The organism is Snodgrassella alvi, assembly GCF_002777745.1.
Lineage (GTDB): Bacteria > Pseudomonadota > Gammaproteobacteria > Burkholderiales > Neisseriaceae > Snodgrassella > Snodgrassella alvi_D.
Window position 1 is genome coordinate 1 of sequence record NZ_MEIO01000053.1, and the last position, 103104, is coordinate 103104.

Annotated in this window: 104 protein-coding genes, 3 tRNA genes and 1 other RNA gene; 69 read left to right on the top strand and 39 right to left on the bottom strand. The window is 45.1% G+C overall.

Annotated elements, in window-relative coordinates; genetic code table 11:
- The 12 genes from BHC51_RS07355 to ubiT form a co-directional block, all read left to right on the top strand.
- A partial coding sequence (locus BHC51_RS07355; protein WP_100153688.1) for a hemagglutinin repeat-containing protein occupies positions 1-7116 on the top strand: 7116 nt, incomplete at its 5' end.
- A gap of 2 nt (positions 7117-7118) precedes the next feature.
- Positions 7119-7484, top strand: coding sequence for a hypothetical protein (locus BHC51_RS07360; RefSeq protein ID WP_100153689.1), 366 nt, complete (start codon positions 7119-7121; stop codon positions 7482-7484).
- 134 nt (positions 7485-7618) lie between these two features.
- A complete protein-coding gene (locus BHC51_RS07365) occupies positions 7619-8980 on the top strand; it encodes a VENN motif pre-toxin domain-containing protein (RefSeq protein ID WP_257384789.1) in 1362 nt (453 codons plus the stop codon).
- 61 nt (positions 8981-9041) lie between these two features.
- Positions 9042-9644: a hypothetical protein gene (locus BHC51_RS07370; RefSeq protein ID WP_037492162.1), complete on the top strand. Its 603-nt coding sequence runs from the start codon at positions 9042-9044 to the stop codon at positions 9642-9644.
- 106 nt (positions 9645-9750) lie between these two features.
- Positions 9751-9942 (top strand): hypothetical protein, encoded by a 192-nt coding sequence (locus tag BHC51_RS07375; RefSeq protein ID WP_100153692.1) that lies wholly within the window; start codon positions 9751-9753, stop codon positions 9940-9942.
- Positions 9929-10498 (top strand): hypothetical protein, encoded by a 570-nt coding sequence (locus tag BHC51_RS07380; RefSeq protein WP_100153693.1) that lies wholly within the window; start codon positions 9929-9931, stop codon positions 10496-10498. The genes BHC51_RS07375 and BHC51_RS07380 overlap by 14 nt, the downstream gene beginning before the upstream one ends.
- Before the next feature lies 1 nt (position 10499).
- Entirely contained in the window at positions 10500-10982 is a 483-nt protein-coding gene (locus tag BHC51_RS07385) for a hypothetical protein (RefSeq protein WP_143558809.1), read from the top strand.
- 217 nt (positions 10983-11199) lie between these two features.
- Positions 11200-12060: a hypothetical protein gene (locus BHC51_RS07390; protein WP_257384790.1), complete on the top strand. Its 861-nt coding sequence runs from the start codon at positions 11200-11202 to the stop codon at positions 12058-12060.
- A 2-nt stretch (positions 12061-12062) separates the two neighbouring features.
- A complete protein-coding gene (locus tag BHC51_RS07395) occupies positions 12063-12428 on the top strand; it encodes a hypothetical protein (protein ID WP_100153695.1) in 366 nt (121 codons plus the stop codon).
- A 966-nt stretch (positions 12429-13394) separates the two neighbouring features.
- Complete coding sequence (ubiU, locus tag BHC51_RS07405; protein WP_100099156.1) at positions 13395-14405, top strand: ubiquinone anaerobic biosynthesis protein UbiU; 1011 nt, start codon at positions 13395-13397, stop codon at positions 14403-14405.
- A 16-nt stretch (positions 14406-14421) separates the two neighbouring features.
- A complete protein-coding gene (locus BHC51_RS07410) occupies positions 14422-15345 on the top strand; it encodes a U32 family peptidase (RefSeq protein ID WP_100153697.1) in 924 nt (307 codons plus the stop codon).
- The gene (gene ubiT / locus BHC51_RS07415; protein ID WP_100153698.1) at positions 15332-15766 is read left to right on the top strand and encodes a ubiquinone anaerobic biosynthesis accessory factor UbiT; all 435 of its coding nucleotides are present in this window, start codon (positions 15332-15334) and stop codon (positions 15764-15766) included. Before BHC51_RS07410 ends, ubiT begins: the two co-directional genes overlap by 14 nt.
- 84 nt (positions 15767-15850) lie before the next feature.
- Here ubiT and ubiG read toward each other — a convergent pair whose 3' ends face one another.
- From ubiG to BHC51_RS07435, 4 genes are all read right to left on the bottom strand, one after another.
- Positions 15851-16600, bottom strand: a complete 750-nt coding sequence (gene ubiG / locus BHC51_RS07420; protein ID WP_100153699.1) for a bifunctional 2-polyprenyl-6-hydroxyphenol methylase/3-demethylubiquinol 3-O-methyltransferase UbiG — start codon at positions 16598-16600, stop codon at positions 15851-15853.
- Between the two features lie 5 nt (positions 16601-16605).
- The gene (locus BHC51_RS07425; RefSeq protein WP_100153700.1) at positions 16606-18267 is read right to left on the bottom strand and encodes an ArnT family glycosyltransferase; all 1662 of its coding nucleotides are present in this window, start codon (positions 18265-18267) and stop codon (positions 16606-16608) included.
- A gap of 113 nt (positions 18268-18380) precedes the next feature.
- Positions 18381-19793 (bottom strand): amino acid permease, encoded by a 1413-nt coding sequence (locus tag BHC51_RS07430; protein ID WP_373885647.1) that lies wholly within the window; start codon positions 19791-19793, stop codon positions 18381-18383.
- A gap of 311 nt (positions 19794-20104) precedes the next feature.
- Positions 20105-21172 (bottom strand): metallophosphoesterase, encoded by a 1068-nt coding sequence (locus BHC51_RS07435; protein ID WP_100153701.1) that lies wholly within the window; start codon positions 21170-21172, stop codon positions 20105-20107.
- 298 nt (positions 21173-21470) lie between these two features.
- Here BHC51_RS07435 and BHC51_RS07440 point away from each other — a divergent pair.
- A tRNA-Arg gene (locus BHC51_RS07440) sits at positions 21471-21546 on the top strand.
- A 75-nt stretch (positions 21547-21621) separates the two neighbouring features.
- Here BHC51_RS07440 and BHC51_RS07445 read toward each other — a convergent pair.
- Entirely contained in the window at positions 21622-22065 is a 444-nt protein-coding gene (locus BHC51_RS07445; RefSeq protein WP_100153702.1) for a lysozyme inhibitor LprI family protein, read from the bottom strand.
- A gap of 567 nt (positions 22066-22632) precedes the next feature.
- Here BHC51_RS07445 and BHC51_RS07450 point away from each other — a divergent pair.
- Positions 22633-23529: a DMT family transporter gene (locus BHC51_RS07450; protein ID WP_218966395.1), complete on the top strand. Its 897-nt coding sequence runs from the start codon at positions 22633-22635 to the stop codon at positions 23527-23529.
- 243 nt (positions 23530-23772) lie between these two features.
- On the opposite strand, the gene BHC51_RS07455 is transcribed toward BHC51_RS07450, so the two are convergent.
- From BHC51_RS07455 to BHC51_RS07465, 3 genes are all read right to left on the bottom strand, one after another.
- Complete coding sequence (locus BHC51_RS07455; RefSeq protein WP_100124282.1) at positions 23773-24096, bottom strand: rhodanese-like domain-containing protein; 324 nt, start codon at positions 24094-24096, stop codon at positions 23773-23775.
- Positions 24097-24323: 227 nt separating this feature from the next.
- Positions 24324-24551, bottom strand: coding sequence for a ChaB family protein (locus BHC51_RS07460; RefSeq protein WP_100099166.1), 228 nt, complete (start codon positions 24549-24551; stop codon positions 24324-24326).
- Positions 24552-24997: 446 nt separating this feature from the next.
- Positions 24998-25654: a protein-L-isoaspartate O-methyltransferase family protein gene (locus BHC51_RS07465; protein ID WP_100153703.1), complete on the bottom strand. Its 657-nt coding sequence runs from the start codon at positions 25652-25654 to the stop codon at positions 24998-25000.
- 1289 nt (positions 25655-26943) lie between these two features.
- Here BHC51_RS07465 and tpiA point away from each other — a divergent pair.
- From tpiA to dnaE, 11 genes are all read left to right on the top strand, one after another.
- Complete coding sequence (tpiA, locus tag BHC51_RS07475) at positions 26944-27720, top strand: triose-phosphate isomerase (RefSeq protein WP_257384791.1); 777 nt, start codon at positions 26944-26946, stop codon at positions 27718-27720.
- A 14-nt stretch (positions 27721-27734) separates the two neighbouring features.
- Positions 27735-28088, top strand: coding sequence for a preprotein translocase subunit SecG (gene secG / locus BHC51_RS07480; protein WP_100099170.1), 354 nt, complete (start codon positions 27735-27737; stop codon positions 28086-28088).
- A 19-nt stretch (positions 28089-28107) separates the two neighbouring features.
- Positions 28108-28193: transfer RNA gene (locus BHC51_RS07485), tRNA-Leu, on the top strand.
- A 272-nt stretch (positions 28194-28465) separates the two neighbouring features.
- On the top strand, positions 28466-30484 hold the full coding sequence (locus tag BHC51_RS07490) for an alpha/beta fold hydrolase (protein ID WP_100135310.1): 2019 nt from the start codon (positions 28466-28468) through the stop codon (positions 30482-30484).
- Between the two features lie 251 nt (positions 30485-30735).
- Positions 30736-30975 (top strand): acyl carrier protein, encoded by a 240-nt coding sequence (gene acpP / locus BHC51_RS07495; RefSeq protein WP_100099172.1) that lies wholly within the window; start codon positions 30736-30738, stop codon positions 30973-30975.
- Positions 30976-31070: 95 nt separating this feature from the next.
- A complete protein-coding gene (gene fabF, locus BHC51_RS07500) occupies positions 31071-32318 on the top strand; it encodes a beta-ketoacyl-ACP synthase II (RefSeq protein ID WP_100099173.1) in 1248 nt (415 codons plus the stop codon).
- Between the two features lie 370 nt (positions 32319-32688).
- Positions 32689-33666, top strand: a complete 978-nt coding sequence (locus tag BHC51_RS07505; protein ID WP_100099174.1) for an NAD(P)H-dependent glycerol-3-phosphate dehydrogenase — start codon at positions 32689-32691, stop codon at positions 33664-33666.
- Between the two features lie 90 nt (positions 33667-33756).
- Positions 33757-34089 carry a hypothetical protein gene (locus BHC51_RS07510; protein ID WP_100099175.1) on the top strand — a complete coding sequence of 111 codons (333 nt, stop codon included), beginning with the start codon at positions 33757-33759 and terminating at the stop codon, positions 34087-34089.
- Positions 34082-34384, top strand: a complete 303-nt coding sequence (locus BHC51_RS07515) for a cell division protein ZapA (RefSeq protein ID WP_100099176.1) — start codon at positions 34082-34084, stop codon at positions 34382-34384. The genes BHC51_RS07510 and BHC51_RS07515 overlap by 8 nt, the downstream gene beginning before the upstream one ends.
- A 6-nt stretch (positions 34385-34390) precedes the next feature.
- Positions 34391-34571, top strand: a non-coding RNA gene (gene ssrS / locus BHC51_RS07520) — 6S RNA.
- Positions 34572-35104: 533 nt separating this feature from the next.
- Positions 35105-38551, top strand: coding sequence for a DNA polymerase III subunit alpha (dnaE, locus tag BHC51_RS07525; protein ID WP_100153706.1), 3447 nt, complete (start codon positions 35105-35107; stop codon positions 38549-38551).
- A gap of 93 nt (positions 38552-38644) precedes the next feature.
- On the opposite strand, the gene BHC51_RS07530 is transcribed toward dnaE, so the two are convergent.
- Genes BHC51_RS07530 through tsaD form a run of 4 tightly spaced genes read right to left on the bottom strand, consistent with a single transcriptional unit; the run spans position 38645 to position 42567 of the window.
- Positions 38645-39070 carry a DUF4124 domain-containing protein gene (locus tag BHC51_RS07530; RefSeq protein ID WP_100153707.1) on the bottom strand — a complete coding sequence of 142 codons (426 nt, stop codon included), beginning with the start codon at positions 39068-39070 and terminating at the stop codon, positions 38645-38647.
- 21 nt (positions 39071-39091) lie between these two features.
- Positions 39092-39574, bottom strand: a complete 483-nt coding sequence (locus tag BHC51_RS07535; protein ID WP_100124275.1) for a hypothetical protein — start codon at positions 39572-39574, stop codon at positions 39092-39094.
- 23 nt (positions 39575-39597) lie between these two features.
- A complete protein-coding gene (locus tag BHC51_RS07540) occupies positions 39598-41502 on the bottom strand; it encodes an ATP-binding cassette domain-containing protein (protein ID WP_100153708.1) in 1905 nt (634 codons plus the stop codon).
- A 42-nt stretch (positions 41503-41544) separates the two neighbouring features.
- Positions 41545-42567: a tRNA (adenosine(37)-N6)-threonylcarbamoyltransferase complex transferase subunit TsaD gene (gene tsaD, locus BHC51_RS07545; RefSeq protein WP_100153709.1), complete on the bottom strand. Its 1023-nt coding sequence runs from the start codon at positions 42565-42567 to the stop codon at positions 41545-41547.
- Between the two features lie 194 nt (positions 42568-42761).
- Between tsaD and queC the strand changes: the two genes are divergently transcribed.
- From queC to BHC51_RS07575, 6 genes are all read left to right on the top strand, one after another.
- Positions 42762-43424, top strand: a complete 663-nt coding sequence (gene queC / locus BHC51_RS07550) for a 7-cyano-7-deazaguanine synthase QueC (RefSeq protein ID WP_100153710.1) — start codon at positions 42762-42764, stop codon at positions 43422-43424.
- A gap of 110 nt (positions 43425-43534) precedes the next feature.
- A complete protein-coding gene (locus BHC51_RS07555; RefSeq protein WP_100099191.1) occupies positions 43535-43807 on the top strand; it encodes an HP0495 family protein in 273 nt (90 codons plus the stop codon).
- Positions 43804-44448: a lipoyl(octanoyl) transferase LipB gene (lipB, locus tag BHC51_RS07560; protein WP_100153711.1), complete on the top strand. Its 645-nt coding sequence runs from the start codon at positions 43804-43806 to the stop codon at positions 44446-44448. Before BHC51_RS07555 ends, lipB begins: the two co-directional genes overlap by 4 nt.
- On the top strand, positions 44445-45401 hold the full coding sequence (lipA, locus tag BHC51_RS07565) for a lipoyl synthase (RefSeq protein WP_100135315.1): 957 nt from the start codon (positions 44445-44447) through the stop codon (positions 45399-45401). Before lipB ends, lipA begins: the two co-directional genes overlap by 4 nt.
- Positions 45402-46077: 676 nt before the next feature.
- Positions 46078-50544: a glutamate synthase large subunit gene (gene gltB, locus BHC51_RS07570; RefSeq protein WP_100153712.1), complete on the top strand. Its 4467-nt coding sequence runs from the start codon at positions 46078-46080 to the stop codon at positions 50542-50544.
- 49 nt (positions 50545-50593) lie between these two features.
- On the top strand, positions 50594-52003 hold the full coding sequence (locus BHC51_RS07575) for an FAD-dependent oxidoreductase (protein WP_100153713.1): 1410 nt from the start codon (positions 50594-50596) through the stop codon (positions 52001-52003).
- A 74-nt stretch (positions 52004-52077) separates the two neighbouring features.
- On the opposite strand, the gene BHC51_RS07580 is transcribed toward BHC51_RS07575, so the two are convergent.
- Together BHC51_RS07580 and BHC51_RS07585 are read right to left on the bottom strand one after the other, a co-directional pair.
- Positions 52078-53706, bottom strand: coding sequence for an NAD(P)-binding protein (locus tag BHC51_RS07580; RefSeq protein WP_100153714.1), 1629 nt, complete (start codon positions 53704-53706; stop codon positions 52078-52080).
- 13 nt (positions 53707-53719) lie between these two features.
- On the bottom strand, positions 53720-55228 hold the full coding sequence (locus BHC51_RS07585; protein WP_257380211.1) for a polyamine aminopropyltransferase: 1509 nt from the start codon (positions 55226-55228) through the stop codon (positions 53720-53722).
- Positions 55229-55479: 251 nt separating this feature from the next.
- On the opposite strand from BHC51_RS07585, the gene BHC51_RS07590 reads away from it, so the two are divergent.
- The 7 genes from BHC51_RS07590 to BHC51_RS13310 all read left to right on the top strand — a co-directional run bounded on the left by BHC51_RS07590 (position 55480) and on the right by BHC51_RS13310 (position 60603).
- The gene (locus BHC51_RS07590) at positions 55480-55878 is read left to right on the top strand and encodes a DUF350 domain-containing protein (RefSeq protein ID WP_100153715.1); all 399 of its coding nucleotides are present in this window, start codon (positions 55480-55482) and stop codon (positions 55876-55878) included.
- Between the two features lie 30 nt (positions 55879-55908).
- Positions 55909-56952 (top strand): SPFH domain-containing protein, encoded by a 1044-nt coding sequence (locus tag BHC51_RS07595; protein ID WP_100153716.1) that lies wholly within the window; start codon positions 55909-55911, stop codon positions 56950-56952.
- Between the two features lie 8 nt (positions 56953-56960).
- The gene (locus BHC51_RS07600; protein ID WP_100153717.1) at positions 56961-58814 is read left to right on the top strand and encodes a DUF4178 domain-containing protein; all 1854 of its coding nucleotides are present in this window, start codon (positions 56961-56963) and stop codon (positions 58812-58814) included.
- On the top strand, positions 58814-59179 hold the full coding sequence (gene speD / locus BHC51_RS07605) for an adenosylmethionine decarboxylase (protein WP_100153718.1): 366 nt from the start codon (positions 58814-58816) through the stop codon (positions 59177-59179). Before BHC51_RS07600 ends, speD begins: the two co-directional genes overlap by 1 nt.
- 364 nt (positions 59180-59543) lie before the next feature.
- A complete protein-coding gene (locus BHC51_RS07610) occupies positions 59544-59705 on the top strand; it encodes a transposase (RefSeq protein WP_100153719.1) in 162 nt (53 codons plus the stop codon).
- A gap of 218 nt (positions 59706-59923) precedes the next feature.
- Positions 59924-60373, top strand: a complete 450-nt coding sequence (locus BHC51_RS07615) for a DDE-type integrase/transposase/recombinase (RefSeq protein ID WP_100153720.1) — start codon at positions 59924-59926, stop codon at positions 60371-60373.
- Positions 60370-60603, top strand: a complete 234-nt coding sequence (locus BHC51_RS13310) for an integrase core domain-containing protein (protein ID WP_373885687.1) — start codon at positions 60370-60372, stop codon at positions 60601-60603. The genes BHC51_RS07615 and BHC51_RS13310 overlap by 4 nt, the downstream gene beginning before the upstream one ends.
- A gap of 1140 nt (positions 60604-61743) precedes the next feature.
- Here the strand turns inward: BHC51_RS13310 and BHC51_RS07630 are convergent.
- The gene (locus BHC51_RS07630; RefSeq protein ID WP_100099423.1) at positions 61744-62550 is read right to left on the bottom strand and encodes an outer membrane protein assembly factor BamD; all 807 of its coding nucleotides are present in this window, start codon (positions 62548-62550) and stop codon (positions 61744-61746) included.
- Between BHC51_RS07630 and rluD the strand changes: the two genes are divergently transcribed.
- The 19 genes from rluD to BHC51_RS07725 all read left to right on the top strand — a co-directional run bounded on the left by rluD (position 62549) and on the right by BHC51_RS07725 (position 80240).
- On the top strand, positions 62549-63676 hold the full coding sequence (gene rluD / locus BHC51_RS07635; RefSeq protein WP_100099422.1) for a 23S rRNA pseudouridine(1911/1915/1917) synthase RluD: 1128 nt from the start codon (positions 62549-62551) through the stop codon (positions 63674-63676). The genes BHC51_RS07630 and rluD overlap by 2 nt on opposite strands.
- Positions 63677-63685: 9 nt before the next feature.
- A complete protein-coding gene (gene pgeF, locus BHC51_RS07640) occupies positions 63686-64477 on the top strand; it encodes a peptidoglycan editing factor PgeF (protein WP_373885685.1) in 792 nt (263 codons plus the stop codon).
- 1119 nt (positions 64478-65596) lie between these two features.
- On the top strand, positions 65597-66334 hold the full coding sequence (locus tag BHC51_RS07645; protein ID WP_100123544.1) for a beta-ketoacyl synthase chain length factor: 738 nt from the start codon (positions 65597-65599) through the stop codon (positions 66332-66334).
- Positions 66334-67104 carry a lysophospholipid acyltransferase family protein gene (locus BHC51_RS07650; RefSeq protein WP_100153750.1) on the top strand — a complete coding sequence of 257 codons (771 nt, stop codon included), beginning with the start codon at positions 66334-66336 and terminating at the stop codon, positions 67102-67104. The genes BHC51_RS07645 and BHC51_RS07650 overlap by 1 nt, the downstream gene beginning before the upstream one ends.
- Positions 67105-67362 (top strand): phosphopantetheine-binding protein, encoded by a 258-nt coding sequence (locus BHC51_RS07655; RefSeq protein ID WP_100099420.1) that lies wholly within the window; start codon positions 67105-67107, stop codon positions 67360-67362.
- Between the two features lie 33 nt (positions 67363-67395).
- Positions 67396-67653, top strand: coding sequence for an acyl carrier protein (locus BHC51_RS07660; protein ID WP_100099419.1), 258 nt, complete (start codon positions 67396-67398; stop codon positions 67651-67653).
- Positions 67646-68194, top strand: a complete 549-nt coding sequence (locus tag BHC51_RS07665; RefSeq protein ID WP_100099418.1) for a hypothetical protein — start codon at positions 67646-67648, stop codon at positions 68192-68194. The genes BHC51_RS07660 and BHC51_RS07665 overlap by 8 nt, the downstream gene beginning before the upstream one ends.
- A 2-nt stretch (positions 68195-68196) precedes the next feature.
- The gene (locus BHC51_RS07670) at positions 68197-69900 is read left to right on the top strand and encodes an AMP-binding protein (protein WP_100099417.1); all 1704 of its coding nucleotides are present in this window, start codon (positions 68197-68199) and stop codon (positions 69898-69900) included.
- Complete coding sequence (locus BHC51_RS07675; protein ID WP_100123543.1) at positions 69897-70637, top strand: glycosyltransferase family 2 protein; 741 nt, start codon at positions 69897-69899, stop codon at positions 70635-70637. Before BHC51_RS07670 ends, BHC51_RS07675 begins: the two co-directional genes overlap by 4 nt.
- Positions 70630-71580, top strand: a complete 951-nt coding sequence (locus BHC51_RS07680) for an LpxL/LpxP family acyltransferase (RefSeq protein WP_100123542.1) — start codon at positions 70630-70632, stop codon at positions 71578-71580. Before BHC51_RS07675 ends, BHC51_RS07680 begins: the two co-directional genes overlap by 8 nt.
- A complete protein-coding gene (locus BHC51_RS07685; protein ID WP_100099414.1) occupies positions 71564-72013 on the top strand; it encodes an acyl-CoA thioesterase in 450 nt (149 codons plus the stop codon). The genes BHC51_RS07680 and BHC51_RS07685 overlap by 17 nt, the downstream gene beginning before the upstream one ends.
- Before the next feature lies 1 nt (position 72014).
- Positions 72015-72617 (top strand): outer membrane lipoprotein carrier protein LolA, encoded by a 603-nt coding sequence (locus BHC51_RS07690; protein ID WP_100123541.1) that lies wholly within the window; start codon positions 72015-72017, stop codon positions 72615-72617.
- A complete protein-coding gene (locus BHC51_RS07695; RefSeq protein WP_218966396.1) occupies positions 72592-74955 on the top strand; it encodes an MMPL family transporter in 2364 nt (787 codons plus the stop codon). The genes BHC51_RS07690 and BHC51_RS07695 overlap by 26 nt, the downstream gene beginning before the upstream one ends.
- Positions 74942-76195 (top strand): NAD(P)/FAD-dependent oxidoreductase, encoded by a 1254-nt coding sequence (locus tag BHC51_RS07700; protein WP_180296461.1) that lies wholly within the window; start codon positions 74942-74944, stop codon positions 76193-76195. The genes BHC51_RS07695 and BHC51_RS07700 overlap by 14 nt, the downstream gene beginning before the upstream one ends.
- A complete protein-coding gene (locus BHC51_RS07705) occupies positions 76189-76629 on the top strand; it encodes a hypothetical protein (RefSeq protein ID WP_100136302.1) in 441 nt (146 codons plus the stop codon). Before BHC51_RS07700 ends, BHC51_RS07705 begins: the two co-directional genes overlap by 7 nt.
- Positions 76622-77842: a beta-ketoacyl-ACP synthase gene (locus BHC51_RS07710; RefSeq protein WP_100153723.1), complete on the top strand. Its 1221-nt coding sequence runs from the start codon at positions 76622-76624 to the stop codon at positions 77840-77842. The genes BHC51_RS07705 and BHC51_RS07710 overlap by 8 nt, the downstream gene beginning before the upstream one ends.
- Positions 77823-78293 carry an ApeP family dehydratase gene (locus BHC51_RS07715; RefSeq protein ID WP_100099408.1) on the top strand — a complete coding sequence of 157 codons (471 nt, stop codon included), beginning with the start codon at positions 77823-77825 and terminating at the stop codon, positions 78291-78293. Before BHC51_RS07710 ends, BHC51_RS07715 begins: the two co-directional genes overlap by 20 nt.
- Entirely contained in the window at positions 78286-79020 is a 735-nt protein-coding gene (gene fabG / locus BHC51_RS07720) for a 3-oxoacyl-ACP reductase FabG (RefSeq protein WP_100099407.1), read from the top strand. Before BHC51_RS07715 ends, fabG begins: the two co-directional genes overlap by 8 nt.
- The gene (locus BHC51_RS07725) at positions 79014-80240 is read left to right on the top strand and encodes a beta-ketoacyl-ACP synthase (RefSeq protein ID WP_100123536.1); all 1227 of its coding nucleotides are present in this window, start codon (positions 79014-79016) and stop codon (positions 80238-80240) included. Before fabG ends, BHC51_RS07725 begins: the two co-directional genes overlap by 7 nt.
- On the opposite strand, the gene BHC51_RS07730 is transcribed toward BHC51_RS07725, so the two are convergent.
- On the bottom strand, positions 80224-80868 hold the full coding sequence (locus BHC51_RS07730; protein WP_100123535.1) for a 4'-phosphopantetheinyl transferase family protein: 645 nt from the start codon (positions 80866-80868) through the stop codon (positions 80224-80226). The genes BHC51_RS07725 and BHC51_RS07730 overlap by 17 nt on opposite strands.
- 34 nt (positions 80869-80902) lie before the next feature.
- Here BHC51_RS07730 and BHC51_RS07735 point away from each other — a divergent pair, with 34 nt between their 5' ends.
- The 11 genes from BHC51_RS07735 to BHC51_RS07790 all read left to right on the top strand — a co-directional run bounded on the left by BHC51_RS07735 (position 80903) and on the right by BHC51_RS07790 (position 90398).
- Positions 80903-81328, top strand: a complete 426-nt coding sequence (locus BHC51_RS07735) for an excinuclease ABC subunit A (protein WP_100153724.1) — start codon at positions 80903-80905, stop codon at positions 81326-81328.
- A gap of 253 nt (positions 81329-81581) precedes the next feature.
- Entirely contained in the window at positions 81582-83372 is a 1791-nt protein-coding gene (locus BHC51_RS07740) for a 2-isopropylmalate synthase (RefSeq protein ID WP_100099424.1), read from the top strand.
- A 487-nt stretch (positions 83373-83859) separates the two neighbouring features.
- A complete protein-coding gene (gene ureA / locus BHC51_RS07750; protein WP_037408376.1) occupies positions 83860-84162 on the top strand; it encodes an urease subunit gamma in 303 nt (100 codons plus the stop codon).
- 93 nt (positions 84163-84255) lie between these two features.
- Positions 84256-84570 (top strand): urease subunit beta, encoded by a 315-nt coding sequence (locus BHC51_RS07755; RefSeq protein WP_100099402.1) that lies wholly within the window; start codon positions 84256-84258, stop codon positions 84568-84570.
- 105 nt (positions 84571-84675) lie between these two features.
- Positions 84676-86397, top strand: coding sequence for an urease subunit alpha (ureC, locus tag BHC51_RS07760; protein ID WP_100153725.1), 1722 nt, complete (start codon positions 84676-84678; stop codon positions 86395-86397).
- A gap of 26 nt (positions 86398-86423) precedes the next feature.
- Positions 86424-86999: a hypothetical protein gene (locus BHC51_RS07765; RefSeq protein WP_100153726.1), complete on the top strand. Its 576-nt coding sequence runs from the start codon at positions 86424-86426 to the stop codon at positions 86997-86999.
- A complete protein-coding gene (ureE, locus tag BHC51_RS07770) occupies positions 86953-87477 on the top strand; it encodes an urease accessory protein UreE (protein WP_100099399.1) in 525 nt (174 codons plus the stop codon). The genes BHC51_RS07765 and ureE overlap by 47 nt, the downstream gene beginning before the upstream one ends.
- Before the next feature lie 17 nt (positions 87478-87494).
- Positions 87495-88214 (top strand): urease accessory protein UreF, encoded by a 720-nt coding sequence (locus tag BHC51_RS07775; protein WP_100123529.1) that lies wholly within the window; start codon positions 87495-87497, stop codon positions 88212-88214.
- Positions 88215-88237: 23 nt separating this feature from the next.
- A complete protein-coding gene (locus BHC51_RS07780; RefSeq protein WP_218966397.1) occupies positions 88238-88795 on the top strand; it encodes a HupE/UreJ family protein in 558 nt (185 codons plus the stop codon).
- Positions 88796-88953: 158 nt separating this feature from the next.
- Complete coding sequence (gene ureG, locus BHC51_RS07785; protein WP_100153728.1) at positions 88954-89589, top strand: urease accessory protein UreG; 636 nt, start codon at positions 88954-88956, stop codon at positions 89587-89589.
- On the top strand, positions 89589-90398 hold the full coding sequence (locus BHC51_RS07790; protein WP_100153729.1) for an urease accessory protein UreD: 810 nt from the start codon (positions 89589-89591) through the stop codon (positions 90396-90398). Before ureG ends, BHC51_RS07790 begins: the two co-directional genes overlap by 1 nt.
- 309 nt (positions 90399-90707) lie before the next feature.
- Here the strand turns inward: BHC51_RS07790 and BHC51_RS13315 are convergent, their stop codons facing one another.
- The 7 genes from BHC51_RS13315 to mltG all read right to left on the bottom strand — a co-directional run bounded on the left by BHC51_RS13315 (position 90708) and on the right by mltG (position 95606).
- The gene (locus tag BHC51_RS13315; protein ID WP_100153730.1) at positions 90708-90959 is read right to left on the bottom strand and encodes a hypothetical protein; all 252 of its coding nucleotides are present in this window, start codon (positions 90957-90959) and stop codon (positions 90708-90710) included.
- A gap of 75 nt (positions 90960-91034) precedes the next feature.
- Positions 91035-91826, bottom strand: coding sequence for an MBL fold metallo-hydrolase (locus BHC51_RS07800; protein WP_100153731.1), 792 nt, complete (start codon positions 91824-91826; stop codon positions 91035-91037).
- Between the two features lie 3 nt (positions 91827-91829).
- Positions 91830-92606: a TatD family hydrolase gene (locus BHC51_RS07805; protein WP_100153732.1), complete on the bottom strand. Its 777-nt coding sequence runs from the start codon at positions 92604-92606 to the stop codon at positions 91830-91832.
- Complete coding sequence (locus BHC51_RS07810) at positions 92606-92965, bottom strand: PilZ domain-containing protein (protein ID WP_100099392.1); 360 nt, start codon at positions 92963-92965, stop codon at positions 92606-92608. Before BHC51_RS07810 ends, BHC51_RS07805 begins: the two co-directional genes overlap by 1 nt.
- 9 nt (positions 92966-92974) lie before the next feature.
- Positions 92975-93964, bottom strand: a complete 990-nt coding sequence (holB, locus tag BHC51_RS07815) for a DNA polymerase III subunit delta' (protein ID WP_100123521.1) — start codon at positions 93962-93964, stop codon at positions 92975-92977.
- Positions 93961-94587, bottom strand: a complete 627-nt coding sequence (gene tmk, locus BHC51_RS07820) for a dTMP kinase (RefSeq protein WP_100153733.1) — start codon at positions 94585-94587, stop codon at positions 93961-93963. The genes holB and tmk overlap by 4 nt, the downstream gene beginning before the upstream one ends.
- A gap of 14 nt (positions 94588-94601) precedes the next feature.
- On the bottom strand, positions 94602-95606 hold the full coding sequence (gene mltG / locus BHC51_RS07825; RefSeq protein ID WP_100099389.1) for an endolytic transglycosylase MltG: 1005 nt from the start codon (positions 95604-95606) through the stop codon (positions 94602-94604).
- A gap of 250 nt (positions 95607-95856) precedes the next feature.
- On the opposite strand from mltG, the gene BHC51_RS07830 reads away from it, so the two are divergent.
- Positions 95857-95932, top strand: a tRNA-Ala gene (locus BHC51_RS07830).
- Between the two features lie 88 nt (positions 95933-96020).
- On the opposite strand, the gene BHC51_RS07835 is transcribed toward BHC51_RS07830, so the two are convergent.
- From BHC51_RS07835 to BHC51_RS12775, 16 genes are all read right to left on the bottom strand, one after another.
- Positions 96021-97061, bottom strand: coding sequence for a tyrosine-type recombinase/integrase (locus BHC51_RS07835; RefSeq protein WP_257384792.1), 1041 nt, complete (start codon positions 97059-97061; stop codon positions 96021-96023).
- 8 nt (positions 97062-97069) lie between these two features.
- Entirely contained in the window at positions 97070-97450 is a 381-nt protein-coding gene (locus tag BHC51_RS13095; RefSeq protein WP_257384793.1) for a helix-turn-helix transcriptional regulator, read from the bottom strand.
- Between the two features lie 65 nt (positions 97451-97515).
- Complete coding sequence (locus BHC51_RS07840) at positions 97516-97761, bottom strand: hypothetical protein (protein WP_100153735.1); 246 nt, start codon at positions 97759-97761, stop codon at positions 97516-97518.
- Positions 97762-97911: 150 nt separating this feature from the next.
- Positions 97912-98193, bottom strand: coding sequence for a hypothetical protein (locus BHC51_RS07845; RefSeq protein ID WP_100153736.1), 282 nt, complete (start codon positions 98191-98193; stop codon positions 97912-97914).
- Between the two features lie 64 nt (positions 98194-98257).
- The gene (locus BHC51_RS07850) at positions 98258-98671 is read right to left on the bottom strand and encodes a hypothetical protein (RefSeq protein ID WP_100153737.1); all 414 of its coding nucleotides are present in this window, start codon (positions 98669-98671) and stop codon (positions 98258-98260) included.
- 70 nt (positions 98672-98741) lie between these two features.
- Positions 98742-99377: a hypothetical protein gene (locus BHC51_RS07855; RefSeq protein ID WP_143558810.1), complete on the bottom strand. Its 636-nt coding sequence runs from the start codon at positions 99375-99377 to the stop codon at positions 98742-98744.
- Positions 99378-99381: 4 nt separating this feature from the next.
- The gene (locus BHC51_RS07860) at positions 99382-99828 is read right to left on the bottom strand and encodes a hypothetical protein (RefSeq protein WP_100153739.1); all 447 of its coding nucleotides are present in this window, start codon (positions 99826-99828) and stop codon (positions 99382-99384) included.
- A gap of 29 nt (positions 99829-99857) precedes the next feature.
- Positions 99858-100319: a zinc-finger-containing protein gene (locus BHC51_RS13320; RefSeq protein ID WP_373885686.1), complete on the bottom strand. Its 462-nt coding sequence runs from the start codon at positions 100317-100319 to the stop codon at positions 99858-99860.
- A gap of 81 nt (positions 100320-100400) precedes the next feature.
- Positions 100401-100598, bottom strand: a complete 198-nt coding sequence (locus BHC51_RS07870) for a hypothetical protein (RefSeq protein ID WP_100153740.1) — start codon at positions 100596-100598, stop codon at positions 100401-100403.
- Positions 100599-100628: 30 nt separating this feature from the next.
- Positions 100629-100976, bottom strand: a complete 348-nt coding sequence (locus BHC51_RS07875) for a hypothetical protein (protein ID WP_100153741.1) — start codon at positions 100974-100976, stop codon at positions 100629-100631.
- Positions 100976-101368, bottom strand: a complete 393-nt coding sequence (locus BHC51_RS07880) for a hypothetical protein (protein ID WP_100153416.1) — start codon at positions 101366-101368, stop codon at positions 100976-100978. The genes BHC51_RS07875 and BHC51_RS07880 overlap by 1 nt, the downstream gene beginning before the upstream one ends.
- A gap of 16 nt (positions 101369-101384) precedes the next feature.
- Positions 101385-101816 carry a hypothetical protein gene (locus BHC51_RS07885; RefSeq protein WP_180296462.1) on the bottom strand — a complete coding sequence of 144 codons (432 nt, stop codon included), beginning with the start codon at positions 101814-101816 and terminating at the stop codon, positions 101385-101387.
- Positions 101776-102012 carry a hypothetical protein gene (locus tag BHC51_RS07890; RefSeq protein ID WP_100153743.1) on the bottom strand — a complete coding sequence of 79 codons (237 nt, stop codon included), beginning with the start codon at positions 102010-102012 and terminating at the stop codon, positions 101776-101778. Before BHC51_RS07890 ends, BHC51_RS07885 begins: the two co-directional genes overlap by 41 nt.
- 87 nt (positions 102013-102099) lie before the next feature.
- Positions 102100-102453: a hypothetical protein gene (locus tag BHC51_RS07895; RefSeq protein WP_100153744.1), complete on the bottom strand. Its 354-nt coding sequence runs from the start codon at positions 102451-102453 to the stop codon at positions 102100-102102.
- A gap of 89 nt (positions 102454-102542) precedes the next feature.
- Positions 102543-102761: a hypothetical protein gene (locus BHC51_RS07900; RefSeq protein ID WP_100153745.1), complete on the bottom strand. Its 219-nt coding sequence runs from the start codon at positions 102759-102761 to the stop codon at positions 102543-102545.
- Positions 102762-102836: 75 nt separating this feature from the next.
- Positions 102837-103104, bottom strand: a 268-nt coding sequence (locus BHC51_RS12775) for a hypothetical protein (RefSeq protein ID WP_180296428.1), incomplete at its 5' end; no start/stop codon positions are given.

Below are 103104 nucleotides of genomic sequence, written 5' to 3' on the forward strand. Positions count from 1 at the left end.
CAACTGAACATCATCAGCGGCAGCAACCACATCAATGCCGAGAATCAGCACATCAGCGCCAACGAAAACAACACCGACCCCAAGCCCGGCATCGCCATCGATACCGGCAAACTGGGTGGCATGTATGCGGGTAAAATCGTTCTTATTAGCAACGACAAAGGCGTAGGCATCAACAACGCCGGCCAGATCTTTGCCGGAGCAGGTGGCGTCACCATTAGTGCCGATGGTCAGCTCAGCAACAGTGGCAGCATCATCGCTGCCGACAAAAGCAGCACCACAGCAGACACAGCGGCGGCCACAGTCAGAAGCCACAGCATCAACAACAGCGGCACCCTGTCTAGTCAGGGCGCAATGCAGCTTCACAGCCGGCAGCTGAGCAACAGTGGCTTGCTCACCAGTGCCGACGAACTGCATATCCGCAACCAGGGCGCTCTGAGCAACCAGGGCGAAATCAATGCCAGCCGTCTTGATTTCATCAGCGACAGCATTCACAACCAGAATGGCAAGATCATTCAGAGCGGCCAACAGAGTCTGGACCTCGAACTGGACAAACTCAACAACCAAAACAACAGCCTGATTGGTTATGTACCGCAACCGAGCGCCCCAGAGCAAAATCCGGTGCAGCCCGATAAGCCGGCACAACCAGACAATCCGGCGCAGCCAGCCGAACCAGACAACCAGAGCAAAGCGCCGAGCAGCGCCGAAGGTGCCGGTCAAACCGCAACAGCGGCAACCCCCAGCCACAAAACCTACCGCAGCGGCCAGATCATCAGCCACCACGAAATCAACAACCAGAACGGTCAGATCATCGCCAATGGCGGCATCGACCTGACAGCTCATAACGGCCTGAATAACCAGGGCACCCTTAACCTCAACAAACTGCAAGTTAACGGTGCACTACTCAACAACAGCCAAGGCAAACTGAACAGCAAACAAGCCAACATCAACACCACCCGAGTAGACAACCACAGCGGCGCAATCAGCAGCAGCGGCCAGCTACAGATCACAGGCAAAGAACTGGACAACCGCCACGGGCGCATCCAGTCGGCCGAGCGCATCGTCATCGACAGCACCGCGGTGGACAACAGCGACCAGGGCACCATTGCCGCACAGCAACAACTACAAATCCACAGCCAACAGCTCAACAACAGCAACAAAGGACAACTGTGGAGCGGTGGCCATACCGAACTACACACAACCAGCCTCAACAACAGCAACGGTGCCATCGACAGCACCAGCATACAACTGAATGCCGACAACCTGAACAACCAGCAAGGTGCCATCCGTAGTGCCGGCAACCAGCAGCTGAGCATCCGCGACCAACTACACAACCAAAACGGTCAAATCGGCAGCAACAGCGACCTCAGCATCACCGCCGGAGAGATCAACAACAGCCAAGGTAAAATCAGTGCCGGCAGCCATACCGAGCTGCACACCCACGCACTCAACAACCAAGAAGGTAGCATAGACACAGACAGCCTGACCCTCGAGAGCGACAACCTAGACAACCAACAGGGTGTCATCCGCAGCAACCAGCAACTGAACGCCCAGATCAGCCAGCACATCAACAACCAGCAAGGACAAATCAGCAGCGCAGGTGACCTGAAGCTTAACAGCAGCACACTGGACAACAGCGCGCAGGGTAAAATCATCGCTGGCAAACAGGCGCGCATCCACAACAGCAACCTCAACAACCAACAAGGCAGCATCGATGCCGACAGCATCGAATTACAAACCAACAGCCTTAACAACCACAGCGGCGCCATTCGTACCAACCAGCAGCTGAATGCCCGGATCAACCAGCAGCTGGACAACCGGCAAGGGCAAATCAGCAGCGCCAAAGACCTCAGCATTCACGACCAGAACCAGCAAAGCCTGAGCATCGACAACAGCGCAGATGGCAAAATACTGGCCGGCAACGACCTGAGCATCCAAAGCAAACAGCTTAATAACCCCGGCAGCATCGGTGCCGGTCGTAACGCCACCATCCAAGTGCATGACGACTTCAACGTTGATGCCGACATCAACGCTGGCAACCGCCTGCACCTGAGCAGTCAGGGTAACATCAGCAACAACCACACCCTCAGCGGAGGAGACAGCGTTGTCGTCAACGCCGCCAACATCGACAATCAGGCCAGCGGCATCATCCAGAGCAACCACCATACCGAACTACAGGCCAACAACAGCCTCACCAACCGTGGTCTGATCAACAGCAACGGCACCACCCTGATACAGTCAGGCAACAGCATCAACAACACCGGCAGTGGGCGCATCTATGGCAACCATGTTGCCATCGGCACCCATAACCTAATCAACCAGGAAGAAACCATCGGCAGCGACAGCAAAGCCGCGGTTATTGCTGCGCGTGAGCGGCTGGACATCGGTGCTGCCAACATCATCAACAAAGAACATGCCCTTCTGTCGAGCGAAGGTGATATCGCCATTGGCGGAGCCCTCGACAAAAACCATCAGGCCACCGGCATGGCCGACAGCCTGATTAACGGCAGCGCGCGTATTGAAGCACAGGGTAACGGCAATATCGCCGTTAAAGAACTACACAACCTCAACAACCACTTCAAAGTAGAAGAATACCTGGAGAACAGCAAACAAGTAAAACAATACCAAGAAAAAGGTAACCCAGCGATCTGGGAACATGGTGTAGATGGTAAATTCAGAAAAGACAGAAAAAAACTCAGCTTTACCTTTAACGATGGCAGCAAAGAAGTCTGGAAAAAATACTCAGCCGAGAAAGTACACTGGTGGGATTTCAACCGCAAAATCTACAAACAAAAAGTGACCGAAACCGACCCGGGTGAAATCATCATCGGCGGAGATTTAACCATTAGCGGCGATCACTGGCTCAATCACAACAGCCGCATCATCGTAGGAGGCACACTCAAAGGTGCAGAAAACCTGAATCTTGAAAACCGCGAAACCAAAGGTGTTCAGCGGGTAGAAGAACATGGTAAGCAGGGAGGATATAAATACAAAAACCCTCCCCATAAAAAAGGTAAAATAAAAACCACTGGTGAAAATTCATATGATCGCACCATCATCACCAGCCACGAATTCGACACCCCGGCCAGCACCATCCAGCAGCACGTCGCTACTGGCGGTAACCAAGGGCACGCCAGCGCAGCCACCCCAACTGGCCAGCAAATCAACATCAGCAACAGCAATAACCAGAGCAGTGCCAGCAACAACAACATAGCCCAACAGCAGCAACACATCAGAACCCTGACTGATACCAGCATCAGACTGCCCAACAACAGCCAGTACCATATTAATCCAAATAATAATGGCTATCTGGTAGAAACCGATCCCGCCTTTACCAACCACAAAAAATGGCTGGGCAGCGACTACATGCTCAGCGCCCTCGGTCAGGACCCGAACAAAATGCAGAAACGGCTGGGAGACGGCTACTACGAACAACGCCTGATCAACGAACAAATCGCTAACCTAACCGGCTTCCGTCGTCTGGATGGCTATCAGAACGACGAAGAACAATATAAAGCCCTCATGAATGCCGGCGTCACCTACGCACAACAATATAACCTCACCCCCGGCATCGCCCTGAGCGCCGAACAGATGGCACAACTGACCAGCGACATCGTCTGGCTGGTAAACCAAACCATCACCCTGGCGGACGGCAGCCAGCAGACCGTACTCGTACCCAAAGTTTACCTGATTGCCCGTGCCAGCGACGTCAACAGCGCCGGCAGCCTGATCAGCGCCCGCAATATTGATCTGCAAACCAGCGGTAACATCGATAATCAGGGCAGCATAGCAGGACGCAATATCCTCAACCTTGGTGCCCAGAACATCACCAACAGCGGCACCCTCAGTGCCAACAAAATGGCACTTAAAGCCGACAACAGCGTCAACTTCAACGGGGGCGTAGCCATCGCCCAAGACCTGCTCGCCATCAAAGCCGACCAAATCAACCTCACCACCACCACCGCCAGCTATGGCGATGAACGCAATGGCGGTACCGTTATTGACCGCGCAGCAGGCCTGTACGTAACCGGAGCCAAAGACAGCATCCTCAGCGTATCCGGTACCCACGGCATCAACACCCACGGCGCCGACATCATCAATACCGCCGCAAACGGTCAAACCCAGCTGAGCGCCAGTGACGGCAGCATCAACCTAGGTACCGTTACCATCGCCACCCACATGACAGCGGGTGAGCGCAGCGATAAAAACCACTGGATCAACCACTATCAAAACGAAGTGGGCACCAACATCACCGCTATCGGAGACATCAACGTACTGGCCGGCGACCAACTGAACATCCGCCAGAGCGATATCGACAGCTACCAAGGAACAGTGAACCTGTACGGCAAAAACAGCGTCAACATCACCGAAGGCAGACAGCAAACCGAACTGGATCATTCCACCTACACCAAATCCAGCGGCTTCATGTCGAAAAAAACCACACTGGATCAGTATCAGGCCAAATATGATGAAGCCGTAGCCAGCAACATCACCGGTGCCAAAATCACCATCAGCAGCGATAAGGATATCAACATCCGCGGCAGCAACGTCATCTCTGACTATGGTACCCTTTTGCATGCAGGTAATGACATCAACATTAATGCAGCTGAAAACCACTACATGGATCACCAATACCATAAAGAAACCAAATCCGGCCTTATGGGCAGCGGTGGTATCGGCTTTAGCATCGGCAGCCAGAAAGAAAGCGACGACACCACCACCAAAGCACTGATCCACAGCGGCAGCAACATCGGCAGCCTTAGCGGCGACACCAACATCATTGCCGGCAACCGCTACAGCCAGACCGGCAGCAGCGTATCCAGCCCCAAAGGCGACATCAACATCATCGGCAAACAAATCGACATCAGCGCTGCGCAAGACCAGCACCAGCGCGACAACATCCATACTTTCGAAAAGAGTGGTCTTACCGTAGCGGTTAACGTACCCGTAGTTAACGCCATTCAGTCGGCCAACACCGCCATCAAGCGCGTGGGCAAAAGCAAAAACGACCGCGTCAACGCCATGGCCGCCTTTAATGCTGGCATGGATAGCTACAAAGCCGGTCAGGCCATAGCTGATGCTGGCAAAAATCCCCAGGCTGCTGCTCAAAACGTTAGCGTCAGCATTACCGTTGGCCAGCAAAAGAGCCGCAGCGAAAGCCACAGCGTAGACAACGTCGCCTCAGCGAGCAACATCCATGCCGGCGGACAGGTTAACCTGCAAGCCACCGGAGGCGGGCAAGATTCCAACATTAATATCATCGGATCCGATGTCAGTGGCAACCAGGGTACCCACTTACAGGCCGACAACCAAATCAACCTGCTGGCTGCCGAACAAAGTCACAGCGAGCGCAGCAAAAACAGTTCCAGCGGCTGGAATGCCGGCGTAGCCATCAGCTACGGTTCCGGTGGTGCCTCCTTCGGCGTGACTGCCGGAGCCAACCGCGGCAAAGGGCATGCTAACGGCGACGAAACCAGCTACCGCAACAGCCACATAGGCAGCCTCAGCGGCAACACCAGCCTTATCAGCGGCGGTGCCACCAACATCAGAGGAGCCCAGGTTATTGGCAAAGGCGTCAGCATAGATGCAGCCGAACTGAACATCGAAAGCCTGCAGGACACCGCCAAATACAACAGCAAACAGCAGAACATCAGTGGCCAAGTGACCGTAGGCTATGGTGCATCAGCTTCAGCCAGCTACAGCAAGAGCAAAATCAAAGCCGATTACGCCGGCGTCACCGAACAGAGCGGCATCATTGCCGGTGACAATGGCTACCAGATCAAAGTCAAAGGCAATACTAACCTTAAAGGTGCCATCATTACCTCTACCGAGGCCGCCGAAGCGGCAGGTAAAAACCGGCTAAGCACTGGCAGCCTCACCAGCAGCGACATCAAAAACCACAGTGACTATAAAGGCAGCAGTATCGGCATAGGTGCCGGAGGTAGTATCAGCGGTTCCTCAATGGGGCAAAGCCAGCCAAGCCAGAACGATAGCATAAAACTAGCTAACCAAGGTCCTACCGGCACTAACAATTCACTCGGCTTTGGTCATGACAGTGGGCACGACAGCAGCACCACCCATAGCGGTATCAACACCAACAACATCATCATCACCGATGAAGCCGCTCAGCAGCAGAAAACCGGCAAAAGTGCCGCCGAAACCATCGCCGGCATCCATACCGACATCACCAGCGATAACTATGCCGATAAAGCTGGCTATCTGGCCAACAACTTTGATAAAGACAAATTACTTAATGAATTGAATATTCAGGTAGAAGTTACCAAAGAGTTTCGTCAGAACAGCCTTGGATTAATAAACGCTTATGTAGATTCTCAGCAGGCAGAATTGAGAGATAAAATCAAACAGGCAAAATCAGAAGAAGAGAAAACAGAACTGTATAAAGAAATTTATAAACTACAATACCAGAGACGTTTACTGGAAACAGTAGTCAATATACTGGCCGCAGATCCTACTGCTGCTATTACTCAGGGCACATTACAACTTGCAGCTACCAAATTACGTGAAGAAAGTCTGGCCAATTCTAGACAATCGCCCGGAATAGTAATCGACTCGAAGACTGAGGAGGTAATAAACAATGTTTCCTATGATAGCGGGTATTTTGATGGAGTTAAACTGGGTGGAGTAAGGTTGAGTTTAGATGTGATCTGTGGTGAAAATAATCTACGTTGTGAGATAGATAACATGGGGAATCTGCAAAAAGATGCCAATGGTAATTATATCTATAAAGGAGATGATGACTATCCAACTTTTGCTGATTTGATGAAGGATAAAAAAGCAGTAGGTGGAATGTTTGGGGCTACCGGTGGCTTCCAGCCGGTAAAAGGAGGTTGGTATCTGCCCGGGTTAACCATTCCATATGAAAAGGGCAGTATCTCTGATAAATTGGTAGAGTCATTTGCCGGAACCCATGATTATATTGGTGGACAGATGTGGGGCTGGTATGGAGACGATGGTAATACCTCTCGCAACCGTAATAAATTTCAGAACGCAGCATCAAGTACGACAACAGTAGTAGCAATACCGGCTTCAGCACCGGCAGCTTTGGCTGATTTTCTGAATTCAGATATATTTCAGTTACTAAACAAATTAGGAAAATAGCAATGAAACTTAAATTATTTTTTATTAATATATGGTTATTTATTTTAACGGCTTGTGTCCCTATCAGGGTAATTCCCAAATATAGTCCAGATATTTACAATGGTTATAAAGCAATTCAGGCCTATCAGAAGAAGGAGACAATTGGCCACACAGATTTACAGCAACGTGAAGCAGATATAATAGAATGCGGTGTTCTAAATCTTAGAGAAGGTAATTTGGATTTAAATACTAGGTATCCCAACATGACAAGTGATCAGGTTACTATTCGTCATAAAAATATTGATAATTGCATGAAAAATAAAGGGTATATAATTCATAGTACGGAATATTGTACAAATAAGGGAAAGCCAATCGGATTCTGTAATTAAATAATATTTTATATAAACTTACTATTTATTTAGTTGATTTTAATGAAATTTTATTAATTGGTAGATGTGGAGCTGGTATCGAGACGATGGTGATACCTCGCACAACCGTAATAAATTTCAAAATGTAGCAGGATTTGCAGCGCGAAGTAAGTCAGGAATTCAGCCAAAACATGCAGGCTACCTCAGCCTTCATCAACAGCAAAAAAGATAAACTGAAAGAAGAACTGAAACAAGAAAATCTCAGCCCAGAGCAGCGCGCGCAGTATGAAAAAGAACTGTCACAATGGAATACCGGCGGGCTGATACTGAATGCGATCGGAGCAGGGTTAGCGGCACCGACCAATAATATAGGTGGCATTATCGCCGCCACCGCGAGTCCGGTAATTTCACATCAGATTGGGCAGTACTTCAAAGGCAAAGATGCCGAAGGCAGCACAGCACATCTGGTAGCGCATGCCGTACTAGGAGCAGCGGTAGCGGCAGCGGGCGGCAATGATGCCCTAGCTGGGGCATTGGCCGCAGCGGGAGCGGAGGCAACGGCACCAGTCATATCGAAATGGTTGTATGGAAAGGATGCGAAAGATTTAACCGCAGAAGAAAAAGCCACGGTATCAGCCATAGCGGGGCTAGCCGGTGCCGCGACCGGAGCGGTTGTTGGTGGCAGTATGGCGGATGTAGCTCAGGGTAATCAGGCAGGGCATACGGCGGTGGATAATAATCAATTGGCGTGGAAATTAACTCAAAAAGTACAAGAAAAAGAAATTGTAGACTTTTTTCATAAAAATCTAGGTAAAAAGGTGAAACTACAACCCAAGCTGGATAAAGATGGTAACCCCATTAAAACCAGTGATGGATATGAAATACTGGAGCTTGTTGTTGCAGGAGATATAAATCAGCTAACAGACAAAGAACGAGAAGTATATGCTGCACTAAAAGATATAATTGATGACCCAAAAAATACGGCTAAAGTTACTATCGATAAAAATGTGCCAATGGTAAATACTGGCGATTATGTGAATCAAATAATTGATTTGGAAGATGTTTATGAATATGATAAAAATCCTTATGGAACTAGTGGCATAGGAGCGATAATGCATGAATTGATTGAGCAGTACGAAAAATCCAAACATAATTTACTAAGTGGTTTTCAAAGTTATGACCGTTACGGACAGGGAGAGAGTTTAGGAGAAAATGCGAATTTCAAAAATGATCATGATATAGCAGTTATCGGGCAAAATAAAATTGATAATACAGATAGATATCAATTGGATTTTTATGATGTCTATAATCCTCAAAATAAGTACAATATGCTTTATATAGATAAAACTAATAATAAAGTGATTGGAATAATTGAAGTTAAAGATGGAAATCAGTATAGTCCAGAAGAAGTTACAGTGTTTCCTGATGCTAATGGAGTTTATGAATTCCGAGGAATAAGTCAAAGGGTACATACTAAGTTTAAGCTGGTAAACGGTATAGTGATTCCTGTTAAATAATTTTTTCATTCCCCCTTTGCAATATATATTGCAAAGGGGAATATAATTAGGAGATTGTGTTTTGCGAGTACTAAAAAGAAATTATGTTTTAGAATTAATTTTATTACTGGTAATATCAAACTCTTTGTCAGCTAAAGATTTTGATATTAAAGAACAAAGAGATTTTTTTTGTAAACTGGAAAAATATGATAATTGTTTTTTCACTGGTAAATGTTTAAAACAAGATTATATTAATTATACAGATTACTTTTCTAGAATGACTGAAATAAATTCTAACTGGGTAAATGATTTGTATAAATATATACCTAAAATATACAAAGTAAAAGAATATGATAAAAAAAGTAAAATAATAATATATGATGGATTTCAATTATTTCAATTATCCACCCGTTATATATTTGCTAAATCTGATTGGTTATTTTGGTATAAACATAAAACTGGGATAAGTCATAAATATCCACAAAATATATTTGCTAATAATAGAGAATGTGGAAGTAAAACTTTCAATAAATATTTGTCTTTACCGTTACCTCAGGATGCAGATTTACAGACATGTTTTTTTAATTATCAAATTTCAAATTCAAAATGTGTTCCGGATGATAAAGAATTTAGAAAAAAAATATTTTGTAGGTCAGTGCAAGAATGTGAAATTATATTTCAATAGAGAATAAGGAGGAGGAAACTAAAATTTCGATTTTTCTAAGATTTAAACTAATTATATAGGTTATTGATTTACTGTTGCACTGGGTAATCAGGCAGGACATACGGCAGTGGATAACAATTATTTAACAGCTAAAGACTGGGAGGACTATAAAAATAAAGTTTCAGCTTGTGGTGGAGATAATGGAAATAAATTAAGATGTTACAAGAAGGCAAAAGAAGAGTTGTATAATGAGAGTAAAAAGAAAAATGAAGCATTGATGTCAGCTTGTTCAGAAAAATGGGAATTTGGAGACTTGTAAAGAATTAATAATTGAAGCTGATAAAGCAAGAGATATTTCTAAAAAAGCCTTAGATTCTTTTAGGGTAACCAACCCAGCCAAACCATTACCCGCTTTTATCAACTATTATGATATCCCTTGGGCCAATAACCCCAGTATCCATTATTGGGTTGGTTATATAGATTTATCGGCATTTGGATTAAGTGCCAATGCAGCAATAGTGGTAAACAATGTAACTGGAGATGTATTTTTGGGCTATAGTGCTGGATCATCAGCTCCTATATCAAGGCCATCTGTAGGTTCATCCCTTTCTTTTGGAAGCATAATAACTGAACTATCTAGTATTGAAAAAGCTAATCTAGGTAGAACGATTAATGATACTTTAGCGGGATCTTCTCCAGGAGGTAATGTATGTGGTTATTTTGCTTGTATTGGTTCAAATAAAACTCCTGATACCATTGAAAATGGAAAACCAAAACTAGGCAAGGTATCATTTGAATTTGGTACAGGAACAGGAGTTTCCACTTCAGGAAGTCTTCAACATTCAGATATGGTTCATATTGAAAAGTTATTTTAAAATGAGATCAATAGCAGATTTCTGGAGCAAATATAAATTGATTGTGTTTATATTTGGTATGATATGTTGGTTTTTATTATTAGTATATGTGGATTTTGGAAAAAAAAATGGAAAATTTGGCTATGAGCTAGATAATAATGAAAAAGAAGCAATGATGATGAAACAGTTGCCAAAATTAATTCAGCCATACAAATTCAATGAAGAAAATGTTATTAAAAAAAAAAGGGGGCCTACAAGCAAAATTTATATCACATTCGAATTCAAAAGCAATGATGATAAAGAAATAAAAAAATTTCTTAGTGTAATAGACAAGAATAGTACAGAATTGGGTTTTAAAAAAGGTTGTCGAGGAAAAGAGTCTATAGTTTACTACTCTAATAATTTTTATCCTGATCCAACTGTAACCGAAATGCCTCCAGAACAATATACTATTGAGTGGGAATATCCAAATCCTATATGTGTGAAAAAATTAAAGATAAATTAATATAGAATTAAAGAGGTTTGACAGAAAGTGTATTCAAAAAAGTAATCTACGTATTTATAAAAGTGTCTGCATTATTTCAACCGCTCAGCACCAGAAAACCGGCAAAAGTGCCGCCGAAACCATTGCCAGCATTTATACCGATACAACCAGCGACAACTATGCCGACAAAGCCGGCTACCTGAGCAATAACTTTGATAAAGACAAATTACTTAATGAATTGAATATTCAGGTAGAAGTTACCAAAGAGTTTCGTCAGAACAGCCTTGGATTAATAAACGCTTATGTAGATTCTCAGCAGGCTGAATTGAGAGATAAAATCAAACAGGCAAAATCAGAAGAAGAGAAAACAGAACTGTATAAAGAAATTTATAAACTACAATACCAGAGACGTTTACTGGAAACAGTAGTCAATATACTGGCCGCAGATCCTACTGCTGCTATTACTCAGGACACATTACAACTTGCAGCCACCAAATTACGTGAAGAAAGTCTGGCCAATTCTAGACAATCGCCCGGAATAGTAATCGACCCGAATACTGGGGAAGTAATAAATAATGTTTCCTATGATAGTGGCTATTTTGATGGAGTTAAACTGGGTGGAGTAAGGTTGAATCTAGATGTGATCTGTGGTGCAGATAATGGTCGATGTAAAAAAGATAACATGGGGAATCTGCAAAAAGATGCCAATGATAATTATATTTATGAAGGAGATGATAAATATCCAACTTTTGCTGATCTGATGAAGGATAAAAAAGTAGTAGGTGGAATGTTTGGCGCTACCGGTGGCTTCCGGCCGCTAAAAGGAGGCTGGTATCTGCTAGGGCTAACCATTCCATATGAAAAGGGCAGTATCTCTGATAAATTGGTAGAGTCATTTGCCGGAACCCATGATTATATTGGTGGACAGATGTGGGGCTGGTATGGGGACGATGGTAATACCTCTCGCAACCGTAATAAATTTCAGAACGCAGCGTCAAGTACGACAACAGTAGTAGCAATACCGGCTTCAGCACCGGCAGCATTGGCTGATTTTCTGAATTCAGATATATTTCAGTTACTAAACAAATTAGGAAAATAGCAATGAAACTTAAATTATTTTTTATTACTATATTGTTATTTATTTTAACGGCCTGTATCCCCATTAGGGTAATTCCTAAATATAATCCAGATACTTACAATAGTTATAAATTAATACAAGGTTATCAAAAAGCAGATACTGTAGGCCATACAGATGTACTAAAGCGAGAATCCGATATGTTAGCCTGTGGTGTTAGAAATCTTATGGGAGGTAATTTAGATTTAAATACTCTGTATCCTGATATGACGGGTAGTCAAGTTTGGCCTCGTCACAAAAGGATAGATAATTGTATGAAAAGTAAAGGATATATTATAATTGGTAAAGAAGATTGCACTAACAAAGGCAAACCAACTGGGCTTTGTAATTAATGTAAAATATATTAATAATTAATGGATAAGCTAAAATTATTTTTTATTACTATATTGTTATTTATTTTAACGGCTTGTATTCCCATTAGGGTAATTCCTAAATACAATTCATATATTTATTATTATGTTTATAAAGCAATACAAGTTTATCAAAAAAAGCAGATACAGTAGGAAAACCCCAGCGTAAATGCTTATCCGTGATAGCACTTAGCACTGACATAATCACCGAATCATCCGGTAACTTAGGTTGATAATAGTAAGCACAGGGGCTTAAGCCAACAATAGTGCAGCTCAAGGCAATAGTAACAGAATGATTTTCTTGCAGTTGCACAGCTCAGGCTTTACGTGCTTGAGTTGGCACTATAGCTTTTTTATGATTTCTTCCTGAAGCTGAGATTTTAAACTCAGCTCAGCAAATATCTGCTTAAGCCTACGATTTTCAGCTTCCGGTTGCTTTAAGTGTTGATATCTGAGGTTTTCATACCATCGTATTTATCACGTCATTTATAGAAAGTTGAATTGCCTATACCATATTTACGGCAAAGTTCTTTGACGGGGATACCGGTTTCGGCTGTTTTAAAATAGTTACGATCTGATGTTCAGTCATTTTTTTCATGTTTAAATCCTCTGTGGATTAATAAAGAGAATTTTCTACGTTGAGGCTGTGCTATTTTAGGGGATAGATATATAAAAGGTCAGTTGCTGAGGGGAATGTGGTCTGATGATTTGGTTTGATTATTAGATTTGTTTAATTTGGTATTTAGTTGTGTATTTTTTCTAAAATTAATATAAAAAACCAGTTTTATTCTATTTTGGCTTGTTTTCTGTCAATAAATTCTGTTTTGTTCAATGTTTTAATCTTGTATTTGTACTGGATACTGTTATCTATTTTATGCTTTTGTAATATTTGCTGTCAGTTATCAGTCATTTATCGGTGTTTTTTGTTTATGAGGTTGGTGGGAACGGATGAATAGGAAGATTCCCGAGCTGGTGTGTCCGGCGGGTAATTTACCGGCGTTGAAGATGGCGGTAGATCATGGTGCGGATACGGTTTATATGGGGCTGAAGGATGCAACTAATGCACGTAATTTTGCTGGGCTGAATTTTGACCGTAAGTCGGCAACTGAGGGAATTACGTATGCGCATCAGCGAGGACGTAAGGTATTGATGGCGATTAATACTTATGCGCAGGCTGGTGAAGTGAGGAAATGGCAGCAGGCGGTGGATACGGCGGCTGAGCTGGGCGTAGACGCGGTGATTCTGGCGGATTTGGGTTTGCTGGCCTATGCGCGTAAAACGCATCCGCAGCTAGCACTGCATATGTCGGTGCAAGGATCGGCTACAAATTATGAGGCGATTAATCTGGCACAGGAGCTATTTGGTATCCGGCGGGTGGTGTTACCCCGGGTGCTGACTTTACCGCAGGTGGAGCAGGTGATTAAGCATACTTCGGTGGAAATTGAGGTATTTGGTTTTGGAAGTCTGTGTGTGATGGTGGAAGGACGCTGTTTGCTTTCAAGCTATGTAACGGGCGAGTCGCCTAATACGTTTGGTGTGTGTTCGCCAGCGAAGTATGTGCGCTGGGAGCAACAGGCTGCGGGAATGGATGCGCGTCTGAATAATATTCTGATTGACCGTTATGGTGCGGATGAACCGGCTGGCTATCCTACTTTATGTAAGGGGCGTTTTCAGGTGAATAGGGAAACATATTATGCGCTGGAGGAGCCAACTAGTCTAAATATACTGGAGATTTTACCGCAGTTGCTGGCGATGGGTGTGGCGGCAATTAAGGTGGAAGGCCGGCAACGTAGTCCGGCGTATACGGCGCAGGTAACAAAGGTGTTGCGGCAGGCACTTGATCTGGCGGTGCGCTGCCCTGATGGGTTTACGGTGAATCCGTTGTGGCAACAGGCACTGGCGAAGGTATCGGAAGGGCAGCAGGTAACGCTGGGTGCGTATAACCGGCCATGGAAATGATGAAGGAATGTGAGTAATGCAACAGGATAAGCTGGCTTTGTCTCTAGGGCCAATTCTGTTTTTCTGGCAGAAACAGCAGATTGTGGATTTTTACTGGCAGATGGCTGCGCAGCCGCTGGCGATGATTTATATGGGCGAGACGGTGTGTTCGCGCCGGCAGGAGCTGAAAGTAGCAGACTGGCTTGATTTGGCGCGGGATGTGGCATCCAGTGGCTGTGATGTGGTGCTGTCTTCACAGGTGCTGCTGGAAAGTGAATCTGATTTAAAGCGTTTACGCAAGCTGGTGGAGCAGGAGGATTTTCGGGTAGAGGCCAATGACCTTGCTGCGGTACAGCTGCTGCATGCGAAGGGAATTCCTTTTGTGGCAGGTCAGGCGCTGAATATTTATAACGAACAGACGCTGGCTTTGATGCAGTCGCTGGGGGCTTGCCACTGGGTGGCTTCGATTGAACTGGCAGCAGATAGGCTGGCACAGATGGTGGCGGCAGTACCAGACATGGTTTGTGAGGTATTTGGCTGGGGTAAGTTGCCATTGGCATATTCTTCACGCTGTTTTACGGCACGGCACTACAATTTGAAAAAGGATGGCTGTGAATTTAAGTGTCTGGAACATGCAGATGGTTTGCCGCTGTATACGCGTGAGGAGCAGGCTTTTTTGACGATTAATGGTATTCAGACGATGTCTGCCGGTTGTCATTCTTTGCTGGCACGTCATCAGCAGTTGCAGGCTATGGGGGTAAAGTATTTCAGGATTTCTCCTCAGGGGCTATATATGGCGGAAGTTATCCGGTTGCATCAGCAGGTGCTGGCTGGTGTGATGGCGGCAGAAGCTGCTTTGTCTGAGCTGAGCAGGTATGCCGGTGGTACGCTGGTAGATGGCTATTGGCAGGGGAAGGCTGGAATTAATCAATGTGAAGGGATGATGCATGCAGGTACCTGATAAGGTAGTGCCGGTGTTTTTGAAAAAGATGGTTGGGTTATTACCGGCAAAGCCACCAGCATGGCTGCTGGTAAATACGCTGAATCAGTTGCTGAAAAAGCAGATTTTGCTGGCAGATATGTCTTTGCTGGCTGGACGCAATTTTCGGATTGTGGTGGCAGATTTGGGTTTGAATTTGTGCTTCAGTGCTACTGAGGAGCGTTTTGTGGTTGCTGATGCTGTAGCTATGGTAGATTTGTGCTTAAGCGCAAATACGGCTGATTTTCTGAAGATGCTGCTGCGGCAGGAAGACCCGGATACGCTGTTTTTTAATCGCAAGCTGATCATTGAGGGCGATACAGAGCTGGGACTGGTGGTAAAAAATTTGCTCGATAGTATTGATTGGTCGACTATTCCTGTGATGAAGTTGCTGGTAGGGTAGTGAGGTTTATTGCTTGCGGTAAATGAGGGTGTGCTGTTGCCGGTATCGAGTTGATACCGGCTTTATTGCACTGTTTTCTGGCTGTTAGTCCAGAGGACGGCGGCAGGCTATCATGTAGTTGACGTCCAGACTATCGGTAAGGTGATAGCGTCTGGTTAGTGGGTTGTAGGTGAAGCCGCTGCTGCCCAGCCATTCGAGGCCTGCCTGTCGGCACAGGCGTGCCAGTTCGGCTGGTGTGATAAATTTACGATGATCATGGGTACCGTGTGGCATTAGTTGCAGGATGTATTCGGCAGCTATGATGGCTTGCAGGTAGGATTTGGTGTTGCGGTTGATGGTGGAGAAGCAGACTACGCCACCGGGCTGTACCAATTGGGCACAGGCACGCACTACGCTGCCGGGGTCGGGGACGTGTTCGAGCATTTCCATGCAGGTAACAGCACCAAAGCCAGCCGGTGTTTCTGTGGCTAAATCTTCTACACTCACCATGCGATAGCTAATGTTATCAATTTGTTCTTGTAAGGCATGCAATTGGGCAATTTTCAGGGATTTATTGGCTAAATCAATACCGGTAACGCTGCTGGCTCCGGCTTTTGCCATAGCCTCGCTCAGTATGCCGCCTCCGCAACCTACATCAAGTACATTTTTGCCGGCCAGATGGGCATAGCTGTCGATAAATTCAAGCCGTAATGGGTTGATGTCATGCAATGGTTTGAATTCGCTGTTTTTATCCCACCATTTGTGTGCCAGTTGGCTAAATTTGTTGATTTCTTCAGAATCGACATTGGCGGGTGTGGCCGAAAGATTTTTTTGTTCCTGTGCTTGGGTATTCATGGTTGTTAGTCCTTCGTTGCGGTGGTTTTTACCCATAAGGCGATAATGTTGTTTTTTTCGCGTGGGCGTGCACCGGCCCAGATTTCGTGCCATTGAGCTGGTGGTGTGGCTTTGGGGCTGCGGGTAATTAGGCGATATTCACAGTCGGGATTATTGGCCTGTAGCGGAATCCAACTATATTGCTGCCAGGCGATGCGGGTGCTGAAATTCTCATGATTAATGCTGATGCAGGCACGTTTGTCGCTAAAGGCTTTTAGCTGTTCTTCACTCAGGCTGTTTTGCATTTGCTGTACTACCGGACGGGTTGATTTGGCTGCATCCAGCCATGGTAGAAATAGGGTAAGTAGCAGCGACCACACTAGTAAAACGCCGGCGGCCCAGTTGGTGACAGCCTGCTGGCCACGAATGTGCTGGCGAGTAATCGCCCATAGCCATAGCGGTGTCAGTACGCAGGCTACGATTACTGGAAAGTAGTTTACGTCGTAACGGTAGTACGGGCTGAAATATACTGCTCGTTGTGCTAGTTTGGCTGGCCAGCCGTAGTTCATGGCGATAAAGCCCAGCCAGAGAAATATGGCTAGAAAACCAAAGGCCATGATGCCAAACCAGTTAAGGAATGCCACGGCACCGCGCCGCAGGGCATCAAGCTGTGCGGCACCTAGTACGACCAGTGGTGGCAGGGTAAATACTAGTAAATCCTGATATTTTTGTGGCATTAGGGCAAATACAGGCAGGCACAGGCCTAGCCATGCAATAGCCAGACTACCCCAAGACTGGTTTTTCAATTTACCACGCGACACTGTCCAGATGGCCAGCGGCCACGCTGGAAAGGCAAACCAGATAAGATTTTTGAGGTAATAGCCGAGAGAAAAATGTGTCTCAAGATGGCGGAAACCGCCGAAAGGTGCTAGTGCATGATATTGCCACCACAGATTAAAAATATCCGCAGCAGTTTGATGTAAGGCCAGTGGCCAGATCAGCATTAATGGTAATGCATATAACAGGGATATGAGCAGTACCAGATGGTAACGCTGATACCGCCACTGCGGATACAGAGGCAGGCTGAATGCCAGCAGTATCAGTAGTAGTGGCCAGAGCAGACTTCCGGTTAGTGATAGGACTGCCCAGCCACCGCCCAGCATCATGCTGGCCATTATGATGCGTTGGTTGGCGAGTGAGAAGCCATACCAGCACATGGCTGCACCCAGGCAAAGAATTATACTGTCGTTGATAAAGTGTGCCGGTATTAGGATGCCGGTACAGCCTAGTAGTATCAGTACTGCAATCCGGCCATAACTGTGTCCGAGAAACTGGCGGGCGGAACCGCCGATGCAGACAAAGGTGCATACTATCAGGATGGCATTGGTTAGACGGGTGGCTTCATAAGCATCCATCTGTTTTGGGCTGAACAGGTGCTGACACAAAGCGGCCAGCCATATATAGAGTGGGGATGCCTCCCAGTTGATTTCACCAAAAATGGTGGGAACTGCCCAGTGGGCTGTCTGCCACTGGCTGACTGTAGCAAATAAATATGGTTCGCCCGGTGTCCATAAATCATGATGCAGTACGCCCGGCCATAACCATACAAATACCAGTAACAGCAGTAGCCATGAACGTTTTTTATTTACGCTTTTGGGGCTGGGTTTGCTGGAGGTGTAGGTGAGCATAGGGTTCTAACTGCAATAAATGGAGAGGAAAACGGGTTTATGTTAACGGAAAATGCAGCAGGCAGCCAGATGTGGCTGCCTGTAGCAGGGATGATTAATGGCATGTATTGGCTTTAATCAATATGTTTGCTGAGATTCACTTGTTCCAGTGGTACTTTACGGGTACGGTAGCGTAGCTTGTGGTACAGGTAGAATGCGGCAAATACTGGCAGTCCCATATAGGTGATGGCAAAGCGCTGCCATTTGAAATCGCCATGCAGTAATAACTGGCTGTCTTGTCCGATAATTACCAGAACACATAGTAATAATGCCAGAATCGGTCCGAATGGAAACCATTTGGCGCGATAAACCAGTGAGTTAATGTCGTTACCTTGTCGTACAAAGGCACGCCGGAAGCGGTAGTGGCTGATGGCAATGCCCAGCCAGGCAATAAAGCCGGTGAGGCCGGAGGCGGCCACGATATATTCGTAAGCCCCTTCATCTACACTTTCAAGCAGAAAAATCGCTAGTACTACGATTGCGGTTGCGAGCAATGCCTGTACAGGTACACCGCGACGGTTTACTTCGGAGAAAGTGTGGTGTGCCATGCCATCTTTACCCATGGCATACAGCATGCGTGTGGAAGCGTACAGACCTGAGTTACCAGCAGACAAAATGGATGTGAGAATAACTGTGTTCATCACGGCAGCGGCAAAGGCCAGTCCGGCGCGTTCAAATACCAGTGTAAAGGGGGATTTGGCAATTTGATCTACGTCAGCACCAAGTAGGGCATCGCTGTTATAAGGAATCAGCAAGCCAATCACCAGCATGGCCAGAATATAGAAAATCAGAATGCGCCAGAATACCTGTTTAATTGCTTTGGGAATGCTTTCCTGCGGATTTTCTGATTCGCCAGCGGTAATGCCGATAAGCTCTGTACCCTGAAAGGAGAAGCCGGCAATCAGGAATACGCCTAGTACGGTAAAAAAGCCGCCCGACCAGCCATGCCCGAGTATCGGTGCATCGCCAATGGTGAAATTACTCAAACCCACATACTGGCCGCCCAGAATACCGAAAATGGTAAGTACGCCCACGCCCAGAAAAACGATAACAGTAACTACCTTGATTAGGGCAAACCAGTATTCTGATTCACCATAGGCACGCACAGATAAGATATTGAGCAGAAACACCAGTGTAAAAAACAGCAGGCTCCAGCACCATGCCGGCATAAAACGCAATGGTTCCCAATAGGTAATCACTAACGAGGCTATGGATATATCGGCGGCAACGGTAATCACCCAGTTAAACCAGTAGTTCCAGCCTAGTGCAAACCCTAGTGACGGGTCGACAAAGCGGGCGGCATAGGTGGAAAATGACCCGGAAGTAGGCAGATAGGTGGCCATCTCACCAAGTGAGGTCATTAGGAAATACACCATAATCCCAATAGCCATATAAGCCAGCAGGGCACCACCCGGCCCGGCATCGTGAATGGCACTGCCACTGGCCATAAACAATCCTGTACCAATACTGCCACCAATGGCAATCATAGACAGATGGCGGGTTTTCAGATGGCGTTTAACTTGGTTGGAAGAGGAGTTGGCGTCTGTCATTCTGATATTGAGTAAATATAAGCTTTAGTATGCCTGTAATGTTCATCTGTACCAGCTAAACATTCATTGCTTGAGCGACTTAAATAGTATTCCAAGTGTGGCTTACAAGGTGTTCTGTGACATATCTAAAGTGGATTGCGGATTAAAGTATAAACAGTATTTGCTGGAAATATTTATCCTTTTTGCATATGCTGTTTTGTTGTAAAACGCTTATTATAACAAATTGTGTTGTTTACCGGCATGATTATTCAGTGAGAACGTTTACTCGAGTAATATTTACCATTATTTAGCATTATCAGTTTTTCTGGCCACCGCAGAGCGGCCAGATGCATTTGGCTGTTTGCAGGTGTTATTGCTTTTTTGCGTTCACGCCAGCGTGCGCCAATGGAAAAGTCAACGCAGTATACTTGTTGTTGTTTGCCCAGCCAGTGGGTGGGTGGTTCCTGAAACAGTTCTTTGCGGTGTTCTGCTACTCCTGTGCCGTACCAGCTGCGCCAGTAGTGCCCGATAATTACTGCCACAGGATCGTTATATTGCTGCCACCATGGCTTTCGTACTGTGAAGCGCCAGCGGCCATTAATATAGAATGGCTGCTGTGTTATGGCCTGAATGCCGCTGGTGAGTGCGCGTATCGGGTTGTGACAGCTGCGCAGTAAATCGTAATGTGCTACACCTGGCTGAAATGTCATGGGGTAATGTTCATTTTGCAGTTCTGCATCCAGTTGCTGCTTTTCCTGCATATAAGGTTCGTACCACTCAGTTTGGCGGAAATCATCGAAAAAGCGGTCTTCCCAGTAGTGATACTGTTTAACCAGTGAGGTTTCGCTACACTGGAAAAGTTTATTGATACTGTCTGGCAACCATGCGGCATGGACAATACGCAAGTCATCTCGTTGCAGGATTAATGGCCATTGTGACAAGGTTTCCTGCAATTGCTTGCGCTTTGCTTTGCTGTAATGTTGCCAAGGGGCGAAACGTGCTTCATCCTGAGGCCGGTTATCAAAATACCAGCCAGAACCATCTTTGGGATCGTTAATTAATAAATTCAGTTCGTGATTGCCGATAATGGTAAAAGCGTTTTCTGCGGCCACTGCATTAGTTACCCAGTCCAGCACCGCCGGGCTATCGGGACCTCGGTCACACAAATCACCTACAAATACCAGCTTACGACCATGTTTATGCTGGCCAGATTCATTGTAGCCGAGAAAATGTAATAATTGCTGTAAAGCTTCCCATTCGCCATGTACGTCGCCAATCACATCTAGAGCAGTATTGACGGGCAATGGGCGGATAAATGAATGTTTGTCTGAGTACATAATGTTGGTGGCCTGTTTAACAGACCTGATAGCTGTCTGTGAATATACTTATTTGTTATTGAATAATATTTAATGAACTAAAACCGTTAAACATAGCACAAAAATTTTACGTATGCCAATTTGGGCGCTATAAATCTCTATTTTTGTATGAATATTGGTAGTGTCTATAAAATTATTCAATTTCAGTAAGTTATTTTTTGTGGTGATTGCTGTGCTCTGTTTTCGTGTGTTATGAGCGTGGATAGCTTTTGCCAAACTGACTGATTTGGGCTAAAATCTGTAATTCTCTATTCGTATTGCACCTATAGCTCAGTTGGAAGAGTGTCGGTTTCCGAAGCCGGAGGTCACAGGTTCGATCCCTGTTGGGTGCACCAGATATATATTTAAGGGTTTCAGCTTGGCTGAAACCCTTATTTTTTGCAAAAAATATCATGTAAATGCTGTAATCGCTACTTCAAATGCAAATCAGAAGTTGCATTGTGTAGTTGATTGGCTCGTCTGTTATTCAGCTCAGTCACACAAGCTAAACGTTGTATTTCAAGTGCATTGCCTGCTGCTGCTCCGCCCAGAGAGGAGGCAAATTTACACTGGGTATCACGATATCTGGCGAAATCTTGATTTGCAGCTATTAAATTTGCTTTGGCCAGACTAATGTACTTGGGTTTTTCATCCCACTTGGAAAGTGTGTTAAGCGCTTTCTGCTCAGCCTTTTGTAAAGCTTTCTGACTCTTTACGGCTTCCTTCTCCAGACATTCCCGCATTCCTGCCTGCGAAAAGGCGCTGCATTCCTCGCGCAAAGTCTGTTCGTCAAGAATAGTTGTAGTGGAGGTAGCCAAGGTTGTGATTGGTAATAAGGCTACCAGACATGATCCGATAAATTTTAGGCAATTCATTTCTTAGCCGTTTCTTTTTAAATGTTTTAATACATCATTAAGTGTTTCTGCGTATTTCTTATCACGATTTCCATTATATCGACTGGTTATCACTGCTGTAGATATGCTTTACCAGCCAGAGATGAGCGTCGTTTTGATGCTTGTTGATATTTCAATACCTGCCTCAGTTTAAGTTTACGCCCATCAATATCTGGATTGAGTGTTCTTAATACATCAGTTGTGGTATTTTTCTTCGCAATTGTTTTCCTGAGTGCCACCGGCTTCGACCGTAACCTGATAGATATTGGTATCAGTGTCTGAAATGGTTTGGTATGCAAATTTGGCCAATCGCTTAAGAAGATAGGCAATTCCTGCACGTATATTATGAATAGATTTGTTTTATAAATCACCAGATACATTTATCTGAATACTGTATTAAATTTTAATCATAACGATTTAGTTTGTGTTTTATTTCTCAATGAGTAAATTCTTCGATAATGTTATTGATATTTACTTTATAATGCAGTTATTGATTACTGGCAAAGATTTTTAATAGTATTTTATTTATGTGGATTAAGAGAGTTTTTTGTGGCGATTTCAAAAAGGGCCCAAGGGCATGTAATTGCACTGATCACTGTGTTTATCTGGGGAACGACTTACATTTCTACTAAAGTACTGTTAGCAGACTTCAAGCCGATAGAAATTCTCTTTTTCCGGTTTGTGCTGGGCTATTTTACGCTCTGGATTTTATCACCTCATTTTTTTGCCTGGCAGGGAATCAGGCAGGAATTGTTGTTTCTGGCTGCTGGGTTTTGTGGGGTAACCAGTTATTTTTTATTTGAAAATATTGCATTAACTTATACGACTGCCTCTAATGTGGGGGTGATTGCCAGTCTGGCGCCGGTGTTTACGGCCATTTTGGCCATATTCTTTTTAAAAGCGGAAATACCTCCTGTGCGCTTTTATATTGGTTGCCTGCTGGCTATTTTGGGGGTTGTATTGATTAGTTTTAATGGTAGGTTTGTGCTCTCTCTTAATCTGCTAGGCGATTTGCTGGCGGTTGTTGCTTGCCTGTTCTGGGCTGGCTATTCGATTTTGACTAAAAAGAGCAGTAACTATGATTACAATATTATTTTGCTTACCAGACGCTTCTTTTTTTATGGTTTGATTTTAATGTTGCCTGCTTTGTATATATTTGATTTTGAATGGGGACTATGGAGATTTGCTAAGCCGGACAATGCGTTTAATATTTTATTTTTGGGTTTGGGGGCTTCGGCAATCTGTTTTGCTTCTTGGAATTATGCAGTTAAATTAGTGGGTGCGGTTAAAATCAGTATTTATATCTATCTGGTACCAATTATTACTATTATTACTGCGATGCTTGTTTTAAAAGAATCTTTTACTTGGATTGCTGCGGTGGGGACATTGCTTACGCTTAGTGGTGTGCTGTTATCGGAAGGTAAGATAAGAATTAAAAAGAAGTAATCTGAATTTGATGGCAAGGAATTTAAATAGCTGAATAAGATATTTGTTCTGGCAATGTTTTTATTTTCTGAGCTTATTGTTTTTGTAATTAATTCAGCACAGCATTCTTAGCAGTACTACTCTTGTGGAAGCTGCTGAAATGCTGTGGTGTGCAGGTTTTCTTGGATGTCTTACTTGAGACTTTTTGCTGGAAAAGTGTATTGCAATAAGGTGTTGCTGATTCAGGGGTATGCAGGCTGGTAATTAATATGTAGGTACGCTGGCGTCAACTTCGCGCGACCATGCATCAATTCCTCCAGTAAGATTGTAAAGGTTTTCGAAGCCGGTTTCTTGTAGATACAGGGCTACCTGCATGCTCCGCATACCATGATGGCAGTACAGAACAATGGGTTTGTCGTCCGGTAATTCATTGTGACGCAAGGGAATCATGTTCATGGGGATATGGTTGTGACCCGGTATGGCTGCATACTGAACTTCGTTGTCTTCGCGTACGTCAAGTAATATAAAATCTTGATTCTGCTGTTGCCATTGCTGTAATTGGGTGGCGCTTAGTGTCTGGATGGTCATGGTGATAAATTGATGATGTGGGAAATTGATTTATGGTTTGAGTTGTGGAACCGGATTTGCTGGTTAGGTTGTAACAGTTCTGCTTTAGGATGCGAATGATACCGGTATTAAGCTGAATATTACAATGGTCGTCACGGGTGATAGGTGCAGGCTATTTGCTACACACTATTCTGACCGTGGTAGGTTGGATTGGTGGTGTGGCGACGATGGCAGGCAGGTTATTCTGCTTATTTAGGCTGCCATTTGCCATCACTGCCTTTGTGGTACACCTTTTCTACTGCTGCCCAGGCTACTTTAAATGCAATGGTTTCTGCATCGCTGTTGTCACGGCGTTTTTTCGGATCTTGATATTCTTCAATGGCATGGTTAAATGCTTCTTTAAAGATATCCTGTGCATGTGCGGGTAATGCCTGTCGTACTGCTGCTGGCAGGTCGGTGCGGGTTTGATAAGGCATGATTCTGTTCCTGCTCATTGGTTTATGCTTTAGTTAATACCAGAGTGATGGTTTAGGCAATAAGCTTGCTAAATATTATTTTGATTTTAATATATTTTAACTGTGGTGTTGCTGGTTTGTCGTTGGTTTAGGTGTGATGGTTGCGGACGATATTATTCAGGTTGTCGATATGTGGATTAAATAATTGATTTGTTTTTGTTATTTGTGTGATAGATCAGGATATGGAACTCAGATTATTTTGAGGCATTATGTATGACGGGCTGAATAGTTTGCTTAATACTGGTTATAAAATAAGTAGATATGAGGCAATATTGCTGATAGTGGTGGCTCTTAATATTTACAACCGGTAGTGAGTATGCTGTAAACAGGAGAAGTTGCACAGTTTGCAGGCGCAGCACAATTTGTGGCAATAACGAATTGTGCTGCTGGTATAAGTCTGAATTTAATCAGAATTTAAATCGGTTTGGTGCTGGTGCTTCTATGCTGTGCAAGGCAGGAGCTACTGTGTCAAACAGTATGGTTTCTTTGAATTGATTGTTTTGACGCTCAAACAGAATGGCACGCATTACTGGAGCTTCGCCAATAATGGCTACTATGCGGCCATCTTCAGCTAGCTGGTCGAGCAAGGTAGCTGGTAATTTTGGTAAGGATCCACCGACATAAATGGCACTGAAAGGTGCACCGGGCAGTTTGTCTGCCAGCCCATCGCAGGTTTTGTAGCTGATGTTGGTATAGTCGAGATCGCTAAGAACGGATTGGGCGCGCTGCTGCTGTTCGGCATCGATGTCAACGGTAATAACTTTGCCTGCTATTTTTGCCAGAATGGCTGTAGCATAGCCGGAACCGGTACCAATTTCTACAACGGTATCGGTTAGATTCAATTTCAATGCCTGAATCATCCGTGCTACTACTTTGGGTTCGAGCATTTTGCCGCCGTTGGCCAGTGCAAGCGACTGATCGGTATAGGCTACTTCCTGCTGCTGTGGCAGGACAAAGCGTTCACGTGGAATGTCGGACAACACATCCAGTAAATCGAAATCTAAAACGTCCCATGGACGGATTTGCTGCTCAACCATGTTGTAGCGGGCGATATTAAAATCCATAATGGCTCCGAATTGGTGTTGTTAGCCAGCGATACATATAATAAATCAGATAATAGATGTTGAGCTGGCCGAAGCAGATGCTTAGATAATCAGTTATGAATTATAAAACGATTTACATACTTACTATAATTTAATTTTGGTATATTTGCTTAATCAAGGGAACTTGGCAGGATGGAATTTTGGTTGAAATTGTTACACCTATGATAAAGATTAGTTTTTTTCATTGCTGCTACGAAGGTTCAGAGGATATCTATACTGCTCTAATTAAAAAGTGATTTCTATAATACAATTCTAAATTTTAGTATTATTTGTTTATATTGTTTGATTAATGGATAGTTTGCTGTATTCAGATAAATGATGATTCAGGCTGAAAATATGGGCTGATAAGCATTGAGAGTGAGGAGTTAGTTGATATAACCTATCTTCTGCGGCCAGTAGTGAGGTTTTTTCTTTAATCAAGGGTGTATCTGCGAGTACCGGTTTTAGAGAAATATGTTTGTATAAGGTGACTCTGCGTCCCTTTTGAATGATTGCTGAAAATTCGGTTTTTATGGATCTGAGGTGTCCATAGATGCTGTACCTTTAATTACTAATTAATTTAGTATCCATTAATTGCTCTGTCGCATGGTTACACATGCTTGCAGAGGAGGCTGGCGTAGTCTAAGTTGGCTAACCTTTGGGCTCCGACGCGTTATGATGGTGCTCAAGCTCAGTACAGAATGTATCAGTCCGCCAAGTTGTGGCTGCGTCCGCAGAAATTAAGTCAGACTATTGATGCAGTGACTGCTAACAAGGTTTTGCATAATCTGATAATGTATGAATATTGGATTAAAGGGTGTTCAGTTGATATCAATATCTTTGTAAATTCGTTTCGGTTTATTATTACGGGTCTTGATTGCAACTGAAGTAGCAAATGACTGCATTTATTTGGAGCGGGTACGCATTGAAGTTCTAGAAGACGGGGGAATTCGGTGCGTATAGGGGAGTGAGTATATCTACCTTATTTCGTTACTAAAAAGCTCAAATCTGAGTTCGGTGTATATCGGTTATATAAACAATAAATGTTATAAACTGGATGAATTATCGGGACTATCCAGAACAAGTACTTTTATCGCTATTTGAATCATTGTTCGGTTTTAGTCTATTAAAAATATTTATGGCTATAAAAAACTGAATGCTCAATCATATTTGGCCGGTAGTATGGGAGTGTCAGCTATTATGCAGTTTAGTCTGTGTGGTTATGGTGGCGACAATGATCAATAGTCTGTTTTAATACAAGGCTTATGGGTATGAATCAAGGAACTATTAGTATGTGGCAACAGAAATGGGTAATCGGTAACTGGAAAATGAATGGCAGTAATGTGGTTAACCGACAGTTACTGCAAGCGTTGCTGAAACCTGTGGATGCAGCAGCGGCGCATGTATATTGTGGTGTGGCTGTGCCGAATGTTTATCTTTCTGCGGCCAGTGAGTTTGTTGCGGGCTCAGCATTGGCGATTGGGGCGGAAGATGTGAGCCGTTTTGCTGCCAATGGTGCTTTTACCGGGGAGGTAAATGCACGAATGCTGGCGGATGTGGGGGCACAGTTTGTGCTGATTGGTCATTCGGAGCGGCGGCAGTATTTTCAGGAAGACAATGAAGAATTGCAGTCCAAGGTACAGAATAGTGTTGCGGCGGGCGTGCTGCCGATTCTGTGTGTGGGTGAAACACTGGCTGAACGCGAAGCCGGGCAGGAGCAGCAGGTGGTTAGTGCGCAACTGGCACTGCTGGCGCAACTGGGCTTGAAAGAAGTTGTGGTAGCGTATGAACCAGTGTGGGCGATTGGTACGGGTAAAGTTCCTGCTGTGGCACAGATTGCGGATATGCACGAGTTAATTTATCAGCAAATCTTGTCTTTATGTGGAGAAGATGTTAAAATCCGCGTCCTTTATGGCGGTAGTGTCAACGCTAGCAATGCGGTCGAAATTCTGGCTGTGTCACATGTTGATGGTGCTCTGGTTGGCGGTGCCTCTTTGCAGGCTGACAGTTTTACCGCTATTATTCAGGCTGCATATGCGCCTGCTTGATAAAAGTTGATATCATGGAAGCATTTAAAACCCTTATTTTAATCGTGAATATTTTCGCGGCGCTGAGTGTCATTGTGCTGGTGCTGATGCAGCAGGGCAAAGGTGCGGATGCGGGCGCAGCATTTGGTTCCGGTAGTGCTCAGGGTGTTTTTGGTGCAGCGGGCAATGCAAATTTCCTTAGCCGCAGCACCGCAATTGCTGCCACTATATTTTTTATTACTTGCTTGGCTCTGGGCTATATTTCTACACATCGGCATACTGGTTTGGATTTCAGTGATGTGAAGCAACAGCAGGTAGTTGTACCGGCTGCGGCCAGTGCACCAGCTGTGCCAGTTAAACCAGCACAAAAACCGCTGATACCGGAATAGAGAGTTTTTACAGTTAATTGCCGACATGGTGAAATTGGTAGACACGCCATCTTGAGGGGGTGGTGACCACAGGTCGTACGAGTTCGATTCTCGTTGTCGGCACCATATTTAAGATCAACAATTTTACTTCAGCATAAGATGATGTGTATGCCAGTAAAAATATGTTGTAGACTGCAATTTATATTGTTGGTTTTATTTTGATAATAGGGCAGCCTAGAAAGGCTGCCCTATTTATTTGTTTTTATAATAAATACGGCGCTGGCATGAGGTATTCGGCAGGCTGGTATAGGTAAAGTGTTGGTTGTAACTTATGCTGGTGCAGTGGCTTGTCTGGCTGGCTGATTATTGATGGTGTAAGTTTCTGGAAATGAGTTTAGATGACGAATACTGACCCTTTTGTATATTTAGAAGAGCTTGATAGTGAGATAACTCAGGCTTTTATTCAGCAGGCAGATGCTGCTGCACAGGCTGAGTTTGCTACGGGTACTGAGTATGCGGCAGTGCGTGACGATATCGTGACATTATTGCGAGATGAGCAGCAGATTCCTTTTTGTCAGGAACATCGTGCGCGTATGTATCATTTTTATCAGTCGGCTGAATTTCCGAAAGGGGTGTACCGGGTTTGCTCTGCGGCTAGTTATCGTGCGGGTTTGCCGGAGTGGGAGATTCTGTTTTCAGTTGCTGATTTTGACGCTCTGCTTAATGATGATGTGTATTTGCAAGGGGTGGCTCATTATGTGCAGGCACCAGAACATGTGTTAATCAGTTTGAGTGCCGGAGGTGCCGATGCTGCATATACAATTGAGTTTAATCTGGCTGAAGGTAAGGTGGTTGAAGGCGGCTTTCATTTTCCGTTAAGTAAAAGCATTATTAGTTGGCGGGATTCGGAAAGTGTGTGGGTATGTCCGGCATGGGACGAGCGGCAGTTAACTCAGGCAGGCTATCCGCGGCAGATATGGCTGATGCAGCGCGGGCAGTCTTTTGCTGAGGCGGTACCAATATTGGAAATACCCGCTGATGGTATGATGGCTAATGCCTGGCGTTATCTGGATAGTCAGGGGTCGCCGATTGATTTACTTGAAGCTGCGAGTGGGTTTTATCACAAGCAGTATTATCAGGTAACTGCGGATTTGGGGGTTAAGCCTCTGGCGTTGCCAGATGATTGTGAGCTGATGGGCTATTTGTATGGGCAATTGCTGGTGCAGTTACGCAGTGACTGGCGGCGTGCAAATAAATGTTATCCGGCTGGCAGTCTGGTGGCAGTGAGATTGCATAAAGGTGAACTGGGAGCGGCTGAAGTGATTTTTCAGCCAGCTCCTACTCAGGCGATTGAAAGTATTGAAACCACAAGACGTTTTGTACTGGTGTCGATACTGGATAATGTTCATAGCCGTTTGCTGGCTTGGCGTTTTGCGGAAAATCGCTGGCAGGAAGTTGTTTTGCCAAATTTGCCAGCTGGGGCGCTGGAAATTACTGATCAGCCATGGGGTGGCGATGTGGTGTATCTGGCCATCAGCAGCTTTCTTGAACCTCTGACACTATATACATTGGATGTACATCTGGGGGAGCTGTGTGTTATGCGCCGGCAGCCGCAGCAGTTTGACCCTGCGGGAATGCTGGTACAGCAGTTTAGTGCGGTTGCTCAGGATGGTACATTTATTCCTTATTTTCATGTTGGCAAAAATATGGATAAGGATACGCCAACGATTGTTTATGTGTATGGCGGCTTTGGTATGCCACAGCTACCTTATTATTTGGGTAGTATTGGCCGGCACTGGCTGGCGAAAGGTTATGCTTTTGTGCTGGCAAATATTCGTGGTGGTGGTGAATTCGGGCCGGCATGGCATCAGGCTGCTTGTGGGATTCGCAAGCATGTGAGTGTTGATGATTTGTTGGCAGTACTGCACGATTTATATGCTCATCATCGCGCCAGTGCGGTGCATACAGCGATTCAGGGAGGCAGTAATGGTGGTATGGTGGTGGCAGCAGCTTTCTGTCGTCAGCCGCAAAGTATGGGCGCAATGGTGTGTGAGGTGCCGTTAACGGATATGTTGCGCTATCCTTATCTGTTGGCAGGGTCTTCATGGATGGATGAATATGGAAATCCTGATGATTCTACTGAGAATCAAGCATTAAGACAGATTTCTCCCTATCATAATCTGGATAATTTGCTACATTATCCGCCGGCTCTGATTACGACTAATCTGCATGACGATCGTGTGCATCCAGCGCATGCATTGAAATTTTATGCCCGCTTACGTGAATTAAAACAGCAGGTATGGCTGGCAGCGCCGGATACAGGTGGGCATACCGGTGGCGGTACGCAGGAAAATACGGCGGCAGAACTGGCTTTGATTATGAATTTTTTATATAAAACTATTGTTAATAATGATTGAATATAAATCATATAGCTTGTGGCAAAAAATCAGGCTGTGCTAATATGGCTGCCGCTTGCTGTTTAATTTGCATCGGGTGATAAGTAAAAGTGCGCTGAAAATCGCTGAAAACCATGGAAAATACGGCAAAAGACGATTTGAATGGAAAACTCTATTTTTATTAGGTACAATAATATCAACAACTAAAATGTTGATTAATTCAATTAACCCTGTCCGCACTAGTGCCGGGCAAAGTAAAGAAAGATCGGACAATGGATAACAATATCGAACAACGTGTGAAAAAGATTGTTGCAGAACAATTGGGTGTGAGTGAAACTGAAGTAAAAAACGAATCTTCTTTTCAGGAAGATCTGGGTGCTGACTCACTGGACACCGTTGAATTGGTAATGGCACTGGAAGAAGCCTTTGGTTGCGAAATTCCAGACGAAGAAGCGGAAAAAATTACTACTGTGCAGCAAGCTATTGACTTTGTTAGCGCTCACTTGAATTAATTCCGTGTAGTGTTGGTCAAATTCAAATTCCTCTGTCGAAATAAGGTGTATTTTTTCGCCTGATTCGGTAGAGGTTTTTTTCTTACGAGCAAATTATGAGTAAAAAAAGAGTAGTCATTACCGGCCTGGGTCAGGTATCTCCTGTGGGTAATGATGTAACCACAGCATGGCAAAATCTACTTGCAGGTAAAAGCGGCATTGGCACTATTACCCATTTTGATGCTTCGTCTTTAGCTTGCCGGATTGCCGGTGAGGTTAAGAATTTTGATGTTACCCAGTACATCAGCGCTAAAGAAGCACGTAGGATGGATTCTTTTATCCATTTTGGTGTAGCGGCTGCTTTGCAGGCAATTTCAGATGCTGGACTGGATGATATACCGGGTCTGGATAAAACTCGGGTAGGGGTGAATATTGGTGCCGGTATTGGTGGTTTACCTGCAATTGAGGCTACTGCTCGGTCTGTTGTAGAGCACGGTGTGCGCAAAATAAACCCATTTTTTATCCCCAGTTCGCTGATTAATCTGATTTCCGGCCATGTTACGATTTTGAAAGGCTATCAGGGGCCAAGCTATGGTATGGTTTCTGCCTGTACTACCGGTGCACACAGTATTGGCGATTCTGCTCGTTTGATTAAGTACGGAGACGCAGATATCATGATCGCCGGTGGTGCCGAAGGCGCTATCTGTGAGCTGGGTGTAGGTGGTTTTGCTGCAATGAAAGCGTTGTCAACCCGCAATGATGACCCGACTACAGCGTCCAGACCTTGGGATAAGGATCGTGACGGCTTTGTTATGGGTGAAGGTGCTGGCGTGATGGTGCTGGAAGAGTATGAACATGCCCGTAAACGTGGCGCCAAAATTTATGCTGAGCTGGTTGGCTTTGGCATGAGCTCAGATGCCTATCATATTACTGCACCAAATACTGAAGGTCCGGCACTGGGCGTGACGCGTGCACTGAAAGATGGTGGCCTGAATCCGGAAGATATTGATTATGTGAATGCACATGGTACGTCAACACCACTGGGTGATGTGAATGAAACCAATGCATTGAAACTGGCTTTAGGTGAGCACGCTCAAAAGCTGGTTGTGAATTCAACCAAATCTATGACTGGCCACCTGTTAGGCGGCGCCGGCGGCGTAGAAGCTGTATATACGGTAATGGCTATTCACACTCAAAAATCTCCGCCAACCATTAATATTTTCGAGCAGGATGTTGAGGCAGGATGTGATTTGGATTATTGCGCTAATGAAGCGCGTGATTTGCCGATTCGTGCGGCTATTTCCAATTCATTTGGCTTTGGCGGTACGAATGGTTCGCTGGCGTTTAAACGCTTTGAGGATTAATCATTCTTAGAATCTGCTATGGACACAGGTTGTCGATGAGTAGGCAGCCTGTGTTTTTGTATCGGCTGATTACGCTTAAGTTGCATGGTTTACTGTGGTAACTGCTGTTTGCTGTGTGAGTATGTTGTGTGCAGGTTTGGCTGATTTGGTGTGTATTCTGTCTGGGTTGATTGCGGTTATGCAATATCGTGCAGCCTAATACTGAATTTTTGGATACAATGTGCTGCCAGTAGCTATATTTAATCTAGAGGTGATGCTCCTGCCTGATATTTTTAAGGTGGTATCACATTTTGCACGTGGTTTAATGTTAGCTAGTGGTCAAAGAAATAGGTAGTTATCTGCCGGTAGTTTGTTAAAGGGAATCTTTGTCATGAATATTGGTGTACTGGGTGCCGGTGCATGGGGAACAGCACTTGCTATTCATTTTGCCTTGCATTCGCATAAAGTATGGCTATGGACACATAATGCCCAGCATGTACAACAATTACAACAGGAACGGGTAAACAAACGATATTTGTCTGATTTCGTTTTACCGGAAAATCTTTCTGCTGTTGATAAGTTTTCACCGGCAGACTTGATTATTATTGCCACACCGGTGGCCGCATTGCGTGAAAGTGCGCAGAAACTGGTGGCTGCCGGCTTGGGTGAGGTGCCGGTAATTGCTGCCTGTAAAGGTTTTGAACAGCAAACCGGCTTGCTACCGCAGCAGGTATTGGCAGAAGTTATGCCGGCGAATCGGTGTATCGGGATATTATCCGGCCCGAGCTTTGCGCAGGAGCTGGCGCAGCAGTTGCCTTGTGCGGTTACTTTGGCTTCGGAAAATTTTGTCTGGATTCAGGAGCTGGCCGCTACGCTGAATAATACTGTTTTGCGCCTGTATGCTAATGCTGATGTAATTGGTGCGGCAGTTGGCGGGGCTGTGAAGAATGTTATGGCTATTGCCACAGGAATTGCTGATGGGCTGCACTATGGCATTAATGCCCGAGTGGCGTTAATGACACGCGGAATGGCAGAAATTTTACGTCTGAATCAGGCTCTGGGTGGACAGGCAACTACGTTGATGGGTTTGTCAGGTATGGGGGATTTGATTCTTACCTGTACTGGTTCATTGTCGCGTAATCGCAGGGTAGGTTTACTGCTGGCAGAAGGAAAATCGCTGCCTGAAGCGTTAACTGAGCTTGGACATGTTGCCGAAGGTGTATATACTGTGGAAGAAGTGTGCCGGCAGGCTGCTTTACTGGAAGTAGATATGCCAATTGCCAATATTTTGCAGCAACTGTTTCAGGGGCGTACTGAAGTACAGGCGATGGCGGAAATATTGATGGAACGTGCGCCCAGAGTGGAATAAGAATTAAGTGTTATGACAAAAACAACTTAACTGGCGGATGGTAAATCAGGCAACCATACTGCGTATTTTAAGGATGGAAGCGGGTAGGGAATGGAAAATCAATTAGAACAATTGGAAGACTACGTCAAACGGCTGGTAATACATTTTAATTCTCTTTTAGCTGAAAAGCATCAGTTGACCCAGCAGTTATCAACTGTAAAAAAACAGTTGCAACAACAGGGTGAAAATTTTCAGGCAGAGCGTGAACGAGTACGAAAGCAGCATGAGCAGGAAAAATTTCATTTACAGGAAAGCATGCAAACTACGATTGATGAACTGATTGCTGAAAAAAAACGCTATACTACGGTGTTAAAAGCATCCAGTGATGAATTACAGCGATTGCTGCAACACTTACCACAGGTGCAGGAGGATTTTAATGGATGAAATTCAACAGGTTCGTGTGGAAATTCTAGGACGTCCTTTCAATATAGGTACGCCTAGAAGTGAGCATGAAACGTTGATGCAGGCGGTAAAGATGCTGAATGAGAAAATTACTGCCATTCAGAGCTCTGGACGGATTGTTGAAACAGATAAAATTGTGATTATGGCTGCCCTGAATCTGGCGCACGATTTACTTAAACTTACGATGAACGGAAATTTGGCAGTCGGAGATTTCGAGCGTAAAATACAGGACATGATCCAGTTGTGTGAAAGTACACTCACACTTGTGGTAAAATAATCTTTCTTTCCCCTGCTGTGTTCGTAAGGACATATATTCCTTTGAACCAATAATTCGCTTTTTTTGGCGGTTGGGTAATGGTGGGCGTGAGCATTCCTTGTGAATGAACCCGAAACCATTCGATACTGCCAGCCTTGTCCTCAAGGTTCAAGCGGATGGCGTCCAAAGCGGCACATGTGGGGGATACCTGTTTGAACGGGCTGCCTGATGATTTCAGGCAGCCTGTTTTTCATTGTAGGAGCATTTAGTGTATTGGATGCTGTGGTATTGTTCTTGGTGATGGCATGCTGATTACGAAGCTTGATTGATATTTATTGCACTTGTTTAATACTGCTAAAGGATGATTTTCTTTATAAAAATCCAGATTAACTGGAATTTTCCTGTTTTTGGAAAATGCAGTTTGTGCTTATATTAAGCGTTGATGCGTAAATCTATGCTAGTTGTCCTGTATGCTTGTGATGCTTATTCAGTGATGTTTGTTTTGTGATTACTAGATAATAAATCAATCAGTTTTAAACCAGATTATAGCTGTGTGATTGACCAAATCAGGTAGAATTAGTGCTGTGATGATGTGTTTGAGCATTGGCTTGAATGCGCTGAATATTGCTATTTTATTTTTCCGTGTGTGTTGCTGGTGAGGTTTCCAGCTTGGCATGCTTGTTTTATCTCTTTTTTATTTCCGATAAGCCAGACAATCATTGTTCTGGCATGAAAAGTGCTATGTCTAATAGTTTTCCCTATATTCCGCTGCGTCTGCATACTGAGTTTTCTATTGAAGATGGTATTGTGCGGATTAAAGAAGCAGTTAATCGTGCCAGTACTCTGGGAATACCGGCGCTAGGTATCAGTGATTTGATGAATGTGTTTGGCATGGTGAAGTTTTATAAGGCCTGTCGTAATGCTGGTATCAAGCCTGTCATGGCGGTAGATGTGCGTGTGGAAAATCCGGAACAGCCGGATAAGCCTTTTCGCCTGATGCTGGTGGTAAGAAATCATGCTGGTTATCTGCGTTTGAATGAATTGCTGACTGATGCATATGTAGGTGAAGACCGGCATCCGTATCAGCCTCTCATCCGGCAGCAATGGCTGGCAGAAGGAGATAACAGTGGACTGATTTGTTTGTCAGGCGCGCAGTATGGTGAAATTGGACAGGCTTTGCTGGCGAATAAACCAGAATTGGCTGCACAGGCATGTGCCAAATATCAGCGATGGTTTGGTGACCGCTTTTATCTGGAAATTCAGCGTTTGCCGGAACGTCCGGAATGGGAAGCAGTGGTGGCAGGCAGTGTGGCGCTTGCTACTGAGCGACAGTTGCCAGTGGTGGCTACGCATCCGGTACAGTTCATGGACGCGGATGATTTTCATGCACATGAAGCAAGGGTGTGTATTGCCAGTGGTTATGTGCTGGCAGACAAGCGCCGTCCGCATGATTTTGTACCTAGTCAGTATTTTGTGACACCGGAAGAAATGGCCGCGCGCTTTGCCGATATTCCTGAAGCATTGGCTAATACGGTGGCGATTGCGCAGTGTTGTAATTTGACGCTGACTCTGGGTAAACATTATCTGCCACTATTTCCGACACCTGAAGGGATGACGCTGGATGATCTGCTGATACAGCTGAGTAATGAGGGATTGCAGGAACGTATGGCATTTCTGTATCCGGATGAAGCCGAGCGGGCACAAAAAATGCCTGAATATCAGCAACGGCTGGATTACGAGCTGGGAATTATTGTCCAGATGCAATTTCCGGGTTATTTTCTGATTGTGCAGGACTTTATTAACTGGGCCAAGCAGAATGGCTGTCCGGTTGGTCCGGGTCGTGGTTCTGGTGCCGGTTCGCTGGTGGCGTATTCACTGAAAATTACTGATTTGGATCCGTTGCGTTATAACTTGCTGTTTGAACGTTTTCTGAATCCGGAGCGGGTTTCAATGCCGGACTTTGATATCGATTTCTGTCAGGAAAACCGTGGCCGTGTGATTCAGTATGTACGTCATAAGTATGGTGTGCCTGCGGTAAGCCAGATTGTGACTTTTGGCACGATGTCATCTAAATCTGTGGTACGCGATGTTGGGCGTGTGCTGGATTTACCTTTCGGGCTGTGTGATCGTTTGTCCAAGCTGATACCGGTTGAAGCAAATAAGCCTTTGAGTCTGACCAAAGCTATGGAGGCGGAACCACAGATTCGGCAGTTATTGCGCGAAGAAGAAGCAGAAGAATTGATGACGCTGGCGCTGAAACTGGAAGATTTAACTCGCGGTTTGGGTATGCATGCCGGCGGGGTGCTGATGGCACCCGGAAAAATTGCCGATTTCTGCCCGATTTATCAGGCAAGTGGTGATGATGCCTCTCCGGTTTCTATGTTTGATAAGGATGATGTTGAGCAGATTGGTCTGGTGAAATTCGACTTTCTTGGACTGCGTAATTTAACGATTATCGAGATGACGCAAAAGTTTATTTTCGAGACTACCGGGCAGAAGGTTGATGTAAATCATATTCCGCTGGATGATGCCGCTACTTACGCCAATATTTTTGCCAAAGGCAACACTACGGCAGTATTCCAGTTTGAGTCGGTAGGGATGAAGAAGATGCTGGTGACAGCACGTCCGACCAAATTTGAGGAAATTATCGCGTTTGTGGCCTTGTACCGCCCGGGGCCGATGGATCTGATTCCCGACTTTATCCGGCGTATGCACGGTGAAGAAAAAGTGGAATATCTGCATCCCAATCTGGAACCGGTACTGGATTCCACTTATGGGGTGATGGTGTATCAGGAACAGGTGATGCAGGCGGCACAGGTTTGCGGTGGTTATACGCTGGGTGGTGCCGATTTACTGCGGCGCGCCATGGGTAAGAAAAAGGTGGAGGAAATGGTGAAGCACCGTGCCATTTTCGAAGCTGGTGCCGCAGAAAAGGGTATAGATAAGCAAACAGCCAACGAAATTTTCAATTATATGGAAAAATTCGCTGGTTACGGTTTCAATAAGTCGCATGCTGCGGCTTACGCGCTGGTATCGTATCAGACTGCCTGGCTTAAATGTCATTATCTGGCTGAATATCTGGCGGGTACGATGTCCAGCGAGTTAACCAATACTGACCAGCTGAAAATCTTTGTTGATGACGGTATTGAAAATGGTATTACTTTCCTGCCACCCAGTATCAATGAATCGTTTTATCGGTTTACACCAAATAATAATAAGCAGATTCGTTATGCACTGGGTGCGATTAAAGGTACGGGTGAGGGGGCGGTAGAAGCAATTGTGCGTGCCCGTGAAACAGGTGGTGCGTTTACTGATCTGTTGGATTTCTGCCAGCGCGTCGACCGCCAGCATCTGAACCGCCGCACTATAGAAGCTCTAGTACGAGCCGGTGCATTTGATGAGCTGAATCCGAATCGTGCCCAGTTGCTGGCCAATATTGGACTGGCGATGGACAATGCAGAACAGGTGGCAGCCAATGCTAATCAGGGTGGCTTATTTGATATGGTGGAAGATGCCATAGAGCCCTTGCAAATGGAAGAAGTGGCTCCGTGGTCACTGGCGGTAAAACTGGCGGAAGAAAAGCAGGCAATGGGCTTCTATTTTTCCGGACATCCTTTCGAACCTTACGCTGATAAGGTACGCGCACTGGTAAGTAGTAAACTGGCGGCACTTAAGCCATCCAATAATAAGCAGAAAGTGGCCGGTTTTGTAACTGCGGTGCGTTATATTATGGGTAAACGCGGTAAATTTGCCGTCGTGCAACTGGAAGATGGAAGTGCCAAGCAGGAAGTAGTGGTGGCTGGGCAGGCATTGGAAGAATATGGTGCCAGTCTGAAGGCTGATCAGGTATTGATTATGGAATGCAAGGTTGCGGTAGATGAATACAATGGTGGCGATGGCTTGCGTATTACTGCTGATGATGCGTTTACGCTTGCTGAAGCCTGTGCCCGTTATGCGCGCAGTCTGCAATTGCATATCGCTGCGGACACACCAGTTAGTCAACTGGCGGCGCTGTTACGGCCTTATTGTGAGCAGCAGGCGCATGTGCCACTGAAATTCTGCTGCCAGTATCAGCAGGCTTATGGGGAATTGCGCGCGGATAAAAGCTGGTTAATCAAGCCAGAGGCATCTTTATTCGACAGTCTGTATGCTTTACTGGGTGACGAAGCAGTGCAGGTAAGTTTCTGAGTGTGATAACAGACAGTAGCTGGTGTCAGGAGTGAGCACGGCTACTGTTGTTTTGCTGATATTTTTAGCAGACTATCCTGAATAGTAGCAAAATTATCTTTTATTATTGATGGCATTATCCAGTTCCTGTTGCCGAGTTCTGACCATATCTTCGAGTCCTTTGATACGTTCCTGATAGTGTACATAATTGCGTTCATTGCCTAGGCGTATTTTTTTGCCTTCTTCTAAAGCTTTCTGAGCATCAGCAAGATTTTTTCGAGCGGTGGCAATGGCGGCGTTGTTGGACTGGCTGCTGGCAGTCGTGTCTCTGGTACTATCTGTGCTATTGATTGTGGCGGCTTTATAGGCGGGAGTTGTTGAAAAATTTGCGCCCAGATTGCTGGCTGGATGACAGTTTTTCCCTTTAGGAATTTCTGCATAGCTGTGGTTGCCACGGCTATCGATACATTCGTACACTTGTGCTAGCGCGGAAGCACTCATCAGGGCGCACATTGCTGTCATTATTAAGCGTTTTTTCATAATTTATCCTTTGTCTGAGTTTTACATACGGCCAAGTTCTCGCTGGATAGCCTGAATATTCTGCTGTCGGTCGAGTACAACACTTTGCAGCTCAGTAATGTTACCGCCTTTGCCGGTACGGCTGCGGTTAAGAGCCTCTTGTGCCTGCGCTAAAGCGTTGCGTTCATTGGCCAATTCCTGTTGCAAAATAGCACGACGGGTATTGTCGCTGCCTTTAGGAATGATGTTAACTGTGGGTTGCGGGCCGCTGTAGGCAGTGGCTACACGGGTTGCAGGACGCGGGCGGCTACGTATTGCGGCTGAAGAGCTGCTGCGATAGCTGGAACGACTGTTGCTGTAGCTGCCGATAGGAGGCAGATTGGCGACTGCACAGTTACCCTTTAATTTAGAGGTATAGACGATTTCGCCATTTTCAAGACAGGTATAGACTTTAGCACTGGCACTCTGAACTATGAGCAGGCCGCTAGTGAGTATCAGCAGAGGGAGAAATTTGTTGTATGTCATTATTAGACCTTGTACAGCATTAATTAGTTGTTCAGGTTGATATCTTCTACTTGTTGTTGCCATTCAAGCCATTTTTCTTCAGTTTGGGTTAATTTTACTTTGAGCTCGGCTAATTGGGTAATGATTTGTTGCAATTTTGTCCGGTTTTCGTCAAGGTAGGCTTGTTCGCTGGCTAAAAATGCTTCGCATTGTTGCTGCTGCTGTTGCCAGTTTTGCATGTCGCGCTCGGCTTTTTCGATGTTTTTCAGTAAAGGTTTAATTAAACGGGCGCGTTCTTGTCGTTGTTGTGCTTCAATGCGTTTTTGTTCTTTACGGTTGGGGGTGTTATTGGAACTCTGTAGCTGTTCGTTGTTGTGCTGTTCCTGCGTTAAGCGCCACTGACGGTAGTTGCTCAGATCGCCATCAAAATGTTTGAGCTCGCCCTGATTGAGATAAATTAAGGCATCGGTAGTGGATTCGAGCAGGCTGCGGTCGTGGGAAACAACGATCAGTGCCCCCTGAAAACTTTGCAGGGCAAGTGTCAGGGCATGACGCATGTCCAGATCAAGATGGTTGGTTGGCTCATCCAACAGTAACAGGTTGGGCTTCTGCCATACAATCATGGCCAGTGCCAGACGTGCTTTTTCACCACCGGAAAAAGGTGCAATCGGCTGTAAGGCCATGTCACCGATAAAGGCAAAGCTGCCGAGAAAGTTGCGGATTTCCTGTTCGCGCACTTCGGGTGACAGTTGCTGAATATGCCAGACCGGGCTCTGGTCGGCACGCAGGGTTTCGAGCTGGTGTTGGGCAAAGTAGCCGATTTTAAGTTTTTCAGCGCGTATAATCTGGCCGCTTATCGGTTGCAGGCTGCCGGATATGGCTTTGATAAGTGTGGATTTACCGCTGCCATTCACGCCCAGAAGACCGTAACGGGCACCAGATTCTACAGACAGATCAATATTGTGCAGAACGGTATTGTTACCATAGCCAATATTGATATGTTCCAGTTTCAGCAGGGGATTAGGCAGATGGTCGGGCTGGGAGAATTCAAAGGAAAATTCGCTGTCCAGATGTGCAGGTGCGATACGTTCGAGCCGTGCCAGTGCTTTGATGCGGCTTTGTGCTTGTACAGCTTTGGTGGCTTTGGCTTTGAAGCGGTCGATAAAGGATTGTAGATGCTGGATATGCGCTTGTTGCTTGAGATAGGCTGCTTGTTGCTGTGCCAGTCTTTGTGCACGTTCCTGCTGGTAAAAGTCATAGTTGCCACCATAGAGTGTAAGTTGCTGTTGTGCCAGCTCTACGGTTTGGGTGGTAGTGGCGTTGAGAAAGTCGCGGTCGTGCGAGATGATTATCTGGGTGGTATCTAAACTGGCCAGATGCTGCTCGAGCCATAAGACTGTTTCCAAATCCAGATGGTTAGTGGGTTCGTCCAGCAGAAGTAAATCGGTACGGCACATCAATGCCTGTGCCAGATTCAGGCGCATGCGCCAGCCGCCACTGAATGATTTTACTGGCTGCTGCTGTTGCTGCTGTGAAAAACCAAGGCCGTTGAGTAGTTTGGCGGCACGTGCTGAGGCACTGTAGGCACCGATTTCGTCCAGTCGTGCATGATATTCTGCCTGTTTGATACCATCGTTGCAGATTTCTGCCTGTTGCAGTAGTTGTTGTAGTTCCTGTAATTCACTGTCACCCTGCAAAACGTAATCCAGAGCAGGAGTATCTAAGGCCGGAGTTTCTTGTTTGACGGTAGCCAGTTGCCAGTGTTTGGGTAGGCGTATGTCTCCGCTGTCGTGGCTGATTTTACCTTCAAGCAGGGCAAACAGGCTGGATTTACCAGTACCGTTTTTGCCAATCAGGCCGATGCGTTGGCCGGGATAGATGGTCAGGTTAGCGTTATGCAGAAGTTGTTTACTGCCACGCTGTAAGCTGAGGTTTTTGATTTCAATCATATTAATCAGTGCGATGGAATAGTGTGCTATCAGGGCTTGGTATTACTGGACAATCTGGCTTAATGGCCAGCGTGGCTTTACGTTGAAACTGGCTGCTGGCTGCGCACTGTCCAGATGCATGGCTCCGGCAAAAGCAATCATGGCACCATTGTCGGTGCAGTAGGACATTGGAGGAAAGAATGTACGCACTTTGGGTAGGCTGCTGAGGCTCTGGCGCAACTGCCAGTTGGCGCCTACGCCACCAGCAACAACCAACTGCTGGTAGCCAGTCTGTTTTAGTGCTTGTTTGGCTTTACTGGTGAGTACGTCTACTACGGCATCCTGAAATTCGCGGCAGATGTTATTGCGAATTTGTTCTGGCAGCTTTTCGCCGCAACCGGTTTCTGCACGAATTTTGTTTACAGCGGTCAGTACAGCAGTTTTCAGACCGGAAAAACTCATGTTCAGATCGTGTGAATGCAACATCGGGCGTGGAAAATGCAAGCTATCTGGTTGTCCCAGTCTGGCCAGTTCTGACAGCTTTGCACCACCTGGATAAGGCAGACCAAGCAGTTTGGCGGTTTTATCAAAAGCTTCTCCGGCGGCGTCATCGATACTTTCTCCAAGCAGGGTATAGTCGCCGATACCTTTTATCGCCATAAACTGGGTATGTCCGCCGGAAACCAGCAGGGCAACAAAGGGAAAGGTCGGTTTTTCTTCGCTGAGCAGCGGCGATAACATATGGCCTTCAAGGTGGTGTACTGGAATGATGGGTTTGTTCAGAGCAAACGCCAGTGCGTTGGCAAAGCTGGCACCAGCCAGCAAGGCGCCGCCCAGACCCGGTCCTTGTGTATAGGCAATGGCATCGATGTCTTGGTAGGTTTTGCCGGCCTCTTGCAGGCAGGCATGAGTAAGCGGGGTGAGACGGCGGATATGGTCGCGACTGGCCAGCTCGGGTACGACGCCACCATATTCAGCATGCATGGCAATTTGTGTATGTAGCTGATGCGCCAGTAGCCCATGCGTGCTGTCATAGAGAGCAACGCCGGTTTCGTCACAGGATGATTCGATTCCCAATACCAACATGTTTGAATACTTGAATTTTAAGCAGTAAAGCGGGTTATTTTACCTGTTTTGTACGCTTTCGTGGTCAGACTGGCAGTATGGGAGAGCAAATGTTTTATAATAAATGGCTACGTGGTTCGCAAACTTCCCACGTCAGGCGGCTGGAAAAAGGGTTTTCTGGTTGGTTCTGAAATCAAAACTAAGGAATCTGGATAATGAAACAACATGCTCGAGCGCTGGTGATTTTTTCCGGCGGTCAGGATTCGACTACCTGTTTATTGCAGGCGATCGCGACTTACGGACGCGAGAATGTACAGACGATTACTTTTCAGTATGGCCAGCGTCATGCGATTGAGTTGAAAAAAGCGCGCTGGATAGCGCAGGACTTAGGTGTGGCGCAAACGGTGATGGATTTATCACTGTTACAAAGCATTACCCATAATGCGCTGATGGATGAGCAGCAGGAGATTGAGGCACCTGCTGAAGGGCTGCCGAATACCTTTGTTGACGGGCGCAATGCACTGTTTTTACTGTATGCAGCGATTTTTGCCAAGGGGCAGGGTATTCATGATGTGATTGCAGGGGTATGTGAAACCGATTTTTCCGGCTATCCGGATTGCCGTAATGTGTTTGTGCAGTCGATGAATGTAACGCTGAATCTGGCGATGGATTATGAATTCAGACTGATTACGCCACTGATGTATCTGGACAAAGCGCAGACGTGGGCGCTGGCTGATGAGCTGGGATATCTGGATTATGTGTGTGAACATACGCATACCTGTTATAACGGGGTGGAGGGCGGCTGCGGTGAATGCCCAAGCTGTGTGTTGCGTGAACGGGGTCTACAGACTTATCTGGCGCAAAAAGCTGTTGTTTAACATGAGTTTGTTACTGCTGTTAGCTTTGAATTAAATTTTTTTACGCGAATAAGCCTGTTTTGCATGGGGTTTACATGGTACAAACGCGTGCAGACAGAAAAGGTATAAATATGAGTGATAATCTGAAAACCAGTATTATTGAATTTCCACTGGATTTCCCGATTAAGGTAATGGGTGCGCAGCATCCTGAGTTTGCGGCCACGATTCTGGAAGTGGTACAGCAACATGCGCCGGAAACGGCCGCAGCAGATATTAATACCCGCCCGAGCAGTAAGGGTAATTATATTAGCGCAACGGTCATTATCCGCGCGGAAAGTCAGGTGCAGTTGGACAATATTTATCGTGCTTTAAGCAGCCATCCCATGGTGAAGGTTGTATTATGAAGGTTGTGCAACTGGGCTTGCGCGCTTATCAACCGGTTTTTACGGCGATGCAGGATTTTACTGCGAATCGCACAGCCGAAACGGAAGATGAATTATGGGTAGTGGAGCATCCGCCGGTATTTACGCAGGGGATGGCTGGCCGGCCGGAACATATTCTGGTGCATGATGAAATTGAGGTGGTGCAGATTGACCGTGGCGGACAGGTGACGTATCACGGTCCGGGACAGTTAGTGGTGTATACGCTGATTGATTTTAAGCGGCGCCATATTACGGTACGGGAACTGGTGACTCGGCTGGAGAACAGTATCATTGCCACGCTGGCTGATTACAGCATTGCCGCGGTGAACGATCCTAAACGTCCCGGTGTTTATGTAAACGGCCGAAAAATTGCTTCGCTGGGGTTGCGTATCAAGCAGGGCGCGGTATATCACGGTCTGGCACTGAATGTAAATATGGATCTGACACCGTTTACTCATATCAATCCGTGTGGCTATGCCGGTTTACACATGACTCAGATTGCTGATCTGACAGAGCCCTGTCCAGCGCTGGCTGAAGTTGCCGAACGTTTAACCGGCTACCTGCCTTTGCAATTGAATGCACCGCCGCCTGAGCGGCCATCTATACAGAAAGTTGTATTATGAATCAAGATAATAGCCAAGGAGTAAAACACAAAGGTGCGGAAAAAACTGCGCGTATTCCGATTAAGGTTGTACCACTGGAAGAAAAACTGAAAAAACCAGAGTGGATTCGGGCGCGGTTGCCCAGCAGTCAAAAGTTTTTTGAGATCAAAAACATTGTTCGTGAGCAGAAGCTGCATACGGTATGTGAGGAAGCCAGTTGCCCAAATATTGGTGAGTGCTTCAGCAAGGGCACGGCAACGTTTATGATTATGGGCGATATCTGTACCCGCCGCTGCCCGTTTTGTGACGTGGGGCATGGCCGTCCGAATCCGCTTGATCCTCAGGAGCCGAAACATCTGGCCGCTTCGGTGAAAGCGATGAATCTGCGTTATGTAGTGATTACTTCGGTAGACCGTGATGATTTGCGTGATGGTGGGGCACAACACTTTGCAGATTGCATTAGTGCAATTCGCGAATCCAGCCCGCATACCCAGATTGAGGTGCTGGTACCGGATTTTCGTGGCCGTCTGGATACGGCGCTGGATATTCTGGCACAAACTCCACCAGATGTACTCAACCATAATCTGGAAACGGCTCCGCGACTGTATAAACAGGCGCGACCCGGGGCAGATTATCAGCATTCGTTGAAGTTGCTGAAACAGTATAAGGCGTTACGACCTGAGGTGGCGACGAAATCCGGTTTGATGGTGGGGCTGGGTGAGAGTGATGAAGAGATTCTGGAAGTGATGCAGGATCTGCGTGCACATGATGTGGAAATGATTACCATCGGCCAGTATTTGCAGCCCAGTAACGGCCATTTGCCGGTATTGCGCTATGTTACGCCGGAACAGTTTAAAGTATTTGAAAAACGCGCCTATGAAATGGGCTTTAAGCATGGGGCAATCGGGGCGATGGTACGCTCCAGTTACCATGCTGATGTTCAGGCTGAGCACGCTGGTGTGGTCAGTGAATAAAATGTAACGGGGGAGATGCTTGCATCTCCCTTTTTTTATCTATAGGCAGTATGGGAAAAGAAAGATGACTGGATAATGGACATTATTACTTAGGTGTCTGATGTTGAGGTGAAGCTCTCGGAAAATATGTTTTCCGAATGCAAAAGCGGGAAGACATGACAAGATTTTGGACGTACTGCCAGTATTGCAGCCATAGGGTAATAGCTGGCAGGATTTTAAAGATAGCGAAACTTTTTAGGTTGCTTGCCGGCGAATTCTTCAAGGTGAGGGGAACTCAGAATCCTGTTTATCTCGGTACTTATGATCAGGAATAAATTTATTTGAAAGATTGTCTTAAATATCGTTGAATTAAAATATTAACTGATTATTATTCTCATACAAGTGGCTTGCAGATGGCATGATTTGTGCCTTCTGCAAATTTTTTTGCTTTTTAAAGCTTGATTGCCATAAATGTGTAATTTGGTGAAATATGGCATCTTTTCAGCCGAATGCCGTTTTAATATGCACAAATCTGGGTATATGTAGTGATTTAAACTAAAATTCAATGAAATTATAGAGTTTTTTTTGTCGAGCTGAACAAAAAAGCTTTTGACGCTTATAGGTAAATTTTTGTATGTTTGTTATCTTGACTAATCAATTTGTGCTTTGCAGTTAGTGCAGCAAACGAGGTTTCGTGATGTCTAGCTTATACGACCACTCTCTGGTAAAAGAAAACTGCGGTTTCGGATTAATTGCCAATATTGAAGGCGAACCCAGCCACAAGGTGGTGCGTACCGCAATATTGGGGCTGTCGCGCATGCAACATCGCGGGGCAATTTTGTCGGATGGCAAAACCGGTGACGGTTGTGGCCTGTTACTGCAAATGCCGAAAAAATTCTTTCAGGCGATAGCGGAAGAAGCTGGTATTACACTGGCGAAGAATTTTGCCGTAGGGATGATTTTCTTCCCGCGCGATGAGGCATTGGCACAGGAATATAAGGCCATTATTGAGGAAGAGCTGACGCGTGAAACGCTAAATATTTCTCTGTGGCGGTCTGTGCCAACTAATCCGAAAATGCTTGGTGCCATTGCGCTGGCAGATATGCCTTATATTGAGCAGGTATTTATCCATGCGCCGGCTGGTTGGTTGCCGCGTGATTTGGAGCGACGGCTGTTTATGACCCGCCGACGCATTGAAAAGCGCATTAATCACCGTGATTTTTATATTTGCAGCCTTTCTAATCAGGTGATGATTTATAAAGGGCTGTGCATGCCCAAGGATTTACCACGGTTTTATCCTGATCTGGCTGATTTACGTATGCAAAGTGCAATCTGTTTGTTTCATCAGCGTTTTTCTACCAATACGTTACCACGCTGGCAGCTGGCGCAACCTTTCCGTTATCTGGCGCATAATGGTGAAATTAACACCATTTCCGGTAATCGGGCTTGGGCACGAGCACGCTCATATAAATATCACACCCCGCTGATTCCGGATTTGCAGACAGCAGCTCCATTTGTGAATGAAACCGGTTCAGATTCCAGCTCACTGGATAATATGCTGGAGCTGTTTGTGAATGGCGGTATGGATTTGTTTCGTGCTATGCGCTTACTGGTGCCGCCCGCCTGGCAGCATAATCCGGATATGGATGAGGATTTGCGTGCCTTTTATGATTTTAATTCCATGCACATGGAACCGTGGGATGGTCCTGCGGGAATTGTGCTCAGTGACGGTCGCTATGCAGCCTGTACGCTCGACCGCAACGGCCTGCGGCCTGCTCGCTACGTAATTACACAGGACAAGCTGATTACCATTGCATCGGAAGTGGGTATCTGGGATTACGCTCCGGATGAGGTGGTGGAGAAAGGCCGTGTTGGCCCGGGTGAACTGCTGGTGATTGATACGCGTGAGGGCAGGCTGATGCAATCGGCTGACATCAACACCGAACTGAAAACGCGTCATCCGTATAAGGAGTGGCTGGACAGAAATGTTCTGTCGCTGATTCCGTTTGAGAAACTGCCAGATGAAGAAGTAGGCGAATCCAGTTTTTCAGCAGACAGATTGCTGGTGTACCAGAAGCTGTTCGGCTATGACTTGGAAGAACTCGAAAGTGTGGTGCGGGTATTGGGTGAAAATGGTCAGGAAGCGGTAGGCTCGATGGGAGACGATACGCCGTTTGCGGTGTTGTCACAGCGACCACGGGTGCTGTTTGATTATTTCCGCCAGTATTTTGCCCAAGTAACCAATCCGCCAATAGATCCCTTGCGTGAAAAGCATGTGATGAGCCTGAATACTTGTATCGGGCGTGAAATGAGTGTGTTTTTTGAAGCTGAGGGAATGTCACACCGGGTGAACTTTAAATCGCCGGTACTGCTGTACTCCGATATGCAGCAGTTGCTGCAATTATCAGCCGAATACTATCAGCATCACCATCTGGATGCAGTGTATAACCCGAATGAAACCAGCCTGAAAGAGGCACTGGTGCGTCTGTGTGATGAGGCTGTGGCCGCAGTCAGAAACGGGACAGTACTGTTGGTGGTTTCAGACCGTAATGTTAGCCGTGATGCCATGCCGATTCCGGCTGTTCTCAGTGTTGGCGCGATTCAGCAGCGACTGGTGGAAACCAATTTACGCTGTGATGCAAATATTATTGTTGAAACCGCTTCAGCGCGTAACCCGCACCATTTTGCTGTACTGATAGGCTTGGGTGCCACGGCAGTATATCCATATCTGGCCTATGAGAGTCTGGCCAGAATGGTGAGCATTGGCGCGATTACCAAGCCACTGCGGCAGGTAATGATAAATTTCCGCAATGCTATCAATAAGGGCTTATATAAAATTATCTCTAAAATGGGCATCTCGACAATTTCTTCCTATCGTTGTGCCTGTTTGTTTGAAGCAATCGGCTTTCATCATGAGGTGATGGAGCTGTGCTTTAAAAATATGCTTAACCGGATTGAGGGAGCAACATTTGCTCAGCTAGACGCAGAACTGCGCTGGTTTCATAAACGCGCCTGGCAGAAAAGCCGCGGACTGGAAATCGGCGGTTATCTGAAATACAAGCCACAGGGTGAATTTCATGCCTATAACCCTGAAGTAGTCAATACTTTGCAGGCAGCCGTCAACAGTGGCGATTATGCCCACTATCGCCGCTATGCCGATGCTGTAAATAAGCGACCTCCCTCTATGCTGCGCGATTTACTGCGTCTGAAAACCGAAACCGCTACACCGGTAGCACTGGAACAGGTGGAAGCGGCGGAAAATCTGTATAAGCGCTTTGACAGTGCAGCCATGTCGATAGGAGCATTAAGCCCGGAAGCACATGAGGCACTGGCCACAGCGATGAACCGGCTGGGCGGTTTTTCTAATTCTGGTGAGGGCGGCGAAGATCCGCACCGCTATGGAACTGAACGCGTATCGCGGATTAAGCAGGTGGCTTCCGGCCGTTTCGGTGTTACACCGGCCTATCTGGTGAGTGCCGATGTAATTCAGATTAAAGTGGCGCAGGGTGCCAAACCGGGTGAAGGCGGTCAGTTACCGGGAGACAAGGTTACCCCGTATATTGCGCAACTGCGCTTTGCGGTGCCCGGTTCTACCCTGATTTCGCCACCACCGCATCATGATATTTATTCGATTGAAGATTTAGCACAACTGATTTTTGATTTGAAACAGATTAATCCGCGTGCATTGGTTTCAGTGAAGCTGGTGTCTTTACCGGGTGTTGGCACTATTGCCACCGGCGTAGCTAAAGCTTATGCCGATCTGATTACCATATCTGGTTATGATGGTGGTACCGGCGCCAGCCCGATTACCAGTGTGAAATATGCTGGCAGTCCGTGGGAGCTGGGGCTGGCTGAAGCTCAGCAGGCACTGGTAGAAAATAATCTGCGCCATAAAGTGCGTCTGCAAGTGGATGGTGGCCTGAAAACCGGTATGGATATTGTTAAAGCAGCAATTCTGGGTGCTGAAAGCTTTGGCTTCGGTACTGGGCCGATGATTGCACTGGGCTGCCGCTACCTGCGCATCTGTCACTTGAATAACTGTGCTACCGGCGTGGCCACTCAGGACGATACCCTGCGCCAAGAACATTTCCATGGTTTACCGGAAAAAGCGATGAATTACTTTAAATTCATTGCACAGGATGTGCGTGAAATCATGGCACAGCTTGGGGTAACCCAGTTAACCGATTTAATCGGCCGTACCGAGCTGCTGGAAGTCATATCCGGCATTACGCCGAAACAAAGTACGCTGGATTTAAGCAAGTTGCTGTATTCACCGAAAGTTCCGGATGGCAGCTCGCGCTACTGTACCCAGACCAATCCACCGTTTGATAGAGGCCACCTTAATCGCACCATCATGCAGGATATTGGGGATGCAGTGCAAAGCGGGGCTGATGTAGATTTAAGCTATGACATCAATAATACCGATCGCTCGGTAGGTGCTACTTTATCCGGCCAGATTGCTGCTGCTTACGGCAATCGCGGCCATGCACCACAGCGCTTTGATATATATCTGAACGGTACGGCCGGACAGAGTTTTGGTGTATGGCTGGCCGGCACCGTGAATCTGTATCTGACCGGAGATGCCAACGATTATGTCGGCAAAGGAATGGCCGGTGGCAAGATTGTAATTCATCCGCATGGTGGTACAGCGTTCCAGCCGGAAGACACTACGATTATTGGCAATACCTGTCTGTATGGTGCTACCGGTGGCAGGCTGTTTGCTTCCGGTAAGGCCGGTGAGCGTTTTGCTGTGCGCAATTCCGGAGCCACAGTTGTGGTGGAAGGTATTGGCGACAATGGCTGTGAATACATGACCGGCGGCGTGGTATGCGTACTGGGCAAAACCGGAATCAACTTCGGTGCCGGTATGACTGGTGGTTTTGCCTATGTGCTGGATGTGGACGGCGGTTTCCGGCAGCGCATCAATCCCGAGCTGGTAGAGGGGCTGGATATCAGTACACTGACTATGCATCAGGAAAATCTGCGCGGTCTGATTGCCGAGCATGTGGAAAATACCCACAGTCCGCTGGGAGAACGCATTCTGGCCAAATGGGACAATTATGTTAGCCGCTTTGTGCTGGTTAAACCGAAAGCCAATGATGTAAATGCGCTGCTGGGACATAAACCGCGTACCGTTACCGAGTTGCGCGCTGTTACCCAGTAAGGCTGCCGGACAATGCAGGAATAATTAGAAATAGTGCAAGGAACACCAGATGAGTCAACGCGAAAATGTTTACCAGTTTATCGATGTCCCGCGTGTCGATCCCCCGAAAGAGCCACTGACCGTGCGTCAGCATGAATTTACGGAAATCTATCAGCCGTTTACTACCGCGCAGGCGATTGCGCAGGCCGACCGCTGTCTGGCCTGCGGCAATCCGTACTGCCAGAACAAATGTCCCTTACACAATAATATTCCCAACTGGCTGCGGCTGGCGAATGAAGGGCGAATTATCGAAGCGGTGGAACTGGCGCATACCACCAACAGCCTGCCGGAAGTATGCGGACGTGTGTGCCCGCAGGATCGTCTGTGCGAAGGTGATTGCACTCTGAATGCTGAATTTGGTGCAGTTACTATTGGTGCTATCGAAAAATACATCACTGAACAGGCTTTTGCGCAGGGCTGGCGCCCTGATATCAGCGCAGTAGAAAAAGTGGGCAAAAAAGTGGCCGTAGTGGGTGCCGGGCCGGCCGGTCTGGGCTGTGCCGATGTGCTGATTCGCAATGGTGTAGACGTTACAGTATACGAACGGGCGACAGAAATCGGTGGCCTGCTCACATTTGGTATTCCGGCTTTCAAGCTGGAAAAAGAAGTGATGATGCGCCGGCGCCATGTACTTACCAGTATGGGTATTGAATTCAGACTGGGCGTGAATGTTGGCACAGATATCACCCTGCAACAGCTAGAACAACAGTACGATGCTGTATTTTTAGGCGTAGGTACTTATCAGGGGCTGCGTGCCGGCATTGAGAATGAGGATGCCAGCGGCGTCTATCTGGCCTTGCCGTATCTGATTGGCAATACCGAAAATCTGCTGAATATTGCCAGTAAAGATTATGTTTCCATGGCCGATAAGCGCGTAGTGGTACTGGGAGGCGGTGATACTGCCATGGATTGTGTGCGTACAGCTTTGCGTCAGCAGGCAAAAGAAGTTATCTGTGCCTATCGCCGCGATGCCGCCAATATGCCCGGCTCCAAAAAGGAATTCAATAATGCGCGTGAAGAAGGCGTGCAGTTTAAATTCAATGTGCAGCCGCAGGCCGTAGTGACCAATGCAGAAGGTGCCGTTACTGGTATTCAGGTGGTGAAAACCAGTATGGGCGCAGCGGATGAACGAGGGCGCCGCCGCGCTGAAATCGTTGCCGGCAGTGAAGAAGTAATTGCCTGCGATGCCGTGATTTTGGCGTTTGGTTTTGCTCCGCACAGCATGCCGTGGTTAAGCACTGTCGGCGTAACCGTGGATGAACGTGGCCGCATTCAGACTGGCGGCGAATATAAACAGCAAACCGCCAATCCAAAGATTTTTGCCGGTGGCGATATTACCCGCGGTTCGGATCTGGTGGTTACCGCCATAGCTGAAGGGCGCGATGCGGCACAAAGTATCATGGATTATCTGGAAGTCTAATGGCCAGATTGCCAGATAAAACTGCCTGTGACCAACTGTATGGTCACAGGCAGTTTTATTTTTCCGAGTATTGATTATTGTTGTGCCAGTATCTGTACTGCTGCACGCTTGCCCCAGTAACACGCTTCCTCAAAAATTGAATAACCGGATAAATCACTGTGAGCAAACTGTAAACGTCCAGTATAAGAGCGCAGTGCCTGTAAGCCCTGATTGGACAGATAACCCGGCTGCGGTACCGCCATGGCGTGACCGCGCAGACTTAATCGTGCCTGTAACATGCGCTGGCGCAGTGCAAAGCCGTAAATCTGTTCCAACTCTGCTGCTGCACGCAGGTAAATCTGCTTAGGAGAGGCAGACAACATCCAGCGGCGTACATTGGCTGGTGTATCCTGATTCAGCGCGGTGTAGGCAGAAAAAGAGGTATAAGCCGGTGGTCCTTGCCGGATTTGCTGATGGGTGGCTACTACATAGCCCAGCCCCGTACCCTGATACAGAATATTGTCCCATGCCAGCCTGCTGCTCCTGCTTTCTGGTGGCATTCCGCGTAACAAGAAATTAGCCACGATCCACGGTGCATACTGCGGCATATGGCTTTCTGGCTTAAAACCATACTGTTGAATATTCTTAATCACATGCGCGGCAATATACAGCGGCATGGCGCAGATGGCATGGCGCACTTCAAGCCAGAAATATTTCTGCTGGCCGGTACAGACTAACAGGCGTACGCCTTGTGCATGTTCTTCAATCGAGGCCACAAAGGCATTCATACTGTATGGTTGCTTAAATGGCTGGCTGCTTTCAGGCCAATTTCTCAATGGTTGCAGACGGCAGAACGTGCGTATCCGCTGCGATAGCTCGTGTAGACCATGTGGCCATGTCAGCACTGAACCATGCTCATTTTGTTCATTACCGCGTGCACAGAAGTAGTGCAAACCTGCCCAGGCACAGACTTGGCTGATACCCTGTCCGTAATCATCACGGCAGCAATAATCCAGATACCATAATAATGTTGGCGAATGATAACCCTGCTGTTGCAGCCAGTGGGCAAACGTTATTTTTTCCAGCCGGCGCCAGTGGCTGTCTGTACTGGACAAATCCAGCGGAATGGTGAACAAACGTTTGCCATCGGTACCGCGCTGATTACTGAGCTGATGAACAAAGCGAAAAAAACGTTCGCTATCGGCATCACGGCGTGGCAGCAGTTCATTCTGCCAGTGCTGCTGATAAAATAGGCGCTCATTAGGTACTTGCAGCAGGGCACGCTCATCATACACACCATGCTGGTAAAGCTGTAAATCGCCTAGTAATTCACGAATGTGTTCAGACTCGGGCGAGGGCAGGGGCAGGTAATGAGCGCCGGTTGGGTAATCCACGCCAAACTGACTTTCGCCGCGATTATTGCCATTACGTTCCGCACCATCAAGCAGGATATAGTCTTGCATACCCTGTCTAGACAATTGCCAAGCGGTAGATAAGGCCGCAGCTCCACTGCCGATAATCACCGTATTGGCGTAGCGTGTGGGAATATTGGCAGGCGGCTGTATTTGTGCATCACGAATAGCATGGCCAATTGCCTTGCCCGGAAAATCCACACTAATTGGCGGTCTTCCGGGCACAAAATAACGCCACGCCTCGTAGCTGGTTAATCCCACCATGCTGACACCGATTGCATGGCCGAGAAAGCGGCGGCGACTGATTTTCATCCTTAATACTCCCTTAGCGCATCACCGCACGCCAGTCTGCTTCAAAGTATTCCACCAGCTTTTGCGTATTCAGATGATTGGCTTCAACCGCACGTCGCTGCATATCTTTCGGAAAATTAAACATTTCGCGTGTACTGTTGGCATCCAGATACCGAGTTGATACACGATAATCATCGGGAATCAGAAACTTACCTTCCTGACTGGCCATTACATAGCCCCACTCACCAAAGGAAGGAACATAAACATGATAGGGCAGGGTTTTCAGTCCGGCTGCTTCCAATGTAGTAACAATGCACCAGAAAGCGTTGGGAGCAAAATAGGGTGAAGTGGATTGCACCACAATATTACCATGTGGATTTAGATGCCTTGCCACCATACGGTACATCGGTACCGAATACAGCTTACCCAGAGAAAAATTGGCAGGGTCGGGAAAATCGATAATAATTACGTCGAATTTTTGCTGATTATGTTCCAGCCATTGTGCAGCATCGGCATTGATAATGCGCATTTTCGGATGATTGAGTGAATTCTGATTGAGTTCGCGCAATTGTGCCGACGTGCGGAATACTTTGGTCATGCTGGCATCCAGATCAACCAGCGTAACCTGTTTAACCTGTGAATATTTCAGCACTTCCCGCGCCGCCAGCCCATCACCGCCGCCCAGTATCAGAATATTGGCAGCCCTTGGATTCTGCTCCATCGCTGGCAACACCAGTGCCTCGTGATAGCGTGCTTCATCTACTGAAGAAAATTGCAAATTACCATTAATAAACAGTCGGGTATCATTATGCCACTTGGTAATTACCAATCGCTGGTAAGGAGAAGCCGTGCTATACACCACTGGGTCACCGAAATAATGCTCTTCAGCTTTGTTGGTAATCTGATTGGCGTAACAGAAAAAAAGCAGCAGTATAAGCAGTACTATATTGCCACGCAGGCACAAGTGCCGATAACGGCGCAAATCTTTCTTAAACAGGCGTGCAGTTAATAGCGCAACAATCGTATTCAGAATCCCGAACAGCAAAGCACTTCTGGCCATGCCCAGCTTGGGCGCCAGAATCAGTGGAAACAGCAGCGAAACGGCCAGCGCACCCAGATAATCAAAGGTGAGTACCCGGCTAACCACTTCCTTAAACTCAACTTCACGCAAATTGAGCACCCGCATTACCAGCGGCAGCTCCATACCGGTGATGATGCCAATAATCAGCACCAGCCCATACAGCACCGAACGAAACGGAGCAGCGGAAAAACCAAACAGCACAAATAAAAGCAGTGCAGAAATACCGCCGACAATGCCCACCAGAATTTCAATATCAATAAAGCGGCTTAACGCATCTCTGTCATGTATATAGCGGGTTAAATGAGCGCCAATACCCATGGCAAACATATACACACCAATGATTGACGAAAACTGAAGTATCGAATCCCCAAGCAGATAGCTGGCCAGTGCCGCCATAATCAACTCATAGGCCAGCCCGCAACTGGCTACCACAAACACCGACACAATTAATGCAGGATTCACAATTTATCCTTTATTGATTTCTGATATTGCAGGTACAGTGATTTGTACCAGTTTCACAGGTTAAGCCCTGCCATTACTGTAAAGCGGCCTTGCTAACCCATAATCACAGCCTGAATCCAAGCCACTCCGGCTACAGAATAATCTGTACAGATTCAATTGTTAATTTATTGCTGGTTAAAGTAAAAAACATACTATACAAAACTATTATTATACGGTATGTTTAAGAGTAGAAATAATCAGGAAAATGAAATATGGCAATTACCTTATGGCAGTACTTGCAGTATTTGAAATACTTCGCTGTTGCCCTGCTTTTGCTAATTGGGTTTATTGTTTTCTACCTGCGCATCACTCCTGTAGCCGAACTGAAATTAATCAAACAGGGCAATATAGCCTGTGCTACTTCGTTCAGTGGCGCCATGACCGGTTTTTGCATCACCCTGATTTCAAGTATGCTGCAATCAGTAAGCCTGATCAGTTTTATTATCTGGGGCGTGGCGGCCATGATTGTGCAGATTCTGGTGTATTTTATTGCCATGCTGCTTATTCCCAAAGCCAATCAGGAACTGGCAAACAATAATATCGCAGTTGGCATCCTATTTTGTGGCTTGTCGATAGCCATTGGTATTCTCAATGCTGCTGCATTAAGTTAGTAATCAAACCTTTAAATTTGGATACGCATAATGGTACTGAACTCAATTTTTGGCAGTAATGGTTTTGGTGGCTTCATCAAGAAACAATTTATCGATGTTATCCAGTGGGAAAATCCCGACCCGGATGTTTTAATGTGGCGTTTCCCGTTACAGGATCAGGAAATCCAGAATGGCGCTGCCCTGATAGTACGGGAATCCCAGAATGCCATGTTTGTGGATGAAGGAACTATTGCCGACCAGTTTGGCACCGGCACGTTTACCCTGAATACCCAGAACCTGCCGTTACTCACCAACCTGAAACACTGGGGTAAATTATTTCAGTCGCCATTCAAATCTGATGTGTACTTTTTCAACATGCGCCAGCAGCTATCCAGACGCTGGGGCACAGCACAGCCGGTTACCATTCGCGACAGTGATTTCGGCGCCGTTTCCGTGCGCTCATTTGGTATGTATTCCTTCCGTATTGCTCAACCGGCGGTGTTTTTTCGCGAAGTGAGCGGCGTATGTGAGGAATATCGCACTGAAACACTGGAAGAGCAGTTGCGTAATCTGGCTGTTACCCAGCTGGCCAGCGCTTTTGGTAGTTCTGATATTCCTTTTCTGGATATGGCCGCCAATCAGCTGATGCTGTCACAGCAAATGACTACTCTGCTGCAATCGGCATTTGCCGCCATCGGACTGGAGCTGGAAAACTTTACCGTAGAAAGTATTACCCTGCCCGAAAGCCTGCAACAGCGTCTGGATGAACGCATGGGTATGGGTATAGTTGGCGATATGGCACGTTATACTCAGTATCAGACTGCACAGGCCATCCCCTTGGCTGCCCAGAATGAGGGCGGTGTTGCCGGTATCGGCGCTGGGCTGGCGGCAGGAATGAATATAGCCAATGTCATGACCTCAGGTATTATCGGTGCCACAGCCACACCGGCTGCACCTGCTGGTGGTGCTGAAACCGCTGCCACAGACCTGACTGCCAGACTGGCACAACTGAAAACCTTACTGGAGCAAAACCTGATTAGCCAGAATGATTACGATACAGCCAAGGCTGAGATTATCAAAAAAATCACTGGTTAACTGGCTGTATGAACAGTTCTTCCTATCTACTGCATAGTTCCTGTCCCAGTTGCGGGGCTGAAATCGGCATTCATTCAGCTACCGCTGTAACTGCTGTTTGTGGTTATTGTCATTCTGTTTTATTAATTAATCAGAATAAACTGGTTCAGTCTGGCCGCCATTCTGCGGTTTTAAATGATTTGTCGCCACTACAAATCGGTACCACCGGTGTGTGGCAGGGCAAACCATTTACCCTGATCGGGCGCATGCAGGTTAATTACGATGCCGGTTCGTGGAATGAATGGCATGCACTGATGCATGATGGTAGCAGTGCGTGGCTTTCCGAAGCCAACGACCGCTTTGTTTTCACCCGTCTGCAACCAGCACTGCCTGATCTTCGTGCCTTGCCTGAATTCAACAGCCTGAAAATTGGTAATACCTTTTTCAAATACAAAGAGCGCCGTTATGCCGTTGCCGATATCCGGAATATCCAGCGTGGCCAGTATGCTGCCGAGGGGGAGTTACCTATACCCTTGCCGCGGTCTGAAACTGCCCGGGTAGCCGATTGCCGCAATGGTGCATCTTTTATCACGCTGGATTATTCAGACGGAGAGGCTCAGCCACAGGTATTTGCCGGTAAGGGTATAGCATTAAAATCACTGCGTTTGCAAAATACCCGTACACCCGAGCAGATTCGCACCCGTGCGGGTCATGTTAAGGGCAGCACCAAAAGAGGCAAATGCCCTAATTGCGGTGGCGAAATCCGCTGGGTAAGCGGCGTTGCCGATTATGTTGTGTGCCAGTATTGCCGTAGTCAGCTGGACATGGGTGAAGAAACTGCCCAGCTGCATGCGACTAGTGAAATGCGCCAGCAACAAGAGAGTCTGTTGACCATTAAAATCGGCAGCAGAGCGCGGATTGGCAATGAAAGCTGGTGGGTACTGGGCGCGATGGTGCTGTATGAAGTACCTGTTAATAAAGTCATGCAGGACGTACCTTTATATATTCAGGTAGCCGAGCATGAGGAAACTGAAGCAGAAACGCTCGGCTGGACGGAATATCTGCTCTATTCCCCCAAAAAAGGGTTTTTATGGCTGCTGGAGCTGGAAAACAATCAATGGGCACTGGCTTCAACACTTGATGACTGGCCTGCCTTAAACAGGCCATTAGAGCCAATTGATTTCAGAAAGGATGAAATTCCTTTTCTTTATGATTATGCTGCTCAGGTTCTCTATGCTGCTGGTGCTTTTTATTGGCAGGTAGCACCGGGCGACAGCATGTATTACGTCGATTATGGCTGTGAACAGCGTAAATTATCCACAACGCTAACCCGTAACGAACAGTCGTGGTCGGTTGTCAGCAGTATTCCGGCCTCATTGGTAGCCGCATGGTTTCAGGGTAATAAAAATATCAGCATCAAGGCAAAACCACTGCCAGCTGATAAAGCTGTTAAAATTGTCCGCGAACATCAAAGCATCAAGGCAAAAGATTTTACTATAGGTAATATCAGAAAATGGCGTTTGCAAACTGTCATGAAGCCCGATATTGATGTTCGTACTGCCAACTTCTGGATGGCTTTATTTATTGTTTTGAATTTTCCGATATTTTTTATGATATTTGTAGGAGGACTGGCTAATAATAATTTTGGCATCACGCCATTAATACTCCATTTTATCACTTACGCATTGCTGGTAAAAATTCCTTATCGGAAATGGGGTATATTTGAATCTACAGATAATACCAAAAAATATAACCTTTATTTAGCAGCCCTGATTGTCATCATATTTACTTGGGGCAATTATGCTGCATTTAATAATCAATCAAACTCAGTAAATTCTTCACATGGCGGCTATTATGGCAGCGGCGGTCGGTGGCATAAATAATGCAGCTTAATCATGCTATAGGGCAGCATTGTCTGCTAGATGTATATCAACTGAATAGTAACTGGTTGCAGGATGCCATTGCTATTGAAAAGGCATTGCTTCAGGTGGCGCAGGTGGCGCAGGCGCATATTTTGGCCAGCCATTTTCATACCTTTGGCGGCAGCGGCGGCGTAACTGGTGTACTGTTACTGGCAGAATCACATATCAGCATTCATACGTGGCCGGAACACCATTATGCTGCCATTGATATTTTTATGTGCGGGAAGTTATTGGTAGAAGCCGCGGTAGCTGAATTACAACAACTGCTACCCAATGCACAGATGCAGATTCGCTGGTTAGCACGTGAATATGTGCCAATAGCATGAAAATTATTTTCCGGTCTACCACAACATGGGCATTCGGCTTGGTCAGCCATTATTTGGTTACTCTCCTCACTTATAACAGATTATGAAAAATATATAAATCTGATACTCCTGTGCGATACGTATAATTAAAACGTGCAATTTATTTGTTTTGGTATAGGTTGCCTGCTTGAATAAAATCTAGGTTTATACTATGTGACTTTGCTTCGTCGATAAATGTTTTTCCAGTACATTCCGATCTATTATTTACCTTTACCTTTATCTTTATCTTTAATGTATAGCCTTGGTATTTCGCTGTAACTATCCCCTAAAATAGTAAAGCATAAAAGTAGAAAATTCTCTTTATTAACCCACAGAGAATTTAAACATGAGAAAAATGACTGAACATCAGATCGTAGCTATTTTAAAAGAAGCCGAAGCCGGTATCCCTGTCAAAGAACTTTGCCATAAATATGGTATGGGGAATTCAACTTTCTATAAATGGCGTGATAAATATGGTGATATGGAAACTTCAGATATCAACACTTAAAGGAACTAGAAGCTGAAAATCGTAAGCTTAGCTAAGTTTAAAATCCCAGCTTCAGGAGGAAATCATAAAAAAGCTATAGTGTCAATTCAAGCACGTAGAGCCTGGGCTATGCAACTGCAAGAAAATCATTCTGTTACTATTGCCATGAGCTGCGCTATTGTTGGTTTAAGCCGCTGTGCTACTATTATCAACTTAAGTTACCGGATGATTCGGTGATTATGTCAGTGCTAAGTGCTATCACGGATAGACATTTACGCTGGGGCTTTCCTAAGCGTTTTAATCGTATCAGAAAGCTCGGTTATAAATGGAATTATAAACGTGTTTATCGAATATACTGCCAGTTAAAGATTAATCTCAGGGTAAAGCGTAAACAACGTATTCCTCCGCGCAGCCCAGAAAAACTATCAGTACTGAATAAGCTAGGTGAATGTTGGTCAATGGATTTTATGAGTGACAGCAGTCGCCATCAACGCAGGTTCAGAACTTTCAATGTCATCAATGACTTTAATCGTGAGGCATTAGGCATTGATATTGCGGTCAGTTTGCCGGCTGGCAGAGTTACTTGTTATCCGGATAAACTGGCCGGATATCATGGTTCCCCACTTACAATACGAGTAGATAACAGACCGGAATTTACCGGAAAAACATTCATCGGCTGGGCAAAATAACACGGTATAAGCATAGATTATATTCAAGCAGTCCATATCAAAATCGATATATTGAACGACTTAATCGCATCTATCGCACAGAGGTACTGGATTTATATCTATTTAATAATCTGGAACAAGCAAGAAAGGTAACCGAAGAATGGCTAACTATTTATAACACGGAAAGACCTCATGAAGTATTAAATAATATGACGCCGAGTGAGTATATAACTCTAAAACAAACAGTGTAATTTTCTATCTGAATCTTGTACTAGCTTTGGGGTATTTACAGTTAATCTCTACATATTATCTTAAATTGGTTTTGAAAAACCGTTCAAATTTATCAGATGGTATTTTACCGGCGGCATTGTTATATAAATCGACATGATTTGCCTCTGGTACAATTACCGATTCTTTCTCTTTACTGCCGACTAATTGAATTGTTTGATGTTGTGCAACAGCCGCCTAAACTCGCCAACCAGTACATTACCTTGCTGGATATGATAATAGTGAGAGAAAATATTATCAATGCCATATTTGCTAAATAGGTATCATCCAAGCACATTGCTTATATGGTAAGCAAGCGTATATATTGGTTTATTCTTCAATATGATAATTATATAAATTTTATATAGATGCAGGATTTATCTAATGAAAAAATACTGGTTCTACTATTTTGTTTGTTATTTCTTGCAATGCCCGTTCATGCAACCACTAAGAAAGATGAATGTGTTTGTATCAAACAAAAGAAAATCACGCGTGAAGCGTGCACCAGTGATAGATTCTATTCAGTAGGTTTTGATTTTGTTTTTAAAAGTAAAAAATACAATAGCTTTATGGCTGCTTATAAGCCTTGCCAGTAAGGTTATATTGCTGAGCTGAATTCAATTTCACTCTTATAAGAGACTCAGTTTGAAATCTGACTTTTAGGATAGATGATTTCAATTTAGGAAAAGTATTACTATCAATATCTTAAGATGATAAAATGAAATAAAAATTAAGATAGCAAAACTGTAATATTCAATTCTTAAAACGGCGCTGATGGATAATCTAAACTTTAACGACTTAGAAAAGTAGTCCCCGTAAAATGAAGAAAAATTAGTATTTGTTACTAATGAAATAATAAAATATGTAAAGGAAAATAAACAATCCAGAATAGCTATGAAAGAAACAAAACAAGGTCTAAATAGATTTTCTATAGCTGTTTATTTATAAGTTTAGAAAAATCATTAGCTCAAATGAAGTTATTTTCTGTGAGCAGTGTAGTTTACCTGTCACCATAGCAAATGGTTGCATGGGTGATAAAATATCAGACCAATACTGCGGATATTGGTCTGATAGAGTAGGATTAATCTGTTTGAGATAGTGATGCTTGTATGCTGACAGAGTCTTTACTTCCAGTAACGCCACCACGGGATGGTATTTTGGTCTTGCCAAGATGTCTGTAAATAGGGGCTGTTCGGAAAGTTCTGTGCCAGTACACGTTTTGTGTCGTCACTTAATTTCTGTTCGCCTAATTTTGAATATGCTGAAATCATAATAGCCAGCGCTTCTTCAACATTGGGCGTATTCTGATATTGGGAAATCACTGTCTGGGCACGTCCTACCGCAGCCAGCCATGCGCCGCGTTTCATGTAATAGCGTGCCACTGAAAGTTCATTGCCGCCAAGTGCTTCCAGTAGTTTCTGCATCTTGGCGCGGGCATCGTCCGCATATTTACTCTGTGGGAAGTACTGTACTAGTTGGGCAAAGGTGGTATAGGCTTCGCGATTGGCTTTTGGATCACGGTCAGACCAGTCTTGTTTTGCCAGTTTGCTGACAAAGGATTTGTCTTCGTTAAGCTGAATCAGTGCTTTCAGATACAGCGCGTAATCCATGTTCGGATGCTGTGGATACAAGCGTTGGAACTGCTCGATTGCAGCCAGTGCCTTGTCGTTCTCATCGTCTTTATAATAGGCATAGGCTGTATCAAGCTGTGCCTGTTCTGCATATGAACCATAAGGGAAGCGTGCCTGCAGAATTTCGTATAATTTCTCTGCATGGGTATAATTACGGTGCATCAGCTCATCGTGTGCTTCATTATACAGACGCTGAACAGACCAATCCTGGGTAATCTGGGAATCTTTATCGACCGTACTTGTGCTGGCACAGGCACTCAGTAACAGGCCTAAGGCCACCGCCAAAAACGAATTTTTCATGAAAGACACTTCTTTGTTAGAGAATGATGACGATTATAACGATGATTTGCACTTTGCGGCAGATGATGGTGCACAAAGTTATAAAAAATGGACAGTACCTAATGAACTGGCCGGCTTGCGTCTGGATGCAGCGCTGGCAAAACTGGCACCGGAATTTTCCCGCAGCCGCCTGACTGCATGGATAAAGGATAGCCATGTTACGGTTAACGGTAGCGTGGTACCACCCAAGTATAAATTAATCGGTGGTGAAACTATACAGGTAGCCATTCAGCAGGATGAGAGCCAACTGGCCTTTACTCCCGAGCCTATGCCGTTGGATATTATATATGAAGATGATAGCGTGCTGGTACTGAATAAACCTGCGGGACTTGTGGTACACCCTGCTGCGGGCAACTGGCAGGGCACGCTGCTTAACGGGCTACTTGCTTATTGTCCGGCGCTTGCACAGGTACCACGAGCAGGGATTGTGCACCGTCTGGATAAGGACACCAGTGGTCTGATGGTGGTAGCAAAAACTGTGGCGGCACAAACACAGTTGGTGCGTCAGTTACAGGCACGCACAGTAAAGCGTACCTATCGTGCTGTTGCTGATGGCATCGTACCCTTTGATGGCAAAATTGAAACTTTGATCGGACGTGATCCGCATAATCGCACTCGAATGGCTGTTATACCTTTCGGTGGCAAGGAAGCGATTACTCATGTAAAGGTGTTGGAACGTTATGCTGATTTCAGCTATATCGAGTGCCAGCTGGAAACCGGCCGTACCCATCAGATTCGTGTGCATATGAAAGCCGCAGGTCATCCGCTGGCCGGAGATGTGCTGTATGGTAACCCGCGCCATCCGGCAACGGCTGAAGTTAAGGCTGCGGTTAAAGCGCTGGCACGTCAGGCACTGCATGCCTACCGGCTACGCTTTATTCATCCGCAGACTCAGGAAACTGTGCAGTTTGAAGCACCATTGCCTGCTGATATCTATCATTTGCTTTCTGTATTGCGCTTACAGGCGGGCATGGACTCTGCCATTAAAACCGCAGATGAGTGGCAGCAACGTCTGGATAGTGAAGCCGAAGATGAAGACTGGGATGATGATGACTATGATGTGGATGTTATCTATGTACGCGAATAAGGCAGTACAATGAACCAATGGGATATGAATCAGGCGCTTGGGCTGAATCAGGATAAAAAATCCTTTTTGGATGCAGAATGGCCGGCACCAGCTAATGTACGTACTCTGATTACTACACGTCAGGGTGGTGTGAGCCGGGCGTCATTTGCTTCATTAAATGTTGGTGCACATGTGGGTGATCATGCTGAGGATGTGCAGCATAATCGCGCACTTGTGCAGCAGCAGGTGGCAAAACCGTTGGCTTATTTGAATCAGGTACACAGTGCCAGGGTAATCAATGCTATGTCGGCATTAACTGCAATGCAGGCTGGAAAGCCAGAAGCTGCTGATGCTAGTTTCTGCTTTCAGGGCGAAGCGGTGGCCTGTGCTGTTATGACTGCGGATTGTCTGCCGGTATTGTTGTGTGACCGTGCCGGTACGGTGGTGGCCGCAGCGCATGCCGGATGGCGCGGGCTGGCGAATGGGGTGTTGCAGAATACGGTAGATGCGATGCAAGTCAATCCACTGGAAATTCTTGCTTATCTGGGGCCGGCTATTGGGCCGGAAGCTTTTGAGGTTGGCGCTGAGGTGTGGGAGGAATTCTGCTTAAGCCAGCCCAAGGCACAAACGGCCTTTACTGATATTGGTAATGATCATTATCTGGCGGATATTTATGCGCTGGCTCGGCTGGCTCTGGCTGATGCTGGTGTTCATCAGGTCTATGGTGGTACAGAATGCACGGTATTGCAGCGTGAGCGCTATTTTTCCTATCGGCGTGATGGGCAAACTGGGCGTATGTTGAGTGCAATCTGGCTGGATTAGAATTGTGATAACAGGCGAATATATTGCGCAGAAATCAATGCCTGTAACTGAAATTATGCATATGTAATTGGTATTGCATTGTTATTGGTGGTAGGCAATGTATGTATTAAGGCAGGCTAACAGTTATTTTTTGCGGGTTAGAGCAGGCAAATTTGCTTTGGTCTGGTGATGTGAAAGCAGGCCAGAATTATTAGTTGGCAGATGGCTGTTAGGCTGAGAGGTCGTGATTGACCATTGTTCATTATTTTTGAATAGTGAATTTTCCTATGCGCTGAAATGGCGTTTTTCTAGTTGATAAATTTGAGACTTATGGCTTGATAATCCAGTTAGCGGCCATTGATACTGAAAAATGCTGGTAAATATGTGCCTGTCGCTTGGAGTTGGCAATTGTACGCATTATGGTTGTCATTTTATCGTTTAGTGTAACCAGAAATCGGCGGTGTATGCTTGTGCATGGCTGGCTAATGGTTCGGAAAACTGCTGTTCCATGTCATTAAATTATGTCTAACAATAAATATCTGTATCTGTTTATCTGTATTCTGGTATAAATGTGCAAATGCTGGTGTTTATGTCGATGAAGTAATAACGGAAATCTGATAGCGTTTTGCTTTACGATGATATATTTCTATGTAATTCAGATGATTATAATAATAAGATTGCATGAATGTAGGCGATTATTGCCAGTGTGGTTGCTGGTATTTGTACAGACGAAAATGATGGTACTGCGCTATGTGATACATGATGTAATGTGCTCAGTGCTTATTCAGTGAGAAGTTAATAATTCCCCCACAAAAACGGTTCCTTACTTATTACACTACAGGTGAATAGTACATAAATCAGGGAATTGTAGTCTGTTACAGTCATGAATATATAAGTTATGTATAGTTAAATAATTAAATTTTATTAATTTTAGTATATGTATAATGGTTATTGCTGTATGTGGTGATATTGTATATTGTTGATATTAATTGTATTTTAAATGTGGTAGCATTTTTTTAATTGTATATATTAAATATATTAATTTAAATGTAATTATATTAACTTGTAAAAAAATAATTTAATTGTTTCATGTTGTAAATTTACATATAATGTTAAGTTTATTGGGTTTTATACAGATATATGAAGTTTGCAATATCTGCATGGCGTGCGGTTAGTCCTTTCCACCAGACGTTAGCAGACTGGCAGCAGTGGGTGGCACAAGGGAGGAGCATCAGTGGTTTAGTAGCCAGAGATGTTGATGTATCTTTTTTACCTGCCATGAAAAGGCGTCGTTTAAGTTCGGCTGCTCGTTTGATGTTTGCAGCATCATGGTCGCTGTTGCCCGAGAATATATCCTGTCCGGTGGTTTTTGTGTCTCATGATGGTGAAATTAACCGCAGTTTTCAATTGTGGCAAAGCCTGATAAAGCAAGAAGAGTTGTCACCGACTTCATTTGCTTTGTCTGTGCATAATGCTATTGTCGGCCAGTGGTCGCTGATGCGCGCAGATATGAGTGAATGTATAGCTTTAAGTGCACGATATAACGGTCTGGAGGTGGGTGTAGCTGAGGCAGTGGGCTTGCTGGAAGAGGGCGCATCGCAGGTGTTGTTGGTGGTGGTGGAAGAACCGCTGGCGGCTGAATATAACGTGGCTGCGGTGCGTGCGCCATTTCCTCTGGCGTTGGGGTTAATCCTCACCGCAGGTGAACAGACAAGTCTGACATACAGTCCGATGATGGCAGAGGCTACAGATAAACCACTTGCTGGCGCGCCGAATTATTACAGCAGCACGCTGGAGTGGATTGTACAGCAGATAACAGCGCAACCTGTGCGCAGGCAGCCTGCTGAGCAAGGAGTCTGGCAGTGGCAGATTGGCTGATGGGCTGGTGTAATTGGGTGTGGCGCTGGTGTGCAACGGCACTGGGTTTTGTGATTTTTGGTGTATTCGGGCTGTTGTTTAAAGTCATTCTGTTGCCTTATACCTTGCCATTGGCAAGGAACAATACATCCAGTCATATACGGGCGCGGCGGTTTGTTGCACGTATCTGGGCGGGGTTTATCTTTTATCTGCGTTTCACCGGTGTTATTTCTGTCCGCTATCATGGTTTTGAGCGTCTCGGGCAGCCCGGTCAGCTGATTCTGGTCAATCATCCGTCCTTGCTGGATGTGGTGTTTATGCTGGCTAAAGTACCTACGCTTAATTGTATTGTTAAAAAGGATCTGTTGCATAACCCGGTAATGAAAAGCCCGATACTTGCCTGTGGATTTTTACCGAATGATGAATCACTGCAAGTTATTGAGGATGCTGATGCAGTGTTGCGCAGTGGGCAAAGCCTGCTGATTTTTCCTGAGGGCACGCGTACCGGATGGGATAACAAAATCAGTTTTAATCGTGGCGCTGTGTCTATTGGGCTGCGCAGTGCTCGTGTGATCACCCCTGTGGTGATTGTGATGAATCCGCCGGCACTGAAAAAGCACCAACCTTGGTATCAGGTACCGAAACAGAAAATTCATTATGATTTTTATGTTGGTGATGATATTGATCCACAACAGTGGTTACAACACAAACCTTTGCCCATAGCGGCAAGAAAACTTAATCAGCAGTTGCAGGAATATTTCCAGCAGGAATGTAATAAAAGAAAGTTGTGAATGAGTGATTTAGTTATTCAGATTAAAGAATTGATTATTGATAGTTTGGGGCTGGAAGACATCACGGTAGATGATATCGGTGATGATATGGCTTTATTTGGTGATGACGGCCTCGGGCTGGATTCTGTAGATGCTCTTGAATTAGGACTGGCGATCCAGAAAAATTTTGGACTGCAAATGGAAAACGACAGCAGTAAGCTGCGTGAGCATTTTTTCAGTGTCAATTCATTAGCCAGCTATATTCAAAGTAAACACTGATAACCTGTTTTTATTTAAAGGGAAAACCGGCATATGACTGAACAGGAAATTTATGCCATTCTGGCAAACGCATTGGAAAATCTGTTTGAAATTGCACCTGAGCGAATTAAGCCTGAAGCTGATTTATTCACGGATTTAGAGATTGACAGCATTGATGCCATTGATTTGATTGATTACATCAAACGCCAGACCGGGCACAAATTACAAGCAGAAGATTTCCGCAGCGTGCGTACGGTAGCTGATGTGATTCAGGCTGTCATGAATAAGGCCAGACAGGCCGACAATGCCTAAGCTATATACGGCTATCAATGCAGTACTTGTGCTGGTTAGTATTCTGTATCCGTTTATCTGGTATTTTGGCCAGAAATATACGGGAGCTATTCCGGTTGCTGTGCTGATGGCCATTATCTGGCTGTTACGGGCTTGGTTTAATAAAAAGCCATTACAGAAGATATTTTCGTGTGCTGTTATGCTTCTGTTTGTGCTGCTGGCCTGGTGGCATTCTGCTACTGCCATGTACTGGTATCCGGTGATGATGAATATGTTGATGCTGCTGGTGTTTGGTGCCAGTTTGTTCAGCAGGCAATCAATCATTGAACGCCTTGCCCGTTTACAACATCCAGACTTGCCTGAGACCGGAGTACATTATACGAGGCGGGTTACCCAGATTTGGTGTGGTTTTTTCTGTATGAACATTCTGCTTACTACAGGCTTGATTCTGGGCAAGTACTGGTACGCCTGGACTGTTTATACCGGTGTGATTTCTTATCTGCTGATGGGAATACTGTTTGGCGGAGAATTTCTGTACCGGCGGCTAAGATTAAAAATGTAAATATGATGATGGCAGAGCAATTCTGGACTGAACGTATCCACAGTAAGGATTTATTTGCTACTGGCGCAGATAATCTGAGCTGGCAGCAGGCTATGCAACAAATAGCTGCATTAAGTCTGTATCTATCCGACAAGTCAGTGAGGCGTGCTGGCTTGTATTTTGATGATGCGGCTAATTTTGCTATTGCTTTGCTGGCCTGTGTGCAGGCTGGTGTTGATGTTTATCTGCCAGCTAGTCTGTCTGATGACAACTGCTACTGGCTGGAACAGACTGTAGATATTTATCTGGCTGATGAGATTACTAATAAGCTTGCCATACCCGCACTGTCAGTATCTGAGTGGGCTGCACTTGGCTATGCAGCAGCAGATTGTAATTGTGTAAATAATATTGCTGTTGTCCTGCAAACGTCTGGTTCTACTGGTGCGGCTAAACAGATTAATAAGGATTGGCACGGGTTATGTCTTGAAGCACAGATATTGGCCACAATGCTACCGGACTCAATGCTTAAAGATCGGCCGGTTGTGCTGGGCAGTGTCAGTGTGCAGCACATGTATGGCTTGTGCTTTCGTATTATGCTCAGCCTGTATCTGGGCTTGCCTATTTACCGGCAGCGTTTGCTTTTTCCTGAAGTGTTGCTGGTAACCAGTCAGACTTTCAGAAATGTTATTTGGATTAGTAGTCCAACTTTGCTGCATACCTTGCGGTTGTCCCATGATGTGTCTTTGGCTCAGGGACATGTTGTTGCAGTTATTTCTGCTGGCGGGGTGCTGGCACAAACCAGTAAGGCTTTTCTACTTGAGCATATTTGTCCCAATGTGGTGGAAATTTACGGCAGTACAGAAACAGGGGCAATAGCCTATCGAAGGGATCAGTCTTACTGGCAGTTTTTTCAGGATGTCAGACATAGAGTTGATGAAACTGGTTTGGCTATTCAGTCTCCGCGCTGTACGACGGAGCAGACTCTGGCTGATGCAATAGTCGAATATGAAAATGGTTTCGAACTATTGGGACGGCTGGATCGTATCATTAAGCTGGCTGATAAGCGCATTTCCCTGATGCAACTGGAAAATAAGCTCATGGCACATGAGTGGGTGGCTGATATTCACATTTTGAAGCATCCTGAGGGCAGTCATTTGGCCGCGTGGGTGGCTTTGAATGATGCCGGTATTCAGGCATGGCGTGAGCAGGGGCGCAAACAGCTGATCCTTGAGTTGAAAGAATGTCTGGCTGGAAGTCAGGAAAGAATTGCACTGCCTCGCCACTGGCGATTTACAACTGCTTTACCTCGCAATGCTCAAAGTAAGCTGAATCCGGCTGATGTACAGCAGGCTATTTTACAGCCTGTTACTCAACCCATCGTTTTGGAAAGTAAATTTATTTCGGCTAATGAATACTGGCTACGCATACAGGTTCCGCTTGATCTCGTGTATTTCAGAGGCCATTTCGATGTATTTCATCTGGTACCGGGTGTAATCCAGATTAAATGGATTATAGAGTTGCTGCAACAGTGTTCATGGTTAGTCCAGATGCCATTACAGATGGAAAATCTAAAATTCCAGCATTTTCTGCGGCCTGCAGATGTGGTGGAAATGGTGTTTAAACGTGATTGTGTGCGCCGGAAAATATCTTTTCAGTGCACAATGCATAATAAAAAAATTACTTCTGGCCGGCTGGTGATTCCCAATAGCGAGAGTAATGCGTTATGAAATTGCTGGCAGTGATTCCGCATTACAACCATGTGCATACTGTAGGTAAGGTGGCACAGGCAATACAGGCTTTCGGGATAGACTGCCTGATTGTGGATGATGGTTCTGATGATTCGGCGATAACGGCACTACAACAATTGTCACAGCCTGATATTGAGGTGATATATCGTGCCCAGAATGGAGGCAAGGGTTCAGCGGTAAAGGACGGGATAAAGTATGCTGCCCTGCATGGCTATACCCATGTATTGCAGGTAGATGCAGATGCGCAGCATTGTCTGGCAGATACACAAAAACTGGTGGCAGCAGCCATGACACAGCCGCAGGCTGTAATTTGTGGCCAGCCGGTATATGGTACGGACACACCCAAAGCACGGCTTTATGGACGCAAGATTACTAATTTCTGGTTAGCAGTGAATACTCTATCGCTGGATATCAAGGATGGTATGTGCGGATTCCGTATTTATCCACTTGCACCGACTGTTGATGTGATTAACAGTGAATATATTGGCAATTACATGGATTTTGATGCTGAGATTCTGGTACACCTGCATCGGCGCGGTTGTGTTTTTGTCTGGATTGATACGCCGGTGACTTATGCATCTGACGGTGTTTCACATTTTCGTGTCTGGCAAGACAATATCCTGATTTCCAGAATGCATGCGCGTTTATTTTTCAGTATGTTATGGCATGTACCCGGCCTGTTGTGGCGCCGCTGGCAAAGGAAAATACATGACTAAATCCAGCCGTCATTGGGCAAACCAGCAGGAACGTGGCAGTAACACGGCTTTGTTGCTGACTCGCTATCTGGTTAAGTACTGTCCGCACTGGATTTTGTCGCCGATAGTTTGTCTGGTAGTAGCGTATTTTTATCTGACTGCGGCGGCGGCACGCCGTAATGTGGCTCGCTATCAGCATTTACTCGCACAAAACTGTGCTGAACTGGCACCAGCTTTAGCCAGAAAAGGTTCGGTTTTCCGGCAGTTTTATGCTTTTGCTCAGGCTATTGTAGATCGCTTTGCAGTCTGGCAGGGGCGTATCAGTTATGAAGACTTAATTATTCATGACTCAGATAATCTTTCTCAGGATATTGAACAGCCGGTTGCAGGGACGACTGGACAGATATTTGTTTGTTCGCATCTGGGGAATACGGAAATTTGCCGTGCTCTGGTCAGAAAGCACCAGAATCTGGTGCTAAATGTATTGATTCACAGCGGTCATGCAGTGAAATTCAATCAGGCATTACAAGATGCCGGCGCTTGTCGGATTCGTCTGATTCAGGTGACATCGCTGGATGCAAAAATGATGATGGAGTTAAATGAGCGCGTGCAGCGTGGTGAGTGGCTGGCTATTGCTGCTGACCGGGTACCGGTACGCGGTGAAAAAACTGTGGCCGTACCGTTTTTGCAGCAGATGGCACGCTGGCCGCAGGGACCTTGGTTATTGGCAGGATTGTTGAAAGTTCCAGTTAATACGCTGTTTTGTATCAGGCAGCAGGGTAAATACCATTTGTACTTACAGCGTTTTGCTGCCAGTGTTAGCTGGCAACGGCAGCATCGGGAACAGTGTATTGAGCGGTATGTCAGACAGTATGCGCAATTGTTGGGTGCTTATTGCATGAAGGCGCCAAGACAGTGGTTTAATTTTTTCGATTTTTGGAATCAGGATGACAGGACAGCATAAGCAGTTGCGTCACAGTACGGTGCTGGAAGTACCTTTCTTTGATGTTGATTCAATGGATATTGTCTGGCATGGACACTATGTCAAATATCTGGAAGTGGCGCGCTGTGCTTTTTTAAGTGCTATCGGCTATGATTATAATGTCATGAAAGCCAATGGTTATGGCTGGCCGATTGTGCAATTGCAGCTAAAGTATGTGCGGCCAGCTATTTTCGGACAAAAAATCCGCATTGAAGTTATTTTAAAAGAATATGAAAGCTGCCTGAAATTTGATTATGTGATCAGTGATTGTATCAGCGGTGAAAAACTGACCAAAGCTTCCAGTATGCAAGTGGCCGTGTGTATGGTCACGCGGGAAACCCAGTTTCAGACACCGGATAGCTGGTTACAGGCAGTCAGACACGCTATGCAGAATGGCTTGAAAGGGGAAATTTAATATGTTGAAAAAATGTTTATTGGTGTGCTGGTGCTGGCTGCTAAGCGGTATTTTATGGGCATTTGATTTAACTGATTTACAAAATCAGTTGCAACAACCGCAAAGTATTAAGGGCGATTTCACCCAGCAACGTTATCTGCGCGGTACCGGCAAGCCGATTGTAGCGCAGGGACAATTTGTGCTGGTACCAAAAGCCGGTTTGTTATGGCAGATGAAAAAACCTTTTGCCGATACTATGCGGGTGCGTAAATCTGGTATTGAGCAGCTTACTGCGAATAATCAATGGATAGTCAGCAAGCAGTCGGCCAGTGCGCAAAAAAATCAGGTGAAGCTGTTTCTGGATCTACTCGCCGGGCAAACGGGTGGTTTACAAAGCCAGTTTACCCTGCAATTAGAAGGTACTGCGCAGAACTGGCAATTGCATTTACAACCGAAAAGTGTATTGATGAAACAGATTTTTACCAGCATCGATATTTTGGGTGATGGTGTTGTAAAAAAAATCACGCTGTCTGAAGTGCAGGGCGATCGTACAGAGATTACATTTTCTGCTCTGAAGGTGAATGCAACTCTGAGCAAGTTTGAACAAAATGCCGTTTTACCGTAAACGTATTTGGGCATGGCTGTATTTGCTGCTGATTGTTTGCGTAGCAGCTGCATTATTGTGCAGTTGGTTACAACGGAATCGTCTGGACACTGATTTAACCAGCTTGTTACCGGCAGATGGGCAAAGCATACAGGCACAGCAGCTAGCTAAAATGCGCATGAATCAGCGCATGAACCGTGACATTGTGCTATTAGTGGGCAGTGATTCGCCTGATAAAGCAATGGCAGCGGCACAGACACTTCAGAAAAAATGGCATGATACTGGTATATTTGAGTCTGTTACTGGCAAAATTGAGCCCGATGTGACGGCATTGCAGGCCAATATGCAGCGTCTGCGTCTGGCAGTGATATCAGAAGACAGCTGGCGCAATATCATGAATCAGCCCAGAGAAGCTTTTACCAGACAGGCACAGGCTTTGGTTAATCCTTTTGCTGAACGTAGTGTATTGCCTATTGAACAGGACTGGCTGGGGCTGGGCAACATCATCATGCATCAGGCCAGTCAGGATAGGCCAGTTTTTTATAATGTCCAGACTGGCTGGCTGAATATTGATGATGATACTACAACATGGATTTTGTTACGGGCGCGTTTACCGGAAAAAGCCGGTCTGATTAATATACCTGATGGCCTGCTTACTTTGATTCATGATACGCAGGCTTCTTTAGTACAGCAAAATGTGCAGGTGCTGATGGCAGGTGGCGCTATATTTGCTGCAGAAAATAAAGCCACCGGTGAACGGGAAAGCCAGTATATGAGTACGCTGGGCATGGGTTTGACTTTTCTGTTGTTGTTGTTACTTTTCCGTAGTCTGCGTATTTTGTATTTACTGCTACCTCTGGCTGTGGGTATTTTGTTTGGCATTGCGGCAACTGTGACCTTATTCGGACATATTCATATTTTGACATTGGTGGTCGGAACCAGTCTGATGGGTGTATTACTGGATTTCCCTCTGCACTGGCTGGCCAGCGGTGTGATTCAGCAACAATGGCAGCGTTGGCAAGCTTTACATATGGCCAGTAAGGCTTTTTTGTTGAGTCTGATTATTACATTACTGGGATATGCAGCTTTACTGATTACGCCACTGCCGATATTGCAACAAACGGCGATATTTTCTGCTGCTGCGCTGATTAGCGCATTTCTATTCAGTTTGCTGTGTTTACCTGTACTTTTTAACACTACTCAGGCACGTATTCATCCACGGGCTTTGTATGTCATGCTTACTCTGGGCAGTATGATAATCAGTTGTCGTGAGATAATAATACAGAAAAAATGGCTGCCATTGTTGGTGTTATTGCTGCTGGCCGGTGGTCTGCTGCGGTTGGATACCCATGATGATATCCGTCAGTGGGTGAATCTGTCGCCAGAATGGATGGCACAGGCACAGAAAATTGGTGTACTTACCCAAACTATGCCGTCGGGACAATATTTTGTGCTACAGGCAGATAATGACGATGAATTGTTAGCCAAAAGTCATGCTCTGGGACAATCGTTACAGACCGAGATTGCACAAAAGCAATTATCCGGTTTTCAGTCTCTGGATCAGTGGATTACGCCGCTTAGGGTACAAGAACAACGCCAGCAGGATGTAGGTCGGTTAATGACTAATACTGAAAGCTGGCAGGATTTAATCCGCCTGGGTATAGATGAGCGCAATATTCTGGATTATTTGTCCGGTTTACAGCAGCAGCCACTGCAAACTATTTCCCAGAGTCTGGATAATGATCTGGCTACTGCTTGGCAAGATTTATATTTGGGCAAAATGGCCAATGGGCAGGTTGCTGCTATTGTCAGTTTGTCAGGAGTAAACCATGTTTCTGCCTTGCAAAAGCTGGCTGATGAAAATAACGGTATTTATTTTGTCAATAATTTATATTCATTAAATCAGTTATTTACGCATACTCGTAATCAGGCCATCGCGCTGAAAGTGGCCTCTTATCTGCTGGCTATTGTGTTACTGGCTTATATTTTTGGCTGGCGTAAGGGCGTGCTGCTTTTGGCTGTACCTATTCTGTCTTCATTGTTTTGTCTGGCGATATTTGCTTATGCAGGCTGGTCGTTATCTTTGTTTGCGATTTTTGGTCTGTTTCTGGTAACTGCTATTGGTATGGATTATGCCATTTATGTGTCAATCAAACAGATGGCTGTTGCTGAACGTCTCGCCGGTGTGTTGTTAGCCGCAACTACCACAATGATTTCGTTTGCCATTCTTGGTTTCAGTGCGACACCGGCTATTGCCAGTTTTGGTCGCAGTGTTGCTTTTGGCGTATTTTTTAGCATGATACTGGCTCTGGCTTTGCTGCCCAGAGCATCAACAAGGGGTTGTGATGAATCAGTTTGATGTGGTGATTATTGGAGCCGGGCCGGCAGGGGCGATTGCCAGTGCTTTATTGAATAAAAAAGGTTATCGTGTTTGTGTATTGGAAAAGCAGGCTTTTCCCCGTTTTGTGATTGGTGAAAGCCTGTTGCCACACTGTATGGAATTTATTGCCGAAGCAGGAATGCTGGAAGCTGTGAATGCTGGTGTCAAGGATGGTTTCCAGTTTAAGAATGGCGCTGCATTCAGTTGGGGTGATCGCTATACCACTATAGATTTTACGGATAAATTTTCATCAGGTCCGGGCACAACTTTTCAGGTAACGCGTACCCGTTTCGACCATATTCTTATCAGTGAAGCGCAAAAGCAGGGGGCGGAGGTTCGTTTTGAGCATAGTGTGAATGGTATTGAATTTGAGCAGGATGTGGCTGTGCTGTCGGTAACAGATACACAGGGTATGCCTTATCAGATTCAGGCGCAATTCGTACTGGATGCCAGTGGCTATGGGCGGGTACTGGCAAAATTGCTGAATCTGGAACAGCCGTCTTCATTACCAGAGCGCATGGCTTATTTTACTCATATCGATGACAACGTCACTGATACAACCTTTGACCGCAATAAGATTCTGATATGTACCCATCCTGATCTACGCGATGTATGGATCTGGTTTATTCCGTTCAGTAATAACCGTACTTCCATTGGTGTGGTGGGTTTGCCTGAACGTCTGAATAATCATGGTGCTGAAGGTGCAGAGGCAATTTTGCGAAAATTTGTTAGTGAAGTGCCGATGCTGAAACGCATTCTGGTTAATGCACAATGGCATAATGATGTACCGTTTCGGACTTTGCGCAATTACTCTGCCAATGTTAAAACTCTGTATGGGCAGCGTTTTGCCTTGCTGGGGAATGCTTCTGAGTTTCTCGATCCGGTTTTTTCTTCCGGGGTGACCATTGCTATGCATTCGGCCAAACTGGCTACAGATGTACTGCACCGGCAGCTTTCAGGAGAAGCAGTAAACTGGCAGCAAGATTATGCTGATGCATTACAGGTGGGTGTCAATGCATTTAAAACCTATGTCAATGGCTGGTACAGTACTGCTTTTCAGGATGTAATCTATGCTGAACAGGTTAATCCTGAAATCAGGCGCATGATTAGCTCCATTCTCGCCGGCTATGCGTGGGATGAAACCAATCCATATGTGATCAATTCGGAACGCCGTCTGGCGGTGCTGGCAGAAATATGTGGTCAGGCCAAGATATGCTAAAGATTGTTTTTTTCTGGCTGATTTTAATGTTTGGTTTGCATGGGTGCCATAGTGTTCCCGTAATTGACTCCTTACCAGTATTAAAGCAAACGCTAAGTTTACAGGTAACTGATGCAGATGGAAGTAACAGTCTGCTGTTAATTGAGCAGCTAACAGCACAACAATGGCGCTTTGTGCAGGTAAATAGTCTGGGGGCGCCAGTATCCAGACAGACTCTGCAACAAGGTAAGTGGCATAACGATGGTTTTCTGCCACCCAACCCCAAAGCGCGGCAATTATTTACTGCTGTTTATGCTTATCTTGGCCATCAGCATCACTGGCCTGTACCCGCTACGTTGAATGATGTCAGAATTTCTCCCAGTGCCGATGGTGCTGGTGCTGATATCAGCTGGCATAAACAGCATTGGCAAATCAGGGAGATGGCTAATGATTAAGCCGGTTTTTTTAAGCCGTCCGGCAATGGTCAGCGCGCTGGGCTGTGGTGTGCATGAGCATATGAGTGCGCTGTTGGCGAAGGAAGGCAACTATCTTACCAGTAGCGATTACTGGGTAAGCGGTCAATCGTATTTATTTGGTAGAGTGCAGTCTCCTCTGCGACCTTTACCGGCTGATTTAAAGCCTGATTTCTGTAGCCGCAATAATCAGTTGTTGTGGCATGCACTTTTTCAGATTGAGGACGATATCCAGACTGCAATTGCCGAATATGGTGCCGACCGTGTCGCTGTGGTGCTGGGGACATCAACAACAGGTGGTGATGAGAACCGAGCTGCGCTTGAACACGGTTTTATCCGGCAGGATTGGGCGAACAGTGGTTACAATCAGGCTTTGCAGTTAATGTCTTCACCGGCAGATTTTGTTGCTCATGTATATCAGCTAAGCAATGTACATTATGGTATCTCAACTGCCTGTACTTCTGGTGCACGGGCATTAATCAGTGCAGCCCGTTTACTGCGCATGGGTATGTGTGATGCGGTAATTTGTGGCGGGGTAGATACGCTGTCAGCGCTAACTATTAATGGTTTCCATGCATTACAAGTGTTATCACCCGGGCAGTGCCAGCCATTTACAGCCGAACGTAATGGCATAAATATCGGTGAGGCGGCCGCTGTATTCGTGATGACCCGAGATCCGACTAAAGGTTTGCCATTATTGGGCTATGGCTCCAGCAGTGATGCCTATCATATGTCCAGCCCGCGACCTGATGCTGCGGGCGCCAGAAAAGTGATTCAGCAGGCCTTACACAAAGCACAGTTGCCGGCCAGTGCCGTGGGCTGGGTTAATCTGCACGGTACCGGTACTATTCAGAATGATGCTATGGAAGCACTGGCTATTCACAGTGAATTGGGTGCAGAAGTTTCCTGTGCTTCAACCAAGGCACTAACCGGCCATACACTTGGTGCTGCCGGCGCCCTTGAAGCAGCTTTTTTATGGATGGTTATCAGTCAGCAAACCAATCCTGCTGGTGAGTTACCCCCGCACCGGGCTAATGCACTTCTCGATCCGGAATTAGCACTTATTCATCTGACTGGTTTTCAGGAAACATTTGTTGCCGACAGTCCGCGCATAGCCTTAAGCACTTCATTTGCCTTTGGTGGTAATAACGCGGCATTGATTATGGGGAGTAATGATGCAAACCCCGATTTATGATGTAGCCGCCTTGCTGCCACATAGTGGCAAGATGGTGCTATTAGATGAAATTGCTGCTTACGATGAGCAAAGTTTGACAGCATATGCTTGTGTAAAACCACAGCAGATACTGGTTACCGATGGTTACTTACCTTCTTGGGCTGCCATGGAAATCATGGCTCAGGGCGTTGCAGCATGGGCTGGAGCGATAGCTCATGATGCTGGTGAACCGGTGCGGCTGGGTTTCTTGCTGGGGACAAGAAAATTACAGCTTTATTTTTCTACACTACCGGTGCCGGCTGTATTGCAGATTAAGATTCAAGCATCTTTACAGGATACCAATGGCTTTGGCGTTTTTGATAGCCAGTTATGGCTGTGTGATGAAAACAAAGAACCAGATCAGTTGCTTGCAGAAGCAGCACTTAATGTATACAGCCCTACTGAGAACATATTAACGCATGATGATGAATAACGATAAAACCATTTTGGTTACCGGTTCTGCCCGCGGTATTGGTAAAGCCATAGCACTGACTCTGGCGCGGGCAGGCTGGGATATTGTGTTGCACTGTCGCAGCCAGCGTGCTGAGGCTGAAAAAGTGGCGGCAGACATTGCCACATTTGGTGGTCGTAGCCGCATACTGACTTTTGATATCAGTGACCGGCAGGCATGTCAGGAAACTCTGCTGGCTGATATAGAGCAGCATGGTGCTTATTATGGTGTGGTATTGAATGCCGGTATTACTCGCGATAATGCTTTTCCTGCGCTAAGTAATGAAGACTGGGATCAGGTATTGGGTACGAATCTGGATGGTTTTTTTAATGTTCTGCACCCACTGATGATGCCGATGATACGCCGGCGCAAAGCAGGGCGGATTGTTTGTGTTGCTTCTGTTTCGGGGATAACCGGTAATCGGGGACAGGTAAACTACAGTGCTTCCAAAGCTGGCCTGATTGGTGCTGCCAAAGCACTGGCAGTAGAACTGGCCAGACGTAAGATTACTGTTAATTGCGTGGCACCCGGGCTGATTGAAACAGAAATGATTGATGAGCATGTACCTGTTGCCGAAATTCTTAAAGCTATCCCTATGAATCGAATGGGGCAGGCAGAAGAGGTAGCCCATGCTGTGGCTTTTCTGGTATCGGAACAGGCCGCTTACATTACCCGGCAGGTATTGGCTGTGAATGGAGGATTATGTTGAGACGTGTTGTGATTACAGGCATGAGCGGTGTCAGTGCACTGGGGCATGACTGGCCGACGGTAAAAAACGGTCTGCTGGCTTACAAAAATAAGGTAGTCTGCATGGATAGCTGGGAGCGGTATAAAGACCTGAATACCAGACTGGCTGCGCCGGTTTCAGATTATCGTCCGCCAGCTCACTGGACGCGCAAGCAGTTGCGCAGTATGGGGAAAGTGGCCCAGATGTGTACACAGGCGGCAGAAGACGCACTGGCGGATGCAGGATTGCTCGGAGAAGAATCAATAAAAGATGGGCGTATGGGTGTTGCATGTGGTTCATCTACAGGTAGCCCGCAGGATATTCGTGATATCAGTGAACTTGTTCTCAATGGCAGTTCTGCGAATTTTAATGCCAATACTTATGTGCGCATAATGCCACATACTACTGCTGCTAATCTGTCAATTTTCTTTGGTCTTACCGGCCGGGTAATTCCTACATCCAGTGCATGTGCCTCTGGAAATCAAGCCATCGGGTATGCCTATGAAGCAATCAAATATGGCAAGATTGATATGATGCTGGCAGGAGGAGGAGAAGAATTATGTGTTTCCGAAGCTTTTGTATTTGATTCTCTGTTTGCCACTAGTTTGCGTAATGATACGCCGGAACTGTCACCATGCCCCTATGATGCCGGCCGTGATGGGTTGGTTATTGGTGAAGGTGCAGGTATTCTTGTGCTGGAAGAATATGAAATGGCCAAAGCCCGTGGAGCCAGAATTTATGCTGAGATAGTTGGGTTTGCCTGTACCAGTGATGGTTCACACATTACTCGTCCGGAACGCACTACCATGCGCCGTTGCATGCAGATGGCGCTTGAAGATGCTCATCTGCCGGCTGCTGAGGTGGGATACATTAATGGTCATGGTACGGCAACTGAACAGGGTGATATTGCTGAAACTCTTGCAACTGCGGATGTTTTTGGTTATGTGCCGATAAGCTCGCAAAAAAGTTATCTGGGACATACATTGGGTGCCTGTGGTGCACTGGAATCATGGTTCTCGATTCAGATGATGAATGAAGGCTGGTTTGCGCCTACTCTGAATCTGAATCAGATCGATAACCGTTGTGGCGAACTGGACTATATAGTCAATAGTACACGTACAATTGATACTGAATTTGTTATGAACAATAATTTTGCTTTCGGTGGCGTAAATTCTTCTCTCTTATTTAAACGGATGGGCTAACCGGCCACTGATGCCAGTTAAAGGCATAGTTATGCCAATGGCCAAAGCCATAAGTACAGTTTTGTGCTAATACCGAGCAGCTAGCAGGGTAAACTACACTAATATGCCAGTGCTCATCAATGACACAGCTATAGGCCTGCACAGGAGAATTTAAAGCTGGAATATGGATTCCATCATATCCGGTTGGTATCAGACACCAGCGGCGCATGTCAGTTAACTGGCCATGACTGATTTTGATAAACGCTTCTTTAAGCGTCCATAACTGGTAAAAAGCGGTGGATAAATCCGGTTGCTGTGCTAGCCACTGTTGTTCATTATCAGAATAGCAAAGCTGTGCCAGTGCCAGAAAATCGCGTTCCTGTGCATACTCCATATCAATACCGGGTATATGCTGTACAGAGGAGCAGGCAATCAAACCGGCGTACCCTTTTTTATGAGTCAGAGAAAAACGGCTATAGGAAGCAGAAAGCTGTTGTTTTAAAAAACGGCTGCTTTGCCAGTCAATACGCTGAGCTAATCGTGGGTATTGTTGCAAACGCTGTTTATCTGCCTGATCCAGTTTCAGACTGCTGTACTGGCCGGACACATCAGCAGAAGCTAGCAGAATTAGGCAGTCATGGTTCATCATGTAGTACACTTTTTATTTATTAAAGGAGTAAGGAATGAAGAAGATTTCTCAATCAATTGCATTGGTGGCACTGCTGGCTTGCGTATCTGCTGCTTATGCACGTGATGACAAGTTGCTGTTGCCCATTCAGGATGCCCTTAATGCACCAGAAGCAGCACAGGTGCTGAATCCAAACGTAAAACTTTATTTTGCTACAGGCTCAGGCCATGTAGTGAAGTCTGGTCTGGTCACCAATCGTAAAACTAATAGTGTTGGTAAGTCAGACGAAGCTGCTTGCCGCTGGGCATTTTTAGCGGCGGTAAAACAGTTGCAGGAACAGGCAAGTGCCCAGAATGCCAGAAAAGTAACCAATATCGTCAGCTATTATAAGAAGAACCGCATGGCCAGTACAAAAGTATATGAATGTCATGCCGGTGGAGTGATTGCTGGTGTGGCTCTGAAAGGAGATTTAGCAAATTAGAAGTATGAGTATCTGCTAGATAGCCGCTGTTTATCCTGCACCGGATAATCTGGCGGCTTAATTGTATATATTAAGTTATTGTAGTTTAAAATAAATTATTATTTTAAAAATTTGTACAAAATGTCTAAAAGGAGTGACTTTAATAAAAAAAATACATAAATTTAGCTTGTTTTCCTGTCTAATTTTACGTATATTAGCTTAATAGAATATATTGTAGCATGATGAAATGAATGAATTGGACAAAAGGTCAGTTATGCAATTGAATATAGACCGCTTAATTGCCTATTTCGGTGGCGTAAACGCTTTGGCGGAAGCGCTCAAACAACATTATCCTGATAGCGCTGCTTCTACGGCTGCTATCTATAAATGGCGCAAGCGTGGTTCATTGCCATTAAATCAGTTACAAAAAATTATTCTGATGGCTGAGAAGCAGAATAAGCCTTTGGATATTAATGCGTTTATGCAACATAATACCACTACCCTGGAGAGACCAAGAATGACCAATACTAATAATCGAGTCATCATATTCGATACTACTCTGCGCGATGGGGAACAATCGCCGGGGGCTGCTATGACTAAAGAAGAAAAAATCCGTATTGCCCGCCAGCTAGAGAAATTGGGCGTGGATGTGATAGAAGCTGGTTTTGCTGCGGCCAGTCCGGGGGATTTTGATGCTATTCACAGTATTGCAGAAATTATCCAGAATGCTACTGTATGCTCATTGTCACGTGCCAATGAGCGCGATGTACGTAAGGCCGGCGAAGCAGTTGCACCGGCTAAACGCAAACGTATTCATACCTTTATTGCTACCAGCCCATTGCATATGGAACATAAATTGCGCATGAAACCGCAGCAAGTTAAGGAAACTGCGGTTAAAGCAGTGAAAATTGCACGTGAATATACTGATGATGTAGAGTTTTCCTGTGAAGATGCACTGCGCAGTGATATCAATTTTCTTGCTGAAATCTGTCAGGCGGTGATTGAAGCCGGTGCCACTACTATCAATATTCCTGATACAGTGGGTTATGCCATTCCATTTCAAACGGAAGCATTCTTCCGTGAACTGATTCAGAAAACACCGGGTAGCGATAAAGTCATCTGGTCGGCACATTGCCACAATGATCTGGGGCTGGCCGTTGGCAACTCACTGGCCGCAGTAAGCGGCGGTGCACGGCAAGTGGAATGTACCATCAATGGTCTGGGTGAGCGGGCAGGTAATGCCAGTCTGGAAGAAGTGGTTATGGCATTGAAAACCCGCCACGATATTTTTGGGCTGGAAACCAATATTGATACTACGCAGATTGTGCCAACCTCGAAGATGATTTCTACTGTTACCGGCTATCCGATACAGCCGAATAAGGCCATTGTTGGGGCTAATGCATTTGCGCATGAATCCGGTATTCATCAGGATGGTGTACTGAAATGCCGTGAAACCTATGAAATTATGTCTGCTGAATCGGTTGGCTGGAGTACCAACCGTTTAACTCTGGGTAAGCTTTCCGGTCGTAATGCTTTCCGCACTAAATTACAAGAACTGGGCATTGAGCTTGATAGTGAAGAAACGCTCAATGCTGCTTTTGCCCGCTTTAAAGAGCTGGCAGACAAGAAACGTGAAATTTTTGATGAAGATTTGCATGCGCTGGTTTCTGATGAACTGGTGAACCGTGCTCCCGACCGCTATAAATACGTATCACTGAGTATTCGCAGTGAAACTGGTGAAGAACCAGTGGCAGAAATCGTCTTTAATCTGGACGGTAACGAAAAACGAGCCTGCGGACATGGTTCGGGTCCGGTTGACGCGGTATTCAAAGCCATTGAGTCTGAAGCGTGCAGCAGTGCAGATTTGCAATTATATTCTGTTAATGCCATCACAGCCGGTACTGAAAGTCAGGGCGAAGTTACCGTGCGTTTATCACGCGAAGGTCATTTAGCGAGCGGGCAGGGTGCCGATACCGATATTATTGTCGCCAGTGCTAAAGCTTATCTGTCTGCCCTGAATAAACTGGATAGTAAGCCACGGATTAAAGCCCAGGGTGTGATATAAATAAACTAAATCAGCTAATACTAGAGGTTGATTAATCTAAAAGTGCCTGTTCTTTGGTTTTCCAACCAAAGAACAGGCACTTTTTATGTAAAAAAAACTTTAGATTTTGCTATACAAACTAACTATATTAAGTTTATGATATTTTATAAACTTATTAAATTTCAGTCATATCTGATTTACACAAGGGTTTTAAAAATTGAATTTCCCTTTATACGATTAGTTTGAAGCCATGACATATATTAAACAGTTTTTGTGGGTACTATCTGTATTTGCTTTTACCATGACTAATGCTTTTGCTGTAGTAGATGAAAACAGTACTGCTTACCAGCAAGGCAGAATGATTGGCAAGATTTTCACAATTATTTTTGTATTACTTATTATTCACAGAATTTATAAATATTTTAAAGAAAAATAGCTTTGTATAAAGTAGTTTAGATTATCAGGCGCAGTAGTGTAATTCATTAATTGACTATTTATAGAGAAAGTTATGCATTTAACCAGTCGTGAGCAGGAAAAATTAATGCTGTTTGTTGCGGGAGAACTGGCTGCCAGACGGCGTGCTCGGGGAGTGAAACTGAACTATCCAGAAGCCATCGCTTATATCAGCAGCCAGCTACAGGAAGCGGCGCGGGATGGTATGAGTGTAGCCGAATTAATGCAGTATGGCGCTACATTATTAACCACTGCTGATGTCATGGAAGGTGTAGCCGAAATGGTGCATGAAGTGCAAATTGAGGCCACTTTTCCCGACGGCACTAAACTGGTTACCGTACACCAGCCTATCCGCTAAAGCATGATTCAGTTACTGTAAACATTCGCTATGGGCGAAATGATTATTTAACAGCAAATAATATTCGCACCATACCTATTCAGGAGAAACGGTATGATTCCGGGAGAATATATACTGGCCGCAGATGACATCATTGCCAATCAGAACCGCCGTACCCTCACCATTACCGTGGTTAACCGTGGTGATCGCCCGATACAGGTGGGTTCGCACTATCATTTTTATGAAACCAATGCCGCGCTTGAATTTGAACGGGCGCAGACATGTGGCATGCGTTTGAATGTTCCATCAGGTAATGCTATTCGTTTTGAGCCCGGTGAGGCCAAAACAGTAGAATTAACTGAATTTGGTGGTTATAAAAAAGTATTTGGCTTTCATAATGCTATCAATGGCAGTGTAAGTAATAAATGATTTATCTGCTTTTCTAAATATAAAGTTTTGATATAAAAACCTGATTAAAAGTTAATAATCAAACATTTCCAATTGCTACAAATTATTTAGATAGAGAATCTGGTCATGAGTCTGAAAATTTCCCGCCAGCAATATGTTGCTACCTATGGGCCAACTGTGGGTGATAAAGTACGTTTAGGTGATACCGAGCTTTTTGCTGAAGTTGAACGCGATTTACTTACCTATGGTGATGAAGGCAAATTTGGGGGTGGCAAATCTATTCGTGATGGTATGGCACAATCAGCTACAGCACCACGCAGCAATAAAAATGTACTCGATATGGTTATCACTAATGTGCTGATACTGGATTACTGGGGAATAGTAAAAGCCGATATTGGCATTCGCGATGGTAAAATAGTAGCTGTTGGTCAGGCAGGAAATCCCGATACCATGGATGGTGTGAGCCCGAATATGATTATCGGAGCCGCTACCGAAGTCCATAATGGCGCCAATCTGATTGCCACTGCGGGTGGTATTGATACCCATATTCACTTTATCTCACCACAGCAGATTACCCATGCCATTGAATCCGGTATTACCACCATGATCGGAGGTGGTACAGGACCGGCCGACGGTACCAATGCCACCACAGTAACCCCGGGTGCGTGGCATATTCAGAAAATGTTGCAGGCTGCCGAACAGGCGCCGGTTAATCTTGGCTTCTTTGGTAAAGGCAACTGCGCTACTCTGGAACCATTGCGTGAGCAGATAGCTGCCGGTGCACTAGGGCTGAAAATCCACGAAGACTGGGGGGCAACGGCTGCCGTAATCGATGCTTCACTGCAAGTTGCGGATGAAATGGACGTGCAGGTAGCGATTCATACCGATACCTTGAATGAAAGTGGTTTTCTGGAAGATACCATGCACGCCATTAACGGACGGGTAATCCATACCTTTCATACCGAAGGTGCTGGGGGTGGTCATGCTCCAGATATTATCAAAGCTGCGATGTATCCGAATGTATTGCCGGCTTCTACCAATCCCACCCGTCCGTTTACCGTCAATACCATAGACGAGCATCTGGATATGTTAATGGTATGTCATCATCTGGATAAAAGCGTTCCCGAAGATGTGGCTTTTGCCGATTCGCGTATCCGTCCAGAAACTATTGCTGCCGAAGATATTCTGCATGATATGGGCGTGTTCTCAATTATGAGTTCAGACTCACAGGCGATGGGCAGAGTAGCTGAAGTGATTATACGAACATGGCAAACCGCAGACAAAATGAAACAGCAGCGTGGTCGTCTGGCTGAAGAAACCGGTGCTAACGATAACTTCCGCATCAAGCGTTATCTGGCCAAATACACCATCAATCCGGCTATTGCTCAGGGCATCAGTGAATATGTCGGTTCAATTGAAGCAGGTAAAATTGCTGATTTAGTATTGTGGAAACCTGCCTTTTTCGGCGTAAAGCCGGAAATTATCATTAAGGGCGGTACCATCAGCTATGCACGCATGGGCGATCCGAATGCCTCTATCCCCACGCCTCAGCCTGTTATCTATCGCCCCATGTTTGGCGCACTTGGCCGTGCTGTGCAGGATACCGCTGTCTTGTTTGTATCACAGGCTGGTGTGGATAATGATATCCGCAGCCAATATGGCTTATGTAAACAAACTTTGCCCGTACATAATTGTCGTTCAGTTGGCAAAAAAGATCTGATTCACAACAATGCCATGCCGGAAATCAGTGTCAATCCGGAAACCTATGAAGTACGGGTGAATGGTGAGCATATTACCTGTGAACCGGCTGAAAAAGTGGCACTGGCACAGCGGTATTTTTTGTTTTGATTAAAACAATTCGTGGTTGCATATATATGAAATATATTAAATGTATCAAAGACTTTATTTTTCTAGTTATTGACGAATTAAAAAATATGTTACTGCTGTCATGTGTTTTAACAACGGGATTTTTCGTTTCAAATTCATTTGAGCAAACCAAAGATGGCGTACATTTTTTTAGTGATTCGGATTTGTTTTTCGAAAGATGGCATACTGCCAGTCAGGGTATATATTCATTTAATTACATCATGATATCGGTATTCATCTGGTTTATTATTTCGGTATGTTATCTGCGGTTACGCAGTAAAAGAAATTTTGCTGACTGGTATTTTTATGTTGATAGTCGCATCACCCAACGTACAGTAGCTATTATATTTGGATATTTTGCTCTGGGTACATCTCTGATCATAGATATAATGCTTTGGCTATTAATTAATCCATCCCACGAAGATTTTAAATTAGAAGTATTTAAAGGAATGTTTTTTATACTAGGTGAATTTAGTTGGTTATTTATTATCTGTGTTTGCCTTTTAAAATATTTTATTCAAATTGCTAAAATCCAAAATGAATCTAATCATCCAAACCATCCTCGGCAATCTGCAAACGCTTAAAGAAAAGCAGCAGATTACTACTCAGAAGCTGGATACCGTTAGCCTGCAATGGTTTGAAGCAGACCGGCGCATTATCCGTACGACGACGACAGGCGGACGTGAAATTGCTTTTCGTCTGCTGAGAGAAGGGCAGCGCCTGCACCATGATGATGTGGTTTATCTGGACAAGCAGTTGGCAATTGTGGTGCAGATTGAACCAAGTGAAGTAATGGTGCTGGCGCCGCCAACCTTGCGGGAAATGGCGCGTGCCTGTTATGAAATCGGTAACAAGCATACACCATTATTTCTGGATGGAAACGAATTACTGCTACCGTTTGATAAACCCTTGTTTGAATGGTTACAGGCGGCTGGCTTTGCACCAGAGCGTCAGCAGCGGCGTTTAAGTGAACAATTGCGCGCTAATTCAGCACCAGGTGTTGGCGGTGGTCACAGCCATGCTCATAGCCACAAACATGGCGTTAGCGCGCATCATCATTGAAATTGGCAACATATCATATGTCCAGTTCAGAACAACAGCTTGATATCGAAACACTGACACGTACAGGATTATTGCTGCAACTGGCTGATCCTACACTACCTATTGGTGGCTTTAACCATTCCGGAGGGCTGGAAACTTTTGTCCAGCAGAGCGTTATTCATGATGCTGCCACACTGAAATCGTTTGTGTATACCCAGTTGCAGCAAAACTGGTTGCATAATGATGGTGCTTATGTGTCACTGGCTTTTAGTGCCAGCACCGAACAAAATCTGGATGCACTAGTATTGCTGGACAAACAGATAGGTGCGGCAAAAGTAGCGCGTGAGTTACGGGAAAGCAGTTATAAACTGGGCGTACGCCTGCTGAAGATTTTTGCGGCGCATACCAATTCAGCGATTGTAACTTCTTATCAAACTGCACTGGCTGCACGACAGGTGCGCGGATTTTATCCACTGGTGTTTGGATTACTTGCTGCTGTTATGCAACTGGATAAAGCTGCCACACTACAGGCATTTTATTACAACGCAGTGGTAGGCTTGATTACCAATGGTGTTAAGCTGGTACCGTTAAGCCAGATAGCCGGACAAGAAATATTAATTGAGCTACATGCAGCAATTGCACATGCAGTAAAAGCCAGTATGCAACCACAATTACAGCAGCTGAGTGCTACCACACTGGCCACAGACATTCGGGCAATGCAGCATGAACGTTTATATACCCGCCTGTATATGAGTTAGATTTATCAATAATGGAGAAAATCATGAAAAAAATATTTGCCTTGTTCCTGTTAAGCCCCGTACTGGCATTTGCCCATCCCGGCCACATTACCGAGGGATGGCTGGCAGGTGTACATCATCCGCTCAGTGGCTGGGATCATATGCTGGCCATGGTGGCAGTAGGTTTATGGGCAGCTACCTTTCAGGGTAAAGCCCGCTGGCTGATTCCCTCTACCTTTGTCGGCGTGATGATTGCAGGTTTTGTACTGGGCGCACAGGGTATACAGATACCGATGCTGGAGCAGGGGATTGCTGCTTCTGTGCTGGTGCTGGGATTGGCAGCCGCTTGGCTGAAAAAAGTACCGGCTAGTGCAGCTATGTTTCTGGTTGGCCTGTTTGCCCTGTTTCATGGCGTAGCGCATGGTGCAGAGATGGATTCACATGGCATATTAAGCTATGCCTGCGGTTTTGTTATGGCAACAGCAGCTTTACATGTAGCCGGTTTTGCGCTCGGCTCCGTTATGAGCAGGCACCAGTGGGTATTGCGTCTTACCGGTAGCCTGATTGGTTTGATTGGTTTCAGCATGCTTTTTACTGCCTGAAAAGATGAAGCTAATAAATTTATTATAGACAGGACTGGCTTGGCAATTGGACTGCCTGTCTGTAAGCGGCGAACAATCTGAGCAAACTGTTAGCGGCACAATAAATAACGAAAAGCTGCATTAATCAATACAAGCGCACTAAAGGCAGGGGAAATACCATGCGTCAATACATTAAAATCGGCGTTGCTGGCCCAGTAGGTTCAGGAAAAACCGCCCTGATTGAAAAACTTACCCGCCATATGGCTGAGCAATACAGCATTGCGGTAATAACCAACGACATTTACACACAGGAAGATGCCGAGTTTCTAACCAAAAACAGCTTACTGCCATCAGAACGGATTATGGGTGTCGAAACCGGTGGTTGTCCGCATACTGCCATTCGTGAGGATGCCAGCATGAATTTGGAAGCGGTAGACGAAATGGCTGCCCGTTTTCCAGATATCCAGATAGTGTTTATCGAAAGTGGTGGCGATAACCTTTCCGCTACCTTCAGTCCTGATTTAGCCGATGTAACCCTGTTTGTGATAGATGTGGCACAGGGCGAAAAAATTCCGCGCAAAGGCGGGCCGGGAATTACCCGTTCGGATTTACTGGTGATTAATAAAACTGATTTAGCCCCATATGTTGGTGCCAGTCTTGAAATAATGCAACACGATGCGCAGCGTATGCGTAAAGGGCAGCCATTCGTATTTACCAACCTGATGGCAGAAGAAGGTATCACCACAGTAATAGACTGGATTAAAAAATACGCTTTACTGGAGAAAGTGGCTGAACCCGCTGGTTTAATACGTTAATGGACAGCCGTTTACATCTCTCCACCCAGCTAAATCAGTATGGGCAGACTACATTTGGCAACTGTTTTTATACGCCACCACTGAAAATCCTCACCTTACCGCGGATGGCGACACCAGTGTGGCCGCAGGCACTGCCGGCCATCCAGATGAGTTCATCACCGGGTTTACTGGCCGGAGACCGGATAGATATACAGATTGAGCTGGCGCAGCAAACCCAGTTGTATTTATTTACGCAGGCATTCACCCGCGTACAATCTATGCCTGTAGCGACCGAAGCGCAACAGCATACCCGTATTTATCTGCACGAGCACAGCAGACTGTGTTATCTACCCCATCCACTTGTACTGCACCGCGATGCTGCCTTAACCCAAAGCATACATATTAGTCTGGCAGACAACTGCCAGCTAATATTGGGTGAAATCATCGTCTGCGGCCGTGTTCTCAATCGGGAAAGCTGGGATTTTCGCTACCTGTCATCACGGATTAATATCGATTACCAGCAACAACCACTGCTAAGTGATAATATTTTCTGGCAGCCACAACAGCAGCCACTCAATGTATTGGGACAGATGGAACAGTATACCCATCAGGCCTGTCTTTACTACATCAACACCGCAGCCAGTAAAGCAGAGATGCAGCAACTGGTTAATCATGTATATACCGCTTTACTGCCAGACTGGCCGCTGGAAAATAATCAGTATCTGTGGGGCATTACACAGGCTGCTGATTGCGCTTTATGTGTACGTGCGCTGGGGATGAGTGCAGAAGTTTTACAGAATTTCATGTATCAAGTGACAAGATCATTTTAAATTAAGATAAAATTTTAGAAGTGATATATACTTAATAGTGTCAATATGAAACTATAGTAAATTATAATTTAAATTGTTGTTTAATTAAATTTTTAATAATTAGTATTCAGGAATTGAACCTTTATCTAAATCTGTGAATATATAATTCAATTCTCTTTGGTACGCTGGTAAAGGCAATTACTGGTTCTTATTTCGGCGTTTGTTGAAACAAATAATAATCTTCGATTCGGGATTGAATTTTAGATTAAATAAATTTTTTATCGGAAAATAAACTTCTAATTCTGTATATAGTATCTTCTTTAATAGAATTTAAAAAAAATGTTCTGAAATAATTAAATTAGTTTTTCTATCAAAATGAGATTCAATACTAATATTTTCAAAATAAACATTTGATAAATAGGATATTATTTCCTTACGCAGCTGTTTAAGCTCGTTGCGTAAGGCAATCAATTCATTTTGCTCTGGAGTACGATTATCTTTAGACTTAAATGAACCACTTTTACTAGATTGATTTATCCAGCGGTCTAAAGCAGATGGTGTCAGATCATATTCTTTGACCAAATCACTGCGTTATTTCCCTTGCCGATAAAGTTTCGCCATATAAAAATTCAGGCTAATTGTACCGGTAAAAAATTGCTAATAGCTGCTATGTACGATTAATCCATCATAGGCAGGAGCACAGTTTTTGGGGCAACGCTGTTTCAGATTATGGTATTCCTGAGCATGGGTCATGTGGATAAAGTAGGTTTGTTTGGCACTGATTCGTTCTGCGTAGGCAAAGGCCTGTTCGGTGCTGAGGTGGCTCGGGTAAGGAGTATCCATCAGACAATCCAGAAACAGGTAATCCAATCCTTGTAAATGCGGGAATATGGATTCTTCGATGTGATTAAGGTCGGTAAACCAGGCGATATTGCCAATGCGAAAAGCACTGGTTGTCCAGCTACCGTGTGGTACGCCAAATTGCCATACAGGTACGTTATTAATATTGAGAACACTATTTTGTCCCTGATTCAGTGGCAGCTCATGTGCACGAAGTACTGGCCGGTTCCAGTGCCTGTTCTGTTCCAGAAAGGCGTAATCGAAACGATTGCAAATATTAGCCAATGTATCATGATGGCCGTAAATGGGAATGGCTGCCTGTTGTTTGTAGCAAAATGCGCGCAAGTCGTCAATGCCATTAAGGTGGTCGGCATGAGGATGGGTGTAAAGTATGCCATCAATGCGTTGGAGTTTGTGCTGTAAGGCCTGATGATAAAAATCGGTGCCAGTGTCGATTTGCCAGTGCTGTTCACCAATCTGTATATGGGCACTGCAACGGGTACGCCGGTTTTTCGGATCGTTGCTGGTGCAGGTGGGGCAGTCACATGCAATGACAGGTGTGCCAGAAGAGCTGCCACAGCCAAGTACTGTAAGAGTGAGCTTGGTCATGGCCTAGTTATTAAGCAGCGGAAGTTTGTTGAAGAGACGATAGGTATTGGCAGTAGTGGCCTCTTCAATTGTGGCTAAGCTGTCACCACGTAGCTGTGCTACAAATTCGGCAGTGTAGCGTACATAAGCCGGTTCATTGGGTTTGCCGCGTTTAGGTACGGGAGCCAGATAAGGAGCATCGGTTTCCACCAGTATCCGGTCCAGGGGAACATAACGGCATGCTTCCTGTATCTGTTGGGCATTTTTGAAGGTTACGATGCCTGAAAAGGAGATGTAAAAGCCCAAATCCAGTACTGCTTTGGCAAAGGCTGTATCTTCGGTGAAGCAGTGAATTACGCCTTGCTGAGCATGGTTTTCACGTAGCAGACGTAAAGTATCAGCGCCAGCATCACGGGTATGGATTATCAGAGGCAGACCAGTATGATTGGAGGCTTGAATATGGGTACTGAAGCGTGCATGCTGCCAGGTTAGGTCGCCGCTGCACCAGTGATAGTCGAGGCCGGTTTCTCCGATACCCACTACCTTGGGATGCTGGGCGGCGGCAATCAGTTCGTCCAGATTCATTTCTGCTGAGTTCTGGTCTTCAGGATGAACACCAACACTGGCAAACAGATTGCTATGCTGCTCTGCCAGCGCCAGAACTTCGGCGGCGCTGGTTTTGTCTACGCTGATGGCAATAGCCTGTTGTATATCCGCCTGAGCCATATTTTCCAGTATCTGTGGTAGTCTGGCCGCCAGCTCAGGCATGTTTAAATGGCAGTGTGAATCGATAAGCATGATTATAGGGTATAGGTACTGCGTTCGCTCAGCAGCAATCCGGGTAAAATATCTTCAATAGCCTGTTTTACCACAAAGCTGTCTTCATCTTTACAAAATGCCAGTCCGATTCCTTGTGGCTGACCGGTAGAGGTAGGTGCAGTGTTAATCCATACTACTTTGGTACGCAGATATTTAGCTTCGTTGAATACCGGCAGAGTAATGGCCAGTAATACCTCTTCTCCCATTTGGAAGCTGTCGGTTGTGGGCGCAAACAGACCACCATATTCTAGAAAGGCCATGTAACTGCGGTATAGTTCTGGTTTGTCGGGGATGGTTAGGTTGAGCATTTTGCCCGGTAAATTGGTTGGAGCTTCAGCCATAAGTTGCCTTCATGATTTTGTGTTTTTGTGCTGCCACACATTAAGATAGTCTATTAATAAATCTTCTAGCTGCATTTTAACATTGAGGGTATGTTTACCGTAAGGGGCTAGTGCATTTACTCTGTCGATTAGGGCAAACAGAGACAATGGGTCGATTAGCCTAGTAATCTCGTTTAATGCATTTTGCCATGCCGGATAATATATGGCACTCATGTGTTGCTGTGCCAGTGACATATCAAGTAACCATTTAGCCAGCCAGTCCAGAAAGGTGGACAGTGCCAGTTTTTGTTTGTCAAATGCAGTGGCATAATCCATAAGCGCAATCAAACGAGGCTTAACCAGTAGGGGAATAAGTTCGTTGCGTAGCTGGATATGGCTGTCGTTATCAGCAAACAGGGGGGCTCCTCCGTGAAAGGCAAGCAGGTCAGCCGCTTTATCGCCATGCTGTTGCTGCACATAGGCCAGTGCCTGTGTGTGTGCTGGCATGGTTAAAGCTACCTGACGGCAACGGCTTTTAATCGTTGGTAACAGGCGGTCTTTCTGATGGCTCACCAGTATAAAAACCATGCCTGTGGGTGGTTCTTCCAGAATTTTCAGCAAGGCATTGGCGGCCTGAGTATTCATGCTTTCGGCTGGATAAATCAGGGCAATGCGTTTGCCTCCGCGATGGGCACTCAGATGAGCAAAATCCAGTACATTGCGTATGGTTTCTACTTTAATTAGTGCCTGTCTGCGCTCGCCGCCTTCGCTGTCAGTTTCTTCTGGCGTTACTAATAAGAAATCTGGATGGCTGTGCTGGCTGTATAAATGGCAGGACGTACACGCACCACAAGGCTGATGATTGGTATGTGGCGATTCGCATAGCAGTGCTTGTGCCAGATATTCGGCAAATTCGAGTTTACCAATTCCTGGATGGCCGTAAAGCAGCCATGCATGTGGTTGTTGCTGCCAATGTCGGGCAATTTGTTGCCAGACAGGTTCGAGCCATGGATAAATCATGAATTTAATCCAAACTGTTGTGCTAGAGCCTGATTAATCTGCTGCGCTACTTCATTAAGATCTAAACTGCTGTCAATAATGGTGTAGCGTTGTGGTGCAATGGCGGCACGATCCAGATAAACTGTACGCGTGTTCTCAAAAAATGCTGTATCAAGCTGCTCAAAACGATCGGGGTTGTTGTTCTGACTTAGTCGTTGCTGTGCTATAGCTAGTGGTACATCTAGCAGTAAAGTTAAATCGGGTTGCAAGCCTTGCTGTACCCAGTTTTCCAAAATAGCTATATCGGCTAGCGGCAGACCACGGCCACCGCCCTGATAGGCAAATGTGGCATCGGTAAAACGGTCACTTACTACATGTATACCTTGGGCCAATGCTGGTTTGATTACTTCATCCAGATGTTGCTGACGTGCAGCAAATATCATCAGGGTTTCGGTGCGGGCGTTGGCGCGGGTGAGCGGATCAAGCAGCAGCTTGCGCAAAGCTTCGCCAATGGCAGTGCCACCTGGTTCACGGGTAAAAAGTACTGGCAATTGGTGTTTTTCAAACCAGCTGCGTATGGTATTGAGATTGGTTGATTTGCCGGCACCATCAATTCCATCCAGTGTAATAAATTTTGCTTTCATCTATACAAATCCGATTAGCGTTTTTTCAGAATATATTGGCGAACCGCAGCATTGTGTTCATTCAGGTTGTGACTGAACTGGCTGCGGCCAGTGCCATCGTTACGCGCCACAAAATACAGATAATCGTTACTGGCCGGATGAGCAGCTGCTTCCAGTGCTGCTTTGCCCGGTAGTGCAATGGGACTCGGCGGCAGGCCTGCGCGGGTATAAGTATTGTACGGTGTATCACGGCGTAAATCGGCCTTGCTGATTTTACCTTTATAACGGTTGCCCATGCCATAAATTACACTGGGATCGGTTTGTAAACGCATATGCCGATTAAGCCGATTGACAAACACTGCTGCTACATTGCTTCTGTCTTCAGCATGGCCGGTTTCTTTTTCAATAAGGCTGGCCATAATCAGTAATTCGTAGGCAGATTGGTAAGGTAATTCGCTGTGCCGCTCTTTCCATGCAGCCTGCAAATGTTTTTGCATGGTGTTATAAGCCTGTTTATACAGGGATAAATCGCTGCTGTCTGAGCTGATATCATAAGTAGCCGGAAAAAAAAGACCTTCTGCCTGTGTATAATTGCTATCGGCACCCAGTTGCTGTAACAGTTTGCTGGCTGGCCAGCTACGCGTTGTATGCTCAATATCAGGTGTGTTATCGATAATTTTGCGCATCTGCGCGAATGTGCTGCCTTCAATGATTTGTACGGTAATGCTGTCTGGTTTTCCGGTACGCAGCCTTTGCAAAATCTGCCAGCTTGAAACTGAGTGCGGCAGGCGATAATTACCCCGGTGGATTTTATCCCCCATACCCAGAATATGTGCGGTGCCGACAAACACCCAGCGGCTATAAATTACATCGTTAGCAGCTAGAGTACGGCTTACTCCGCTGATGCCATAGCCTGCTGGCACTTTTAAACGATAGCCCGCATTACTTTTAGGTAAAAATAAGAGTGTTACCCACACCAGCGCAAATATCAGTAAGCCTGTAAATAGCAGAAGTACAGCCTGTCGTTGTCTGCGCCGCATAGAAGTGTTCCTGTCTTAGCATGAATAATCTGAATCAGCTTGCAAGTATAAATTTAATTGTCAGGTGCGACTACTCTTGTTACTAATCCATGCTTATGGAAGAGCTGAAATAGATAACCGGCAAAAAAAATTTTGCCGGTTAATAGCCATATTTGTACTCGCATTGTTAGAGATTAAATCAGGGCTTGCAAAATTCAGTAGTTCAGGTAAAATGCGCAGCCTGTTCAGCAATAATTAGCTGAAAGCAGTTGGGGGTATAGCTCAGTTGGTAGAGCGCTTGCATGGCATGCAAGAGGTCAGCGGTTCGATCCCGCTTACCTCCACCAAATAAAATATTGATTGGTAAAGATAATTATGTACTAGCGGGCGTCTAATTTTTTATTTGCTAAATCTATTGTGCGGGTTTTGTGCGAGTCATGCTGCTTTCTTCCTTATAATGGTGAGGGATTTCCTTTGCTGAGGATCAGTTTCCAATACTTTATTTGCCAACTCAATCATGCGTTCAAGCGCTGGTGCTGAGTAGTGTGTAGTTACACTTGTGTCGGATTTATGCCCCATCAAATCTTTTCTATCCTCCTCATATACACCTGCAGCTCTTAGTCGATGGCCAAAAGTGTGCTTGAGATCGTGAACTCTCAAATTTTTAAAGCCCTTATTGGCTGGCGCTCCGGTTATTCGCTCATATTCATTTGCTGCACGCCTCCTAGCATTCTTCCATGCGCTATTTAACATTTCGCCAACTGCCTTCCCGTTACATGGAAATACGTATTGAGGATGCAAGCCGCGTTGGGCTTCTATAATTTGTTTGGCAGCGTCATTGAGTACAACTATCCTTTCGTCAGTATTTTTTACACCACCTCTGCCGGTGCGGCCGCCAAAATCAGCCGGTATTATAAAAATACTGGTATCAAGTTCAGGCACTTTAACCTCCCATTGCCAATTAAGCTTGCATACTTCCTGTTCGCGGGTTCCTGTATTAACCTTGAAAATAGCCATATTTAGTAAACGTCCCTTCAGTTCCTTAAAGAAAATTCGCTGCTCAAGCCACGATAGTGGATAAGGTGGGCGCTGTTGCTTTTTCTCATCCAGTTTTGTAATCTTTGGTACAGTTTCTAGCCAAGTTAATCCATTTTCATCGCGCCACGACCTTGCGGCACAATTTAGTATTGCGATTACATAATTAAGGGCAATATTAATCGTCCTATTTTTTACCCCATTTTTTGCCTGCCTACTAAATCCGATTGTTTTTCGGTGCTGTATAAAAGGTTGCAAGGTTCCATCATGTATTTGTGTTAATGGTAAATCTCCTATAAAACCATCCAGATATTTGAGCTGCAAGGCTAATAAGTCTATACTTGGCTTATCTTTGCATTCAAGAAGATATTTAGTTGCTGCTTTCCGCCAAGTATAAACAGGGCGTTCTTTAAAGTCTTTTGCCCTATCAATTTCAGCCATAAGCTGTATTAAGACAGCTTCCGCCTCTTTCCTCTTACTTGTGTAAGTGCTGCGGCGAATTGTTTTGCCTCGATACTGTTTGTTAATGTGCCAGATTCCGTTGCGGAGTGTAAGTCCTGACAATCCGTTTGCGGCCATAAATTACTTCCTTTCTTTAAACAAAGCCGCTTGCCACGTGATGTATTCTTATTCTTTTTAACGTTTTCGGCAAGGTTTTCAGTTTTTTTATCTTCTATAAACTTGTCTATGTCGTGCTTGTCATAAACAGATCCATTTTCAAATAACCAGTTTTGTGCTGGTATATATGGCGCAATATGAGCCTTAAAGTGATTAATGCTACAGCCACAATAAGCGGCCGCTTGCGCAACTCTAAGTAATCGTGGTTGCATTTTGTCGTCCTATTAATAAAAAACCGGCTGATTGCCGGTGTGTGTGTTGTTACGTTTGCTTAGGGTTATTTAGGTTGCGATGTGTTATGCCAGTCGCAGGATAGGCCTGAGGCTTTTTCTTGGTTATTACTTTCGTAAAGCTGTTCGTTGTAAACAATGCAGGCGATTTTGCGCCCATCATGTAACACAATCTGTGTTTCTATAATACGTTTACTAGCCCGTTCTGCTAATCTGGCGTTCCGCTCTTCTGCGGAATCACAACCAGCAATAAAAAAAGCCGCAGTAGCAGCTATAATCAATTTAGTTTTCATGTTATCTGTCTTTGTGGCCAATAAAAAGCCTGCAAATGCAGGCTATACATAATCTTCGGCAGGGACTACAAAACCACGAGACCCATTAACAACTTACTTTAACGAGTTATCCTAAAGCCGCATAAAAGCGGCTTGTTGTTTATCTAGTCACTAGAAGTCTAATTCAAGCACTTGCTCGGGGATAATTTGTCCTGTTCCGTCCCGTGAAAACCATTCAGACAACTTATGCTTATTGCCATCCTCGTCTTCAAATTCAAAATCTGGACTAACTAGTTTATAGTTACCATCATCTATATCTTCTAGATGCTCTTTTGCCCAACCGCCCTTTATAAGCTTTTCAAGATATTTTCTTACGCTATCTATGTCATAAGCAGGGATGATTAGTTCATCGCCAATCTGAAAATATTTAATTTCTAAAGTTTCATTACTCATTTTCAAGCTCCAATAAAAAACCAGCTAATAGCTGGCAGATTATGTATAAGAGAATTCTATAGAATCAGCATCCATATATATCTTTGTTAATACGGTTATCTGGGGAAAATGAATCCTTGCAGTCTTCTATATTTTTTATTTTAAAATCAAAATACTCAGGCCATTTAGGGATTTTAAATTTGCAAAGTGTAATTCCCTCTTTACCATCTAGACGTAGCTTGTGTCTTCTAAACTGCCATGAAATAATATCGTCCAAATCCATCGGGGATATTTTGTATGAAGAAAAGTCTGCCGCAACCATTTGCAAAAAATGCTCTAAAACCCGCTCAGAAATAGCCCCGTCATGTGGATAGCCAGCAAAAAAGGTATCAACAATACTAATAATCCGATCTTTAATACCGGGGAAGTCCCAATCAATACCAATCTGAATGTAAAAATCATCGCGGTACCATACTGTATATAATTTTCGTCCTGTCATTTTAAACTCCAATAAAAAGCCAGCACTAGGCTGGACATGTTGTTAATTATCGGTTTTAGAGGTGGGTAGGTTATAGTCTATTGACTACTTCGGCATTTATTTCATCAACTCTGCCATTTTTACTGAGATTAAGTACTTTGCAGGTTGCAATGCCCTTGATACAGCCGTCGAATACGTTAATTTCATCGCTATTTGCTTCACCGAAGATCATCCCGCGATTAGTGACATTAATTTTTTTGCCAGTCGCTTTACCCCAGATCACTCCCCCGTAGTCCGCACCATCTCCACTGAGGTCAATTTCATAAGCTTCTACATCGCCCGAAATCCCGCCATAATTACCATCCTTATCACTACGAACGGTAAGCTTTCCTTTTACATCTAACCTTTTAACAAAAATCCTGTCGGCTGTATCCAAATCACCATTAACAATGACTTTGCCGGGATAAACAAATACAGGCTCCTGAGGTGCTTTATTAATTACTAAAGGTTCAAGAGTAAAGTCAATATGCGTAAGTATGCACGCGATTAGGCTATCACCTAGGGTGAAATTCCTGATCAATATGCACCTCCTGATAACATCCCAATAATCTGCTTCACCAGATGGGAAAAGTTTTTTAAATAGAAAAATATCATGGGAAGAAGCATCTTTGTCGTCCAATTCTTGAAGTGTGATGATTGTAGTTTTACGTGGTGTTGCGGTTTCCATAGTATTAATCACCATCTGGGCAGTAAACATTATTCATAACGTCAGCTAAATCATCCTCAATATAAGAACTCGCTTCACAGTCTTTAATAACTACTTCAAAGTCCATACGAGAGGGAAGTCCTATAGTCGAAAAGTTGCAGAGAGTAACTCCATCCGAGCTATCAAGCTTAAAACTATACTTTTCATAGAAATGCTTTAGGCATTGTTTGAGGTCTCTTTTTTGTATGATATTTACACAAAATTCTTCTGCAATAAATCCCAAGAAGGAATTTAAAATGTTGGTAAAAGCTATATCATTTGCATAGTCTGGATATTTAAGCGCTTTTTTTACGGTTTTCTCAATACGCTCAACTATATTAGGATGACTATAATCTATTATGATTTCTACAAACATTTTATCTTGTGTCTCATCAAACCAGTCACACCAAATTTTGTATGTTTCTTTAGTCATTATTCATCTCCAAAATAAAACGCCAGCTACTAGCTGGACGGAAATTCTTTTTTTAAAAATTCAATAGCTTTTTGGCATCTATCAATGCCAAACAAGCTAATATGGCACAGTCTATAGCGTATACCTAAGTGCTTTGCCAGCTTTCTGTAAACATCTCTTCGTCTCATCTGTTTAGATTTCCAGATCGGATCTAGTACGGAATGCGCAGCTTGTCGCCACATTCTTAACTCAGCATTAGCAAGACTGCCTAACGGTAATGTGCCATCACTTTCCCCAATTGCGGGAACATTTGCGCCTTTTTTATGACAGCCTACATACGCATCGCAGGGGGCACACAGCCAAAAGCTAAGAGCGTATAAATCTGGCCGGTGTGGGTAAATTCTTTCCCCAGTAACCAGCTCCGCGTTGTTACCACAGTATATGCATTTAATCATTTCAATCTCGATAATTTGTTTTGAATAACGACCGCTTACGGCGGTCAGTCGGCACATACGGAAGTAAAGGAGGACTAACTATGTGCTGCGCGCTGTTATTAATCCCGCCACCTGCGCGCTGGGCGGGTCTGAACACACCTACACCAAAAACTGATTACTCCACGCGTAAGCTGCTTCCCATCCATCCAATGTTTTTTCTGCGATATTTTTTTTGACAGATTTGCATTTACCGCGACCTAAGTCATTTGCTCGGTTACTTTTTTCTTTCTTCATGACTGTACGGAAGACAACAACATGAATACCTGCTTTTACAGGCGTGTAAGTTACATTATTCATTTGTATATCCTTGAACTAGATACTAGCTGTTTAATTATTTAAATTTCTATCGATCCGGATCATACTTTTATATAATCTATCAAGCATACCCTCAACACTGTCCCCAGCAACAAAGTTCAATGAACTGAAAGAAAAATGTGGAGAAATCGATTTAAGGGCTGAAAAGCTATCTCTGCTTGATTTTAATAAATCAAGCAAAAAGCTGAGGTTTTCCTTGACATGATCGCCGTACAACAATTCAAAAGGTTTTGTATTAGGTATTATTTTGGTGAATACCTGCTTGTTATAAATAATCCCTACGCCTATATTTAATAGCTCGCCAGTAGCTAAATCAGGCGAAAGCCTAATTACAAACCATCTTGCAGAAGTGTCCGACATCAATCCCTCCGACCCCGAATGTAATAGTCAAATACCATCATAGTTTTCAATTGTCTTGCTTCGTGAATCGCTATTAACAACGCCCATCTATTGCTACTTGATGCTCTAATTTCCCCACTGGAAGTTATTCGGGCATAGTTATAATTGGCATATGCAAAACTATTTAACTTATCAATGACTGCTTCTGGCATATTCCATCCACGGTGAGACAAGGTCATTGCGACGTAATTGTCATCCGTTAATTCGAACTCCTCATCATTAACAGTAAGAAAAAGACAAAAGTTTTCACCATCCACAATCTCGTATGGAGAAAAAAGCAGAATTCGACCGTCATCGCGGCGTTCAATCTCCCAAGAGTCTTCTTTTAATGTTAATTCTTCATTCTTAGTCATATTAAAACCTCCTTAATTAGGGGCACCTAAATACCATAGCGCGTGCCAACTTTGCTGCGTCCTCGACGGCTTTGTGCAATAGATTTAAATCCTTGTGCTCCGCTATGATTTCACCGCAGGCTTTAACTTGCGCGTATTTAATGCCGTGCGTATTATTTAATTCATGTATTAATTCTTCTGTTAGGTCTAATTCTCTATCAGCGACGTACATGGAAGTTCGAGCACCATCCGTCAACTCAAAAGATAATTCGTTTCCACTGTAAATATCCAACATAAGGCGCACCCCATCGCCAAGCTCAAATGGGGATATAATTGTCATGTTGCAGCTATTAGCATCCACAACAGTCCATTTGGGAATGGTTGATACAGCCTCTGCAAATTTAAACATGTACATTTTTTCTGACCTCTCAATATAAAACCTCAGCATCACCGCGTAGCCGTTCGTCATCACTCATCCGCGCATATGCATCAGCTATCCGTTTAACTTCTAAATCTGCTAACCGCTCTTTTTGTTGCATTTGTTTGGCGACATATTCGCGCTGCATCTGTAGCTGCTCTGTCTCAGTAGGTACAGGTAATATCATCATTGAAGCAGTCATAAAAAAAACCGCAATAAATGCAGTTATCTGTAGTTTAATCACCATCTATCTCCCTAAAATAGTTATCTTTTACTTTCTAACTTGAATGTATTCATCAGTGGTCCTTTACTCCAATAAAGGTAATGTTCGTGGCTAGGGCAATCTTACATATTTGTCATACATTTCATCCCATACCTTAAGCATATTGTCTATTTCATAAGGTTCTAATGGTTTATTGCTATTATTGAATTGGATAGCAGCAAAAGAAGTATCGTATACTTGCTTAACATCAATATAACCATTAGTCTCATTACTCAAATACATAGCTTCATAAATCGTTAACCAAACTTCCCAAAGGAATTGAACTTCCTCGTTATCGTATTTCTCCTCATTAAGATAACGAGCACTGAAGGGATAACTCATATAAATGTCTGGCGTGAGAAATATCCAATCTTCAAAAAAACTTCTCTGGATATTAATTTGTTTCTTAGTTAGAGTGGTTCTCATTTCAATCTCCAAAAATAAAACCAGCTATTAGCAGGCATTGTCTACTCATCCACGCAAATGCACTCATTGAATGCATTTGAATTGATAAGTTATCCGGAAATATGTATGTCTACAGGTTCCCACGTGTTTTCATCCATGCATGAGATTAATCCACCACATGTAAACCCAGCGGAGGGGCGGGTTTCACCGGGAAAAACAACAGTAGCACGCTCTTCTTTCCAAAAGATAAGAATCGACCCATCTATCTTGGATTTTCTACCTACAGGATATTTGATTTCGGGTTCTGCTTTTTTTGTAACTTCAATCATGATTAACTCCTTTCAATTTGCATTGTCTGTGAGAGATAAAATAAAACCCGCTGGTTAGCGGGTATTTGAACTAAATTAATTTTGCGGTATTGCTTGTCTTAATTTTTCCAACCTTGCGGCGATCCGCATTTGCTCATCCGCGTGTTGCTCAAAAAATTCAAACGCCTGAGGAGGCAGAACCCCACCCACATCTTCTGCCATTTGTGCAGCTAAATCCTCTTGCCCTTGCAGAAACGCCTCATATTCATCAATCATTTTTAAAGCTGATTCGAACTCCTCATTACTAACAGCTTCTGCAATTAACGATAAGCTTGGCTCATCAAAATATTCTAAAAGCATCTTT

Coding starts and splice junctions, on each gene's coding strand:
- BHC51_RS07505 (WP_100099174.1), top strand. CDS start 32,689: ATGAATATTGGTGTACTGGGTGCCGGTGCATGGGGAACAGCACTTGCT.
- BHC51_RS07455 (WP_100124282.1), bottom strand. CDS start 24,096: ATGACCATCCAGACACTAAGCGCCACCCAATTACAGCAATGGCAACAG.
- BHC51_RS07665 (WP_100099418.1), top strand. CDS start 67,646: ATGCCTAAGCTATATACGGCTATCAATGCAGTACTTGTGCTGGTTAGT.
- dnaE (WP_100153706.1), top strand. CDS start 35,105: ATGTCTAATAGTTTTCCCTATATTCCGCTGCGTCTGCATACTGAGTTT.
- BHC51_RS07860 (WP_100153739.1), bottom strand. CDS start 99,828: ATGACTAAAGAAACATACAAAATTTGGTGTGACTGGTTTGATGAGACA.
- BHC51_RS07790 (WP_100153729.1), top strand. CDS start 89,589: ATGGACAGCCGTTTACATCTCTCCACCCAGCTAAATCAGTATGGGCAG.
- BHC51_RS07810 (WP_100099392.1), bottom strand. CDS start 92,965: ATGGCTGAAGCTCCAACCAATTTACCGGGCAAAATGCTCAACCTAACC.
- BHC51_RS13320 (WP_373885686.1), bottom strand. CDS start 100,319: ATGTGCCGACTGACCGCCGTAAGCGGTCGTTATTCAAAACAAATTATC.
- BHC51_RS07855 (WP_143558810.1), bottom strand. CDS start 99,377: ATGGAAACCGCAACACCACGTAAAACTACAATCATCACACTTCAAGAA.
- BHC51_RS07655 (WP_100099420.1), top strand. CDS start 67,105: ATGAGTGATTTAGTTATTCAGATTAAAGAATTGATTATTGATAGTTTG.
- BHC51_RS07575 (WP_100153713.1), top strand. CDS start 50,594: ATGAGTCAACGCGAAAATGTTTACCAGTTTATCGATGTCCCGCGTGTC.
- BHC51_RS07895 (WP_100153744.1), bottom strand. CDS start 102,453: ATGAGAACCACTCTAACTAAGAAACAAATTAATATCCAGAGAAGTTTT.
- BHC51_RS07410 (WP_100153697.1), top strand. CDS start 14,422: ATGCAACAGGATAAGCTGGCTTTGTCTCTAGGGCCAATTCTGTTTTTC.
- queC (WP_100153710.1), top strand. CDS start 42,762: ATGAAACAACATGCTCGAGCGCTGGTGATTTTTTCCGGCGGTCAGGAT.
- BHC51_RS07540 (WP_100153708.1), bottom strand. CDS start 41,502: ATGATTGAAATCAAAAACCTCAGCTTACAGCGTGGCAGTAAACAACTT.
- BHC51_RS07700 (WP_180296461.1), top strand. CDS start 74,942: ATGAATCAGTTTGATGTGGTGATTATTGGAGCCGGGCCGGCAGGGGCG.
- BHC51_RS07890 (WP_100153743.1), bottom strand. CDS start 102,012: ATGGTGATTAAACTACAGATAACTGCATTTATTGCGGTTTTTTTTATG.
- BHC51_RS07385 (WP_143558809.1), top strand. CDS start 10,500: ATGAGATCAATAGCAGATTTCTGGAGCAAATATAAATTGATTGTGTTT.
- BHC51_RS07885 (WP_180296462.1), bottom strand. CDS start 101,816: ATGACGAACGGCTACGCGGTGATGCTGAGGTTTTATATTGAGAGGTCA.
- BHC51_RS07675 (WP_100123543.1), top strand. CDS start 69,897: ATGAAATTGCTGGCAGTGATTCCGCATTACAACCATGTGCATACTGTA.
- BHC51_RS07705 (WP_100136302.1), top strand. CDS start 76,189: ATGCTAAAGATTGTTTTTTTCTGGCTGATTTTAATGTTTGGTTTGCAT.
- tpiA (WP_257384791.1), top strand. CDS start 26,944: ATGAATCAAGGAACTATTAGTATGTGGCAACAGAAATGGGTAATCGGT.
- fabF (WP_100099173.1), top strand. CDS start 31,071: ATGAGTAAAAAAAGAGTAGTCATTACCGGCCTGGGTCAGGTATCTCCT.
- BHC51_RS07660 (WP_100099419.1), top strand. CDS start 67,396: ATGACTGAACAGGAAATTTATGCCATTCTGGCAAACGCATTGGAAAAT.
- BHC51_RS07610 (WP_100153719.1), top strand. CDS start 59,544: ATGAGAAAAATGACTGAACATCAGATCGTAGCTATTTTAAAAGAAGCC.
- BHC51_RS07870 (WP_100153740.1), bottom strand. CDS start 100,598: ATGAATAATGTAACTTACACGCCTGTAAAAGCAGGTATTCATGTTGTT.
- BHC51_RS07735 (WP_100153724.1), top strand. CDS start 80,903: ATGAAGAAGATTTCTCAATCAATTGCATTGGTGGCACTGCTGGCTTGC.
- BHC51_RS07835 (WP_257384792.1), bottom strand. CDS start 97,061: ATGGCTGAAATTGATAGGGCAAAAGACTTTAAAGAACGCCCTGTTTAT.
- ureC (WP_100153725.1), top strand. CDS start 84,676: ATGAGTCTGAAAATTTCCCGCCAGCAATATGTTGCTACCTATGGGCCA.
- holB (WP_100123521.1), bottom strand. CDS start 93,964: ATGATTTATCCATGGCTCGAACCTGTCTGGCAACAAATTGCCCGACAT.
- lipA (WP_100135315.1), top strand. CDS start 44,445: ATGAATCAAGATAATAGCCAAGGAGTAAAACACAAAGGTGCGGAAAAA.
- ureA (WP_037408376.1), top strand. CDS start 83,860: ATGCATTTAACCAGTCGTGAGCAGGAAAAATTAATGCTGTTTGTTGCG.
- tmk (WP_100153733.1), bottom strand. CDS start 94,587: ATGAAAGCAAAATTTATTACACTGGATGGAATTGATGGTGCCGGCAAA.
- ureE (WP_100099399.1), top strand. CDS start 86,953: ATGAATCTAATCATCCAAACCATCCTCGGCAATCTGCAAACGCTTAAA.
- BHC51_RS07900 (WP_100153745.1), bottom strand. CDS start 102,761: ATGATTGAAGTTACAAAAAAAGCAGAACCCGAAATCAAATATCCTGTA.
- ubiT (WP_100153698.1), top strand. CDS start 15,332: ATGCAGGTACCTGATAAGGTAGTGCCGGTGTTTTTGAAAAAGATGGTT.
- BHC51_RS07535 (WP_100124275.1), bottom strand. CDS start 39,574: ATGACATACAACAAATTTCTCCCTCTGCTGATACTCACTAGCGGCCTG.
- BHC51_RS07775 (WP_100123529.1), top strand. CDS start 87,495: ATGTCCAGTTCAGAACAACAGCTTGATATCGAAACACTGACACGTACA.
- BHC51_RS07595 (WP_100153716.1), top strand. CDS start 55,909: ATGGTACTGAACTCAATTTTTGGCAGTAATGGTTTTGGTGGCTTCATC.
- BHC51_RS07845 (WP_100153736.1), bottom strand. CDS start 98,193: ATGAGTAATGAAACTTTAGAAATTAAATATTTTCAGATTGGCGATGAA.
- BHC51_RS07765 (WP_100153726.1), top strand. CDS start 86,424: ATGAAATATATTAAATGTATCAAAGACTTTATTTTTCTAGTTATTGAC.
- BHC51_RS07425 (WP_100153700.1), bottom strand. CDS start 18,267: ATGCTCACCTACACCTCCAGCAAACCCAGCCCCAAAAGCGTAAATAAA.
- ureG (WP_100153728.1), top strand. CDS start 88,954: ATGCGTCAATACATTAAAATCGGCGTTGCTGGCCCAGTAGGTTCAGGA.
- speD (WP_100153718.1), top strand. CDS start 58,814: ATGCAGCTTAATCATGCTATAGGGCAGCATTGTCTGCTAGATGTATAT.
- gltB (WP_100153712.1), top strand. CDS start 46,078: ATGTCTAGCTTATACGACCACTCTCTGGTAAAAGAAAACTGCGGTTTC.
- ubiG (WP_100153699.1), bottom strand. CDS start 16,600: ATGAATACCCAAGCACAGGAACAAAAAAATCTTTCGGCCACACCCGCC.
- BHC51_RS07360 (WP_100153689.1), top strand. CDS start 7,119: ATGAAACTTAAATTATTTTTTATTAATATATGGTTATTTATTTTAACG.
- BHC51_RS07670 (WP_100099417.1), top strand. CDS start 68,197: ATGATGATGGCAGAGCAATTCTGGACTGAACGTATCCACAGTAAGGAT.
- BHC51_RS07690 (WP_100123541.1), top strand. CDS start 72,015: ATGTTGAAAAAATGTTTATTGGTGTGCTGGTGCTGGCTGCTAAGCGGT.
- BHC51_RS07530 (WP_100153707.1), bottom strand. CDS start 39,070: ATGAAAAAACGCTTAATAATGACAGCAATGTGCGCCCTGATGAGTGCT.
- BHC51_RS07430 (WP_373885647.1), bottom strand. CDS start 19,793: ATGATTGCCATTGGTGGCAGTATTGGTACAGGATTGTTTATGGCCAGT.
- rluD (WP_100099422.1), top strand. CDS start 62,549: ATGAAAGACACTTCTTTGTTAGAGAATGATGACGATTATAACGATGAT.
- BHC51_RS07460 (WP_100099166.1), bottom strand. CDS start 24,551: ATGCCTTATCAAACCCGCACCGACCTGCCAGCAGCAGTACGACAGGCA.
- BHC51_RS07600 (WP_100153717.1), top strand. CDS start 56,961: ATGAACAGTTCTTCCTATCTACTGCATAGTTCCTGTCCCAGTTGCGGG.
- BHC51_RS07850 (WP_100153737.1), bottom strand. CDS start 98,671: ATGACAGGACGAAAATTATATACAGTATGGTACCGCGATGATTTTTAC.
- BHC51_RS07680 (WP_100123542.1), top strand. CDS start 70,630: ATGACTAAATCCAGCCGTCATTGGGCAAACCAGCAGGAACGTGGCAGT.
- BHC51_RS07710 (WP_100153723.1), top strand. CDS start 76,622: ATGATTAAGCCGGTTTTTTTAAGCCGTCCGGCAATGGTCAGCGCGCTG.
- BHC51_RS13095 (WP_257384793.1), bottom strand. CDS start 97,450: ATGCAACCACGATTACTTAGAGTTGCGCAAGCGGCCGCTTATTGTGGC.
- BHC51_RS07725 (WP_100123536.1), top strand. CDS start 79,014: ATGTTGAGACGTGTTGTGATTACAGGCATGAGCGGTGTCAGTGCACTG.
- BHC51_RS07580 (WP_100153714.1), bottom strand. CDS start 53,706: ATGAAAATCAGTCGCCGCCGCTTTCTCGGCCATGCAATCGGTGTCAGC.
- fabG (WP_100099407.1), top strand. CDS start 78,286: ATGAATAACGATAAAACCATTTTGGTTACCGGTTCTGCCCGCGGTATT.
- secG (WP_100099170.1), top strand. CDS start 27,735: ATGGAAGCATTTAAAACCCTTATTTTAATCGTGAATATTTTCGCGGCG.
- BHC51_RS07875 (WP_100153741.1), bottom strand. CDS start 100,976: ATGTCGGACACTTCTGCAAGATGGTTTGTAATTAGGCTTTCGCCTGAT.
- BHC51_RS07435 (WP_100153701.1), bottom strand. CDS start 21,172: ATGTACTCAGACAAACATTCATTTATCCGCCCATTGCCCGTCAATACT.
- BHC51_RS07510 (WP_100099175.1), top strand. CDS start 33,757: ATGGAAAATCAATTAGAACAATTGGAAGACTACGTCAAACGGCTGGTA.
- BHC51_RS07630 (WP_100099423.1), bottom strand. CDS start 62,550: ATGAAAAATTCGTTTTTGGCGGTGGCCTTAGGCCTGTTACTGAGTGCC.
- BHC51_RS07515 (WP_100099176.1), top strand. CDS start 34,082: ATGGATGAAATTCAACAGGTTCGTGTGGAAATTCTAGGACGTCCTTTC.
- ubiU (WP_100099156.1), top strand. CDS start 13,395: ATGAATAGGAAGATTCCCGAGCTGGTGTGTCCGGCGGGTAATTTACCG.
- acpP (WP_100099172.1), top strand. CDS start 30,736: ATGGATAACAATATCGAACAACGTGTGAAAAAGATTGTTGCAGAACAA.
- BHC51_RS07755 (WP_100099402.1), top strand. CDS start 84,256: ATGATTCCGGGAGAATATATACTGGCCGCAGATGACATCATTGCCAAT.
- BHC51_RS07730 (WP_100123535.1), bottom strand. CDS start 80,868: ATGATGAACCATGACTGCCTAATTCTGCTAGCTTCTGCTGATGTGTCC.
- BHC51_RS07445 (WP_100153702.1), bottom strand. CDS start 22,065: ATGAATTGCCTAAAATTTATCGGATCATGTCTGGTAGCCTTATTACCA.
- mltG (WP_100099389.1), bottom strand. CDS start 95,606: ATGCGGCGCAGACAACGACAGGCTGTACTTCTGCTATTTACAGGCTTA.
- BHC51_RS07615 (WP_100153720.1), top strand. CDS start 59,924: ATGTCAGTGCTAAGTGCTATCACGGATAGACATTTACGCTGGGGCTTT.
- BHC51_RS07780 (WP_218966397.1), top strand. CDS start 88,238: ATGAAAAAAATATTTGCCTTGTTCCTGTTAAGCCCCGTACTGGCATTT.
- lipB (WP_100153711.1), top strand. CDS start 43,804: ATGAAGGTTGTGCAACTGGGCTTGCGCGCTTATCAACCGGTTTTTACG.
- BHC51_RS07715 (WP_100099408.1), top strand. CDS start 77,823: ATGCAAACCCCGATTTATGATGTAGCCGCCTTGCTGCCACATAGTGGC.
- BHC51_RS07650 (WP_100153750.1), top strand. CDS start 66,334: ATGGGCTGGTGTAATTGGGTGTGGCGCTGGTGTGCAACGGCACTGGGT.
- BHC51_RS07555 (WP_100099191.1), top strand. CDS start 43,535: ATGAGTGATAATCTGAAAACCAGTATTATTGAATTTCCACTGGATTTC.
- BHC51_RS07800 (WP_100153731.1), bottom strand. CDS start 91,826: ATGACCAAGCTCACTCTTACAGTACTTGGCTGTGGCAGCTCTTCTGGC.
- BHC51_RS07880 (WP_100153416.1), bottom strand. CDS start 101,368: ATGACTAAGAATGAAGAATTAACATTAAAAGAAGACTCTTGGGAGATT.
- BHC51_RS07740 (WP_100099424.1), top strand. CDS start 81,582: ATGCAATTGAATATAGACCGCTTAATTGCCTATTTCGGTGGCGTAAAC.
- BHC51_RS07685 (WP_100099414.1), top strand. CDS start 71,564: ATGACAGGACAGCATAAGCAGTTGCGTCACAGTACGGTGCTGGAAGTA.
- pgeF (WP_373885685.1), top strand. CDS start 63,686: ATGAACCAATGGGATATGAATCAGGCGCTTGGGCTGAATCAGGATAAA.
- BHC51_RS07645 (WP_100123544.1), top strand. CDS start 65,597: ATGAAGTTTGCAATATCTGCATGGCGTGCGGTTAGTCCTTTCCACCAG.
- BHC51_RS07395 (WP_100153695.1), top strand. CDS start 12,063: ATGAAACTTAAATTATTTTTTATTACTATATTGTTATTTATTTTAACG.
- BHC51_RS07840 (WP_100153735.1), bottom strand. CDS start 97,761: ATGAAAACTAAATTGATTATAGCTGCTACTGCGGCTTTTTTTATTGCT.
- tsaD (WP_100153709.1), bottom strand. CDS start 42,567: ATGTTGGTATTGGGAATCGAATCATCCTGTGACGAAACCGGCGTTGCT.
- BHC51_RS07465 (WP_100153703.1), bottom strand. CDS start 25,654: ATGGATTTTAATATCGCCCGCTACAACATGGTTGAGCAGCAAATCCGT.
- BHC51_RS07490 (WP_100135310.1), top strand. CDS start 28,466: ATGACGAATACTGACCCTTTTGTATATTTAGAAGAGCTTGATAGTGAG.
- BHC51_RS07590 (WP_100153715.1), top strand. CDS start 55,480: ATGGCAATTACCTTATGGCAGTACTTGCAGTATTTGAAATACTTCGCT.